Raw genomic sequence first — 115,343 nt, 5'->3', positions numbered from 1 at the left:
AAAATATTAGCCCGAAAGATGTTGGATGCCTTGGAAGAATTAGTATGATTAAATGCTATGAACAAGTCACACTACAATAAAAAACATAAAGATTTAGCCAGAAACCTTCGAAAAGATGGCACAAGAGGCGAGGTGATTCTCTGGGATAAAGTGTTTCGTGCTAAAAAATTCCATGGCTATCAGTTTAATCGTCAGTTTTGCATTGATAATTACATCGTGGATTTTATTTCTCGAAAGTTAAAATTGATTGTCGAAGTAGACGGTTATTCCCATAATTTTAAACATGAAGGGGATAAATCACGGGATAAGCGATTAAAAGAGTTGGGATATACTACCGTTAGATTTTCAGAAAAAGAAGTATACAATGACCTGGACAATGCTATTCGGGTTTTGGAAAATCATTTACCAAAATGACATTATCATCAATCCTCCTGTCCTCCTTTTCTAAAGAGGAACTCTTTAATACATTGAGGTATCTTAAAGTCCCTCTTGGAGAAGAGGGATATAGGGAGATTGAGAATCAGAAATTAAAATTATTAATCAGATAATTATAGTAGGTTATAATGAAAATTATAAATGTGGCTAGTGCGCGTCCGAACTTTATGAAAGTGGCGCCACTGTTAGAGGAGTACAAAAAACATCAAGAGATCGAAGCAAAGCTGCTGCATACCGGTCAGCATTACGATTATGAGATGTCCAAGATCTTTTTTGACGAGCTGGGCATTCCCAAACCCGATTTCCATTTGGGAGTGGGCAGCGGTACTCATGCAGAGCAAACGGCTAAGGTAATGGTGGAGTTCGAAAAAGTATTGCAGAAAGAGCAGCCTGATTGGGTGGTGGTAGTGGGTGATGTAAACCCGACTATGGCCTGTACGATAGTAGCCAATAAAATGGGTATCAAGGTTGCCCATGTTGAAGCTGGTTTGCGAAGCTATGACCGCGATATGCCTGAGGAGATCAACCGCGTGCTTACCGATAGTATTGCCGATCTTTTGCTTACGCCCTCTATCGACGGCAATATGAATCTGATCAAAGAAGGTATTGCGGAGGAGAAGATCCGCTTTGTGGGTAACATCATGATCGACACGCTTTTCAATATGCGAAAGCGTTCGGATGAGTCAACTATTTTATCAGATTTAGGTATTAAAGAGAAAGGATATGTGCTTGTTACCTTGCACCGACCTTCAAATGTAGATCAGGAAGAAACATTAAGCAATTTTGTAAAAATCTTGGAAGAAACTTCGCAAGAGCTGCCGATGGTCTGGCCCGTGCACCCGCGCTCAAAAAACAATGCCGAGAAGTTTGGTCTTTGGGAACGGTTGCAGTCTGTTGAAAACTTACACCTATTAGAGCCGGTGGGATACCTGGATAACGTCTGCCTAATGAATAATGCCCGGCTGGTATTAACCGATTCCGGTGGCATCCAGGAAGAGACAACGGCGCTGGGTGTGCCCTGCCTCACCGCCCGCGAAAATACCGAGCGTCCTATTACTATTTCGGAGGGCACGAATACGCTGGTAGGTACCGATCCGGAGGTGATTTTGGATCATATTGAGAAACATTTGCAAAATGGCGTAGCTGGGAATGCTGATCTTCCGAAACCGCTGTATTGGGATGGGAATACAGCGAAACGTATTGTCAAGGCTATTCTTGAAGTGACTAAGTGATTGAGTGACTAAGTAACAGAGTAACACAGGGACAGAGTTGCAAAGTTGTAACGATCATGTCATCCTGAACTTGTTTCAGTATCTATCCATTTTTAAATAATTGTTGATTATTTTTTTTGTCAATATAGGTGGTGATGTAACTTTTTCATGATACAGTTGTGCAGTTCATTTTTTCAGTCACGAAAAAAGAACTAAAAAAGTGACCGCCTTAGAATTGCGAAAACGTTCCAAACCTCAGGCTGGATAATTTCAATGGTCTGTTACATTAAATTGCTTACTTCTACGTAAAGAACCAGTACGAAATTATCCTCTACGCCCTCGGTTTCCCACCAGCAATTACATTATGGCGGGGGGACAGGCCTAAGAATTGTGAGCGGAAGACAAGGGATGCGGGTATGTATTTTATACCGGTCAGTAACAATGAAATAGTTAATTCCTTTGAAGGACCATTAAAATACATGAATCCTGCAGGCCGGAGTAGGTTTCACAATTCTAAGTCTTGATTTTTTGGTTCATTTTGGATCAAGCCAAAATGAACGCCACAAACCTTTAGTCACAAAAAATGAATATACATGGTTATGTCAAGAGAAAAGATGTACTTCTATTATTGATTGCAAAAACTGGACAATCCCACAAAAAGCAGAAAAAATATTTTTTGATCTTTGATGTACACTTTCTCTAAACTTGCCTATCTTCAGCATCAAATTTAATAAAGCAATTATAAATGAGTACCGATTCAGCAAATATCATTCAAGAAGAAAAAAAGACAGATCGCCTGCAGAAGCTACTTGACAAGATCAAACAAAGAAATTATACGGTAGGTATAGTTGGGCTCGGCTATGTGGGGTTGCCCTTGATGTGGACCTTCCACAGCAATGATATGCCGGTGCTGGGATTCGATATCGACAAAGAAAAGATTAATTGTCTGAAAGAGGGACGGCCGTACATCAAGCACTTGGGCAAAGAGATGATGCAGAAGCTTGCCGATAGTAAAAAGTGCGATGCGACCACGGATTTCAGCCGCATTTCGGAAGCCGATGCCCTGCTGCTTTGTGTGCCTACTCCGCTGGATTATCACCGCGAGCCCGATATGCAGTATGTAGAAAAAACGTGCATGACAGTAGGAGAACATCTCCGTGAGGGACAATTGGTGATTTTGGAGTCCACCACCTATCCCGGTACTACCGAAGAGTTGGTTATTCCTATTTTGGAATCGAAGTCAGGTCTTACGGCAGGAGAAGATTTTTACGTAGCCTACAGCCCCGAGCGCGAAGATCCGGGTAATATCAATTTTGATACCGGCAGTATTCCCAAAGTGGTTGGCGGGCATGCCAAGGAAGGTATCGAACTGGCTTGTGCCTTGTATGATACCTCCATTGTCCGGACGGTACCCGTGTCTGACACCAAAACAGCCGAGGCGGTGAAGATTACGGAAAATGTGTTTCGGGCGGTAAATATTGCCTTGGTGAATGAGCTGAAGGTGGTATTCAGTGACATGGATATTGATGTCCATGAAGTGCTGGACGCCGCTGATACCAAACCTTTTGGCTTTATGAAATTTGTTCCCGGCCCGGGTTTGGGCGGCCATTGTATTCCCATTGATCCTTTCTATCTGACCTGGAAAGCGCGGGAATATGAGCAGAACACGCGATTTATCGAGCTGGCCGGTGAAATTAATACATCCATGCCCCAGTATGTGATTGATCAGACCTTAAAAGCACTCAATGCGCATAAAAAGCCGATGAATGGTAGTGATATTCTTGTTATCGGGCTGGCCTATAAGCCGGACGTAGATGATATGCGCGAATCACCGACCTTTAAGATTATGGATCTGCTCAAAGAATACGGGGCTGAAGTGTCTTACTATGATCCGCATATTCCAGAGATTAAGCCTACCCGGGAACATGACGAATGGACCGGGACCAAAAGTATATCCTGGAATAAAGAGGTAGTGTCAGGGTATGATGCGGTGGTTATTTCTACCGATCACTCTGTGATAGATTATGAGGAGCTTGCTGAATGGTCGGATTGTATTATTGACAGCAGAAATGCATTGAAAGGTATTGAGCCGGATAATGATATTCATTTTTGGAAGGCGTAGTTTGTGGCACTGTGTGCCGACGGATGACGGGAAGGGCGGTGATTAAGTGACAAAGTAACTAAGTTACAGAGTAACATAGGGACAGAGTTGCAAAGCTGACGGTGGATGGAGGACCGATGACTAACGTCGGATGACCATTAAATTGGTTATTGGGTTATTAGGTGGTTAAGTTACTGTATTGTAGAATCCTCTGATCTTCCGAGGGTCATAATGGTGGTATTCCAGGGGGATGGAGTAACTGAGAAATAAAGTGACAAAGTTGTAGTGTGGAGGAATCTATCATGCGCTATATACCCAAAAGCTCTTGCAGTTTCCTCTATTTCTTTTCTAAGTTCGGAACATTCAGCTATAATACTGTTTAAATGGTTATGATTAATGCTTGCTTTTTATTAAAGAATTCTAACATGAAATTGTATTACAGCTTCAAAAGTGTTATTATTACATTCAAATTTAACAAGTAGAGACGTTTCACATTTAAAAAAATAGTATATGGAACAAACGTTACTGCCAGATGGCGGGATGACATTAGGTGTTATCTTTATTCTTTCCTGTGTGATCTCCTATTTTGCTATACCAATAATTAAGAGGGTGGCCGAAAAGCAGCATTTGTTTGACCATCCGGATGATCATCGCAAATTACACTCCGAGGCGGTACCAACCTTGGGTGGCATTGCTATATGTGCAGCTTTTTTAGTCAGTTTTTCCGTAAGCCCGTGGGCCAATAGCCTGGGAGGCTATTCGTACTTGGCTGCTGCTGTCCTTATTCTATTCTTTGTAGGTCTGAAAGATGACTTGGTGGTCCTGTCTGCTTCCAAGAAGCTTGTGGCACAATTAACGGCTGCAGGATTGATTATCTTTGGGAGCGATATGGTCATTGATAATTTCTACGGCGTTTTTGGGCTGGCCGAAATTCCTTTCTGGGTGGCGGTGCCGATAACATTTTTTACGGTGATCGTTCTTATTAATGCGATCAATTTGATTGATGGTATTGATGGGTTGGCAGGAGGAATTGGAGTCATTGCCTCCGTAATATTTGGTGCCGGTTTTCTTTATGTGGGACAACTGCCCATGGCGATGTTTTCGTTTTGCCTGGTTGGTGCGCTGTTAGGATTTCTGTATTATAACTTTAGTCCTGCTTCCATATTTATGGGAGATACGGGGTCTATGCTATTGGGATTTTTACTGGCGGTGCAAACCATAGAGTTTGTGGCATTAAGCGGTGATCCGTTATTTGCTTCTGTTTTTGGTAATGCATCGGCCATTCTACCGGTAGCGATATTAGGATTTCCACTCTTTGACACGTTGCGTGTAGTGGTTAAACGAATGCGTCGGAGTAATTCTATATTTCAACCGGGTCAGGATCATGTCCATCACGAGCTACTGCGAATGGGGCTTTCACATAGTCATGCTTCACTGCTGCTCTATGGTCAAAGTTTGTTGTTGGTAGCAATTATTGGATCTTTGGCACTTCTTAATATCAATGTAAATATATTATTAGGCACGGTAATACTGACAAGTCTCGTAGTGTTCCCTACTAATGGGTTTAAAAGAAAACTAACGTCTTGGTTGTTTGGCTATGATTGGCAGGCTTACCAAAAGAGAAAGTGGGGGATCGAATTTAATCCCGAAAAGCTGGAGTCCTTAAATGGAGGTATCAGTGATGATTCTTTAGAGCTTGTGACAAATGGGAAAGAAGCGTATGAGGAAGAATCTGAGAGTGTAGCGGTGTGATTTTTTAGTATTGAGTAGTGAGATTTGAGTATTTAGACTTTCAAGGTCTTTCCGAGAGGGGAGGCCTTTTTTGTTGGAGGCAGCGGAGCTGCTGACGGGGGGACGGATGACTGTGGACGGTGGTGAATGGTGAGGAGGTAATGAGGTGAGGGAGTTTTTGAGTGACAAAGAGACAAAGTTACAGAGTTGGGAAGTGTTGAAGGTTGAATTTGGAGGTTGGATAAAATTCTAAACTGTCATTTCGAACGGAACATAGTGGAGAGAGAAATCTGTGTTTTGCAATGACGGGTGACAGTTGACCGGAGACGGGGGAAGGTAATGGGGTGATTAGGTGATTCAGTTACTAAGCTACAAAGTGACAAAGAAGCAAAGTTGCAGAGTTGGAAATGTTGAATGCTTGGTTCAACTACGAAATTCTAACAAGGAGTTTCTCTTTTCCCTGCCTGTAGATTACAGACGAGATGACGCCAGTTTTCAATACTTCCATGCACCAATCGAGGTCATTCCGAAGGAAGTGAGAAATCTATGTTTGGGGTGATGTTGGTACCAATATGAGAACTGCCTACGGGAGTGCGAGAATATTAATTTCGGCCTCATAATAAAGTTGACCATTTTCAAAATGGATATCACCACCTGTAACTTCAAATATTTCTCCCTTTCTTAGAGGACTTAAAGATGCTAAGAACATAACTTGGGAGTTGGTCATCCCACCCTCATTTTCCCACTGTTCCAAACTATTAATGTCAGCAGGTGAAAGAGATCTTGAGTTGATTTTTATTTTTAAGTTCCGCGTTAATGAATGTTTCATAATCAAAAAAAAATATAGCTTTAATATAAGTTACTTGTCTTTGGTCGGGGTCGGGACAAGTACTTTATTCACAATAGCTGACCATTTGCCATCGGGATTAATTTGATTGTTTGCCAGATCACTTAGCCCCATATCAGCGCGTTTTTCCTCACGCAAGGTATCCAGCAGTAGTTCAGCAATTTCATGTCGTTCGAGAGTTTTAGCATAGGCAATAGCAGTTCCATAGCCTGCCATCTCATAATGATTGATGTGTTGAATCGCCGTTATAAGAGCAGCGTCACGTACTTCCTCATTCACACATCGCGTTACCAATTTTTGTGATTCTTTGATGAGTCCTTTAATACCGTCGCAATTTTCACCTTTGGGATCTTCATTGAGTATTTGAAAGACTTCTTTAATTCGTTGAGCATGGTGCTTGGTTTCCCTGAGATGAAAAGTCAGAAGTTCATTGAGTTCAAAAGATTCTGCTATTTCTGACTGTCTTTCCAGAAAAGTTATCTGTTGCAATTCCCCGTAAAAGAGATCACGCAGTTGTTCTAGCATCAAATCGTAGAGGTCAAAAATATCCTGTTTATTTTGAGTTGCCATAATGTATTTGAGATATGATTATGAAAAAGGAAATGTAATTCCGGTTATAGATCGTTTTTAGTGAATTTACTTGATACGATAGGAATTTTTCAATCACTGAACACAGAGTTTGTAGGGTGGGTGTTTTGTAGGGGAAACTTGATTGATGTTGTAAGGGAGATTTGAACTGAGAATAATTTGTTAGAAGGTTTGCAAAAGGTGAAATCGGTTTTGATATGCTCAGGATGGCATTGCTGTGTTCTTAAAAAGTTGCAAAGGGATGCACAGACAATCTATGAAAGGTTGTGTGAAGTGTTCTTGAAGGTATAAGCGAAATAGGGATTGTACTACAGCAAGGTAGTGATAAGGTTGATAAATTTGCTATATACAGCAAACAAACTATGATCAATATGGAAACATTAACGGCAACGACGATATTTTGGCTTTTGGTGTTGGGGGCAACAGAAGGATGGGTCATTGGATATATTATTGGAGATGAAGGCATAACGGTGAGGAGCAATGTGGTCTGGGGATTGATCGGAGCACCGGTTGTTGGCATATGTGGATTATATGTCGAAATTAGTGGTGTTTTGTTATTCGCCTTTATGGGTACACTGGCTATACTGTTTTTGGCTAATGTTTTTCATCTTCATCATGTTGAGGATATTAAGGGAGATATTGATCGAGGAGCGAAGATTGTTCGTAAAAAGTAGGGGGTTTCTTCTTATAACTTGTTGCAAAAGGAACTTAAAGTGATGGAGTTGCTAAGTGTTTAGAAAAGACTGTTGACGAATGACTGTGGATAGTGTTGAGAATATGAAGGTTTTGAGTCCGTCAGTATTTGTTTCCGAATATATTTAAGTGACTTGTCTGTGAATAAGTGATTGAGTGATGAGGTGAGGAAGTTTTTGAGTGACAGAGATACAAAGTTACAGAGTTGTAAAGTGGAAAGTTTTAAGTGTTAAGTGATGACGGGTGACGGACGACTGTGGTGAATGGTGAAGGGATAATTAGGTGATTGAGTGACTAAGTGACAAAGGCACAGAGTTATAAAGGGTTAAGTTTTAAGTGTGAAGTGATGACTGTTGACCATGGAAAAGTTGGATGTTTAATGTTTGGTTCAACTACGAAACTCTAATAAGGAGTTTCTCCTTTCCCTGCTTGTAGGGAAGGGAGATCAAGCTTGTGCTACAAAGCCATGGTTTATATGGCGTAGTGGTGAGGGATGGGGCGAGAGCGGTGATAGGCGACTAAGTTACTGAGTGACAAAGAAACAAAGTTACAGAGTAATAAAGGGGCAAAACGGACGGTTGACCGAGATATCTCAAAACCTATGTTCACTTGCAAAAATTCTGTTGTGCAAAACAACGGGAAATAAATTACTCTGTCACTTTTCAACCTCATTACCTAATCCCTTAAAAACTATTCCACAAATTTGGGCACTGCCTGTCGAAATCGCTATATTCCCGATCAATTTTAATGGTCAAAATTTTGATTAGTGAGTTTATCAAGAATACTGCGTTTCGGAGTTGTTGGAATTACTTTTTTAATAGGGTTGCAGTCTCTTGCGTTGGGACAGAATCAGGAAGAGGAAGCTGTTCCTGACTTTGATATGGAGATGGAATTTGGAACGGCCATCAGCCAAGAAGGGGAGTTGCCCTTTTGGTTGCACAGCAACCGGTGGGGTATGATCGATCGCAGAAGCGCCAATGGTTTTATGAGGCTGGCTCCCCGGGCTGATCTTGGGACCGCTGGACCAGTGAAGTTGAAAGCAGGGGCCGAGCTGGTAGGTCGATGGTCAGAACAAAGCAGTGTATTCTTTAATGCAGGATACCTGCAGGTCGATTGGAAAATATTTCGGTTTGTTGCAGGACGCCAAAAAGAGCAAATAGGGATTACTGACAGCAGCCTAACGTCCGGCTCCATGATACAAAGCAGAAATGCATCGCCCATTCCCAAGGTACGTCTTTATACGCCTGATTTTGTGGGCATCCCGGGTACGGACAGCTGGCTGAGTTTTAAGGGCTATTTTGCTCACGGCTGGATGGAAAATGGAAGATATATTGAAGACCCGTGGTTGCACCAGAAATATTTCTATTTAAAGGCACTTCCTGATACCTATCCTCTGCAACTTTATGGTGGAATTGTTCAAAGTACACTCTGGGCGGGGACGCACCCGGAGTACGGTAACTTACCGGATGGATTGAGTGACTTTTGGAATGTGTTTACCGCTCAGGAAAGTGATGCGGAAAATGCGGAACCTTCGGCAATCGGAGAGGCTGTGGGCAGTTCCATTGGTATTTATGATTTTGGAATTGCGTATGATTATCGGGGTTATAGCGGAGTCATCCACCGCCAATTTTTCTTGGAAACGGGGGCCGGGGCCAAATTCCGCAATGCATGGGATGGGCTCTGGGGGGTATCCATTTCCTGGGATAAAGAATTTGAGTACATAAATAGTTTTTCCTGGAATCACTTATATACCAAGCGTCAGAGTTCCCAGGTGCATCGTGGGGATCCTCCTTATGGAGCAGACAGTTATTATAGCAATAGTACATACAGGAGTGGTTGGACCTCCCATGGCCGTACTATTGGGAATCCTTTAATGTTTGCTGATGGCATTCACCCAGGAGTTGATAATAATATTGTAATTGCTCATCAATTGGGGTTGGGTGGAGTCATTGGGTCGATTAATTATGGCTTAACGGGTACGTATAGTAGAAATTATGGGGCAAGGTCATACTGTGCTACTGAAAGCTGTTCGAGCCGGTCTAATGGGGTTACGAATCGCAAAGACCAATACTCTTTTTTACTGCAGATGTCTATGCCTGTCCGCCCGAAGCTGTCGCTGAGCCTCGACTTAGCCTATGATACCGGGGCGCTGTATGCGGACCAGCTGGGTGGGATGGTTCGTTTTCGTTATAGTATAAAGTAGAAGGCTTTTGAGTGTTGAATGTTGAAGGTTGAATTGGATGCGTCTCTTTAATCACGAGTTTCTCTTTTCCCTGCAGGAAGAGGTATAATAGTTATTAGGTGATTAGGTTACTAAGTTACTAAGAAACAAAGTGACAAAGTTGCAAAGAGACGGAGTTGCAGGGATTTAATGTTGGATGATGGATTTTAAATTGTGAAGTTGGCACCGTAAAATCCCCTCTCGAGAGGGGTGGGCTGCTACGAAGTGGCGGCTCGGGGTGTGGTTTAAGATTTCATGTTAAGCGTTCAATGTTGAAGGTTTCAGGTTGAAGGTTTAATTAAAAGCAATGTCATCCCGCTGTGTCCCGACCCGTCGGGAGCGAAGTCGAGGGATCTCCTGCCATTAGGTTCGCGTAGAGATGATTGACTATGGACCGGTGACGGACGACGGAGGTGAATGGTGAAGGGCTATTAGGTGATTGAGTGATTAAGTTGCAAAGTTACAGAGTTATAAAGTTGGCCCTGTTAAGTTCCCCCTTGGAGAAGGGGGTTAGGGGGATTGATTAATACTGGTGACATAAATTTGAATGACCGGTGACCGACGACGGTGGAGTGGTAAATAGGGGCTTAGGGAATGCAGTGTTTGGGTAATTGTGTTACAGAGATACAAAGTAACAAAGTTGCAGAGTAAGACCAGTTGTTTATAAAGGTGTCATTTCGACCGGAGGCTGTGGGTTTCAAGCCGGAGTGGAGAAATCTTTGTTTTTATCCTTTAGTATGTATCAAAAACAAGGATCTCTCTGCTCCATCCCGATTGCTCGGGATTTTAGTCGAGATGACAGGATGGGTGATTAAAGTTATGAGAGGGATGTACCCTCGAACAACATCGCAGGGAGTGTTTTCGGGAGTACAACTCCCTCAAAACTGAAGATCATTTTGGGAAGCGCTTTACATCCCCCTTTCTTCGGCTGGGGCCGAATTCATCCCCCTTCGAAGGGGGACTTTATACCAATGGATTTGTTATTAAATTACTTTTTGTTACCGATTAACTTGCACAATGGTCGTTACGATGAGAGCCGCCGTAGAGGTAATGGCCGACAAGATACTTATTCGTTCCTGCGGAGAAAGCTTGGCTGACTCCGGCTTTTCGGGAACGACTAATTTTGCCCCTGGTTTTACTTCGGGATAATTTTTGAAAAAGAGGAATGAATTAACCTTTTCAACATCTCCGTTGGCATAAATAACATAGGACCTTTTTTTTCGAGCCAGGTTTGTAAAGCCACCGGCAGAGGCGATATAGTCTTTATAGTTCATGCCTTCCCGATAGCGAATACTGCGCGGGTAAAAGACCCCGCCATCAACCGTTACCGTCTGTAGTTCTTTGGGAATCACTATGGAGTCGGCCTCCTGAACAAATAGATCATATTTTGAGCCCGGATTTCTCATAATATCCGGCAAGCTGATCCCGATTTTTGAGATTGTTATCTGGTCGTCTTGTTCAATACGTGCCCCGGTAGTATCAGCCGCAATAAATCCCTGGGGTTCATCTTCATTGGAATTGCTTAGTTGTCCGTCTTCCAGTTCTCGATACAGGGTGGCGCCTTCGGGGTATGCATTTCCGGTAAGTCCGCCAGCACGCTGTATAATATCACTAATACGATCATTTTTGGATTCAAGAGAGTAGGAGCCCGGGTATTTGACTTCCCCACTGATAACGATATTCTGCTGTTCGGTATAGTTGGGGATGCTCCGAATGTAAACCTTGTCGAAGGGATTGAGTTCAAAATCACTTGCCTCAGGACCTAAACTTAGATCTTCGTTGAGGTCAAAGCGGTGGATCTGGGCAATTTGTGAAGTGTTATAGTCGTCCTGATTTGCCCGTGTCTTTCGTCGGGCTACTTCTACATGATTGGGGGTAGCGCCCTGTCTAAAACCTCCGGCCTGCAGGATAAGGTCTTCGAGCGTCATATCTTCAGCAAATTTATACTTATCCGGATTTTGTACCGGCCCTTCGACTTCAACAAAATAATTTAATTTCATATCCAGCATTGAGGAGATCATAATGAGATCATTTTTCTCCAGGGCAATGTCCTTGTCAGGATTCGACATTACTTCTGCCACATCAAAGGGAATGGTTTTCAGGGTATAATCTTCCTGCTCGCGATATATCAGCCCCCGGTTTTGAAAGGCATCGCCTCGAAGGCCCTCAGCGCGCTCAATCAGGGAGGCAACGGTGCTGGTATCAGTAAGGGCATATTTCCCTTCTCTGAATACCGCGCCTTTAATTTCAACAAGGTTTTTAAATCGGTCTAACACTTTTCCTACGGCAACGCTGTCGCCACTGGTAATTTCGTAGTTCTCAAAGTTAGATTTGGTAACGTCGTCAATAGTACGCTGACGAGAATCATTGCCGGTAATTCTGATGCGATGGCTGTAGGCGTCACCGGTAAAACCACCTGCGTATTCTATTAGATCCGCAAGTTGGTCACCTTGTTTAGTTTCATAGATTCCTTCTCTTTTTACTTCGCCGGCAACTTCAACGCGGTTTATATAAGGGCTTATTTTAATAATGTCCTGAGATCGGAGGCGGATATTGTCGGTTTGATTACTATTTATAAGAAGATCGTACAGATCAAAAGTGGCGGCTACCGAATCGCCTCGCAGTACTTGTATATCACGAAAGCTACCGGTTACCGTTGGTCCACCCGCTGAGTATAGCGCATTAAAGACGGTTGCTAATGAAGGAAGGGAATAGCTACCCGGCTGGCGTACTTCTCCTATTACCGAGACGTTAATACTGCGTACTTGTCCCAGGCTAACCTGCATATAGGTATCTTTTTGGGCATTGTCGGCGGGATTAAGTCCCGAGTATATTTCTCCGAGACGTTCTTGAAGTTTTTCAGAGGCCTCTTCTATTGTAAGTCCACTTAACGAAATAGGACCAATATTTGGAATGGTGATGGTCCCTTCGGGAGTGACTTCCGGCTGATATGTTGTTTCGGCAGCGCCCCAAATATCGATAAAAAGCTGGTCGCCGGGCCCAAGCTGGTAGTCTTGTGGGGTGGGAATGTTTAAGGCCGGCTGGAAAGAGGTTGAGGAGTTTCGGAACAGCTCAAATCCAAATATTTTATTGCGCAGTTTCCGTCGTTCAAGTTCGAGCGAGTCTTGCTGTGTCTGGTATTTTAGGAATCGAATATCTTGGTAAAACTGAAGGGAATCGCGTCGACTTTCTGCTCCGAAAAACAAGTCGAATTGACTGGCTCGGGCGGTATCGGGGGTAGAAAAACGCATGCGGTCCGATGTTCCGCCTCTTCCTTGATCTCCGCCGCCGCTTACCTGTCGGAGTCGTCGCTGTAGTTTCTGGGCTTCGGCTTGCGGCATGCCTCGTGCTACAGCTAATTGCACTACTTCGCTGGTAGATAGACCTCGGCTCTCAGCTTCAGACTTGATCTGTTGAATTTTCTGTTCTGAGAGGTTGTCGACGTTGATGTTTTCAAAGTCAATATCTGAGATACTTTGACCGGAAGCGGCCATAGTGAGTACGGTCAAAAATACTATAGTTAACAGGCTTTTGAGGCGCATACTGTGTTCTTGTTTCTTGATTGAATTAAAAGGGGATCAATATAAAGAAATGCATCGAAAAAATAATGTCTGTTTTGGGAAGAGATGAGTAAGTTTTTGAGTGACAAAGAGACAAAGTTGCAAAGTAAGACTGGATGCTTGTAATGTGTCATTTCGAGTGGAGCAATGTGGTTTTCATTGCGAAGCCGAGAAATCTGTGTTTTTGTAAAGACAAGCGACGGTGGACTGAAGACGGATGATGGTTATTGGGTGATTAGGTAATGCAGTGATTAAGTGAGAAAGTAACTGAGTAACAAAGGTGTAGAGTGACAGAGATACAAAGTGACAAAGGCACAGAGTTGTAAAGTGTTAAGTATTAAGTGATGACCGAGGGCGGGTTGAAAGTTTCAGGTTGAAGGTTTAATTAAATGCAATGTCATCCCGCTGTGTCCCGACCCATTCGGGGAGCGAAGTCGAGGGATCTCCTGCCGTTAGGTTCGCGTAGGAATGATTGACTATGGACTTGTGACGGATGACGGTGTTGAATGTTGAATTTGGCGGCAGGTCTGCAGGTTTTGTCTTGTTCTGATGATGGGGGGCCGAGGACGGCTGGTTTGGATAATAACCTTTATTCTACGATGAAGAGTAAGTGAACGGATAAATCTATTTCGAAGGTTATATCGAATCTTATATATTGCTTTCAAATTAAGACTAACTGGGACGGCTTATATGCAATGGTTTAAATCGGAGGCAGGAATATTTGCACTTAAAGTAGCCGGGATATATCTGCTCTGGTATCTTATTTATGCCCTTTGGCTGCTTCCGGATGGTAGTCTCGACCAATGGGTTGCTACAAATATAGTATCAGTCTCGGCCGGGCTGTTAGAAATGATGAACTACGATGTTTATGCCACTGGTCGATTAATGGGTATTGGGGAATTACCCGGTATTTATTTGGGGGATGGAGGTAGCGGGATCTCTGCTGTTGGACTGTTGGTAGGCTTTGTGATGGCCTATCGTGGGGCATGGATTCCGCGCATTGCTTTTATCTTTATTGGTATTGGCGTCATCTATCTTGTGAATATCATTCGCGTCTTTATTTTTACTCTAACCCAGGCGGAGTCTTCTCAAGTGTTTGCCGTAACGGGTGATTTTTCTACTACAGCCGTTTTTTATGGCGTTATTTCTGTGCTCTGTATAGTTTGGGTGAATGTCGGGGATGATAGGCGGTGATTGAGTGACAGAGATACAAAGTTACAGGGTTGGACCGGGGACGGACGACTGTAGATGGTTTTGAATGTTGAGTGGTGAGTGTTGAATGTTAAATGTTACAGGTTGAAGGTTTAATTAAAAGCAATGTCATCCCGAGCGGAGCCGAGGGATCTCCTGCCATTAGGTTCGCGTAGCATCTAAGATGCTATTTTTTTCTTTTATGACCCACCCTAAATTCCTCTCCACAAGAAGGGAGCGCTTTTTGGGAGTGCAACTCCCTCAAAACTGTTGAATGGTAAATATTAAGTGGTGAATGTTGAAGTTGGAAGCATGTCCGCAGGGCTGTGCCTGGTTTGTGACGACAGACGACGGTGGACTGTGGATTGGTGATTAGATGATTGAGTGACATAGTATCGAAGGTTATGACTCAGAATTCTTAAGAAAATGTCATTTTTGCCAATAAATAGTTTCCCTTATGGCTGGTATGTTATTGAACATAATAGTTGAGGTTAGAAGGGGAGAATTGTTTAAAAGAAGAAGAACTAATTTAGGATTTTCATCAAGATCGTTAGATTACTGGTCACTATTTATGTATCGAGGATTTAAATATATCAACTGTGAGTAGCAGAATGCTGTTAAAAAACCTTTTCCTGGAAGGGCTTGAACAATGCTCTCCGCATCGCGCCATACGAGAAGTCCTCGAAATTAATGGCAACGAGATCAAAGTAGGGGATAAGCAGTATTCTATAGGTAATCGGCCGGTCTATCTTTTTGCCGTTGGTAAGGCGGCCGTTCCCATGTATGAGCAAGCCAGCGAGATATTGGGAGATCATATCACAAAAAGTTTGGTGATAACAAGTGATCAAGAAGCGGCCGGATTGTGTGAGGCTGATGAAGTAATCGCCGGGAGTCATCCGCTGCCCGATGAACAAAGTTTGGAAGCGGGGAATAGTGCCGTAGATTTCATGGAAAGTATTCCGTCTCATGCTATTACCATAACCCTGATTTCCGGTGGTACTTCATCCCTGTTAAGTTTCCCGGCCGAAGGAGTTTCTGTTGATGATTTGGCTGGATTATACAAGTTGCTCAACAATTCAGGAGCTACTATTCACGATATCAATACCGTTCGAAAACACTGCTCTAAGGTTAAAGGCGGACAGCTGCTCCGTTACCTGGATCCAAACATTACGCTTATCGATCTTGTAATTTCTGATGTGCCGGATGATGAGTTATCCATAGTTGGCAGCGGACCTACGATTCCAGATTGGTCCTCGTTCCAAGATGCTTATCATGTGTTGTTGGAATATGATCTATGGGAAGCAGCGCCGGAATCAGTCCGTACGCATATCGAGAAGGGAATCAGGGGAGAGGTGGTGGAAACGGTAACGCCTGAGGAAGCTCCCATTAAGAAGCATCAATCAGAAATTATCAGCTCGGCATCTAAGCTGGCTGATAAAATAGCAGATCTTGCATCGCAAAAAGGATGGAAAGTGACGGTAGCCGATGAGCCGTTTAATGAAGATGTTGAGGAAGTGGCCCGTTCCGTTGTGGACAAAATTTTACCGGCTGCCGATCAGGATAACCCACAAAGAGCAGAACCTGCTTTATTTATTTTTTGGGGCGAAAGTACGGTGCAGGTGACGGGCGATGGGAAGGGGGGACGAAATCAGGAGTTGGCTCTGAGGGGAGCGTTAAAAATAGCGGGATACGAAAATATTACCTGGCTGAGTGCCGGCACGGATGGTATTGATGGCCCCACCGATGCGGCCGGTGCTATCGTAGATGGGACCACTATTGCCAAGGCAAGAGCGAAGAATATAGATCCGCAGTCCTATCTGTCTGATAATGATTCCCACCACTTTCATGAGCAAATGGATACGCTTTTAAAAACAGGACCGACCGGGAATAATTTAATGGATGTGGTGATGATTTTGTGTAGATAGGTGATGCAGTGACGAAGTAATTAAGTGACAGAGTTGTAAAGTCGAAAGTGATGACGGGGGACGGATGACTGCGGACGGTGTTGAGTGTTGAAGGTTTAATGTTGAAAGTTAAATGTTGAAAACCGTGAAGTTGGGTATTGAGTGATTCCCCTCTTGAGAGGGGTGGGCTGCCACGAAGTGGCTGCTCGGGGTGTGTTTGGCAAGTGATTAGGTGATGCAGTGACAAAGTAACTAAGTGACAAAGGCACAGAGTTATATAGTGTTAAGTGATGATGGGTGACGGACGACTGTGATGAATGGTGATGGGGTAATTAGGTGAAAAGCTATATACTTAATCACTTAATTTCTTAGTCACCTAATAACTTTAGAGAAAACACAATTTGGTTTATTTTCATCAGTTAATTATCCTCATTCTGATTTATCCATATCGGAACCCAAACAGCTATTTATGATCTGGCAGGACAGCATTTTTTTGTGGCTATTACTAATCATCCCGTTGCTTATTGGAGCAAACTGGTGGTACAATAAGAAGCTAGACAAAAAGCGAAAAAGCTATTTCGGGGCTGATCTTTTTGAAAGGTTACGCAGCGGCTTTTGGCCGAGGGGTAAGCGCATTCGCATGGGCAGCCTTTATATTGGACTTGCCCTGCTTACTATTGCCGCCGCGGGACCGAAAATTGGGACGGAAGTCCGCGAAGTGAAACGCCAGGGCGTTGATCTTTTGATTGGGCTGGATCTTTCGGACAGCATGAATACAGAGGATGTAAAACCCAGCCGGTTGGAAAAGGCCAAGTATGAGGTCTCGCGACTGGTCGACCGGCTCAACGGTGATCGCGTTGGGTTGGTGGTCTTCACCGGAGAAGCATATCTCCAGGCTCCCATGACATTGGATTATTCTGCTTTGCGGATGTTTTTGAATATAGCTGAGACTGATCAGATGCCGTCATCATCAACGAATTTTAGCGCTGCTATGGAGACGGCTTCCGAAGCATTTAAGTCAACGGATGAGGATAGTCAAAATGTGCAGGCGGCTAAAGTTTTACTGATTATATCTGACGGAGAAAATCACGGGGAAAGTTATGATGAGGAGCTTAACCAACTGCTGGAGCAAAATATATCTGTCTATACGTTGGGGATCGGGACGAAGGAAGGGGGAACCATTCCGTTATATGATGAAGATGGATCCCTAATGGGGTACAAGCGGAATCAACAAGGAGAGGTTATCACCAGTACCTTACAGTCGAGTGTCTTGCGTTCAATTGCGGATGGGGCTAACGGTGAATACTATGAAATCCGTAGTGGCAGTTTGGGAATTGACAGCTTTCTGGGAAGGCTGGATGAGCTGCAGCAGGGGGAATTTTCCAGTCAGGAGTATGCTGATTTTAAAAATCAATACCAGTGGCTGGCTGGAGTGGGGCTGTTGTTTTTGTTTATTGGGATGGTGTTTCCGGAGTTTAAGATTTATGAGAGTCGCAAAGTAACAAAGGAACACAGAAACAAAGTTGGAAGTGTTGAAGGTTGAATGTTAAATGTTAAATTTGGAGGCATGTCCGCAGGGCTGGGCCCGGGTTGTTTGGATATGACTAATGTCGGATGACGGCGGTGAGTGGTGAAGGGGTGATTAGGTGATGAAGTAAATAGGTGAGGTAGGAATACAAAATTAAATCAAGAGAGATTATGAGACCACATTATAATTTGGAAGCATGGAAGAATGCAATGGATCTGGTGGATGAAATCTACAAAATCAGTAAAGGTTTCCCGACCGAGGAAAAATTTGGGTTAACTTCACAAATGCGACGAGCCGCTATATCGGTACCAAGTAATTTGGCTGAAGGGGCGGCTCGCAAGAGTAAAGCAGAGTTTGCAAACTTTGTAAATATTGCAAAGGGATCATTAAGTGAGTTGGAGACCCAATTAATTATTTTAAAACGCCAAAACTATATTCATAACATTTCGAGTCTGTTAGATCTAACAGGTAAGGTATCAAGCCAATTAAATGGCTTGCAAAATTATCTTACAACTAATAATTAACCTAATCACATAGTTTCTTAATATCTTAATCACTTAACCCCAAAATGATAAAACTCTTTATTACCGATCTCGACGGATGTATTTCTGTACCTTTTGAATCGCCGGACTGGGAGCTGCTTTCACAGATTCGTCGATTAAATGAGCAGAGTCTGCATGATATGGCCGTTCCTTCGCTTTCAATTTGCTCGGGACGTCCGTTTCCATATGTAGAAGCGGTGGCACAATGGCTGGGTATTGATCGTCATGTAGTATTTGAAAGTGCGGGCGTGTATAAACTTGAGACCAATGAAATTCAACTGCATCCCGCCTTTGATAAAGAAGCAGAGCAGCAGGTTCGAGAATTAAAGGAATGGCTGCGCAAGGAAATAGTACCGCAGTACAAGGGTATTATTATTGAATTTACCAAGAAGATGGATGCGGGTATTATACATCTTGATACGGAGGTTATTCAGGAGCTTTATCCGCAGGTAGCTGAGTACGTGGAAGAACATTATCCCAAATTTGAAGTTCATAATACGGATGTTTCCATCAATATTATCCTGGCCGAAAATAATAAACGGACCGGAATTCAGCAGCTCTGCGATATTATGGATATTGATCCACGTGAAGTAGCATATATTGGGGACAGCAGCGGCGATATTCCGGGATTGCAATTGGTAGGAAAAGCCTTTGCACCGCAGAATGCTGCAGAAGCAGTAAAGAGGGAAGCAGAGGTACTCGACAGTAAGGTGACCGAAGCTGTATTAGAAGCCTACCGGCAGGTTATCCGTGAAAACCGGAAAAAGCTTGCGGCGGCAGGGTGAGTGTTTGTTAATTCAGTGATTAGGTGATAAAGTGATGGGGTGATTGAGTTACAGAGTTGTAAAGTGGAAAGTTTTAAGTGATGATTGAGGACGGATGATGGTTGACCGTGGACGGTGTTTAATGGCGGAAGTTAAAGGTTGAATGTTCAATTAAAAGCAATGTCATCCTGCGGTGTCCCGACCCATCGGGGAGCGGAGCCGAGGGATCTCCTGCCATTAGGTTCGCGTAGGAATGATTAACTATAGACTTGTGAAGGATGAATGGGTAATTAGGAGAGGAAGTGGCAAAGTAACTAAGTGACTGAGGACGGCGGTGAACGGGGAGCCCCAATTTCGTTACAATGCTTGTTCTACGGAGTTTTAACGTAGTAGGAGCTCTGCGTTGTATCGTATTAGTGTTTTATATTTAGTTTAGAGGGAGTTGTACTCCCGATTACTCGAGAGTGCAACTCTCTCGTAGCAGGGGGGGAGATCGTAATTTGGAGGCATTTCTGCAAGGCTGTGCCTGGTTTGTTTAGATATGGCTAATGTCAGACGGAAGTGAATGGTAAAGAAGTAATTAGGTGAGGAGGTTTTTGAGTTGCAGAGGGTCAGAGTGACAAAGTAACAAAGTTGCAAAGTGAGACTGAGTTTTTGAATAATTGGAAACAAGGATCTCTCACTTACATTCGAGATGACCGATTTTTCGTGAATGAGGGATAAGCTGTCTAATTCTCATATTTCTTTAGGAGCTCAAAATAGTGCTCGATTAGACGCTGGTAATCATCCGAAAAGGACGTATAATCGGGGTTATTGATCATATCGCGGACCTGCTTCTGAAGTTCTTCAAGCGTAACATCGGGAGATGCACGTTGTTCCCGTTCCTCCGCGGTGGTAGCTTCGCGTCGCTCCTCTTTGCCCCGTTCTTGCACGGCCTTTTCGGCGTTGAGCATTCGCGATAGAATATTCTGCTGTCGCTGCATCAGCTGTTTATCCAGCTGTCCGCCGCGCAAGTCATTAATTGCATCCTCCATCTGCTCCGACATCCGTTCCAGTTCACTTAGTACGCGGTCGCCCGATTCGAGCTGTCCACGCCGCTGTAACTCCCGAAGCTGCTTGCGAATTTTATTTTGCTGTTTCGACAGCTGGTTAAGCCGCTCCATTTGGTCCTGCGACAGGCGATTCCCCTGCATATCATTTATCATTTCCTGTATCTGCTTGTTGATCTGCTGCTGTTCGCCCGACATTTTCTTCATCTGTTCCATAAGCTGTTGCATACTCATAGCTCCGCCCGAGCCGCCCCCTTGTTGGTTATTGAGTTGATCCAGGAGCGAAGTAATCATGGTCGTCAACTCGTTGATACCTCCCAGTGACTGTCGCTGCGCATAAGTGGCGTTAGAGCCGTCACGCTCCGCTAACAGCTCAACGGCGCGCGATAAAGATTGTTCAACTTCGGTCTTCTTTTTGTTGATCTGGTTTGAAAAACTGGGAATCTCGGATGACACCTTAAAAAGAGAATCCGAAAGTATCGTAAACTGGTTGGATATATTCCGTTCCTGTCGGGCCTTCTCGACAAAAGCACTGGATTGCGTCGGGATAGGTTCCGTCTCCTTGGTCAACTCTTCCTGGTTTTTAGAAAGATTGATAAGCGAATGTAAAACGTATTCGAGAGCGGCTCTGTTAACCTGACGCCGTTGTTGGTTGAGCTGCTGCTTGGCACTGCGCATCTGCTGAGCCTGCTGTTGCAGTTGTTGCTGAATGTTCTGCTGCTGTTTTTTAATATCAATATCTTTTTCAGGAGATGACTGCTCCTTAAGCTTATTGATGTTTTCCTGCAGCTCCTTTTCAATCTTATCCAGTTGCTTACTGCTTTTTTGCTGTAGCTTCTCAACTTGAGGCTTGGCATTATCGGGCGCATTATCGTCGATGTTGTCCAATTGTTCCTGCAGGTCTGATAAATCCTCCTGTATTGACTGCTGTTGTTGTACCTCTTCATCGGATACTTCACGTTCTTCACTGATTTCTTTTTCCTGCTTGGCTAATTCTTCCAGTGACTGAGCAGCTTTTTCCAAATCACTGTTTAATTTTAGGGATTTGAACAGGTCGAGCGTACGATCAATGCGCTGGCGATACTGCTCTTCGTTGAATTCATAGTTTTCAAGTGCTTTGCGCATTTCATCGGGATTCATTTCACCGAGCGAATTGCGAAGCTCTTCCAACGCTTTTTCGAGCTCCGGATCATTAATTTCCTTCATAAGTTTTTGGAGCTCATCATAGGCCTCTAATGTCTCCGGTGACATGGCCTGATTTTGTTCAATTTCATTTCTGATCTCCTCAAACTTTTGATTCAGGTCATCGACCTTTTTATCAATTTCCTGCCGTTCTTTTTCGACCTCTTCGAGCTTCTGCTTTTGTTCCCAGTCCGTTTCGGGATTTTGCTGAAGCTGTTGCTTAAACTGTTCATATTGCTTTTCCATTTGCTCAAAGGACTGGGATACATCTTCCAGCGATTCGGTTACCTCTCGCTCTTTGGAGTCCAGCTCTTCCATATACTCTGTAGTGGATGGAAAGGTCACCGTCATTTTTTGGGAACGACCTTTTTTTCGTCCGTTGTACCGGTCATTGTCATAGACCTCAATCCAATACGTAATTTGGTCGCGGGCTTTGGGATTCAAATTGGGAAGATCCCACTGGTACGATTGCTCCTCGTTGATAGTAGGTGGGGGCAGTTCCAGGGTACCCTTTTCCGGTTCGGGGGTAAAAGCACGCTGCAATTCATAGTGGAGCTTAGCTTCCGTCAATCCGAAATCGTCACTGGCTTCGTATTCTAAAGAAAGGGGCTTGGCACTTTTCATCCGGAGGTTTTCGGATGGGGCAATTAAATCTACATAGGGGGACTGATCTTTTCGGGGATCAACGATAAATCTGAAATTATTTTCGTTGGTCAGGCCGGCACTGTCTCTCATCCTAAAGGAAATAGTATCGACAGCCCCAACCTTGGTTTTGATCGTAAATAGATTTTCCCGGGTAGAGTCTCTGCTGGCGGAAAGCGTATCGTTTAGATTGGAGCTGATATACAGCAGTTCGGATAGCTTCTTATTGGCAAGTCCTTCGATTTCTATGGTAGAACCTTCATAGGCCTGAATCTTGGAAAAAGGATAGCTGTAGGAGGTAGAATCGAGTTGTGTGTAGGCGGGGGGGATAATATGCAGTGTTAGCTGTTCAAAGCGGGGACGAAGTTGTACATCGATATCATACTTTTTGCTCTCAAATCCATCCATGATAACATAGTAACGGCCGTCGGTTGTTAACGAGATAGGAGCAAAAGTAGCTCTGTTTTGTTCAAGCGCTTCCGGACTTCGCCGCCGGTAGTTATCCTCAATATCCGTTTTGAAAGCCAGCATAATATCCTCCGGCACGTTATCCTGAAAACGAATAGTGGGTGAAAAAGAATTTCCGTGTTCCAGTGTTAGGGAACCGGGATCTATAACAAAATTATAGGGATTGGGAGGAGTAAAGGTCGTCTGTGGATTAGCCAACCGTTCAATGGCCGTAGGATAAAAAAAGGTGAACAGGGAGAGAATAAGAAATCCGCCTACAGCACTAATAACCCCCTGCTTAAAAAATCGGTGGAGGGGATGATTTTGAGCGTACTGCCGGAGTTTTTCCTGTACCCTTTCGGAATTAAGTTTTGAAAGGTTTTGCTCGATTGCTGCTTTATGAAGGGCGTTATCGTCCTGATTATTATAGTATAAATCCAGGGCGTCAGTAAGCTCAGGGAGCTTTTCTTCCCGACCAAACTGATAATACATATCTTTAAAGGAAGGTAACTTACGCCTTTTGTAAAAGTATAGGGTGACGGTTACAGCCGTTACCAGCAGTACTGAAAGAGTCGAAATTTTTATGGTGGATTCAAGATAGTATCCGGCCTCAAAAATCCCGATAATCGTAAAGCCCACAAGTAGAATAGCTGCAAAAAAAGATGTAAGAGCTATATAAAAGTTCCTTGAAAGGGACTGATGCCGTTGCCGAATAATATCAACAAACGGGCGGACTAATTTATCTGTGGATTGTTCTTTGCTCATCACTGTAGGCTAAGTCGCAGCGGAATGGAATCAGTTATATAATAATACGTTTAAATAAACGAAAATATTGGATACTCCAATACTACATTTGTTAGTGTTTATATAGTGCGATAGCCATGGGGAGCAGAGAGGATAGGCTTAGCCGCTAATATCATTAAGTGTTAACTTCTCGTCGACGGCAAACTTTCCACCTTCTTTTTTAACAGTCACCACTTCCTGATCTGCATCGTGCTCTAAAAAAAGGTGCCAATTTTCTTCAACAGCCCGATCTAAATAACACTGTTTTTCGTCAAGGGTAGTTACGGGATACATATCGTAGCCCATGATCCAGGGCAGGGGCAGGTGTACGTGGGTGGGGATTAAATCAGCGGCAAAAAGGACCGTCTTCTGTTCGCCGGTAATCCTTGGAAGTTGTTGCCCTTTCGTATGTCCGTTAACAGGTAGAGCATTTAGTCCCTCTTCGTACTGGTGATGTGACTCTACCAAATTCAGCTTATCCCAATCTTTTATGGGATTGATGTTCTCCGGCAAGAAACTGGCCTTCTCGCGAGCATTGGGATCGGTGGCGGTTTCCAGCTGTTTTTTCGTTACATGGTAGGTTGCGTTGGGAAAGGTGTGCTGCAGGTCTCCATTGTCATCGTAGTAGGTGGTACCGCCGCAGTGATCAAAATGGAGATGGGAGAAGATGACATCCGTAATATCTTCGGGACTAAATCCGTATTGCTCGAGTGAACTCAGCAAATCGGAGTGCTCATAATCCAGCTGATAGATCTGCTCAAATTTTTCATCAAATTTGGTGCCCGATCCGTTATCCACCAAATAAACTTTGTCAGTATTTTTGGATTCAATAAGCAGGCATCGCATCGCCATGTGGATACGATTTTTATCATCAACATCAATATATCTCGACCACAACGTTTTTGGGACTACTCCAAACATTGCTCCGCCGTCGAGGCGAAAACGTCCGGCTTCAATACTGTACAAATTAAACGGGCCAATGGATGTATGAGATTTCTTCATTGATGTGTGATTGGATAGTTATCGGATTAGCAACAGATGCAAAATTGCAGCAGGCTAAAGTTTTTCAAGAAGTTCGTTGAGGAAAAGGCGGATTTCTTTCAGATCCTTTTTAACGCTAACCGGAATTTCTTTGGATTCATCATCCTCATCATCTTTTTTAAGCACTTGTTGAGCCCCCTCAGTGCTGTATTTTTTCTCCTGAATCAGCTCCTTCAGTTTTAATATTGTCTCAATATCATTTTCTTTGTAGACGCGGTTACCGGCTTTATTTTTTTTGGGATTTAATTCGTCAAATACGGTTTCCCAATAGCGCAGCACATGCGCCTCAACGTCGGTAATATCGCTTACTTCGCCTATAGAGTAATAAAGTTTTTTCATAAGAGGACTAAAAGCGTATCTTTATTGCTAATTATACATTATCTGGTGCATTATTTCTAACTCTTTGGCACAAAATATTTAAAAAACATTGCCTGAAAAAGATTTAAACAGATCGGACATAGCATTAAGCGTCGTAGTTCCCCTGCTTAACGAGGATGAGTCGATTGGCGAGCTGGCCCAAAAAGTGGATGAGGCATTATCCAACAAGCATTACCATTATGAACTTATTTTTGTGGATGATGGATCGACCGATCAATCCTGGCGGGAGATTAAGAAGGTAACGGAAGGGAGTAATCATGTTTCAGGGGTCCGTCTGCAGCGTAATTACGGGAAGAGCTCGGCATTGCAGGCCGGTTTTGAAAAAGCCGCGGGAGACTATATTGCAACGATGGATGCCGACCTGCAGGACGACCCCAATGAGATTCCTTTAATGCTGCAACAGCTTAAAGAAGAGAACTTGCATCTGGTAAGCGGATGGAAAAAAGAGCGTCATGATCCTATTTCCAAGACGGTACCCTCGCGCTTTTTTAACAAAGTGACATCGTTGGTGACCGGCATTAACCTCAACGATTTTAACTGTGGACTAAAAGTGTATCGGTCCGATGTTATTGAGAATATTTATCTCTATGGGGAATTGCATCGCTATATTCCATTTTTGGCGAAACTTGAGGGCTACGATCGCATAGGAGAAAAAGTAGTGAAGCATCATCCCCGAAAATATGGGGAGACCAAGTTTGGCATCTCTCGTTTTATGCATGGATTTTTGGATTTGTTGACTCTGCTTTTTGTCAATCGATACCTGCAGCGTCCCATGCACTTTTTTGGTACGCTGGGTTTCCTTTCCCTGATTTTAGGCGGAGCTATTAATGCCTATCTCTCAATTGATAAAATATTTTTTGGAGAGCCTATCGGTGATCGTCCGCTGTTGCTGTTGGGGGTAATGCTGATGGTGTTGGGGGTACAGATTTTTTCTATTGGTTTTTTGGGAGAACTCATCCAAAAGCGGAACGAAAAGCAAGAGAAACCGAATATCAGAGAGACGGTGTAGCCAATATTTGATGGCATAAGTATGTATAAAACAGAATTTTAGTAATCGTTAAACAAGCTTTTTTAATGAGTCGTATTGCCTACGATCCGGTAAAGGACCGGTTTGCAAAGATTATTCGCCGCTTTCGTTTTCTGCGGACCCTCTTCTATAAGATATTGGATCTGTTCTTTTTGCGGAGCTGGTATATCCGTAAAATATTGCGTGAATATGGTTCAGATATCGACGCTGAAGGGGAGTGGAAGCTGCTGGATGCAGGCTCCGGATTTGGCCAGTACGATCGATTCATTCTGCAGGAATTTGATAACGTCAATGTACAAGCGGTTGATGTTAAAAAGGATTACCTGGAGGATTCCCAGGCCCATTTTGAGCCCGAAATCGAGGCAGGTCGCATTACGTTTAATCAGAAAGATCTGCTTGAAATCAATTATGAGGATACCTTTGATTTTGTGATCTGTATTGATGTGCTGGAACATATCGAGGAGGATGAAAAGGTGATGCAGAATATTTGTCAATCCCTACAGGACAACGGATATTTTTTGATGCATTCTCCCTCTATCTATTCCGAAGAAGACGCCGACGGGGATGAAAGTTTCGTGGACGAGCATGCACGCCCGGGATATTCAAAAAAAGATATACGTAAAAAGTTGGAAAACTCCGGTTTTGCGGTGGTAGATGTGGCATATACCTATGGTACCAAGGGGCATCTGGCATGGGAGCTCATTATCAAATATCCCATGCTTTGGCTTAACAAAATCAAGCTCTGGGCACTACCAATAATGGCCGTTTATTACATTCCGGTATTACCCGTAAGTTTGTTATTGATGGCGCTGGATATCCGTGATGATAATGAACGCGGTGCAGGTATTTATGCACTGGCCAGAAAATAGTAAATTGGAAAAGTGTAATTTTAAATACGTTGTTTTTCGGAGCCTTCCAGTATGGTTTCGGTAGTTGAACTTTTATCACCAATCATTACCAGCAGAGGCACTTTAGAATAAAAAGACATCTCTTTGGACAGATTGCGATTTGTCAGCTTTTCCCAGAATGACTTTTTATATCGCACCATCACTAATAATGAGTCCAGACGTTCTGCTAAAAAATCACTAACTGTAGGGAAGAAATCCAGCTCATACTTATGATGGAAAGAGATATTATCATAGTCGATATGTTCCTTTACAAGATCCCGGAACCCACGGAATTTAATTTCTGATTCCATATTTTTTTGATCACTGACATGCAGGACATCAACAGAAGAATGAAAGAGCCTTGCAATATCGGTGGAGTGGGAGAGTGCTGCTAAATCTCCTTCTTTATAATCGCTGGTAAAGATGATATTATTAAAATTATCAAGGCTACTGCCCGTTGGAATTGCCAGTACAGGTACGGGCGACTTTTGGATAACGCTGGAGGCAACACTTCCTAAAATAACATTTCGGTCACCCGTCACGCCTTTAGTACCCATTACAATAAGGTCGATGGAACGTTCATTGACTTGATTGAGTAAGGCCGTTACGGTTTGTCCGTCCTGTATGACTGTTGAAATTTCTAAATCACTGTACCGATCACCATCTAAGTTATTTAAGAGCTCATCAAAGTGACCGGAGCTATCATCAATAACCTGATCTCGAGTCTTTTCAAAATCAGGGGCCATATCCATAGTTTCTTGGGTGGCATGGAAAAGAGTGAGTTTGGCATCTGTTTTATGTGCAATTTCAGCAGCAAAAGGCAATGCTCGTTCAGCATTTTTGGAAAAATCCGTAGGGAAGAAGATATGGTTGATTGAAAAGGCCATGGCAGTAATTTTTATTAAACTGTTTATCAAATATATAAGATCAAAAAGTATTTATTAATGTAGTGCTTAGTCTTACAGGCTTGTAGGGAATTTACGTAACTACTTCTTAGCAAACAGTTTAGTATCCAAATAGATAACTTACGAAAGTAACCCCTGCAAGGTAAAACCTTATAGCTACATTATCGAAAGGTTTATCATTATAGGATAAAAATCTATACAAACGGCCTATTTTATTATTAGATGATTATAGAGAGGGATTTTTTAAACGAGTCCTCATGCTATGCCCCTGCAGGAACTAAATAAATATCATTGTGAATAGGAAAGAAGTAGTTAGGATAAGTTCAACAGGTGAGTAGAGGATTAGTGATTATTGTCATTCAGAGTTGTGTATGCGATTATATTTCGTCTGAATCACCGAAGGAAAGAATGGTCTTTAATCCCATCTGTCTGAGTTGGTATTAGGGATCAAACGGGAGAATATCTTATGCGATAATAAAATTTATAAAAAGGGAAGCAAGCTTATTGCTCCGATAGCAGAAATAATGATAATAAACCAGATCAGTTGTTTACTCTTATTGTATCCGGCCCAGAAAATAAATAAACCGGCTTTAACAAGAGTATTAGTGATGACCGCAATTAAAATTCCGAGTGTTGCTACTGTTGGATCGGTGCCCTCTTTGGCCATACGCGAAAGAGAAAGCGTTATGGCATCTACATCCATCAATCCAGAGAAGAGGGACAGCAGGTAAATCCCTTGGTCGCCATACCATTTTTCCATGGCTGTTGCCAACAGTAGAATTACTCCCAATAGTAGACCAAACTGTAAAGCTGTAAAAAATTGAAGCGGGTTTTTTAGTTCGATGGGTGGTTGATCATCTTCCAACTGTAAATGTTTTCGCCAAAGCCAGAATCCACTGCCTAACGTAAGTATCAGCATAATAGAGAGGGGAATCCACAGGGGATAAAGTAATGAGATATTCACGACTGCAACTTCTATACCTACTCGTACAAACATAATAGAAGAAGCTACCAATACACCTGCAATAAATATTCCACTGGCGAACTTTTTTTGTTGTTTGGCAAATTGAGCAAGGCTTAGCGTGACGGCTGTAGAAGAAGCCAGGCCGCCTGTAATAGCTGTTAACATGGTTCCCTTGTCTTCGCCCAGATACTTGATGAGGATATATCCGGTAAAAGAGAGTCCGGAAATGAGAACCACCATCCACCAAATCCAATGGGGATTGATAGCTTCCCAGGGACCATACCCTTTGTTAGGCAACAGCGGTAGCAGTATAACGGTTATGATTAAAAGCTTTATGCCGGCATAGATCTCTTTGACTTCAACTTTATGCAGCCAGTTATGTAATGTTGGTTTTAGGCTTAAAAGAGCAATGACAACTACCGTAGTACCAAGGGCATAAATATGATATCCGAATGCAGCCCAAGAGCTTAGCGTGAAGGTAAGTAGGAGGGCAACTTCCGTGGTGATACCCAGATCTTTCTCTTCGTTTACTTTTGCTTCAACAACATACGACGTAATTACGAGGGCTGCTAACGCGAGAAAGGAAACTGCAAGCATCCATTCATTGACGAATCTGCTAACTTCCGTCCATACGCCCCCAAAGAGTCCCACCAGGCTAAATGTGCGGATTCCTGCCACGCGATCACCTTCATCTTCAAGGCGTCCGCTCCATCCGCGCTCGATACCGATGAGCAAGCCAATACCGAGGGCAGCAAATAAGTTCCAAATTACGGTGAAGTCCAAGTCCATAGACAGATAAAATTATTTATACAGTTAAGGTATGATTGTAGAAGGACTTCCGAAACCTATACTTAGTTGCACTCAAATAAAAAAGCCTCTGCAAGTATTTAGCCTGCAGAGGCTTTAGCTGGTACCGCGTACGGGATTCGAACCCGTGCTACCGCCGTGAAAGGGCGGCGTCCTAAACCCCTAGACGAACGCGGCATAATAGATGATCAGTAAAAAAGCCTTGCCGAATAAGCATTCAGCAAAGCTAAATAATAAGGCATCAAGGATACGTTTTTGTATGATTTTAAACAACCTGAAATGCCAAAAAAATGGGAGCCCGATGGGATTTGAACCCACGGCCTCCAGGGCCACAACCTGGCGCTCTAACCAGCTGAGCTACGAGCTCCGTTTAATTCAGTAACATGGTATTTGGCAGTCTATTACTGCCAATCAATAATAATAAAGAAAAAGAACGAGAGTACCGCGTACGGGATTCGAACCCGTGCTACCGCCGTGAAAGGGCGGCGTCCTAAACCCCTAGACGAACGCGGCATAGAATAATTTCAGTAATTAAGAACTTCAGAGGCGACGGGCGGAATCGAACCGCCGTAGGAGGTTTTGCAGACCTCTGCCTGACCACTCGGCCACGTCGCCTTAAAGGTTTTCTTGTACGCCCGACAGGACTCGAACCTGTAACCTACTCCTTAGAAGGGAGTTGCTCTATCCAGTTGAGCTACGGGCGCGCTAACTCAAAGCCAAATTACAACATCAATACGTCAAACATTCAAGTTTTTACACTTGATTATGCAATTTGGAAATTGCTAATAGTCGGGGAGATCCCGATTGCTCGGGACGACCCTTCCTACAGTCATAGTGATAAATTATGACGTTTTTTGTCGGGGAGACAGGATTTGAACCTGCGACCCTTCGCTCCCAAAGCGAATGCGCTACCGGACTGCGCTACTCCCCGTTCAGAAAGATGTCAAATATAAGGGACTTTACTTCTCAAATCAATTTCAAATTCAATGAATTTTTATTCTTTCTGCTCTTCCCAAAACTCACTCAAAAAGCCTATTCCATAACCTGTAAGCTGTATAAATGTGGCACATACACTTAGCGACCCTATGTATAAACTGGAATATTTAGTGGATGAATGAGCAAAGATGAGCGAAATAAATAAAATGAAAGGAATCAACAGTATTTTAAAGAGGCTGAGATTCCAAAATGGGAGGGTAAGGAAGAATAGTAATCCGATCGTAAACAAGGAGGGAAGGGTATGAATAAATTTGATTTCGCCCGGATGGAAACGATTGATATTGATGCGCGCTCGACCGAAAAAATGCAGCTGATTAAAAAACTTCTTTAAGCTGGTCCGCCGCTTATGATATACAAATGCATCAGGGATGAGTCCCGTTTTAAATCCGTTTTTAATGATGCGGGTGCTGAATTCAATATCTTCGCCCATACGAGTAATGCGATATCCTCCGGTCTCTTCATAGACTTCACGAGAAATTCCCATATTAAAACTGCGCGGATGAAAAGTGCCGGCATGTTTTTTATTTCCCCTGATGCCCCCGGTGGTAAGGGGAGAAGTCATGGTGTAGCTAATTGCCTTTTGTACGGGCGAAAAGCTTTGGTGTTCTCTGTCCGGTCCACCATAAGCATCTAAAGCGTGCGTTTTAAGATGGTTTTTAACTGTTTCAAAATAATGGGAGGGGATCAGGCAGTCCGAATCGAAGACGATAAAGTAATCTCCTTTGGCGCGTTCAAAGCCGAAGTTGCGGCTAAATCCCTGTCCGGAGTTTTCTTTGTAATGGTAGCGGATGTCAAGCTGATCGCGGTACTGCTCAACGATATCATCACAGCGATCTTCGGAACCATCTTCAATGATCAGCGTTTCAAAATTTTTATACGTCTGTTGCGTTAGTGAATGCAACAGTTCATCTACCTCCTTCGGACGGTTATAAACAGGGATGATGACAGAGAAAAACATAGCTCGATTTTAAAAATTTTAAATAGGCCAAATCTACAAATAATATTACAGAATTTTGGATGAATACAGATGAAACTCTGTTAAATAATCCCGTTCTTTAGCCATTAATTTAAACTTGTGAAATCTCTCTCTCTCTTATGGTAACTAAGATTTTAAAGATCGTTATTGTCCTTTTACTTCCATCAGTGGCATTGGGACAATCATTAAACGTATCGGTTGCAGAGCAAACAGCTGATAACAACAGAACCACTTTTACATTCGGTGACAGCAAGATTACTTTTGGTTCTCAATCTGTTCGGTTTTTGGATACTAATACGGAGCAGCCTTATGATGTTGTGGGAGTATCGCCGGATAAAACGATGATTAGTACCCTAACTTGGGATGGTCAAGAAGAGGGGGAGATAACACTTTACAATACCAGGGGTGAGAAATTAAACGCCTTTTCAACAGTTTCGTTAGCAGATGAGGCTTCTTTTGGATTGTATCCCTTTAAGAATGGAAACACCTTGCTGCGGGATAAGATTGCCAACTTTACTTTTTATGATTCTTTCGGAGAAATCGTTACGAGCATGTCGAGCAGCAGCCAAAGTAAACAGGGAGAGGCGATTTCAGAAGTAGCCAGAAGCGTAACCGGAAATACGATTGTCATTTACAATCCCAAAATAAAACGGAATGGTGAACTGGGATCGAAAGCACAGGTCCGTACAGGTGTAAAAGAATTTGAGGATATCTTTTTTAGCAGTGATCGATATTTGAAAAATGTGACAGTATCCAAATATGGAACACTGATTGCTGCTATAACAGCCAAGCAAGGTACTGATGACCGAGTGTTGATCATGGATAAATATGGCAATGAATTGAATACGATATCAGCGGAAGAAGATCTTAAAGGTGTTAGGTTTACCAACAATTTAGAGAATATTACGATCTATTCCGGGGGACGGGTGATGGTTCATAATACGTTAAGTGGTGAGAGTCTGGGGGCAACCAGTGTTCGTTCTCCTATAATAACAGCTGATTATTTTCCCGAAGATGATTTAATTTTAGCATTGACGGGTAATTACTCTGAACGTTCGGAGGTGGTTAATAATGTTGAGTTTCGAGCTATTAATCTGCAACAACGGTCAATGGCAAGCAAACAGTTTTCCAGAGTACTGGGATTGAATAAAGCAATCGAACTTCGGTTAGTTCGTAATTCCGGCAATAGCTACATGCTTGAAGGGGCAAATAAAAATGTCCTCATAAGAGCGAATTTTTAGCACCTTGTTTGGATAGGGGAAACATTCAATACATAAGAAAGCCTGACAGATTATAAACCTGTCAGGCTTTCTTAATTTTAATAGAAATCTGCGTTAGGCCTTAGCCTCTGACGTTGATTTCTCGTCTTCAGAATCGTCGTCAGAGTCATTATCATTTGCAGCTTTTATTTCATCGTCACTGGTTTCTACATCGGTTGTTTCGTCGGTATCTGACCAGTCGAAGAGGAGCCCGTCACGAGACTTGTTCATCTTAATCTTGATTTGTGCTCCTTCCTCATGTTCAGCTTCCAGCAGCTCTTCAGCCAGCGGCTCCTCAACATATTTCTGGATAGCACGCTTGAGCGGTCGAGCCCCGTATTTCTGGTCAAATCCTTTATCACTTAAGAAGTCTTTGGCTCCTTTGGTGACTTCAACTTCGTAACCGAGATCATGGATACGCTTGAAGAGATCATCAGAGAGGATATCGATAATCTTAAAGATATCTTCTTTTTCAAGTGCACGGAACGTGATAACATCATCGATCCGGTTCAGGAATTCAGGGTTAAATACCTTTTTAAGAGCATCCTGAATGGTCGATTTCATCTTCTCGTAGTCGAAGCTCTTGGCTCCGTCTGAGAATCCGATACCTTCACCGAGACTACGAATATCCCGCGCCCCGATATTAGAGGTCATAATAATGATGGTATTTCTGAAATCAACTTTGCGTCCCAGGCTGTCCGTAAGAATTCCGTCATCAAGCACCTGGAGCAGAATATTAAAGACGTCGGGGTGGGCTTTTTCAATCTCATCCAAGAGAATCACGCTATAAGGTTTTCGACGTACTTTCTCTGTAAGTTGTCCCCCTTCTTCATATCCTACATATCCCGGAGGTGCACCAACCAGTCGGGAGACCGAGAATTTTTCCATGTACTCACTCATATCGATACGAATGAGTGCATCTTCTTTATCAAAGAGATACTGAGACAGAACTTTGGCCATTTCGGTTTTACCCACACCGGTCGGACCAAGAAAGATAAATGAACCGATTGGACGATTAGGGTCTTTAAGTCCGGCACGGGTACGTTTGATGGCTTTCGTAAGTTTAACAATCGCTTCGTTTTGACCAATTACCTGCTTTGAAAGTTCTTCTTTCATCTTAACCAGCTTCTTGCTTTCGCTCTGGTTAATCTTGCTTACAGGTACGCCGCTCATCATCCCAACAACGTGGGCTACGTCTTCTTCTTCTACATCGTAGACTATTTCTTCAGATTCTTTTTCCCATTCCTTTTGGGCCTGCTCGAGTTCTTCAGTGAGACGCTTTTCTTTATCGCGCAGACGGGCAGCTTCTTCAAAGCGCTGCTTTTTGACCATACCGTTTTTCTCATTGCTGGTTTTCTCAATTTCTTCTTCCAAGTCAATGATATGCTGTGGCACGTGAATATTAGACAAGTGCACGCGGGCCCCGGCTTCGTCAAGGGCGTCAATAGCTTTGTCGGGCAAAAAGTGATCCGTCACATACCGGTCGGTAAGTTTTACACAGGCTTCAATCGCTTCTTCAGAATAATGAACACTGTGATGCTCTTCGTACTTATCCTTAATTTGAGATAGAATTTCAGTGGTCTCTTCCGGAGTAGTAGGATCGACCATGATCTTTTGGAAGCGGCGTTCAAGAGCGCCGTCTTTTTCGATATGCTGGCGATATTCATTAAGCGTGGTTGCTCCTATCGCCTGAACTTCACCGCGTGCAAGAGCGGGTTTTAACATATTTGAAGCATCGAGTGAGCCGCTTGCCCCACCAGCTCCCACAATAGTGTGGAGCTCATCAATAAATAGAATAACGTTCTGTGTTTTCTCAAGCTCACCCATTACGGCTTTGATACGTTCTTCAAATTGGCCGCGATATTTTGTGCCGGCAACTAAAGCGGCAAGGTCTAATGCAACAACCCGCTTGTCATAAAGCACGCGCGATACCTTGCGTTCATTAATACGCGTAGCCAATCCTTCGGCAATAGCAGTTTTACCCACGCCGGGTTCACCGATAAGAACCGGATTGTTTTTCTTACGGCGACTTAAGACTTGAGCAACGCGTTCAATTTCCTTTTCTCGACCGATAATAGGGTCGAGCTTATCGTCTTCGGCCAGCTGCGTTAAATCACGACCAAAATTATCGAGTACAGGTGTTTTAGATTTTTCCATTTTCTTTTCTCTTGAGCTTCCGGAGGATTTAGAACCGCCTCCTCCTTTTGAGGATGATAAACTTGCTGATACAGAACCGGAATCTTTGCGATCTTCATCAGAGGATTTTCCTGAGATAATTAGATCTAACTCTTCGCGCACTGCATCGTATGATACATTAAACTGCTGAAGGATTTGGGCAGCAATATTCTCATCATCACGCAAAAGTGACAACAAAAGATGTTCTGTTCCGATGGTATCACTTTTATATAATTTAGCTTCCAGATAGGTAATGCGCAGTACTTTTTCGGCTTGTTTAGTTAGGGGGATATTACCCACTTTTACAGAGCCGCCGGTACCACGAACGGTATCTTCAACAGTCTTTTTTAGTTTGAAAAGATCACAATTCAGATTTTTCAAAATTTTAACCGCTACTCCTTCGCCAAGGCGAACGATACCCAGAATTAAATGTTCCGTTCCAATATAATCGTGGCCGAGACGAAGTGCTTCTTCGCGGCTAAACTGTATTACATCTCGAACTTTGCTAGAGAAATTGCCCTCCATAAAAATCGAACCTTCAAATTGTTTTAAGTTATTTGTCATTCGTTTTAACGAGTGACCAGAATATTTAGTTCATATTCTTTTACGAAAGTAGTACTGGCATAGTGCAAAAGCAAACAAAATCAGCTATCAGACAATTTAAAATTTTATAAAAAGCCATGAGATTAAATATCCCAAAACTTTTTTTATAGCTTCTTGAAAGCCATACAGGTAGCAGAGGTAGCCATTGTTAATATAACTGAAGATATTGTGGCATCCCACTTATGAAATTCGTTAGCGCAAAGGTTTATTAAAAGTATTTACCTCAATCGCTTGTTCATAAAATATGAAGAAGGGAACTTGATTTCTAATTATTTAAAAATTAGAAAAGTGGGGTGCCGGTCATTTCTTTGGGCTGTTCAATTCCTATAAGTTTTAGAAGGGTAGGAGCGACATCAGCCAGAATACCATCTTTCATATTAATATCTGGCTCGTTAAGAATAAGTGCGGGAACCGGGGCCGAAGTATGAGCCGTATGGGGACTTCCATCCTCATTAATTAGATAATCGGCATTACCGTGATCGGCAATAACAAGAATTTTATAATTATGTTCGGTTGCGGTTTTAACCACTTTTTTAAGTTGCTGATCTATTGTTTCAACGGCCTTGATGGTTGCGTCCATATCACCGGTATGTCCCACCATATCGGGATTGGCATAATTTAGGATCCCCAGGTGATGCTTTTCGGTGATTAACTGAGCACACAAAGCATCCGTTACTTCGACGGCACTCATTTCGGGTTGCAGGTCGTAGGTAGCAACTTTGGGACTCGGTATTAAAATTCGTTCTTCTCCTTTGAAAGGTTCTTCATCCCCACCATTGAAAAAGTAAGTTACGTGCGGATATTTTTCTGTTTCAGCAATGCGTAGTTGTTGTAGGTTGTGATTGCTGACAACCTCACCGATGGTATTGTGCAGATCCAACGGGGGATAAGCTACTTCTACATGCTCGAACGTATCATCATAGGAAGTAAACGTGACATAATGGAGATTCAGGTTCTCTTCGACATCACATTTATCGAAGTTATCCTCTGTTAGTGCTCGTGTGATTTGGCGTGCCCGGTCGCCCCGGATGTTGTAAAAGATGATAACATCGTCCTTCTGGATGCGAGAATCGGGAGATGAATTTATAAGCTTTGGTTTGACAAACTCGTCAGTCACCTCAGCATCATACGATGCTTCAAGTGCTTCAACAGGAGTATCAAACTCTTCACCTTTGCCGCGTACCAAAAGGTCGTAGGCAAGCTGTGTTCGTTCCCACCGGTTATCCCGGTCCATCGCGTAATACCTGCCAATAATAGAGGCAATTTCTCCGGATCCTGTAGAGTTGGCCTGCTGCTGAAATTCTTTTACGTAGTCAATACCGCCATGCGGGGAGGTATCTCGTCCGTCTGTAAAAGCATGCACATAGGTATTATCAATACCTGCAGACTGGGCAAATTTCAGTAAGGCAAAGAGATGCTCATTATGACTGTGTACCCCGCCATCAGAAAAAAGGCCCATAATATGAACGCGGCCATTTTTCTTTGCTTTCTCAAAGGCCGTTGTTAGGACGTTATTTTCAAAAAGGCTGCCATCCTTAATAGATGTATTGACCCGGGTTAATTCCTGAGGCACAATTCGCCCAGCACCAATATTAAGGTGTCCAACTTCAGAATTCCCAAACTGTCCGTCGGGCAGGCCAACATCTTTTCCACTGGCCGATAGCTTAGAATGGGAATTGTTAGCAAACAGGGAATCAATAAACGGCTTATGCGCTTTGTCGATTGCGCTTACTTCGGGATTATCGGCTAACCCGAAGCCGTCTAAAATTACAAGAAGTGCTTTAGAATAGGGGTCAGCCAATATACTTTACGTTTTATAAACTGTTAACGTGATCAGCTATCTTAGATTTTTTTCGTGCTGCAAAATTTTTGTGAATCAAATCTTTGGCAGCCATCTTATCAAGACATGAGCTGGCTTTTTTAAATGCTTTTTCTGCTTCTTCCTTGTCAGTAGTTTCAAGCGCGTTATTAATTAAGGTCTTCATTTTAGAACGCTTGGATTGATTTCGGACACGACGCTTTTCGTTTTGTCGTACTCGTTTTTTCGCTGATTGATGTTGTGGCATGATTTCTAAGAGTTTCTTATCAGTTCTGGAAATTAATTTGTATTTTCTGCGCCAATTCAGAAAGACGTCAAAGTTAAAATTTCTGGAAGTGTTAAACAAGAAATCATTGAAAAATTAGTAAAATAAAGGTAAGTTAGGAGACTTTCGTTTATGATCATAGTAATTGATGGTCCGGCTGGTTCGGGCAAAAGTTCAACCGCCCGGGCAATAGCCGACAGATTGGATATCGAATATCTCGATTCCGGAGCATTATATAGAACGGCTACCTTGATTTATTTGGAAGCGAATCGGGATGAGGATACGTTCTTTCGTTTATTGAATCAGAAAAAGATCTCGTTTTACTACGAAGACCAGAAATTTCACGTAGCGGTGGACGGGCAGTCGGTTACGGATGAAATACGAACTGCTGAAGTTACTGGTGCCGTGAGTGAGGTTGCAGCATTACCTCGCGTTCGGTCTTTTGTGAATAATTTAATGCGTGACGTCGTTTTGGATGGTATTTATGTTGCAGAAGGACGCGATTTGGGTACGGCGGTTTTTCCTGATGCAGAGCTGAAGTTTTTTATGTCTGCGGATTTGGAAGAGCGGGCAAAACGTCGGTTCAAAGAGCGAAAGGACCAAAATCCCGAATTAACGTTAAAAGAAGTGAAACAAAATATTGCTGAGCGAGATTTAAAAGATTCTAAACGTCAGGCTGATCCGCTAAAGAAAGCGGATGAAGCTATTGAAATTGATACAACGAACTTAACATTCGAACAACAAGTTGATAAAATTTGTTCGAAGATAAGAGAAGTACTAAAAAACTGAATAAGATTTTTAATCATAACCTTAATCTAATCCCATTCCGTAAAAATGGAATGCGGTAATTTTAACTAAAACTAATAATGACCGAAGAAGTAAAAGAAGAAAAAACTAACGAAAAAAAAGAGCAGGATACGGCTACCGAAGAGGTAACTGAAGAAACTGCAGTCGAAACTACTACTGATGAAGAAGTACGAGTTGAACCGGAAGAAGAGGAAGTAGCAGTATTTTCTGGTGATGTAGACGAAGAAGATAAAACATACACCTATGATCAGCTGCAGGCCCAGTCGGAAGATTATACCGATGAGGAGTTTAATGAGCTTGCAGGTATGTACGAAGATACGCTCAACGAAATTGAAGAAAAAGAGATTGTAACAGGGCGTGTTGTTTCTGTTGATGAAGATTATGTTGTCGTTGACATCGGATTTAAATCCGAAGGGATGGTGCAAACCAATGAATTCCCTGATGAGGTAGTTGAAAACCTTCAGCCTGGTGATGAAGTTGATGTATTCTTAGATAAAGTTGAAGATCAGGAAGGGCAGTTAATTCTTTCTCGTCGCAAGGCTGATATCTTACATGCCTGGGAGACTATTGAGCGTGCTGCTGAGACCGGCGAAATTGTTGAAGGTAAGATCCAACGTCGTATTAAAGGTGGTATGGTTGCTGATATTATGGGCATCGATGCATTTCTGCCCGGATCGCAAATTGATGTTCGTCCTGTACGCGACTTTGACGCCTATGTTGGCAAGACGATGGAGTTTCAGGTTGTTAAGTTGAACATGTCGGCCGAAAACGTCGTTGTCTCTCACCGTGCACTTATCGAGTCTGATCTCGAAGAGCAGCGCGAAGAAATTCTCGAAACGATTGAAGAAGGTCAGGTACTTCAAGGTATCGTTAAAAATATTACCGATTTCGGTGTCTTTATCGATCTCGGCGGTGTTGACGGTCTGCTCCATATTACCGATCTGTCTTGGGGACGTGTTGATCATCCCGAGGAAATTGTTTCGCTCGACCAGCAACTTAATGTTGCGGTTATCGACTTTGATGAGGAAACAAAACGTGTTTCTCTTGGACTCAAGCAACTGCAACCACATCCATGGGAGGAAATCGACCTTAAGTATCCTGAAAATATTCAGGTTCAGGGTCGAGTTGTTTCTATCGCTGATTACGGTGCCTTTATTGAGCTCGAAAAAGGTGTTGAAGGGCTTATCCACATTAGTGAAATGTCCTGGACACAGCATATCAAGCACCCATCGCAGTTGGTCAGCAAGGATGACATCATTGACTGTGTAGTGCTGAATGTGAACGAGCCCGAGAAGAAGATTTCACTCGGTGTCAAACAGCTCGAGAAAGATCCTTGGGAAGATATCGACGAGCGTTATCCTGTCGGATCCAAGCACAAGGGAACAGTTCGCAACCTCACCAACTTTGGTGTGTTTGTTGAGCTCGAGCCCGGCATTGACGGTCTCATCCACATTTCTGACTTGAGTTGGACCGAGAAGATTAACCATCCTAATGAGGTTATCGATAAGGATGAAGAGATCGAAGTTGTTATTCTGGCGATTGACTTTGAAAATCGTCGCATTACGCTCGGTCACAAGCAAATTGAAGAGAATCCATGGGAGAAATTCGCTGAAGAGTACAGCGGCACAAATCAAGTTGAAGGTGAAGTCTTTAAGATCACCGACAAAGGAGTATTTGTAAAACTTCCACATGATCTCGAAGGATTCATTCCTGCAAGTAAAACAGAAGCTGAGGAAGAGCCCGAAGAAAACTTTGAAGAGGGCGATACCGTTGAGGCTTATGTAATTGAGCTGGATGAAACCAACAAAAACATTACGCTAAGTCAGCGTGAGAAAGATGTTAAGGAATCCAAATCAGCTAAGTCTAAGAAGAGTCGAGGCAAGAAAGAACAAGAAGGGCCGGCGCCACAAACCGGTACACCTACATTAGGTGAGATGTCTGGCCTTGCCGACCTCAAGAAAGAGATGGCTGATAAAGAGAAAGCAGCTCGTAACCTCCAGAATAAAGCCGAAGAGGTCGAAGAGGAGGAAGACAATGCTGATGAGGAAGAGTAATTCTTAACTCTTTTTCTTTACTGAATTAAAAAAGGCTCGGAGTGAATAACTCTGAGCCTTTTCTTTTTGGTACCAATTAATATTTGGAAGAAGGGTGGGGGATTTATCTTCTATTCTTCTTCCTCCTTTTTATAAAAGAAAACTACATTCTTGTCAGGATGTTTGCTGCTCTTGATGTTCTCACCGGCATCTCTGTTATAGCCGTAAACAACATTGCGCATCGAATTTAGCTCCTTTTCATCTTCAAAAGATACTTCGAGGGCTTTGCCCCCGGATTCCAGCTTTTTAACGGCATCGAGCAGGGGCTTATATTTTGAGGAGCTTTTTTTAGAATTTTTTATATCTGTTCTGGAGACAAAATTAATGTCCATATAAGAAGTTTTAGTGAGATGTTATTACAAATAAATAAAGCCCTTAAAAGAGTATCAAATTATTAGGATATCATTAAGGTACTTGAACTGTTGAGAGAATTTTGTCAACCAGATCTTCGGAGGTGATATTTTCAGCTTCAGCCTCAAAGGTTGGTATTATTCGATGACGAAGCACATCCATGGCAATTGTTCGAACATCCTCGGGAGTAACATAGGCGCGATGCTGCATAAAGGCATGAGCTCTTGCTGCCAGGTTTAGGTTAATAGAAGCCCGGGGTGAAGCTCCGAAATTGATGAGCTCCGAAAGGTCTTTCAGATTGTATTTTTCTGGATTTCGGGTGGCAAAGACGAGGTCAATAATATATTTCTCAACTTTTTCATCTACATAAATGTCATTAATAACCTCTCGTGCTTCCAAAACCTTTTTGGTATTGATCACTGGTTTTAACTCTTCAGCAGCTCCTGTCTTGGCCATCCGGCGCATAATTTCTAATTCTTCCTGCTCAGTAGGATAATCGATTTTAATTTTCATCATAAAACGATCTACCTGAGCCTCGGGCAGGGGATAGGTACCTTCTTGCTCAACAGGGTTTTGTGTTGCCAATGCCAAGAAAGGATCATCAAGCGGATAGGTTTCTTCACCAATAGTTACCTGTTGTTCCTGCATGGCCTCGAGCAGAGCACTCTGTACTTTGGCCGGGGATCGGTTGATTTCATCAGCCAAGATAATGTTCGCAAAGATAGGCCCTTTTTTGACCGTGAACTCTGCTTCTTTTTGATTGTAAATTAAGGTACCGACTAAGTCGGCCGGCAGTAAGTCGGGGGTAAATTGCAGCCGCTGAAATTTTGTGTCTATTACTTTTGCGAGAGAGGAAACTGTAAGTGTCTTGGCAAGTCCTGGTACACCTTCCAGTAGTACGTGTCCGTCAGCTAAGAGGCCGATAAGCAGTCGATCAATCATATAGCGCTGACCAACTATGACTTTATTTAACTCGGAATAAATATCATCGATAAAAGCACTGGCCTGTTCAATTTTAGCACCCAGCTTTTCCATATCTACTGAATCTGCTGACGTTGAAGTGTTACCCATAGTAGGAAATTTATTGTTGATTAAGGTTCTAATCTGTGTATGCCCCTAAGAGGCTGAAGTTAAAAAAAGAACAAAGTTAATAAATGGAAATTATAGATTCTTTTCTATTTCCTTGTATGATTAGTTTCGTAACTTCAGATAACAATGTGGCAAAGGTTTTATTTTGATTGAATATAAAACCTTTCGGAAGAAGTGAATTTCTTCAATTTTAGTTGATGAGGTTTTTAAATTTATCTACCTTTGAAGCCACAAAAATAAACAGATCAATATGATAACTTATATCTTCGTTTTCTTAGCTGTTTTAGCCGTTGCGTCAGCGTTGGCAATGGTGATTAGCAAAAACACGGTGAACAGTGCATTATTTCTGGTATTAAATATGGTGTCCTTAGCAGGATTGTTTCTGTTATTGAAGGCACAATTTTTGGCTGTTATTCAGATTTTAGTTTACGCCGGCGCCATAATGGTGCTATTTTTGTTTGTCATTATGTTACTGAATGTAGAAGATGAAGAAAGTCTGTTTAGTAGATTTCGAGTTAAATACTTTGTGGCATTTTTAGTGGGTATAGCTGTTTTTTCACAGCTTTTATATAGCATTGGCAGTTTTTCAGAAATGTTGCCAGAGGTCGCACCGGAAATGACTGAAGCAGGAACTGTTGAGGCCGTCGGGGAAGTGCTTTACTCACAATATTTACTCCCTTTCCATATTATTGCTTTGCTTTTGACCGCTGCCGTGAATGGAGCGCTTATGATAGCACAACATAAAATTAAACCCGGAGCATCAAATGATTAGTATAGATTGGTTTTTAGCGCTTAGTGCACTTCTTTTTTGTGTAGGTATGATTGGTGTCTTAGTTCGTAAAAATGCTATTGTTATTTTTATGTGCGTTGAGCTCATGCTTAATGCAGTGAATCTATCGTTGGTTTCGTTTAGTAGCCATTATGGTAATGTCGACGGACAGATACTGGTATTTTTTGCTTTGGCCGTAGCGGCAGCAGAGGCTGTAGTTGGGTTAGCGATTATTATTGCCATCTTTCGAAATAACCTCTCCGTTGATATTAACAATGTGAATCTGATGCGCTGGTAAGTGAATTGGGGTTTATAGTTTTTAAAAGGCTCCCGGTTTTGGGAGCCTTTTCTATTTCTATAATGGGTCTAAACAGCAATAAATCTCTTTACCTTCACTTACTTTTTTGTATCTTTGCCACTTGTGAATTTACCCTTGTTAATGCATAGGGTGTTGGCTACATTTGGGCCGAAAAATGTATATGGATACAAATTTGAAAGATCATCTTTAATGGATTCTGCTACTACGCTTACAAGTCTGATTATTGCACTGCCACTGCTGGGGTTTCTCGTAAATGGCCTTCTTGGATTAAGCTCCAAATCTTTCCGCCAGCGAAAAGCTCTTATTGGTACGATTGCCAACCTAACGGTCTTTATTCCATTTGCCATAGCAGTGTACTTTTTTATAAATATGGGGCAGGATTCAGCGCCCATTTTTGTAGAGCTCTTTACCTGGATTGAGGTAGGAAGCTTTAGTGTAGATATTGCTTACCAGCTTGATCAGCTGTCAATACTGATGACACTCGTTGTTACCGGTGTTGGGTTTTTGATCCATATGTACTCGGTTGGATATATGTGGGAGGATGAAGGCTACTGGAAGTTTTTTGCCTACCTGAACCTCTTTATTTTTGCAATGCTCAATTTGGTAATGGCGGATAACCTGTTACTTCTTTTCCTCGGATGGGAGGGGGTAGGACTCTGTTCATATTTATTGATTGGCTTCTGGTATACTGATATGGCCAACTCTGCCGCAGGCAGCAAGGCATTTTGGTATAATCGCGTTGGTGATTTTGCATTTCTGGTAGCCATGTTCTTGACCTTCCAGCATGTGGGCAGCTTAGATTTTGATATAATCCTATCGAGCCTTGAGGCTATACCCGCCGACGATAAATTTTGGATTGCTTTTTTGATGTTTATTGGAGCAACGGGTAAAAGTGCTCAAATTCCGCTTTTTGTTTGGCTGCCCGATGCGATGGCCGGCCCCACTTCGGTATCAGCATTGATTCACGCGGCGACGATGGTTACTTCTGGTATTTATTTGATTTCACGAATGTCCGCAATGTTTGTGATGTCTCCGGAAGTGATGATGATCATTGCTGTAATTGGAGCTCTTACGGCTATTGTTGCAGCAACGATTGCCCTTACGCAAAATGATATTAAACGCGTATTGGCTTATTCAACGGTATCCCAGCTCGGATATATGTTTTTGGCGCTGGGATCCGGAGCGTTTACAGCGGCCATGTTCCACGTGGTAACTCACGCTTTTTTCAAGGCACTGCTTTTCCTCGGTTCCGGTTCGGTGATTCATGCTATGGAACATGTTGAGCACGGACTTCACGAAGAGGGTAAGGACGTCCACTTTGATCCGCAGGATATGCGTTTTATGGGCGGCCTTAAAGAGTATATGCCCTCGACTTATAAGACATTTTTGATTGCCACTATTGCTATTGCCGGAATTCCTCCACTGGCCGGATTTTTCTCGAAGGATGAAATTTTAGCGTTCACTTTTAATGCCGGATTTGCCGGTTTTGCAGAGCCACTGTATATGGTTCTTTGGGGCGTGGGAATTGTCACGGCCTTCTTAACAGCATTTTATATGTTCCGCCTCACATTCGGAACGTTTAACGGTGAGTTTAAGCTTCCTGAGAAAATAAGTGAAGCAGCGGGAGCCGAAAAACATCTGCATGAAAGTCCGAAAAGTATGACGATTCCACTTTGGACGCTTGGCGGCCTATCGGTTGTCGGTGGATTTTTGGGCGTGCCCAACTTCTTATTGTCAACCTTTACGCATCAGGAGGAGCACATTAATCTTCTTCATAATTGGCTCTATAACGTCACGGCAGATTATGAGCTTGGATTGTCGCATTCGGTAGAGTGGATTCTTATGACCGTATCAATTTTTGTTGCTGTTGGAGGCGTTTATACCGCATACAGAATGTATGGAAGTGGTGCGACCGAAGAATCTGATGCCAAGCTTGCCGACCGCTTTGGAGTGTTCTACGAAACATGGAAAGAAAAATATAGTCTTGATGAATTTTACGAAGGCCTTGTTGTCCATCCTATCGTTAGATGGTCAGACAAAGGCTTAGCAAAGTTTGATATGAAGATTGTGGATGGAGTTGTTAATACTGTTGGCGGTGTCGTCAGGCTGTTTGGAAGTGTTTTTCGATATGTCCAGACGGGTGTCACCAGCAGTTATGCATTGGCACTGGTGTTAGGTGTTATTCTTGTATTAAGCATGTTGATCCTGTAAAAAAGAACTGATAATGGAGTTACTGCTAAATTTAGTTATTTATTTACCCCTTTTAGGAATTGCCGGAATTCTTGCTCTCCGGAATGATAAAGCTACAAAGTGGATAAGTCTTGTTGCCACATCAGCAACATTTTTACTGTCGTTGCCGCTGCTTTTTAGTTTTGATATAGCCAATTCTGGTGCGGTTCAATACCTGACGGAAGGGAGCAATATTATGACCGGTCTTGACATCAAGTATCTGATTGGTCTTGACGGTCTAAGCCTGTTGCTTTTTATGCTTACCACGCTAATGGGACCTATTGTGATTCTGTCCTCGTGGGATTCCATTAAAAAACATTTGGCAGGATACTATTCGATGCTGCTGTTGTTGCAAACAGCTTCGATGGGAGTGTTTGCTTCATTAGATTTAATCGTGTTTTACGTTTTCTTTGAGCTCTCATTAATCCCGATGTATTTTCTTATCGGTATCTGGGGCGGCAAGAATCGGATCCATGCAACGGTCAAGTTTTTCGTCTATACGTTAGTAGGCTCACTTATTATGTTAGTGGGATTAATTTATACAGGATACGATGCGGGAGCCGCAATTGAAGGATATAAGTTTACCACTGATTGGCGATTTTTATCCGGAGATGGCTATCATATAGGTTTAGTAGAACAGACCTATCTGTTTTTATCATTTGCGTTAGCATTCTGTATCAAAGTGCCGTTGTTTCCGTTTCATACGTGGTTGCCGTATGCACACACCGAGGCACCAACAGCAGGTTCGGTTGTACTTGCAGCTATTATGTTGAAGATGGGAACCTATGGATTGCTCCGAATTTGCTTGCCGCTTTTCCCCAATGCGTTTGTAGAATTTGCGCCTTACCTGGCAACATTAGCAGTAATTGGTATTATCTATGGTGCGCTCGTGGCAATGGTTCAGAAAGATGTAAAAAAGCTGGTGGCCTATTCATCGGTTAGTCACTTGGGTTTTGTGGTATTGGGCTTGTTTGCCTTTAACACGATCGCCGTACAGGGCGCGCTTATTCAGATGATTAACCACGGTCTTTCGACAGGTGCACTCTTTTTGATTGTAGGGATGATTTACGATCGCACCCATACTCGTGAGATTGAAGATTACGGCGGAATTGCTAAGGTTGTCCCTGTTTTTGCGGTCATGTTTATGATTGCAACGTTAGCCTCAATTGGCCTCCCGGGGTTAAATGGATTTATTGGTGAGTTTCTGATTCTAAACGGAACATTTAGTTCTGAAGTACTTCCGCAAAATGCGTTTGTAGTATTTGCTGCACTGGGTGTTATTTTAGCTGCAGTGTATATGTTGTGGATGTATCAGCGTGTAATGTTTGGGCCAATCAAACATGAAAAGAATAAAAAATTGGTTGACCTCAATGCGCGTGAAATTGGTCTTTTAGTTCCTCTGGTTATTTTTATGGTATGGATAGGAATCAGACCAACAGACTTTACTCAGTATTCTGAAGTTCAGGTACAAGAGTTGTTAGAATCGTCGAATGAAAAACGAGTAGCGATTCAGCAATCTGCAGATAGCGAGAAGTTACCTCAATGGGCTTCTAATTTGTACGATGTTACAGATGAATTAGCATCAAAAATGGAAAATCAATAGTGTTATGGCTAAACCACTTTCTGATGATCAAATAACCGATGAGCTTTCTGAACTATCTGGTTGGAGTCACAAAAACGATAAATTAACCAAAGAGTTTGGCTTTGATAATTTTAGGGATGCGATTGCATTTATCAATCGCATAGCATTTGAAGCTGAAGAACAGGTTCACCATCCCGAAATTTTTAATGTTTATAACACGGTTAACATTTCGTTGAGTACCCATGATGCCGGCGGAAAAGTAACCGAAAAGGATGTCAAACTCGCAAAAACTATTGAGTCACTGTTTAATAACTAAGTTGCATGGATTACCTACACGATATTAATGCTTTTTTACCCGGAGTCATTGTAGCACTTGCGGGGCTTGTTACCATTACAATCGATGCCTACAAAAATGATCACGGGTCTATATATGGCCTTACCGTCTTTTCCCTGCTGGCAGGACTTATATTGTCGGTTATGGATATGTTTGGTCCCGTGGGAGAAGCATTTACCGGGATGATAACATATGGAGGGGTATCGGCTTTTGGGAGTAGTGTGGTTTTATTTGGGGCACTGTTTTGCGTGTTGATATCCCGAGAATATTTAAGTGCTATAGATCACGAATACGGTGAAGTTTATTCCCTTCTTCTTATTGCCACTGCTGGCATGCTGGGGCTTGTTAGTGCCAACAACTTAATTATGATTTTCATTGGTATCGAAACGATGTCGATCTGTTTGTATGTGCTGGCAGGAATAATTAAGGGACAAAAAATCGGTGCAGAAGCTTCACTTAAATACTTTTTGCTGGGGGCTTTTTCGACCGGATTTTTACTGTATGGAATGGCGCTGTTGTATGGAGCAACAGGATCGCTATATCTTACTGAAATTGCCGAAGGGGCCAGCTCAGATTTGCTCTTTATAGCAGGGGCAGCATTACTGTTGGTTGGCTTTTTCTTTAAAGTTTCGGCTGTGCCGTTTCATATGTGGACGCCAGATGTTTATCAGGGGACACCAACAACGATCACTGCCTATATGGCCACGGCTTCAAAATCGGCAGCTTTTGTTGCTTTATTGATTGTTCTGTCCAAAATGATTCCCGCGGAAACGGCAAATTGGGCGGGAGTGATCGAGGTTATAGCCATTCTTACAATGGTTATGGGTAATCTGATAGCCATTGTTCAGGATAATATTAAGCGAATGCTTGCTTATTCAAGCATCGCCCATGCGGGATATTTATTAGTTGGATTAGCCGCTGGAACGCCGGAAGGATACAGTGCAGTGCTATTTTATCTGTTTGCCTATACCATCATGAATATTGGTGCTTTTGGAGTTGTAGCTTATTATGAACGTCAGCAAGGGTTAGATTTTACTGATATCAACAATTATGTCGGACTCGGCTTTAAGAAGCCTCTAATGGGAGTCTTGCTTTCATTTTTCTTATTCTCATTAGTTGGAATACCTCCCTTTGTAGGATTTGTAGGGAAATATTTAATCTTTGCCGCGGCAATTAATGCCGGTTATATAGCTTTGGCTGTAATTCTGGCGCTGGCAAGTGCAGCAAGTGTTTATTACTACTTGCGTCCGATGGTGTATATGTATTTCAAAGATCCCCATAAGGATGTTCCATTGGTTCGTTCTGGAATTGTATTCCGTTCTACACTGGTTGTTCTCGCCGCGTTGACGCTTTACTTCGGTATCGCTTTTGGGGATCTGCATAATTTGCTTTCCTCTTTTTATACTGCTGACTGGGTTACCCATTTAGTGGGACAGTAGGAAGGTATGTTTGTTTTTAGCCTCCTCTTATATCTTGCAATGAGTACGCCCAAAATATTATCCAATCATAGGTTGGAATTAAATGCAAAAAAGTCTATTTTTGCGTGCCTGCTGACGAGTGAAAGTCACCACGTCGGCTGTTTCAATTAAGAGACAACCAAAGGAAACATATCACATGAGTAGAAATTATTACGAGCTAACATATATATTAAATCCTGTCTTAGAAGACGATCAGTACGAAGAACTCGTCGAAAAATTCACCGAACTTATTCGAAATAACGACGGTGAAATTGATGAAGTAGATGAATGGGGAGTCCGTAAGTTTGAATATGAAATGGATAATAAGTCAAGTGGTTACTATGTAAACGCTTATTTTACTGCCCCCGGAGAACTGATTGAAAAACTGGAACGTGCTCTTCGCATTGAAGATCATGTTATGCGTTATCTGACGCTCAAGTACGATGCCAAGATGAAACGCCATCGTGAGCTGCAGCGTAAAAATGCCGTTCCCCAGGTCTTTGTCGATGAGCAAGAGGAAGAAACAGAAGACGAAGATTAATTCATCTCTATAAACCAAATTTTTTAAGACTATGATTAAGAATCCATCACACCCGAAGAAGGGACATATTAAGACCCGCGAATGTAAGTTTTCCAAGGCGGGAATTGAGTACATTGATTACAAAGATACGGAGTTATTGGAACGATTTATGAACGACCAGGGAAAAATTCTTCCTCGTCGTGTAACCGGGACAAGCGCAAAATATCAGCGGCAGCTATCTCGTGCTATTAAGCGCGCTCGGTTTCTTGGATTACTTCCGTATGTAGCAGATAACCTTCGATAAAAAAAGATTTTATTCCAATGGCTAATAAGTACATGAAATTAATTTTACGAGAAGATGTCGATAAGCTCGGAGAGTCTGGCGACATCGTTGAAGTGCGGGCTGGTTATGGCCGCAACTACTTAATTCCTCAAGGTAAAGCTATGATGGCTACTGATGGGGCACTCAAGCAGGTTGAGCGCATGAAAGAACAAGCAGAGCGTCGTGCTGAGCTCACGGTTGAACGTGCTCAAGACATGGCCGAACGCCTTGAAACAACTTCAGTAACTATTCCTGTTGAAGTAGGCGAAGATGAACGTATTCATGGTTCCGTAACTACCCAGGATATTGCTGATGCGTTAGCCGAACGCGATATTGAAATTGACAAACGTAAGATTACATTAGATCAGGAGATCAAAACGTTGGGTGAATACACCGCAACGATTAGCCTGATTAGTGAAATTAAAGCGCAAATTAAGGTTTGGGTGGTTAAAGAATAAGTGCAACGTTGTGTTTGGTAGAATCGAATGGCAATGAAATATTCTTTATCCGTTAAGATAGTAATGGGGATCATCGTTATGATGTTATCCCCATTTTTTGTTCAGGGTCAAATGTTAGATCCTGTCTCTTATTCTGTTGTGGATGCCCCTGACCAGGTGAAAGCAGGGGAAGTTTTCGAAGTTAAAGTAAAAGCTTCTATTGATGGAGAGTGGCATCTTTATTCAATTGCCAATGACCCGGATGCCGGACCTTATCCCACCCAATTTTCTTCGACCTCTTCGGATGTGGCTATTGCCGGAGAACTGCAAGAAAGTAAGCCCTCTATTGAGATGGATCCCAATTTTAATGCCGAGTTGGGATGGCATACCAAAGAAGCGACTTTTACCATCCCGATAGCATTGCGCAGCGATGTTTCGGGCTCCTCAGAGGTTGAGTTAGAAGTATTATATCAGGTTTGTGATGACAAGTCCTGCCTGCCGCCGAAAGCAAAATCTATTGTACATACTGTATCTGTAGAAGGGGTTGCTGACAATCCCTACAGTAATTTTGGAGAAGGTAATGGTGGAGAGGATGACCAGGAACAGGTACAAAACAATACAGAAAAACAGGAAGCCAAAGAAGAGGGACAAAGTCAAGGTCAAATTGATACGAGCGGATACAGTTCAGGTGGAATTTTTTCTTTTCTTTGGATTGCTCTGGCTGCCGGCTTTGCTGCCTTATTAACACCTTGTGTTTTTCCAATGATACCATTGACGGTGTCTTTCTTCTCTAAACAAAAAGAAGGAGAGGGTACAGCGGCAATAGGGCAGGCGTTTCTCTTTGGTCTTGCTATTGTTGTTACATTTACGATTTTAGGAGCATTGCTGGCTGTTTTTATAGGAGCATCCGGTGCTAATAATTTTGCAGCTAATCCGTGGGTTAATCTTTTTATAGCATTAGTACTAATAGTATTTGCTATAAGCTTATTGGGGGCTTTTGAATTGCAGCTTCCTCACCAGCTTACGAACTGGCTGAATCGAAAAAGCAATGAAAGTTCAGGCCATATCGGAATACTTTTTATGGCGTTGACTATTAGTGCTGTCTCATTCTCTTGTACAGCTCCATTTGTAGGGGGTGTTTTAGCAGCTACGGCAGGAGGGGAGTGGTTCTATCCTATTATAGGTATGGCCGGTTTTTCAGCGGCTTTTGGCAGTCCCTTTGTGTTGTTTGCCCTGTTTCCGCGCTGGCTCGAGAGTCTGCCCCGGAGTGGATCGTGGATGAATATTGTAAAAGTATTGCTCGGATTTATTGAATTGGCGGCTGCTATAAAGTTTTTATCTAATGCTGATCTTGTCTGGGAATGGGGACTTATTTCACGTCCGTTTGCGATTGCTACTTGGATCGCTATTTTCCTTATGGCCGGTTTGTATTTGTTAGGCGTATATTCCATAAATCATGATACCAAATCCAAGCAAATTGGGACAGGTCGTCTGATGCTGGCTATGTCTTTTATCTTATTTAGCTTTTATTTGATTCCCGGTTTGATGGGAGCGTCACTTGGTATCTGGGATTCTTGGTTGCCGCCCAAACAAGCTACTGATGTCAGTGTAGTTCGTTCCCTCGCACAACAGGGGGGAGGATCTGCCAATTCAGGGGGTGCTGAAAACTGGACCAGTGATTACGATGAAGCTCGTGAGGTAGCCCAACAAGAAAATAAACCTTTGTTTATAGACTTCACAGGCTATACTTGCACAAACTGCCGGGCTATGGAAGCCAATGTTTTTCCCTTGGTAGAGATTCAAAAACGATTTGCAAAAATGCAGCAAGTGCGTTTATATACGGATGACGGTTCTGAGGGACCGGAAAACCAAAAGTTTCAATTTGAATTGACTGGAACAGTAGCGCTACCTACTTATGTAATTGTTGATCCTGAAAATGAAAATATTATGGATCAGCTTGTAGGATATGCTGACAAAGAAACATTCCGTCAATTCTTAGATTCGGGAATTCAACGGTTTGAAGAATCAAATGACAATTTTAGTGCAGGAAACCTTTGATTGGAGCTTCATAACGTTAAATAGAGTTAAAAATACTATTTAATTTTAAAATGTAGCTTCCTCTCTTTGACATTTTAGTCAAAATGATCTATCATTTTGCATCTTTACAAGCCCTTATTAAACAGATAATAAATATAATTTAATCGGAGTAATCGTATGACATCGTCTATAGCTCTTTTTTTCCTTCAAGCAGGAGTAGACCAAGGATTTTTTAACGTTCTCGTAGAAAAATTTAACGAAGGTAATGAGGGTGGGTTTATGTGGCCGGTCCTTGTCGCTCTAATTCTTGGATTGGCTATCTTCCTGGAGCGAATCATTACCCTAAACTTAGCTGATATTGACACTCGTAAATTCATTGTTGACGTACAAGAAGCCCTACAAGAAGGAGGCGTGCCAGCAGCCAAAGAACTTTGTGCAGAAACAAGAGGTCCTGTGGCTTCTGTTTTCCAAGCTGGATTAATGCGTGTCGATGAAGGTATTGAAGCAGCCGAAAAAGCCATTTCATCGTACGGTTCTATTGAGATGAGTTTCCTTGAGCGGGGACTTGTATGGCTGTCTCTGTTTATTGCCATTGCACCAATGCTTGGTTTCCTCGGAACGGTTGTAGGTATGATTCAGGCATTTGATGCTATTGAGCAGGCAGGTGACATTTCACCTTCTCTTGTAGCTGGTGGTATTAAAGTTGCGCTTTTAACAACGGCTGCAGGTTTGCTTGCAGGTATTATCCTTCAGGTAGGATACAACTACTGTGTATCCAAGATTGATCGACTTATTTCAGAAATGGAAGAAAGTTCAATTACCTTGATCGATTCTATTGTAATGCTTCAAGAAGGTGAACAAATTGTTGATACTTCCGGTAACTCAGACGCTGAGTAATAACCGAAGTTTTGAATAGGTATTCACCGATATTTAATAATTAGGCTACTATTATGATTGTAAATATAGCATTAGGATTAGGATTAGGATTAATTGGACTTGGAGTACTGGGGATGATTGTTTCCGGTATCAGAAGTGTAATGAAGGGAAAGCAGGATGTTAAAAAAATTATCACAATGCTTGTTCCTTTCGTTGTGTTTGGTATAGCATACGGAATTGCGGGATCGGTTACTGAGGCTGCCATCGGAACAATGTTGTTCATGATGGGGGCAATGGTACTGCTGATCGCACTTACTGGTATGCGCACCACATTTAATTTATAATACACTTAAATAGCGAAGCGATGTTTGATAATAAAAGAGATCGAGAAGATCCGGAAATAGGTGGTGCAGGAATGGCTGATATTGCATTCTTGCTACTTATCTTCTTCTTACTTGTTACAACGATTGATGTTGATACCGGAATAGGGCTTCAACTTCCACCTGCTCCTGAAGAAAATCAGGAGCCACCACCCATTAAAGAGCGGAACCTTTTAAATATTCTGGTAAACTCTCAGGGTATGGTATTAATGGATGAAGAACCAACTCCGGTAAATCAGGTCAAACAAAAGGTCAAAGAGTTTGTTACGAACCGGGGAAAAAATCCTGAATTATCCGATTCTCCGGATAAAGCTATTGTATCCATTAAAACGGATAGAGAAACTCCTTATAATGTTTATATAGATATGCTTGATGAGGTAATGGGGGCGTACGCCGAATTACGTAATCAAGGAGCCCAATCAGAATTTGGGGTGAGTTATGAACAGTTAGAGGAAGGTAGCGAGCAGCAACAAGCTATTAAGGATATGTATCCTAAGAAAATTTCAATCGCAGAGCCCAATCAATAAAAGAATTTAACTTATGGGAAAATTTGAAAAAAAGTCTGCAGAGTCGGATCCAACAATTTCACTGACGGCTATGCCAGACATTATATTTATGTTGCTCATCTTTTTTATGGTGACAACAGTACTGCGCGAAGTAACCTTGCAGGTTCAAGTTAATTATACGCGGGCAGAAAATATCGAGAAGATAGAGCAGAAGCGACTTGTCAGCTATATCTACGTTGGTCCCGAAAAACTTGGGGGCAATCAGTTAGGTAGTACTAAAATCCAGATCGATGATTCAATAATCGAGGATGTTGGTGCCGTTCAGCAGCTGATGTATGATAAACTTCAAGAAGAGCCCAAGATAATTGTGTCACTTCGTGTGCATGATGAAACTGAGTTTGGTATTGTTACAGACATACAAGAAGAGCTTAGAGATGCAGGTACCCTTCGCCTTAATTATTCAACGCAGCAAGAACAATAATTTTTACATTTAACTTTTCTTAAAAAAGGCAAGTACACCATTGTGTACCTGCCTTTTTTATTTATCTATATATTATGGACAAAGACTCTTTTCGTTCAATTCAATCCATCGGCCGTACACAACTTATCGATGAGTTGATGGAACATGCTACTTTTGAAAAATCATCCGTTCTTCAAAGTTCCGGTGATGATACAGCTGTGTTAGAGGATAGGGACAGCTATCAATTACTGACTTCCGAAACATTTATGGAAGGGGTCGATTTTGATCTCACCTATTTTCCATTGCATCATTTGGGATATAAAATTGCGGTTGCAGCTGTAAGTGATGTATATGCAATGAATGGACATCCAGAGGTTGTATTGGTAAATCTTGCGGTTCCCAATAAAATTTCTGTTGATATGCTGAAAGAGATTTATAAAGGTATAGAAGCAGCTTCTAAAGATTTTAAATTTCAAATTGTAGGCGGTGATTTAACAGCCTCGCATCAGATATTGAGTGCCAGTATAAGTTGTTATGGTACGGTCACAAAAGATCTGATAACCTACCGAAAAGGTGCCCGGAAAAATGATGCCATATGTGTTACGGGTGACTTAGGAGGCGCGATAGCAGGTTTGAGAATTCTAATGAGAGAAAAAAAATACTGGGAGGAAAAAGAAGAACAGCAGTCATTTGAGCCTGATCTTGCTGAATATGAATATGTTGTTAAACGTCAGCTGGTACCCATTGCCCGTAAAGACGTAATTGATAAGCTGGATGAGTTGAATATTATTCCCACTTCGATGATTGATATTACTCAGGGCTTAGTGAGTGAATTGAAACATTTAGCCAATGCCTCGGAGGTTGGAGCACATATTTATGGTGCCACCATTCCTATCTCATTAAAAACACGACATGTAGCTGATGAGATGAAAGAAGATGTAGATAAATATGCTCTTTACGGCGGAGAGGATTTTGAATTAATGTTTACCTTGCCCGAAGATGATGTAGAGAAATTAACCGATGAATTTTCTGACTTTGCTGTGATTGGTAAGATTATTGATCGAGAAGAAGGAGTTAAAATGCAGCAGGCGGAAGGAGATATGATTCTCTTTGATGATCCTGAAGATGATTAATCACTAAATATTTCATCAAATAACTATCAGAGCCGACCGTTTAAATCGGTCGGCTTTTCTATTTTAACGTTAAATTTCTAATAGCTAAGCAAATACGCAGAGCATTAATATTTGCCGTATATTACCCTATTGATTGAACGATAATTAGTATTTATACATGTCTGAGAATAAGAAACAACCTAAAGATAAAAAGGGAGGGGATAAAGCTCCGGGAAAAGGGACTGATAGCTCTCCCAAATTTCCTATCTGGATTTATGTAATTTTGTTATTGGTGTTACTGGGAATACAATTTTATTTCATGAATCCTGATGCGGGAAATAAAATAAAGTATAGCACTTTTTTAGAATATGTTGAAAAAGGATATGTAGAACAGATCACTATTAAGAACGGAGTGTATATAAATGGTGAATACTCTGATAAAGCTGTTAAAGATGGGATAATAACTCCACCAGTGGAGGAGGAGAGTCAATGGGATCTTTCATCAGCACCGGAAGCCAATCGTTTTACAAGTATTATGCTTGAGGGTGATGAAATACGTCCGATACTGGATGAACATAATGTGGTCTACGAGGTACAGATTGAAGAGGATTGGTTTAGCGGTATTCTTATCTGGCTTATTCCCATTGGGCTCGCTGTCGTTTTTTGGATTTATATTTTCCGAAGAATGAATCCCGGACAGCAGGTTTTGAGTATTGGAAAAAATAAGGCCTCTCTGTATGATAAACAGGCTGAAAATCAGATTTCATTTAAAGACGTTGCGGGACTTGAAGAAGCAAAAGCTGAAGTCGAAGAGGTGGTAGAGTTTTTACAAAATCCTCAAAAGTTTACAAAGCTTGGTGGTACTTTGCCGAAAGGAGTGTTATTAGTTGGACCGCCGGGTACGGGTAAAACGCTTTTAGCAAAAGCTACTGCCGGTGAAGCAGATGTTCCATTCTTTAGCCTTAGTGGGTCTGATTTTGTGGAAATGTTTGTAGGGGTAGGTGCTGCCCGGGTGCGTGATTTGTTTAAAGAGGCCAAAGAAAAAGCTCCCTGTATTATTTTCATTGATGAAATTGATGCTATAGGCCGTAGCCGTGGCAAGGGTATGCAGATGGGATCGAATGATGAGCGCGAAAATACATTGAATCAGTTGCTAAGCGAGATGGACGGTTTTAATACCGATAAAGGCGTAATAATTATGGCAGCTACTAACCGTCCTGACGTCTTAGATTCTGCGCTATTGCGTCCAGGCCGTTTTGATCGACAGATTCTTATTGATAAGCCCGACCTTCGCGGACGAGTGGAGGTATTGAAAGTACATGCTGATAAATTAAAACTTGCTGATGACATTGATCTTAAATTACTTGCTTCTCAGACGCCCGGTTTTGCGGGAGCTGAGTTGGCTAATTTATGCAACGAAGCCGCGTTAATTGCTGCACGGCGTGGTAAAAATGCCGTTGAAATGGAAGATTTTCAGGACTCTATTGAGCGCGTAATTGCGGGATTGGAAAAGAAAAATAAGCTAATTAGTCCCAAAGAACGAGAGATTGTAGCATACCACGAATCGGGACATGCTATTGTAGGTTGGTATCTTAAGCATACTGATCCGGTGTTGAAAGTGAGTATTGTTCCGCGAGGACTGGCTGCATTGGGATATACCCTTCAGACCCCGTTAGAAGATCGTTTTCTAATGACAACTGAAGAATTAAATGATAAAATTTGTGCATTACTTGGCGGAAGAATTGCCGAAGAAATCATATTCGGACGTATTTCAACTGGAGCTCAAAATGATCTCGAACGTATCACCAATATGGGGTTCGCGATGGTGGCTGAATACGGTATGAGTGAAGAACTTGGCTATTTATCTCTAAAGGATTCCCAGAACCCTGAAAACAGTTACGGATTTAATAAAAAATATTCAGAAGAAACAGCTCAGAGAATTGACGCCGCTGTTCAGGATATTATCCGAAAGAATTATGAGCGTACTAAAGCTTTATTGATGGAGCACAAAGATAAACTCGAAAAAATGGCTAAGACATTGTTGGATAAAGAAGTGCTCGACCACAATGATCTCAAAGAGCTGCTTGGGGATCATCCGGAGGGAAAATATCCGGAAGGTATCTTTAAGCATGAAAAAAGTATAACTGATAAAAATGGAGAGAAGCCGGCCGACCAGGACAACAAAGATCAAACTGAAGATTCATCTGTTGATTTACCTGACAACAGTGATAATTAGGTGGTACAAAAGAGAACAGCTTATTTAATTTTTTTGAATTCTTATCTAAAAGTATTGACCTGTGTGCTGTAAAAGGAGTTCTTAACATTCTATTAAAATTAAAATAATAGAGGCATAACGGTGTCATAACAGTTATGCAATCTAAGTATGCTATCCTTGATTATAGGAGTTGAGGATCTACTCAAATTAAAATCAGCATACTTAGAATGGACCTTTCTCATCATACAATTAAGAAGTTCCTAAATACCTATTGGACAGGTCAGATAGTATCCCTTCTAAAATTCATTATTGCCGTAAATAATAGTTTGGTAATACTGATTTTAATCAATGCTAATCTTAGCATTATAAGTTCTCCATCTCAAATTAATCCGTAATCAAACCTAATCTTATAGACCTTAATTATGAAGATACTAAAACATACTGTCAGCCTTTTAATAGTGTTGGCTTTATTTATTTCATGTAATGATGACAATGGAAATGATCCTAATCCCCCCAGTGCAACTGCCCCTGAAACTCAAAATGTACTTGTGGGAGAATCTCTTGATCTTACATTCAGCATTTCTGTAGATGCTGGATACGAATCTGCAAGTGTATCGGCTGCTAATGGTGAGGCTTCAATCTCTTCAGAGCCTGAATCGGGCGCTACAAGTGGTGATATTGTGGTTAGTTATACGGGTAATACTACTGGAGCTGGATCTGTCGAACTGACGGTAACTGACGTAGATGGATTGACTGCCAAGGCAACGGCTGTTATAAATGTCGGTGAGGAGCAGAAAGAATTTACTATTACCGAAAACATTACGGAAGATACGACTTGGGAGGATGGTAAAACATATATTCTCGGAGGGCGAATTATTGTCGAGCCTGATGTTACTCTTACCATCGAAGGCGGAGCAGTCGTAAAAGGTGAAGCGGGAAGTGGTTCAAATGCTACTACGCTTCTCGTTGCTCGAGATGCTACATTGAATGCCAATGGTACTGCCCAGGCCCCCATAATCTTTACTTCTGTAGCAGATGAGATTACTCCTGAAGACGTTGATAACGGTAACTTCGGAAGCCCGAATTTAGATGAAACGCAAAACGGTCTATGGGGCGGTGTGATCGTGCTTGGGAACGCTCCAATTTCGTACAGTGATGATGGTAACGACCAAACAGAAGCTCAGATTGAAGGTATTCCAACTTCTGAGACTCTTGCTTTGTACGGTGGTAACGATCCCAGTGATAGCTCTGGTTCCTTAACATATGTAACTATTCGTCACGGTGGAACAAATATTGGACAAGGAAACGAAATAAACGGCTTGTCTCTCGGTGGAGTTGGAAACGGTACTACAATCGAGAACATTGAGATTGTTGCCAACCAAGATGATGGGGTTGAATGGTTTGGTGGTACAGTAAACGTATCCAACGTATTGGTTTGGAATAACGGAGACGATGCTCTTGATACCGACCAAGACTGGCAAGGAACGGTAGACAATGTTGTTACAATGAGCCCAGATGGTTCTTCTATGGAGCTTGACGGTCCTGAAGGGTCATCAGCTACGGTAAGTGGTAATGCACACACGATTATGAATGTCTCAGCATATGTCGAGACCAATGGCTCAGAGCTAATTGATGTTGATGATAATACTAATGTTAACATCAGCAATGTGGTCTTCTTTGGCTTAGCTACTGATGATAGTGGAAACGCTGACAACATGTTCTCAAGCGATTATTCAGAATATGCCGACAATACTAAAGGCTACACAATAACATCAATTGATGCTGTTCTGCCTTCTGGTACGGCACTTGCAGACTACTTCCCCCAATCTTTGGTTGACGACGGTGAGGTTGAAGAAGTCGCTGATGCTCAAAGCGGTACAGGAGCTGATACGTCTGTATTCGGTTGGACATGGGCCAGCCAAGCAGGCGCGCTCTCAAATGTTGGACTCTAATTAACAGCAATACATTTCGATTCGACTTGTCCTCTCAATTGAGGGCAAGTCATTTTTTTAAACAGCACTTCTTAGTAATCGGTATATAATTTGTGATCAGTCATATTATGAAATTAGCTAAATACATATCTTTAATTTTGATTTTTGGTTTTGCCCATATGGTTTATGGTCAAAGTCAGGTAGGAACCATTCGAGGTAAGGTTATTGATGCCTCAAGCGGGGAACCACTTATTGGAGTAAACGTTTTGGTTGTTGGTACATCAGACGGGGCAAGTACCGATGTTGATGGAACATTTAGCCTGAAAGTACCCGAAGGCACATACAGTCTTCGTCTCTCATATGTCTCTTATCAAAACAAGAAAATTGAAGGTATTGAAGTTAAAGCCGGTGATATTACGGTTTTAGATAATATTGCCCTTTCAACAGCTACAGCCAAGATGGAAGAAGTTGTAGTCACGGCAGGCGCGGTAAGAAACTCTGAGGCGGCCATGCTGACTATGAAGAGAACATCGCCCCAGATGTTAGATGGAATTTCGTCCGAAAAATTTGATAAAATAGGAGTATCTGATGCAGCTCAAGCGCTAAAGAAAGTGACAGGGGTATCGGTAGAAGGCGGCAAATATGTGTACGTTCGCGGTCTGGGAGACCGATATACCAATACCATGCTGAATTCAGTTGAGATCCCAAGTTTGGATCCCAACCGAAATAGTTTGCAGGTTGATATTTTCCCTTCCAATCTGATTGAAAATATGGTGATAAACAAAACAGCTTCTGCAGAATTACCCGCAGATTTTACGGGAGGTATTGTTAATATTGAAACGATTGATTTCCCTGAGCGCCCGATATTTGATATCTCTACAAGTTTCACTTATAACCCTCAGATGCACTTCAACAGCAACTATTTGACATATGAGGGAAGTGATACTGATTTTCTCGGTTTTGATAACGGGGCTCGAGAATTACCGAATGAAGCAAAAGGGGAGAGCATCCCGTCTCCTCTGAGCGGTACATCAGATAATAGCGTATATGAGTTTGTTAACAGCTTCAATCCAACGCTTGGTCCAAAACAGAAAACAAATAACATGGATTATAGCCTCGGACTTACCCTGGGCGATCAATACAAGGTAGGGGATGACAAAGCCCTCGGATATATTGTATCCGGAAAATACAGCAACAAAACAAAGTACTATAACAATTACGTATACGGTGAGTGGCAAAATGCCTTAAATGCAGAGAACTTTGATTTAGTCCGCTCTACTACCCAAAATGGTACGGTAGCAGAAAACAATGTGTTTTTAGGTGGATTAGCTGGAATAGCCTATAAAGCCGGGCAATCAAAATTCAAGCTTACCGGTATGCATTTGCAAAACGGCGAAAGCAGATCTGCTAATTTTTTGGTTGACAACAGTGAAAGTGCTCCGGGACAGTCAGGTTATATTGGTGAATCTTATAATTTGGAATACAGTGAACGCAGTATTACAAACTTTTTGCTGAATGGTACGCACTATTTTGATAATGCAAATTGGGAAATAGATTGGAGGCTTTCTCCCACTTTTTCAACTATGAATGATCCCGATTTGAGAAAAACAACGTATACAATTAAATCTAATGGCGACTATACATTTAATGCAGGAGCCGGAGGATTTCCAAGTAGAACCTGGCGCTATATGGATGAGGTTAATTTGGTAGGTCGGGTTAATATTTCCGGTGATTATGAACTGTTTGATAATCCCGCCACAGTAAAATTCGGAGGAAGCCATGTGTATAAACAGCGTGATTATGATATTTTATCATATACAGCTTCTTTCTTTGGCAATCAGTTTGACTGGCAGGGCAATCCTTCCGAGATTCTGATAGATGATCATATATATGGTAATGGAGGCACGATCTATTATCAATCAGGGAATCCAGATCCCAACCCGAATGCCTACAATTCCAATTCCTCAAATACGGCTGTTTATGTATCCAATCAGTTTAGTCTGATTCCAAATGTAAGAACAAATATTGGTCTGAGAGTCGAAAACTATGTATTGCGTCACACGGGCCGGGATATTTCATATGCACAGGGCGCTACGGAAGCAGGTATTAATTTTGATGATGAAAAAGTACTTGATGCTTTTGACTTCTTCCCTTCTGCAAATGTGATTTATAATATCACAGATCGCATGAATCTGAGGTTCTCGTACTCAAAAACCATTGCACGCCCTTCATTTAAAGAGATGTCATTTGCTCAGATATTGGATCCGATATCAAACCGGATTTTTAATGGGGGGTTATACCCTATAGGTAGTTGGGATGGTAATTTGCATGAGACCCGAATAAATAATTTTGACCTTCGCTTTGAATCATTTTTAAGTGGCAATCAGTTGATATCAGTTAGTGGATTTTATAAAACATTTGACGATCCCATTGAACTTGTCAGACTTCGAGCTTCTGCTACCTCCAGTGAGTTTCAGCCGCGGAATGTTGGAAATGGGGAAGTATATGGGGCTGAATTTGAGTTCCGGAAGTCATTTAACTTCCTATCAGAATCGTTAACCAATTTTGGATTTAGTACGAATGTAACGCTTGTGAAGTCCTTAATTGATATGACCGATGAGGAATACAATGCTCGTAAGAATAGGGAAAAAGAAGGACAAGATATTGATGATCAGCGACAAATGGCTGGTCAGGCTCCCTACATTATCAATGCAGGTCTTACCTATGATAATGCTGATCTAAATATGGATGCCGGACTATTCTATAATCTAAAAGGAGAAACACTGGTATTGGTGGGAGGGGGAACATACCCGGATGTTTATTCAGAACCCTTCCATAACCTCAAGTTCAATTTGAATAAGGCTTTTGGTCCTAGAAACCAGTATTCACTGAGTGTAAATGTTTCTAATATCCTGAATGATCGGAGAGAGGAATTTTATGACGGATATAACACGGTAGATAAAATTTATGAGGCCTATAGTCCTGCAAGAACCTATAGTGTCGGCTTTAAATATTCATTCTGATACTTTTAAGAATATCTCACATGCTATATGTGAGGTGTGCTGATCACAGGGAGGTTCCGTTGATTCGGGGCCTCCTTTTTATTTTTGAGCAAAATTATCTTTGAAATATTAGTACAAAAAACGTAATTTAATCGTAAATTTACGATAAGCGATAATGATATGGCAATTACCAAAGCAAAATTATTTAATACATCCCAAAAACGCACCGCCGAGCTGATGAAAGCACTTGGACACCCGGCACGTGTTGCTATTATTGAATTGCTCGCAGAGCGTGAAACCTGTATTTGTGGAGATATTACCAATGAGTTGCCACTGGCCCAATCTACGGTGTCGCAACATTTGAAGGCACTTAAAAAGGCCGGCATCATTAAAGGAGAAATTGATGGCGTACGGACTTGCTACTGTCTTGATGAAGAGGGCATAGCAGAGATGGAAGAACTTTTAACACCTCTTTTAACAAATCTTACAACTGCAACCCAAGGAAATTGCTGCTGATATGAGTACAAAAGAAAAAACTGCTGAAGAACTAAAACAAACAGTCAAAGAAAAGTATAGCCAAATTAGCGAACAATCATCAGAATACAACGCCAGTTCTTGTTGCGGAGCAGGGGAAAGTTCTGATGAAGTATACAACATCATGACTGATGATTATAGCGAAGTCGAAGGCTATAATTCCGATGCCGATCTGGGACTTGGATGCGGTCTGCCTACCCAGTTTGCTAAAATAAAAAAAGGAGACACAGTTATTGATCTTGGATCGGGAGCCGGTAACGATTGTTTTGTAGCCCGACACGAAACAGGAAAAGAAGGGAAGGTGATCGGCATTGATTTTGCCCAGCCGATGATTGCCAAAGCCCGTAAAAATGCCGATAAACTTGGCTTTAATAACGTCGAATTTCGGTATGGGGATATTGAAGACATGCCCGTTTCGGATGACATGGCCGATGTAATTGTCAGTAATTGTGTCCTCAATCTTGTGCCCGATAAACCTAAAGTCTTTTCTGAAATTTTTCGCACGCTAAAACCTGGTGGGCATTTTAGTATTTCGGATATTGTGCTGGTAGGTGATCTTCCTGATGCCCTGCACAAAGATGCTGAAATGTATGCGGGATGTGTGGCGGGAGCTATCCAGAAAGAGAAATATATGGGACATATTACAGAACTTGGATTTGAGAATATCACCATCCAAAAAGAAAAGACGATCACCATTCCCGACGACATTTTGGCTAAATATTTATCAGAAGAGGAAATAGATGCATTTAAAAATGGGGATACCGGTATTTACAGTATTACGGTTTTTGCCCAAAAGCCTGGTAATGAATCCGATAGCAATATTGATGAGCAGGAAATTGAAATGATTGATGAAGGGCCTGCATGTACACCGGGATCAGGGTGCTGTTGAAAGCCAATAAGGATTTTTCCAAATTGCAGTAAAGTATGCCCATACTTTACTGCAATCCAATTTGTTAAAAACACTTTGAGACATACCACGAGGGGGCTCCACAATAATATATTTTAGATGTATCCTGATTTTCTTTGTGCCCCGATCGATTCGGCGGGAGAAGAGGAATTTATGGAGGTTGATTAATCTCGTTCCGATGCTCCGCGTCGGAACGAAGAAAATACGGATTGCAACGTTGAGCATTGCAACCAGATAGAAAATATCTCATCCTGATGATTAGCGATGAGACGAATAATAATTACTAATATGTATTCCGAACTAAGTTCATACATCCAAAATGTTAAAAGGACACCAGCAGAAATTTCTGAAGGTCGTATAGATCAGCTAAATAACATAGCTAATTATATCAGAGAAAAAGGGGAGGCAAAGCTTACCTTCATATGTACGCATAACAGCCGACGAAGTCATCTCTGCCAAATTTGGGCGAAAGTAATGGCTGAATACCTGGGAGTAGCTAATTTAGAGACGTATTCCGGGGGTACAGAAGCCACGGCTTTTAATTCACGGGCTGTTGCGGCTATAAAACGAGCAGGGTTTGTGGTAGAAAAACCTGACGGAAATAATCCTCGCTACAAAATATTTTTTGATGAGAATGAAAAACCGTTGATCTGCTTTTCTAAAACATTCGATGACACCTATAATCCGCAGAAAGACTTTGCAGCTATTATGACCTGTTCCGATGCTGATGAAAACTGTCCGGTGGTTCCCGGGGCCGAAAAACGATTTTCTATTCCTTATGTTGATTCCAAAGAATCAGATGGTACGCCTCAGGAAAAAGCGACGTATGACGAGCGATGCCGACAAATTGCTACTGAGATGTATTATCTGATGTCCCAAGTATAAATTTCACAACAAGTCTTATTAAAAGAATAAAATGAGTACACCCGCACCAACGAAAAAGATGAGTTTCCTTGATCGCTACTTAACACTGTGGATTTTTGTAGCTATGACTATTGGAGTGGCTATCAGTTATTTTATTCCATCTACATCCGAGTTCATTAATTCATTCAGTAGTGGATCTACCAATATTCCCATTGCTATTGGGCTGATTTTAATGATGTATCCTCCGCTGGCTAAAGTAGATTATAAACTGCTTCCAAAGGTTTTTAGGGATGTAAAAGTACTAAGTATTTCGCTGGTGCTTAACTGGATTATTGGACCGGTATTGATGTTTGCGCTGGCTGTTATCTTTTTGCAGGATTATCCTGAATATATGGTGGGATTAATTCTCATCGGATTGGCCAGATGTATTGCCATGGTGTTGGTCTGGAACGATTTGGCTGAGGGGAGTAGTGAGTACGGTGCCGGACTGGTAGCGCTTAACAGCGTTTTCCAAGTGTTTGCCTATAGCTTTTATGCCTGGATCTTTATTACTAAGCTCCCCCCGCTCTTTGGATTTGAGGGAGCCATTGTTGATATCTCCATTTATACCGTAGCCGAAAGTGTGGCTATTTACCTGGGTATTCCATTTTTAGCCGGAATGCTCAGTCGTTTTGGATTAATCCGTTTAAAAAGTAAGGAATGGTATGAGGAGAAATTTTTACCGGCTATTTCACCAATAACCCTTATTGCATTGCTGTTTACCATTGTGGTGATGTTCAGTCTTAAGGGAGAACTCATTGTTCAAATTCCGCTGGATGTTGTTCGCATTGCCGTACCGTTGTTAATCTATTTTGTAGTTATGTTTTTTATCGGTTTTGCTGTGAGCAAAATGATGGGAGCTGAATACGACAAAAATGCTTCCATTTCGTTTACTGCTGCTGGTAATAACTTTGAGCTCGCTATTGCCGTTGCCATTGCAGTGTTTGGACTTAACAGCGGACAAGCATTTGCGGGAGTTGTTGGTCCACTTATTGAGGTTCCGGCATTGATTCTTTTGGTAAATGTAGCTTTTTGGCTGAAAGATAAATACTATAAATCTAATCCTAATATAGGATTACAAAAAGGGGAATAACGTACAGTTAGCATAAGAAATTCAAGAGTAGCCGTAATTTGATAATAATGGCAGAAGCTGATAACTTCGGGTTATGATTTTGGAACCCTCTATATTTAATCAGCGTTATAAAAGGTCAATATTTGAATTCGATAAATCATAAACCCTACTGATTTGGTTTTTGTCACAAGGCGAGCTCATTTTAACGCTGCCCATCGTTTGCATAATCCTGAGAAATCTGATAAATGGAATAAGCAAATCTTTGGGAAATGTAACCACGAAAACTGGCATGGGCATAATTACGTGTTGAAAGTAACGGTAGCCGGTAAACAGAATCCGGAAACCGGTTATGTTATTGATTTATCGGAGCTAAAGACAATAATAGAGTCGCGTATCGTTGAGAAATGTGATCATAAAAATCTAAATCTCGATGTGCCTTTTTTGGATGGAATAATGCCATCAACAGAAAATTTAGTACAGGCTTTTTTTAAGGAGCTCGAAGATCCTATTCGTAACGCTACGAACCAGCGAGGATTTTTGTATTCGATTGAGCTTCAGGAAACTGAACGAAATTCGGCCAAATATTGTCCATATCTCTTAGAAAAAGAGATACCCACGCTCGATTAACTTCCAATAAATTGCAGTTTTAACGAATGATTTCTACAAAATTGAAACGACATTACGATCCCACATTTACCGTTTCGGACGACTACAAGGCCAGCTTACCCGATTTGCAAAATGGTCCGGCTTCATTAATTGAAGGGGCTGATGTACCTATCCAGCAGGTTGGAATATCAAACTTTAAACTGCCCCTGAAGTATCCTCGTCCCGATGGAGAACTGCTTACACTGGAAACTTCAGTAGATGGTTATGTGGGACTGGAAGCCGGGAAGAAAGGGATCAACATGAGTCGTATTATGCGATCCTTTTATAATTTTGAGGATGACGTTTTCCATCCCGATAAATTAGAAGAAATATTAAAAACCTATCGAGAGGAGCTTAATACGCAAACGGCATATCTGCGACTTTCATTTAATTATCCGATTAAGCAAGAAAGTTTACGGTCGGGATTGGAAGGCTATCAATATTACACAGTTTCTATTGAAGGTACGATGGATGCGGATGGACAATTTCGCAAGTTCATGCATCTGGATTTTGAATACAGCAGTGCGTGTCCGTGCTCTTATGAATTATCAGAGCATGCGCGTGAAACGAGGGAAGTTGCAAGTATTCCCCATAGTCAACGTAGTATTGCGAACTTAACCGTTGAGCTTAATGAAGAAATCTTTGTCGAAGATTTAGTAAACCATTGCCGGGAAGCACTTATGACGGAAACGCAGGTAATGGTCAAGCGAGAAGATGAGCAGGCGTTTGCAGAGATGAATGGTGCTTATCAAAAATTTGTGGAAGATGCTGCGCGATTGTTATATGAGCAATTGAATGATGAGGGCCGTATCCATGATTTTGTAATTCGCTGTACGCATATGGAAAGTCTTCACAGCCATGATGCGGTAAGCCGAATTTGTAAAGGGGTTAAGAACGGTTTGCGGTAAAACTCGATAATTATTGGAAAAAGCAAAAGCCCTGAACTTTAATCAAGTTCAGGGCTTTTTGAATTTAAACTGCCGATATTGAAGGATTATTTTGACTGCAAGTTAATAGTGGGCGAATCACTTTGTAAATAAAAGCGAGCATTTTGGGAGCCCACGTGGATAGTAAAATATCCTTCCTCAAGAATATTTTTTCCTTCAAAATCGGGATATCCTAAATGATTCTTGGGATTGATTTTGAATGTTACTTGTTGCTGCTCTCCGGGTTCCAGCTGTATTCGTTTAAAATGGACTAATTCTTTTACTGGTCTCGTAATACGACCCACTTCATCAGTTATATACCAGAGCACTATTTCAGTCCCGGCTCTATCTCCGGAATTAGTTACTGTTGTCGTAGCTGTTATTTGTTGATTATCGGTCAAGGTGGTGTCGCTAATTGATAACTCATCATAAGAAAAGTCCGTATAGCTAAGACCGTGTCCAAAATTCCATTGGGCCGTTGTCTTATTAGCCTGTTCGATGTTATTGGCAACATCGGGATCAAAATAATATACAGCACTTGATTTATGATTGTAAGGCACAAAATGACCTGTAAATTGTGGATACGAGAAGGGGAGTTTGCCACTGGGATTGTAATCACCGCTTATGACATCAGCAATAGCTTCGGCACCCTCAAAGCCGGGTAGTCCGGCCCAAACAATGGCTTCCGTTTCATCCACAATATCAGTAATAACACGGGGACGTCCCTCAACCAATACAAGAGCAGTAGGTTTGCCAGACTGATTTACAGCTCGAATTAAATCCAATTGATCTTCTGGTAGTTCAAGGTTAGTTATGTTACCCACATATTCTGTGTAAGGTTCTTCTCCGGCTGCAATGATAACCGCATCGGAATTATTTAAGGCTTCATTAAAATGAGATCTACGATCAGAGTTTTCCGGCCCGATTGAATCAATGCTGACAACCTGGGTGTCAGAGAACTTGTCTGCAATAGCCTCACTTATCGTCTTCATTGATTCGGGGTAACGATCTTCCGAAGAGCCTTGCCATGCTAATGTCCACCCTCCGGAAAGATTCCTTTTGCTCTTGGCAGAAGGGCCGACAACTAAAATTTGATCCAATTCCTTTGAAAAGGGCAGGGTATTATCAGCATTTTTGAGAAGTACCATTGATTCCCGGGCAGCCTGGAGTGCTTTTTTCTTATGAGAATCAATTCCAATCTGATCCAAATCTTCACCGGATGGGTACGGATGCTCAAATAATCCCAACTCAAATTTAAGTTTTAGGATACGGCGGACGGATTCATCCAGGCGTTCCTCACTGATTCGTCCATCCTTAACCAACTTTAAGAGGCTTTCATTGAATTCCAGCGACTGTGGAGTCATGCTCATATCGATTCCCGCTTCAACAGCCTGGTAAGTGGCTTCATCATAATTTCGTGCTGTTTTATGATAATTGACAAGTTTACCGATATCTTCCCAGTCAGTTAATACGATTCCTTCAAATCCCATTTCTTCTCGAAGTAAATCACTCAGGAGTTGTTTAGAGTTGTGGACTGGTATCCCATTTATTTCTGAACTGTTAACCATTATTGTTTTAATTCCTGCATCGATGGCCGCTTGAAAAGACGGTCGATGGAATTCATGGATGGTCTGCATGGAAAGATCTACCGGGGTACGATCCCAGCCCGATCGGGGGACAGAATATCCAAGGAAATGCTTGGCAGTTGCAGCAAGTCCATAAGGGGCAATATCCCCAGGTTCCTGTTGATATCCATCCACATAGGCTGTTCCAAGTTCAGAAGCCAAGTAGGGATCTTCGCCAAATGTTTCGTATTGTCTGGGCCAGTATGGATTTTGTCCGAGATCTAATACCGGGGAAAAGTTCCAGGTATGTCCCAACGGAGCAGATTCAAGAGCTGTAATACGACCGTTTTGGAATGAGTTTTCGGTATTAAAAGTAGCTCCAATATTTATATTATGTGGAAAAATTGTACTGTTTTGTATATAGCTGGCTCCGTGTATGTGGTCGATACCATAAATAATGGGAATGCCCAACCTTGTTTCTTCCACCGCTATTTTTTGGAGTTCCTGCGTATATTTAAGCCATTGCTCCGGTGGTACAGCTTCACCATTGAGGAAGGAGCCAATATGATGATTGGTTAATAGCTCTTTAGCTTTTTCAGGAACTAAGTTCACATCACTCTGATCGCCGGTTTCATTAATAAGTGTGATGTTGAGCTGGGTCATTTGACCTACCTTCTCTTCAATAGTCATGCGAGCGAGTAGATCATCTACACGTTCCTTTATAGGGCTTTCTGGGTCGAGATAAGTTTGCCCTGAGGCAATACCAAAACTTCCCAAAAATAGTAAGAAGCTTAAGAATGGGATAAATAGAAGAAAAAGTCCCTTTTTTAACAGGCGAATAAAAAGAAATGATTGAAAATCCATAGACGTCGTATTCTGAAATTTAAAAATTATATATAATATGCCTCTGATTAGTACTTGTAACAGAAGCAATTGAAATTTCAGAACGACGGAACGCTTTGAAGCTACAACAAGATTTTAAAACTATCAAGAGAGGAGTAAAACTTGCAAAGTTCTTGGACTCTTATATGTTTTTAAACCATTTTTGATAAGAATCGAGAAATTATCAGGTCAGGTTATAACTGAGGTTTGATTAAGGTTAAATGATAATCAGAATGGGTTATTCTTAAAAGTTTATGTTTTTGGTAATCAGGATAAAACGAATCGCTATATAAAAAGAGTTTTTTATCTTTAATATTGTATTTTTATGCATGAAATGTTGAATATTATCCATACAGGTTAATGAGCGCAAATCAGATTGATTACGATAATTTAAGTCCGGAGGAGTTATGGAAAAAGCTTTGTCAAGGAAATAAAAAAGCGTTGGCAGCTCTTTTTGATGACTATTTCGACGCTCTTTACAGCTACGGTTATCGTTTAACTCCCAATACCGATTTGGTTCGTGATTCAATTCAGGAGGTCTTTTATAATCTTTGGAAATACCGCAAAAATATTGACCAACCGGATTCTGTTGAAGCTTATCTTTTTATATCCCTTCGCCGACAACTTTTTCAGAAAAAGAAAAAGATGAAAAGAAGGGAGGATGTGAATAAAAAATATTTTTCAGAAGAGTTTGATGCATTGCTGAACTATCAAGTCTGGCAGCATGCTTTGGATTTGCAGGAAGAGGAAAATGAAGATTTGAAAGAGGCTGTTACAGAACTTACTCCACGTCAGCGAGAAGTGATTTACTTAAAATATTTTGAAGGCCTATCTACAAAAGAGCTTGCTGATATTCTACAAATTCGCGCACAAAGTATCTATAATTTGGTGCATGATGCCCTGGAAAACTTACGAATATTCCTGGATGAGTAGTTTTTTTCTCATTATAAAAATCATGTAAACTGTTGTATGCCATAAACTTAGGGCAGTAATATATTTTTTTGAGAAAAAACAATAAAAATTGAGTAGAAAATAGATTGAGACCACTCTATTAGGGTAGAAGTCGAGGATAATCTAATAGATAAAGCAAATAAGTCAATGTCAGAAACACTCTCCGAATTGTTAAAGGATGATTCTTTTATCCGCTTTCTGAAAGGAAATGCATCGGAGAAAGAAAAAGAGCAATGGACTGCTTGGATGCAGCAAAGTGCTAAGAACAAACAATTAGCGAAGAAAGCCCAAATATTGCTCAATAATGGCATACAAACCGTCCCGAAGCCAGATTCGGATCTGGAATTGGAACGACTGATGGAGCGTATCGACTCGGAACACCGATACAAACCACTACAAGAAGTAAAGAGAAAACATAAGAAGATGGTTTGGGCTACTATGGCCGCAGCAGCGGGTATTTTGCTTTTAGTTGGATTTTTGGCCCGGCATACACTTTTACAACAGAACGACGGAACAGAAAGTAGCCGGGCCACCTCGATTAACTATCAACTTATAGAAACAACTTCGGGACAAAAAACGATGGTCCATTATTCTGATGGGTCCGAGATTGTTATGAATGCCAACTCTCAGATGCGAGTTCCTGAAAGAACAACAGGTGTAGATACGATGCGTGTTTGGTTAGAGGGAGAGGCGCTTTTTAGCATTACTCGCAAGCCAAAAAATAATTCCAGAACCTTTATTGTGCATACCCCTGATGGTAATGTTTCTGTTTTAGGAACCGAGTTTTCAGTAAATACTACTGAAGGGCAAAGCAGGGTCGTACTAAAAGAGGGAAAGGTACGGGTAGAAGTTCAGGATTCTCTGAGCAAGAAGAACTTGCAGTATGATATGGAGCCTAATCAAATGGCTTTATTTTCTCAAAGCCTTGATCAGATCAAAGTAGAGCAAGTAAATCCCGAAGTATATACCTCTTGGGCCAGTGATAGCTTGGTTTTAGATAAGACGCCATTATCAGAGTTAGTTAAGAGAATAGAGTTTACCTACGACGTAGAGATAGTAGTAAATAACAAAGCGCTTTTAGATAAAAAGCTTACGGGCAGATTTGAAAATTTAGACTTGAGCTTTATCCTGGAAGGCATCGCTAAGACGCTGGATGTGGATATAGAAAAACGGGAACAGACAGTTTATATCAACGGGAAAAATGATTCATAGGATACTGGATCATGAATAATTACATAACGAAAAATCTAAATGATATGGAAACTAAAAGATACACCTTCTTAGTTTTGTTCATCTTTTTATTTGGTGTCAATGCACTGTGGGCAGAACAGTCGACCCAGTATGTTGTTAACCAAGACCTTGTAAAGACACAAGAGGTTGATGAAAAGGTAAGTTTAGAGGAAAAATTGGAACGTATTGAAACCGGTTACAATATTGTGTTTTTATACGAATCCAGTGTTATAAAAGGCAAGTTTAGTTCTGCAAAAGAGCTGGATGGAACAATAAGAGAGAAAATAAAAAAGCTATTAGAACCTCATGGTTTGGATTATACCTATATCGATAATCGTACTTTTGTAATTTCTGAAGCAGAAAAGCCCCCTTTGGATATTCTGGCGAATACGGTAACAGGGGTAGTAACCGATCAGGAAACAAGTGAACCTCTTCCGGGAGTTAATATTCTTGTTAAGGGAACTACTCGTGGTACTTCTACCAATGCCGAAGGACGTTTTACCTTAAAATCGGTAGAACCTCAGGATACATTAGTCTTCTCTTTTATCGGTTTTCAAACTGAGGAAGTACCTGTTAATGGACGAGAAGAAATAAACGTCGAACTAAAGACACAAGTGATAGGTTCTGCGGATGAGGTTGTTGTGGTTGGTTATGGGACGCAACAGCGTAGTCTGGTAACAGGGTCGATATCTTCTGTGCAAGCCGACGAGATTGGTGAACTTCCCATTACCAGGGCCGAAGAAGCCTTAGAAGGACAGACAGCGGGGGTCTCGGTACTGCCAACGTCTGGGGCGCCCGGTGCAGGCATGCAGGTACGCATTCGTGGAACAGGTTCTAATCAGAATTCACAACCGCTCTATATTGTTGACGGTATGCGTACGGGAGATATCAATCACCTGTCCCCCAATGATATTGAGTCGATGGAAGTGCTGAAGGATGCCTCATCAGCAGCCATCTATGGTGCTGAGGGTGCCAATGGTGTTGTTCTTATAACAACAAAATCAGGAAGTTCACGCGAAACAGAAGTTAATTATGAGATGCAGTTTGGGGTGCAAAGTGCCGGTGATATTACCGAACCTATGAATGCCAGCCAATATCTCACGTATATGGATGAAGCCGGGCAGAGCGTATCGGCCTCGGTTGCAGATGTGAGTACCGACTGGGTGGATGAGACATTTGATCCGGCCCAGATGCAAAAGCATTATCTCTCTTTTAGTGGAGGTAATGAAAACTCAACCTATGTGCTTTCGGGTTCTTTCTTGGATGAAAATGGAATTGCTGGTGGTAGCAAGGCTAACTTTGAACGAATTAGTGCGCGGTTGAATTCGACCCACCAAGTGAAAGATTGGCTGGAAGTCGGTAATCACCTGTCATATACTAATTTTAAGCGTAAGACAATTTCTGAGGACAATGTATTTGGTGGAGTAATTGCCAATGCTATGATGTTTGATCCTACCGTTCCTGTTACTTATCAGGGCAACCCTCCGTCAATAATAACTGATGCTATTGATGCTGGAAATAAACCGGTGCAAAATGACGGAGGACATTATTATGGAGTGTCCTCAAATGTATTTGGCGAAATTCATAATCCTCTGGCCGATATACAGACGACCAAGGGAGATACGGATCAGGATAAGTTGATGGGGAACTTATATGCCAAATTACAACCTCTTGACAATTTGGAAGTTACTTCGCGCATTGGTATCGATTATGCTTCTCAGTTGTATCATACGTGGACGCCCGAATACTGGTTTTCCAGTGAGTGGATTAATACCTCCACCAATGTTCGGGATAATCAAGATAAATGGTACACTTGGTTGTGGGAGAATTTTGGTCGCTACGAAATGAATATTGAGAATCACGACATCACCATTTTGGGTGGATTATCGGCTCAAAAGTTTACCCATAAGTATACCACCACTTTATCCGGCCCGCTGTTTAAAGAGGGCGACAGTTTTGCCCAGCACGGTGGATCCGAGATTGAAGGTATGCTTAGCGGGAATAAAAGCATTGAGACCCAGCATTCTTATTATGCACGGTTGAATTACAAATATGATGAACGTTATTTGTTTGAACTTGCCTTCCGTCGCGATGGGACTTCACTACTTGCCGAGGAAAATCAATGGGGTAACTTTCCGTCGGTTTCTGTCGGATGGGTGATGTCATCAGAAGATTTCTGGGACTTTAATGCTATTACGTATGCTAAACTGCGAGCAAGCTGGGGACAAAATGGTAGTCTATCAAGCTTATCTCCCGATCAATATCGCGGACTGATAACCAGTACCGGTATTCGTTATCCTAATGGTTCCGGTGGATATTATTCCGGTGCAGAGCCTGATATCCTGGCCAATCCCGAATTAAAATGGGAGACCAGTGAGCAAACAAATGTTGGTATTGAGCTTCGCCTATTGAATGATCGTCTAAGTTTTAGGGCAGACTATTACCAAAAGGTAACCAGAGATCTGTTGACGCCCGGCGCCCCTCCGCTTTCTGTTGGTAACGATCCGGCCTTTGTTAATGCGGGTGATGTTACAAACAAGGGATTTGAATTTGAGCTCGGTTATTCTGATTTCAAAGATGATTTCAGCTACGATATCAATTTGACCCTCTCGACCAATGATAATGAGGTCACATATCTGAATCCACTTATCGAACGCATTCCCGGCGTGGATGTTGGTACGGGATGGACGGCCACGTACTTTGAGAAGGGGAAGCCGATTTGGTATTTCCGTGGATATGAAACGAATGGAATCTTCCAGAACCAGGCGCAGATCGATAATTTCTTAAATGAAAACAATATTTCGAGTGCGAATTACAGTCCTGAACCCGGAGATCCCATCGTTGTTAATTCAAACGGTGATAACCTGATTAACTCGGAGGATATGGTACAGATTGGCAGTCCTCATCCTGATGTTATTGCGGGTGCCAATCTCAACTTCTCATATAAAAATGTAAACCTTGGGGTATTTGTGTCCGGGAACTTCGGAAACGATGTGTTGCTCGGCTGGAACCGAGTAGATCGAGGGACTTCGAATCGGCCTGCTTTCTTCTTCGAAGATCGCTGGACAGGAGAGGGCAGCACGAATTCATGGTTCCGGGCAGATACCGAAAATGTCTATGCATACAACAGTGACATGATGGTTTTTGATGGTTCGTATGTTAGAATAAAGCAAATTCAACTGGGATACTCGTTAAATCCAGAGTGGTTGAGCAGTATTGGTCTTCGGAAAGCCAAGATTTATGCTATGCTTAATAACTATTTTACGTTTACTAATTATCCCGGAGTTGATCCTGTAGCGGGTAGCGGTAATGTACAGAGCCTTGGTATCGATCGCGGGGTGTATCCCATAGCTAAAAGCGTGATGACGGGACTATCGATATCGTTTTAATGATGGTAAAGCGATAACCAATGGATAATACAGAAACTTCATTTACTATGAATAATTCGAACAAATCATACGATATGCGAAAATTGAACTTCTCGATTATAGCGGTAGTAAGCTTGATGCTGGTTATGATTATGGGTTGTTCCGATCAGTTTCTCCAGGTAGAGCCAATAGGGAAAGCTGGTGAAGAACAGTTTTATAATACTGATGATGATGCCATTAAGGGGGTAATGGCCACTTATGATGTATTGCAGTGGTCCTATGCACAAGATTGGAACAGCATCTATATGGTGAAAACTTTGCCCACAAATGAAACCACTGCAGGAGGTAACGGAAGTGGTGATCAGCCGCCCTATCAACGGTTGAATGATTATACTTTTTCGGCGGATAATCCTGCGATAACAGCGTCGTATCAGTCGTTGTATTATGGGGTGTACCGGGCTAATAAGGTAATCAATAATGTGGATCCGGAAGCATCAGATGTACGAAACCAAGTAGTTGCCGAGGCAAAGTTTCTACGTGCCTTCTTCTATTTTGAACTGGTTTCTATGTTTGGGGATGTTCCATTGAACCTTAAAGAGTTGGCCCCCAGTGAATATTCTCAGTCCCGTACGCCGGCCAGCGAGGTGTACGCCCAGATCGAAACAGACCTCACGGAAGCGATTAGTGAATTACCGTTAAAGAGTGAGTATGGCCAAGCCGACAAGTTCCGAGCATCAAAAGGAGCGGCTCAAGCATTATTGGGTAAGGCCCATTTATATCAGGAAGAGTATAACGAGGCCGCTGCTCAATTTGATAATGTTATTACTTCGATGGAATACGACTTGGTGTCTGACTACAGCAAAGTCTTTCGCGAAGAAACCGAGCTCGGGGTGGAGTCGGTATTTGAGATTGTTTATGTGAAAGATCAAGGATATAACTGGGGCAACTTTCCTTGGGGTTCTCGTATTCAGGAAAATAATATTCACTGGCAGTTAGCAGGTCCCCGTACCGATAATTATAATGACAATGATGGAACCGGTTTGCAGGGCGGTTGGGGATTTTTATACCCCACGGAGGATCTGTACAACGCTTTTGTAAATTCCAATGACAGTACACGCCGAGTTAATAGCCTGCTCTCTGAACAAGAGTTGGAAAACAGAACAGGGGATACTATTACGGGTGATCCGTATGATTATGAGGGATATGTTCGGCTCAAGTATGGTTCGCTGGCAGGTGAGACCAGCTCTGAAGACGGAGCGGTACCAGCATTGAATTATGGTACAAATATTCGCCTTATCCGTTATGCGGATGTACTCTTGATGGCGGCCGAAGCGTATCATCACAGCTCTGATTATACCGACAGCGATGCCCGTACTGAACTCAATAAAGTGCGTGATCGGGCTGACTTGCCACCGGTTACTACATCAGGGCAGGCGCTAATGGATGATATTAAAGAAGAGCGACAACTTGAACTGGCATTTGAAGGGGTTCGCTATCTCGATCTGATCCGCTGGGGCGATGCTGCTTCGGAGTTGGGTAGTTTAGGATTCCAATCCGGAAAACATGAGTTGTTTCCCATTCCTGCTGATGAGGTAAGACGAAATAGCGAAATTACTGAAAATAATCCTGGTTGGGGCGGCGGTTAGGCCACAGATCACTCAAAATTAATTTTTACTTATACAGGGGATGAGTTGCACCTCCCATTTTTTAAATAGGATCTATGATCCCTTAAAAGGTGCAGCTTATCCCTTATTTTTTATATAAAAAGCCACTTTGCAAATGTTGTTTTTGCGGGTCATAAAGTACGTATCGATCTTCTTTGTTATAATATGCTCCCTGTCTTGTAGCAAGGATAGTAATAACTACAACTTCGATTTTGATGAGGAGCCCGAAGATACAACTGAAGCGGGTACTCTTATCTGGGCGGATGAGTTTGAAGAAGGTGGAGCTCCTAATGAAGAAAATTGGACATATGATATAGGCCACGGAGATAATGGCTGGGGAAATAATGAAGTGCAATATTACACAGATGAACAAAAAAATGTACGAGTCGAGGATGGTAAACTGATTATTGAAGCATTAAAGGAAGACGGAGAGTGGACGTCTGCACGAATTAAAACCCAGGGTAAACGATCATTTAAGCACGTAACGGTCAAAGCAAAAGTTAAGTTACCCGCAGGATCGGGAACATGGCCAGCGATCTGGATGCTGGGAGCTGATTTTGTAGATGTCGGTTGGCCTGCAAGTGGAGAGATCGATATCATGGAGCATGTTGGAAAAAATCCTGGTCTTGTCCACAGTTCTTTGCATACTCCCGCAAGTTATGGCAATACGCAAAATACATCTTCAACAGAGGTTACTGATTTTAGTGAATCGTTTCATATTTACGAAGCTGTGTGGACTTCTGAAAGTATAATATTTAAAGTAGATGGAGAGACTTTCTATACCTATAGTCCATCCCAAAAAAATGGGGATACCTGGCCGTTTAATGATGATTTTTTCATCATTATGAATATTGCCATGGGCGGTAATTGGGGAAGTGATGCACAGTATGAAACCGGAGGCTTGAAAAATGGCATCGACCCCGATCTTACCGAAGCTCGGATGGAAGTTGAGTACATACGAGTGTATGCCAACTAAAAAATCGACATTTTTTAAATTCAGACGTAAAATTTAGATGGCTACAAACTATAATCTATCCCGCGTAATTCTTTTATCTACTGCGGCAGCATTGGGAGGTTTTTTATTTGGGTTTGATAGTGGAGTGATCAATGGAACTGTTGATGCCCTTCAATTGGCTTTTAATTCTGACTCTGCGGGAACAGGATTTAATGTAGCATCGGTGCTGTTGGGAAGCATGGTGGGAGCTTTCTTTGCGGGGACTCTTGCTGACAGGTTTGGTCGTAAGCCCATAATGATTGCCACGGCGGTGGCATTTATTTGTAGCGCTTGGGGATCTGGAATTTCATCCGGATCATTGGAATTTGTCATTTATCGTATTATCGGTGGGATGGCTATGGGAGCTGCCAGTATTCTTGCACCAGCCTACATTAGTGAAATTGCTCCTTCAAAAGTACGTGGACGGCTGGCTACCTTACAACAGCTGATGATTGTGATAGGATTATTCATGGCGTTTATGAGTAACTACTGGTTAGCCGGATTATCCGGTGGGGCGACAGAGGTCTTGTGGGGTGGGTTTCAAACGTGGAGATGGATGTTCTGGGCCGAGATAATTCCTGCTTCTGTATTTTTCTTTTCTTTATTGGCGATCCCTGAATCCCCACGGTATTTAGTAGCGGCTGGAAGAGTTGATGAGGCCGGTCAAGTGCTTAAGGGAATCTTGCCTTCAATCAATATTAGGGAAAAAGTTGCTGATATTGAATCAACCCTGCAAGAGGGAATAAAACCCAAATTCAGGAACATTTTTGACAGTTATACCGGGAATATACATCCTTTGATTTGGGTTGGATTGGGCTTGGCAATATTGCAGCAGTTCACGGGTATTAATGTCATTTTTTATTATGGAGCTACACTTTGGAAGTCGGCAGGATTTACGGAGGGAGATGCACTGCTGCAAAATGTAATCAGTGGAAGCGTAAATATTTTCTTTACTTTTGTAGCCATTATGTTGATTGATAAAGTAGGGCGTAAACCGCTTTTATTGGTCGGATCATTAGGTCAAGCTGTAATGCTTGGTGTAATGGCTTATGTATTTAGTATTGCACCAGGTGGCGGACCGGATTCGCTAACGTTAGGTCCAACACAAGGTACTATTGCTTTACTGGCTGCCAATACTTACATCGCTTTCTTTGCTTTTTCATGGGGTCCGGTTATGTGGGTGATGCTTGGAGAGATGTTTCCTAATCATTACCGTGGCGCTGCACTTGCCGTATGTGGAATGGCACAGTGGGGCGCTAATTTTATAATCACTATCAGCTTTCCGGTACTGCTATCAAATCTTGGACTTGGTATTTCATACGGCATCTACGCTTTCTTTGGAGTAGTTGCTTACTTTTTTGTTAACATGTTTGTCGATGAAACAAAAGGATTGAGTTTGGAGGATATATCAAGGGGAGGAGCGAATAGGAAGCAGCCGCTTGAAACAAATGCTATAGATTAAGGTTTTCCTTTTTTGATATATACATATCATTTGTTTATCCCGTTAAACTTGTCTCATAACTCTGTTATATGATGATTTATTTCAAAAAATAAAAAAGGCATCACAGCGGAGCTACGATACCAGAAATAGTTTTTATAAGAAAAAAGGGGCGTATTGCACGCCCCTTTTTAGTGTTTGAGTATTTTGTTAGAAAATTACTTCAAAGCCTTATTAACAAGCCTCTCTTGTTCAGCTTTGTGAACTTTCTTCTGTCCGGCAGCCGGAGAAGCAGAAGCTTGTCGACCCACATAGCGTAGGTTCTGTCCGTCTTTAAGCTGCTGCATAATGCGCGTTGAGACAAATGTCCAGGCTCCCATATTTCGGGGCTCTTCCTGACACCAGACAATATCATCGACATGGCTATATTCGTCCAGAATATCACTAACGTCCTGATTGGGGAAAGGATAAAATTGCTCTAAGCGTGTAATAGCAACATTATCGATCTCCTCATCTTGACGTTGTTTATATAAGTCATAATAGACCTTTCCGGAGCAGATAACCAAACGGTCGATGTTATTTTTGTCTTCCACTTCCTCGTCGGGAATAAATGGCTGATATTGTCCCTTGGCTAAATCATCCGTTTTAGATGTTGCCAGCGGATGACGTAATAAGCTCTTGGGTGACATGATAATAAGCGGCTTTTTATCATCCTGTTTTGCTTGCTTACGCAAGATGTGGAAGTATTGTGCAGGAGTCGTAAGGTTCACAACCTGCATGTTATCTTCTGCACAGAGCTGTAGATACCGCTCCAGTCGTGCCGATGAGTGTTCAGGCCCTTGTCCCTCGTATCCGTGGGGGAGGGTCATGACCAGAGATGATTTTTGTCCCCATTTAGCTTCACTGGCAGATATGTATTGGTCCATTACCACTTGGGCACCGTTGGCAAAGTCACCAAACTGGGCTTCCCAAATGACAAGCGCATCAAGCTTGGCCGCACTGTATCCAAATTCAAATCCAACAGCAGCAAATTCACTGAGCAGGCTGTTGTAGGGATAAAAAGGCGCCTGATTATCATCAATATTATTTAGTGGAATGAACTGTTGGTCGGTTTCCGTTCCGTGCAGGATAGCATGACGATGCGAGAAAGTACCCCGCTCAGCATCTTGTCCTGTTAGCCGAACAGTAGTTCCATCTTTGAGGAGCGATCCGAAAGCAAGAGCTTCAGCAAAACCCCAGTCGATTTTCTTCTCATTCTTTTCAACCGTTTCGGCGCGTTTTGCAAGTTGACGAAGCAACTTGGGATTGGCATCAAAATCTTTGGGAACAGTGTTAAGTTTAACCGCAATATCTTTGAGTTCTTCCTCAGGATAGGTTGTATCCGGGAATTCCGGCCATTCATCCTGGGTCAGCTCATCCCGGTCAATCATATCTTCAGTCACCTCGAGAGGAGAGGCATTTTTTGCATCCTCAAAAGCCTCGCGAAGCAGATCGTCAAATTCATCAAAAATCTCCTGCATCTCTTCTTCGGTAAACTCACCGCGTCCCAAGAGGGTTTTCGTATAAATATCACGAACCGTGGGATGATTTTCGATCTCTTTATACATGCCCGGTTGCGTAAATGCCGGCTCGTCGCCTTCGTTGTGACCGTGCTTACGGAAGCCGATCAGATCGATAACGACATCCTTGCCAAACTTCTGGCGGTACTCGAATGCCATTTGCATGGCATGAACGGCTTCTTCGGGGTTGTCGCCATTGACGTGAAAAATCGGAGCAAGAATAGCTTTTGCAAGGTCAGAAGCATATTCGGTAGAACGCCCGTCTTCGGGTAGCGTAGTAAATCCAATCTGATTATTGATAATGAGATGAATGGTACCGCCCGTTTTATAGGCATCCAGCTGCGACATATTTAAGGTCTCAGCAACTACTCCCTGTCCTGAAAATGCGGCATCCCCATGGATAAGTACAGGCACGTTTTTCTTCTCTGCATCTTCACCATCGTGATCTTGAGTTGCACGAGTGGCACCTTCAACGACGGGGTTTACCGATTCAAGGTGGCTCGGATTCGGCATTAATTCAATTTCTACTTCTTCACCTGAATTAGTTTCGTATGTTCCTTTCGATCCCAAGTGATATTTAACATCACCGGAACCTTGAATACTATCGGGATCGAGGTTTCCTTCAAAATCAGCAAAGACCTTGCGATACGGTTTGTTCATGATATTTACGAGGATGTTCAACCGTCCCCGGTGAGCCATACCCATAAATATTTTTTCAACCTGATCTTCGCCTGCTTTTTCGAGCATGTGATGCATCATCGGGATCAGCGTATCAGCACCTTCAAGCGAGAATCGCTTGTGCCCGATATACTTTTTATGGAGGAACTGCTCAAAGGCCATAGCCTGATTGAGCTTGTGTAAAATTTCTTTTTTCTGACCTTTGGTCAGATCAGGGGTGTTAGTGGTTGACTCCATTCGTTCGCGCAACCACTTGCGTTCATCCAGATCAAGAAGGTGCATAAATTCAGCACCCATCTTTCCGCAATAAGTTTCGCGCAGTAAGGTGATGATTTCGCGCAGCGTCGCTTTTTCATTGCCGCCAAGACCACCGCAATAAAATTCGCGATCCAGGTCCCAAAGTGTGAGATCGTAATAGCTAAGATCCAGCTCCGGACTTTGCCCGGGTTCGTCACTCAACGGATCGAGATCAGCAAGCACATGTCCACGCGTGCGATACATATTGATCAGTCGCATTACATTAATGGCGCGCTTGTTTTGCTCCAGCGTAGCTCCGCTGCCATCCAGCTGGCCTACATAGTTATCGGCGCCAAAAGGAAGGGGATCATAGGGAATTTCAAGATCCTCAAAAATATCACTGTAGAAATCCTCTTCGCCATTTAACAAACTATGGACTTTCTTGAGAAACGCACCAGATTCAGCTCCTTGAATAACCCGGTGGTCATAGGTCGAAGTCATATTCATCACTTTACTGATGCCCAGCTTGTTGAGCACTTCTTGCGACATCGATTGATACTCCGCCGGATAATCGATCGCCCCGGTAGCAATGATAGCACCCTGTGTTTTCATCAGGCGGGGTACCGATTGTACGGTTCCGATCATACCGGGATTAGTGAGTGTAAGAGTGGTACCCTGGAAATCAGAAATTTCGAGATTGCCATTGCGAGCTTTGTCAATAAGATCCGAATAAGCGTAGAGGAATTCCTTGAAGTTCATCTTGTCAACGCCCTTAATATTGGGCACCAACAGGTTTCGAGAGCCATCCTTATTTTGTACGTCGATAGCCAGTCCCAAATTGACTTGATCCGGAATAACTTTATAGGGCTCTCCATCTTTATAGATGAAGGAGTTGTTCATGTTGGGATATTCTTCCAGCGCTTTGATAATGGCCCATGCAATATAGTGCGTAAACGAAGATTTGGGCTCATTGCGCTGCTTTAGATGCCGGTTGATGATAGCCCGGTCTTCAATAAGCATCTTCATCGGAAGTGATCGCACTGAGGTAGCGGTAGGTACTTCCAGACTTTCATCCATGTTCTGGACGATCTTGCTGGACACGCCCTTTATTTTTTCAAGTGTAGCTCCTGAAGGGATATCAGCATTGCTATCGTCTTTCTGCTGAGGAGTTTTCTTAGTTTTTTTCTGATTCTGAGCTTTCGAGGGAGCAGTTTGGGTAGCGGGTGAACCGTTACCGGTTTTCCCTGCCTCAGATTTCAGATCTTCTGCCTGTTCCACACCTTCAATTTCGTCAAAATATTGACGCCAGTGATTGGGAACAGAAGAGGGATCTTCTTGGTATTGATTAAAAAGTTCTTCAACAAGTGCGGAATTAGGTCCGAAAACAGCTTCGAGCGACTTCAAAATATGGTCTTATTGAGTGGGTTTAAATTATTAGTAAATAAACGTCTGCAAGAGTTAATATTGAGTGTTATTTTTGGTTTCTTTAAACCATAAACAATCAAGCGTAAAGTTAATCATTGTTATATTAAATTACGATTCTTGAGCAGAGATAATTTTTGCCTTTATTCTGCTTATTTTGATATCCCAACAATGATTGGATAAAGTAGGTTTCAAGAAATTTATGAGTGATAAAGTGAAAGAAAAAACAGGGGCAGAAAATGTGCGATGGGATCTTTCTGACCTCTATAATTCTATTGATGATCCCGCTCTTGAAAACGACAAGAAAAAAGTCGCTGAGCAGGCTGAGGAATTTGCATCAACGTATAAAGGAAACGTAGCCGATCTTGATGAAGAAAGTATGAAGCAGGCTCTTCAAGATTACGAAGAGCTGATTGAAACGATTGGTAAGATCGGTTCATATGCACATCTTATCTGGTCGACCAATACCAACAAGGCTGAATATGGCAAGCTGATGCAGGAAGCAAATGAGCTTTCTTCCGAGATCCATCAGAAGCTGGTGTTTTTTGATGTGGAGTGGTTGGCTGTGGATGATGAAAAGGCCCGGAAGCTGATCGAAAGTGATGAGTTGGAAAAGTACAAGCACTATCTGGAAACCTCCCGCCAATACAAAGATCATGTACTGAGCGAAAAGGAAGAGCAGATATTATCCGCCAAGAAAGTAACCGGACGCAGTGCGTGGAATCGCTATTTTGATGAAACTATGGGGGCGGCCCGTTTTGAGCTCGACGGTGAAGAACTAACACAGCAGGAAGTATTGAGCAAGCTTCATGAACCGGATCGTGACCTGCGAAAGCGTGCACATGCATCGCTGACAGAGACGTTCGGGGATCACAGCCGTACGATGACGTTTATTTTTAATACACTGCTGGCCGATAAGCATACCGACGATAAACTCCGCGGCTACGACAGCTGGATTTCATCCCGAAATTTGGCCAACGAAATTGACGATAAAACGGTGGATGTTTTAATCAATTCGGTAACGGACAGCTACAATCTGGTGCACCGTTTTTATGATCTAAAACGTAGCTTATTGGGTTATGATAAGCTTTATGACTATGATCGTTATGCACCGTTGTTAGAAAGTGAGAAGAAAATAAGCTGGAATGAAGCCCGGGAAATGGTGATGGATTCATATACCGATTTCCATCCTGAAATGGGAACGGTCACCGGTAAATTTTTTGATAACAATTGGATTGATGCAGCAATGAAACCCGGCAAGAGGGGAGGAGCCTACTCGGCCAGTACCGTTCCGTCGGTGCATCCCTATGTATTTATGAATTTTGACGGAAAAGTCCGGGACGTACAGACGTTGGCTCATGAGTTGGGACATGGCGTTCATCAGTATTTATCCAGAGAGCAGGGGGCTCTGCAGGCAGACACGCCACTGACGACCGCCGAAACGGCTTCCGTATTTGGCGAAATGCTGGTATTTCAAAAATTGATGGGTGAGCTGGATGATCCCAAAGAGAAACTGGCACTACTGATTGGTAAAATTGATGACACTATTGCAACGGTCTTTCGGCAGGTTTCGATGAATCGTTTTGAACATGCGATACATACACACCGGCGCGAGAAAGGAGAACTTACTACCGAGGATTTTTCTACATTATGGCGCGAAACGCAGGAAGCGGTCTATGGTGATTCTGTAACTCTTACGGAGGAATACAATCTTTGGTGGAGCTACATCCCGCACTTTTTGCATACGCCGGGGTACGTGTATGCTTATGCCTTTGGTGAACTGCTGGTGCTTGCGCTTTATCAACAGTATAGGCGTTCGAAAAATGGATTTTCAGATAAATATATTGAAATGCTGCGCGCGGGTGGGTCCGATTGGCCGGAAAATATTGTGGGCAATTTGGGTTTGGATATTACACAACCGGATTTTTGGGATAACGGTCTTACAGCTATTGAGGAGATGATTAAACAGGCAGAAGAACTGGCAAAAAAGATAAATTAACAGGGGATGGATAATTACGCAACGGCACGGGAAAAGGAGCGATCAAATGCCGAATTAATGGGACAAAAGCGTCAGGAAAAAGCACTGCGTGAATTTAAGCAGGTGCTGAATGACCTGATTTTTATGTTGCAGAGTGCTTCCGAGATGGAAACGGTATATATGTACTGGGTGAATCGCTCGCGGGAGCAGTTTGTGATGGAGACGAAATCCACGGTGTTTGATAATGTGATGTTTAAAGATCGCATCAGTTTTGATAAACATTTTCTGGATGAGTTTAAAGATCTGGATGAGCCTACTGCAATTGAGATTGGCGAAGATATCCCCGCTTCCGCATTAAATCATTACTACAGTGAAGTTCCGGTCAAGTATATTACCTTGCTTCCATTTGTAAATAACGGGGAAACGGTAGCCATAACGGTGTTGGAATCGCGAGATCACATCTTTACCGAAAATAAGAGTGATGTCATTTATTCGTATATCAACGCACTGCGCAATGTGCTGAATACCTATTTGGAAATCAGTGATCTTTATGAGCAGGAGGATGAGTGGATTAATTACGAGGAATCTATTTCCGGATTAGAGATTCACTGTCACCGCACAGAGTTGATTAAGAAGCTCTTGAATACCATTCAATCGTTTTTGTATGACGGCGGGGTCTCGTTTATCACTCGGGGAATGGACAACTGGTATAATGTGCTAAATGCTGATGAAGCCAAATATGCACCGCCTATCGGGATGAAAATGGAGGAGCGGTCGCTGGCTTATGAGGCTGCCGAGCAGGGTGAGGCTGAATTTGCCATCCATTTTAATAATAATCCCAAGCGGCTTTCGCCAAGGGAACGGCATTCAGAGGGGGCTACTATTGCTATTCCGCTGATGATGAAAGATCGTCGTCAGGGGGTGGTGCTGGTGTACGATAAAAACCCCCTGATTTTTAAGGAATCGACAAAACACAAGTTAATAAACCTGGTGCGTATAGCGGGATTACAGATGCTCTCAAATAATCCCAAGCTGGATGTTGACAGCTCTGTTTTTGCAAACCAGTATGAGGCTTATTTGCCGGAGCTGTGGGAGCAAACGGTTAATTCGGAGTTACGGCGACTGAATCCTGATCCGGGTGCGCAGAAAAGCTGGTTTGGATTGGTGACACTTTCTAACCTTCCTGAGCTGCGTACTAAGTTGCGAATGGATCAGTTGGATCAGATGCAGAAGGATTTGATTGCATCATTTAATCCGAGCCAGTTCGGTTATAACGGTATTTTGGGATATAATTCTGACTATGTGTATTCCTTTTTAATCCAGAGCAAGGACGAGGATGCCGTAAAAAATTGGAGTAAATCCGTTAAAAAGAAATTTAACAATTCGTTTGAACTTTCAAACGGTATCCATATCGAAACGGGTATAAAAGTGGGGTTTGTGCGTTTAGACAGTGACTATACGGATAGTTATCAGGTATTAAAAAATGCCAAATCGGCTTTATCACAGGCTTTGAAATCCAATAAAAACGAAGCGGTATAACGTTTATGGGAAATTGTTATGTAATTGTTGTTGATGGTCTTGGCGTTGGGGCACAAGATGATGCCTCTGAATATGGAGATGAAGATGAAAATACGCTGGGCCATGTGTGTGAAGAAACAGAAGTTAAATTGCCAAATTTGCAGCGAATGGGGTTGGGCAATATTATTCCATTGGCATCAGTCGCTGTAGAATCGGAGCCTATTTGTGCTTATGGGAAAATGCGAGAGCAATCGGCCGGAAAAGATTCTACAACGGGACACTGGGAAATTGCGGGTATACCGCTTAATAGGCCTTTTCCTACCTATCCCGATGGTTTTCCCAAAGAAGTTATTGATGAGTTTTGTGAGGGGATCGACGTTGAAAAGGTATTGGTAAATAAACCGTATTCTGGCACCGAGGTTATTGCCGATTACGGTGAGGAGCATATGGAAACCGGGCATCCTATTGTGTATACCTCGGCCGACAGTGTATTTCAGGTGGCCGCGCATGTGGATGTAATTCCCTTGGATAAACTTTACGAATGGTGTGAATTTGCACGCAAAGAAGTGTTGCAGGATGAGCACGGGGTGGGACGAGTTATCGCACGCCCATTTACAGGGGAGCCGGGGAATTTTGAGCGTATTTCCGATAAGCGTCATGATTATTCGATGCAACCGCCCGAGCACAATGTCATTAATTTGTTAAAGCAACAGGGGACTAAAACCTATTCTATTGGTAAAGTAGTTGATCTTTTTACCGAAGAGTATTTTACCCAATTCCGGCGCACAAAAAGCAATGCCGAGGGAATTTCTCAACTGCTAAGCCTGATGTCGGCTGCGGAAGATAGTTTTGTATTTGTAAACTTGATTGATACGGATCAAAAATATGGCCATCGGCTTGATCCCCAGGGATTTGCAGAATGCCTGCAGGAATTTGACCGGGCGATACCGGCGATCGTAAGTAAGCTGGATGACGACGATATCTTGATCATTACCGGTGATCACGGTAACGATCCTACATCCGAAAGTACCGATCACAGCCGAGAGTTTGTACCCCTGTTATTATGTCCATCTGACAAGGCTGAACGTGTTAATCTTGGGACTCGTGAGACGTTCAGTGATATAGCAAGTACTGCTGCTGATTTTTTCGGTATTTCGGAAACATTTCCAGGCAGATCAATGTTGAATAACAGTGAGAAAAGCCGTTAAAATTGGTTCGAAATTTGTATTTTAAAGTCTTATATTATAGAGATCGAGAATAGACAACATATATCCAACTTTGTCGTTGTATTATCCCATTTAACTTGATTGTCTTATCGAAGTGATCTTTAGCAGCAGATCAAATCATCGCTAATAAATCCTAATTTAACCCATCATATCCCGTGGCTAGAAGTTCAGGTATTTCTACTCGAGAATCAGAATCTCTCGACCGTTATTTACAGGAGATAGGAAAGGAAAAGCTTATTACTCCTGAAGACGAGGTCAGGCTTGCCAAAGAAATTCAAAAAGGCAGTCAAAAGGCGCTTGAAGATTTAACGAAAGCAAACCTTCGTTTTGTTGTTTCTGTTGCAAAGCAGTATCAAAATCAAGGGCTTTCATTGGGCGACCTTATTAATGAAGGGAATCTCGGTTTGATTAAAGCCGCTAAACGTTTTGATGAAACACGTGGCTTTAAGTTTATTTCGTACGCCGTTTGGTGGATTCGTCAGTCTATTTTGCAGGCATTGGCCGAGCAAAGTCGTATTGTACGTTTGCCTTTGAACCGCGTTGGAGCACTTAATAAAATTGGTAAAGAGCTTTCCAAGCTGGAGCAAGAGTATGAACGTGTTCCTTCTGCCGCCGAACTTGCTGAAAGTCTTGATATGACGGTTTCGGAAGTGGCCGATACGCTTAAAATTTCCGGCCGACACCTTTCCGTGGATGCTCCTTTTGCTCAGGGCGAAGATAATCGTCTGCTCGATGTGCTTGAAAATGAAGAAACCCCCGATCCTGATACGGATCTGATGGGTGAATCACTCAAAGTTGAAATTGAGCGAGCACTTTCAAAGCTGACCAACCGAGAAGCTGAGGTTATCCGACTTTATTTTGGCATTGGTCGCGAACACTCGCTGACGCTCGAAGAAATTGGTGAGCGTTTTGATTTGACGCGTGAACGTGTTCGTCAGATTAAAGAGAAAGCACTCCGCAAGTTGCGTCACCATAACAGAAGTGCCGCATTGCGTGCTTATTTAGGATAATATCCGCACAAATATATTTAAGTATTTTAAAGCCCCGATTTTCGGGGCTTTTTTATTTGTCTAAACTTTTGATAGAATAGGGGGTAGCTATTAAATATTCTTCCAGCCGTTTCGTTTTTATAATTATGAAGAAAGGAATCAGCTTATTCTTACTACTTCTTTTTACAGCCGCTGCAGTGGAGGCGCAAACATATCCTTTTCGAACCTACTCTATTGAAAACGGTTTAAGTGAAGCGGTCGTTAACACGATTAGCCAAGATAAAGACGGATATCTTTGGGTTGGTACCGGCTATGGCTTAAACCGTTTTGACGGCGTTAGATTTAAAAACTATTACGTTGAGGATGGCTTACTCAATAACGAGATACAGTCGCTTTATGCGGATAGAGATAATCAGCTGTGGATAGGAACTGAAGGTGGTGTTAACGTCATGAGAGAAGATAGTATTTATACCATCCCGGTGCTGCAGCCACTGGTCTCCAGTTCCATTTTATCGATTTATAATGACAGCAGAAATGAGTTTTGGTTTACAACGGATGGCGAAGGGGTTTGGCATTGGAATCGCAATCAACAGCTTACGCAGTATCGAGAAGTACATGGAATGGGCAGTAATCGGGTGCGGGATGTTCTGGAGGATAACAATGGGGTTATTTGGTTTGCTACCCGTGAGGGACTCACGAAGCTGGAGGACGGGAACTTTAGAACCTATACGACCCGACATGGATTGCCCGACAATCGACTTCGGGATCTTGCATTAACTGAAAGTGGAGAACTTTGGATTGCCAGCCGAGGTGGTCTCTGCAGGATATTCGAAGAAGAAATCAGCTGTTTTACTGAACAAGACGGTTTAATCAATAATCGGATTCAATCCATATCAACAGACGAAAATAATAACGTATGGCTGGGAACCGAAGAGGGGGCCAGCTATTTTTCTGCCGGGGAATTTAAAAACTATTCGGCGGATGAGGGATTAGCGAATAATATTATCCATTCAACGTATTATGACACCGAGGGTAATATCTGGTTTGGTACCTTTGGTGGAGGGATTAGCCTTTTCTTAGGGGATCAGTTTGAAAATTATACGATTGAGGATGGATTACCCAACAATGTCGTTACCTCAATTACTGAAGATCACAAAGGACATCAGTGGGTTTCTACCTACGGTGGAGGCATAACCCAAATTGACGGAAAATCACTTAAAACTATCAATGCCTCAGATGGTTTGGTAGATAATAAGGTATATACGTTGCGTACGGATGATCAGAACCAGCTGTTGGTTGGTACGCGTTGGGGATTTAGTATCTATAATTATGAGACATTCAATAATTTTGACGAGCATGAGCTTCCCCATCGAAAAATTCGTGCAATCTTACCTTCTCATGATGGTTCAGATATTTTATTGGGGACCTACGGGGAGGGAATTATTCGATATCGAGATAAACAATTTGACCAGTTTACCGAAGATGACGGATTAGCTAATAATACGGTAATGGCACTGGAAAGGGGAGCTGACGGGTCTATTTGGGCGGCCACTTATGGAGGGGTAAGCCGATTAAAAGACAACACATTTACAAATTATACGCTGCAGGATGGGTTGCCCAATAATGGTATTCTGGATGTATTAATTGCTGATAACGGGGAATTATGGGTGACGACATTTGGTGGTATTGCCCGCTTTACCGGCGATGGTTTTGAAGCTATAACCCCCGAAAATGGACTGCCTGATAAGGTTTGCTATTTTATAGAACAGGATGAGCGCGGAATTTTCTGGATCGGGACTAATAAGGGCGTTGTTCGATTTGATCACCGGGCCTATCAATCGGGAACTGAAAATACGGATACCCAGATTTTTCGATTACTTACCACCGATCAGGGACTTATCTCCAACGAAATGAATGCAGGAGCTTCATTTAAGGATAGCCGCGGAAGACTTTGGTTTGGATCGGTAGGAGGGGTATCCGTTTTGGATCCCTCCAAAGAAAAGATTGGCAATGTCGCCCCCAAGGTACATATTGAAAATGTTAGCGTATCCGGGGAACGTATTTCTATCAAAGAGCCTGTGGATATTGGGAGTGAAAATCGTAATATCACGATCGAATTTATCGGCATTAGCTTTGCGGCCCCTCATCAGATGCAATATCGTTATCGATTAAAAAATTCTGATCAAGGATGGCAGGAAACTACTCAGTCTTCGGTTCGGTATTCTGCACTTATGCCCGGAGACTATACCTTTGAGGTAAAGGCACGAAATTTTAATGGGCGATGGAGTCCCGAGGCTGCACGTATTAGTTTTTCGGTGCAGGCCCCATTTTGGCTGCAGTGGTGGTTTATTGTATTGGTTGTTTTCGCTCTGGCAGGTATCATGCTGTTTATTTACAACTACTACCGCGTCAAAAAGATGATAGAAATGGAGCGAATGCGCGTACGTATTGCCAGTGATCTGCATGATGATGTGGGATCGGCTCTAACAGAAATTGCGCTACAGTCTGACTTTCTGCAAACAATGGATGTGCCGAATAAGATGGAAGAATCCCTTAAGCAGATTGGTACACAAAGTCGTAGAATAGTCTCCAGTCTTGACGATATTGTATGGTCGATTGATGCCCGTAATGATACGATAGGAGATCTTACAGATCGGATGCAGGATTATATGAATAATGTATTACCGGACCGGAAGGTGTATTACGATTTTGATTGTGATATGCAGCGACAATTGGATGTGTCATTAAAAGAAAATTTGTATCTAATATTTAAGGAAGCGGTAAATAATATAGCCAAGCATTCAAATGCAGATCGTGTAGATGTAAAGTTATGTGTTGATAGTAGTGGGTTTACAATGGGGATTAAAGATAATGGGACTGAAGTTTCAGGATCGCGAAAAAGTGGGCAGGGACTAAGGAATATGAAGATGAGAGCGAAACGAATTGATGGAGAAATTACATTTAATAATAAAAATGGTTTTGAAGTGATCGTAGAGAATTGTAATTAATTAGTACGGATTTAGTTCAAATGTAAAAGCTCCGGTATTATGGCACCAGTAGTTGGAATTGTTGAGGACAATAAAAAAATACGGGATTTAATACAGCGCTATCTGGATATGCAGGATGAGTTGTCATGTCCTGTTGCGGTGGATTCAGTTGAGGAGATGCTGGAATATCTTGAAGATCATCCTGCGCCGGATGTTATTTTGATGGATATTCAACTTCCCGGGATGTCAGGTATAAAAGGCATAGGTCTGATTAAAGAGAAGTATGAAGATGTTGATATCATCATGCTAACGGTGTATCACGATTCCCACAAAATTTTCAATGCCCTGCGGGCTGGAGCATCGGGATATTTGCTAAAACATACCTCGTTGCCGGAAATTAAGGAGTCGATTTTAAAGCTTGTAGACGGCGGCGCGCCTATGTCCCCACAGATTGCGCGCAAGGTAATTAACCATTTCCAGGAAAATGCACCGAAAAAGAATACCGATTCAGATCTGACGCCCCGTGAACATGATATCGTAAATGGGCTCGTGGATGGATTAAGCTATAAAATGATCGCTGACCGCTACGACATTTCTATAGATACGGTTCGTGCACATATCCGCAATATTTACAAGAAGCTGCACGTTAACTCTAAGGCGGAAGTCATTGCGAAGTCATTAAAGGGAGAAATTTAGACCTCCTTCGCATGAATATGTGATTGTTAATCATGTTATTGTTTGATAAAATAGTGATAGAAAATAACTGGAACGCCAGATTACTCTACTGAAATTTAATATGGAGATCGCTATGAAACTGTTTAAAGCATTGATAATTACGCTGATGTCACTCCTCCTAACTGGTTGCTATACTCAGCTTCAGTATAGTGAAACCATGAAAAAGGTTACGGATAAGAAAAAGGCAAGCGATACTTCCACCTATGCTTGGAGTGGGGAGGAGGAAGATGAGTCTTCGCAAGATCAAACGAATGGCGATGTAACTGAGGCAGAGCATCAACAAGCGGAAGCCAAAGAGTATATCCCGGTATATTATAAGGATTACGAGTATGCTACTAAATATGGCAATGTATACAACTTTTACGGTGATGACTGGTATGGATATAATACTTATCCTCATTTAAGATATAGTTCTTTTTATTCGTGGCATCCGTTTAGTTATGATCGCTGGGCCTATCACAGCTTTTACGGTCGGTGGTACGATCGACCGCATTATGGGTTATCGATTAGTTTAAGATGGGGATGGCCTTCGTATCATTACGGTTATTACGATCCGTTCTATAGCCCCTATTATGACTACTATTGGCATCGATATTACAGTGGATATGCCTATGGATATGGGAATTTTTATGGAAAGTCCGGATATGGACAAGGATATTATCCCGATAAAAAAGTAAGAGAGGATAGCAATGTTCGTTATGGTCCGCGTTCCATTGGCACAAACCGGGTGGAATCAAGTGGCAATAGATCCAGAGCGGTTAGTGGGGATCGAAGTGCTGCGGTGACTAATCGAAAATCTTCAACGGTTCGCACCCGATCGGTAGGTACCACTCGCACTCGAGATACTTCGGACAGGTCAACTGTGAAGCGTACGAAAAGCCGGGATGACAGTAGTTCCTCAAGCCGGAGTCGAACAAGAGGGCAAGGTCAAATTAATAACAGTCGGGTAGATCGTTATGACTATCGCAGAGGTGACGAGCTACCGCTTGTTATTGATGAAAAACAGTTGGAACAGATTCGGGCTCGAAACAGCAATAATAGAAATAGTATCATAAACCGATCTCAGTCAAATAGTAACAGGGAGAGAACAACATTTTTTAACCGGATGAAGAACTTTTTTGAACAAGGAACCAGCAGCTTTTCGAATGGGAATAATGGACGAACATTACGTACCAGAAGCAGTTACCCATCGACAAACAGGTCGGCTATAAATCGTAGTTCGAGTAGTAACAATCGCAGTTCGGTGACAAGAAGTAAATCATCATCCAGTAATTCACGTTCACGGGGCAGTAGTAGTTCTTCGTCCCGAAGTCGAAGCGATAATGGCAGTTCATCGAGCTCGGACAGAAGCCGTGGCAATTAATAGTTAATGCGCCACATTCCTACGCAATCATTTTTAATTCATGAATGACAGAAGTATGTCTAAAAAAAGTATTTTGTTACTCATTGGTGTGTTCGTTATTTCTACTATTCAACTTAAAGCCCAGAGCGCGGATGATGTACTGCGATATAGCCTGGAGTATCCCTCGTACGATCCCATTAGTATAGTGATGCCGGGGGTTAGTAATGCCACTGGATTCGGTGCCTATCAGGAAAATCCGGCCTCGATGGCACTGTTTGAGGAAAGCTTTCTCTCGATGGGATTAAGTAGCCGCTTTCTCGACGAAACGGGGACCTATTTGGGGAATACTTCTAACTACTCCGATAATCAAACAGGTATTGGCGACCTTGGTTTGGTGTATAAAGTGCCTACCACGCGAGGTAGTCTGGTAGTGGGAGGAGGATATAGTCAAACGACCGATTTTAATCGGGCACTTTCGGCTTCGGGAAGAAATGACGGTTCTACCATCACTGATTTCTATAATACGACCAGTGATGACAGTTTGTTTTTTGCTGCTTTTGATACCTATGCCGTCGATTTTGCGACGACCGACAGTTCTTTTGCTGAGACCTCTTCGATTTTCCGCATTGGATTCTCACAATTCCCGGGAATCAATCAGGATATTGAAATGACTGAGCGAGGTAAAACGGGGGAGTATTCTATTTTTATGGCGACTGAGTTTATTGAAAACCTATTTATCGGCGGCTCGTTTGGGTACTATAACGGCACGTACACCTATAGAAGGGAGTTCTTGGAATCAGATCGGCAGGATGATTACAACGCCGATTTTATTGATTCCGATGGGGATGGTAACCCTGATACAGATATTGATAATATTTTAAGCGTTGATAGAATCGATGCCGAAATTCAGGCATTTAGTGCCCGCCTTGGAATTATCTACGAGCCTATGTCCGACTTTAAATTAGGTGTCAGCTATGAGTTTCCCTCGAAACTGTTCATTGATGAAGAGTTTAATACTAAAATCACGACAACTTTCGATAATACCGTCCAATTTTCTGATGAGGCACCCGGTACATTTTCATATACAATAACACGGCCGCAGCGGATTAAAGCAGGGGTAACCTTTTCAGGTATACCCAAGCTTACGCTCTCGGGATCGGCTGAAGCTATTTCCTATTCGGATGCGAAAATCGATTTTGATGAGATCAATTTAAATCCCCAAGAGAATGATATAAACTCCGAAGTGAAGTCCGCATTGAGTGATGCTATAAATCTGAGGGGTGGATTAGAATATAAAGCCAACGATAATTTTACAGCTCGTGGGGGATATGCTTATTTCCCCAGTCCACAGGATGGCATCAACAGTGATCGCCAATTTATCAGCGGGGGATTCAGTGCCGTTTTAACCAAAGGTCTTACTTTTGATTTTGGTCTTCAATACAGCTTCTGGGATGATCAAAACGCCCTCTATTCTACGCCTGATGTCACCGAAGTGGTTGATGAGCAAGTGACCCGCCTTAATATAATGACTGGTCTTAGAATGACGCTGTAAAGATTTATTGGCTGTTAGCCAGTGACTTTGAAGTAGTCGTAATATTGAATTTAGCCCAGACCGGAAGGTGATCTGAAGTGGTACTGCCATAGTTATTAATATATGGTCTGGGATCATGAATGAGCGTACTATTTTGCACATGCTCATCAAATAGCTCATCACTAATCGTAATATGATCAATGAGATCTGTATACTCTTCAGGTACTGAGGCTGTCTCATCTGCTTTTGAAAGAACTTCTGTTATTACATCAAAATTATCAGTGTCTTCAACAAATTCGTCGTAAGGTGTTTCCTGATAGACGTTGTCTCCGTTTTGCTCTTCATAATAAATCGACTTATCAACATCATCGTTGTAATCCCCTAAAAGAATAATATTGGCATCCGGTTTATTATCTTTTAAGAAGTAATAAAGTCCCTCAGCGGCTTTTTGCCGGCGTTCATAGGATTCAGCATAATTGCTTGTGTTTGCTTTACCGTGGATTACAACGGCATAGAATTTCTGTGTCACGTTTTCATAGGTGTAATTAAAGCGAAAAAACAGGGGAGTACGTCCACTGGCCCAATAGTAGTCCCAATCATTTTGGTATTCTTCCTTGACGTCACTGATTGATCCTGTCTCAAGAGAATCAATAGTATTTGTGTTGTAAACGAAGGCCATTTTTTGGTCTCTCGGAACATGGCTGGCTGTAAAACCTCTGTATCCGTTCATGTATTTAACGATGTCATTTAAAGCATCTTGATTCGCAACTTCTTGAAAAGCGTAGAGATCTGCGTCTAAAGAGTCTACAACTTCAACAATATTTTTAGTTTGAAGCATTTCGTTTGAAGGCCCATTGGATTCCGCCCCATACCATTCAATATTCCATGTTACGGTTTCCAGAATGCCGTCCGGTGATACAGGATCGTTTTGTTCAATTTGTTCTCCTTGTTCTTCTTCCTGCTCCTCGTCGGGGTCTTCTTCCGGTTGATAAGGCGTACCACAGGCTGCTAACACAAGCAGTAATGCAGTGAGAAAATAGGAGAGTTTTTGAAACGAAAAATGCATTAACAGTTAGTTATTATTTGCTTTGGGATTTACGCTTAGTACGGGACTTTTTACATGCCGGGCTACATTGGCTGTAGTACTGCCCACCATGAGGTAGTCGATGCCGGTACGCCCCACCGTTGACATAACGATAAGATCTTGCGGATTATCGAGGTTATAATTAAGAATGGCCTCGTGAGGAGTTTCTTCTGATACAATTACCTTAGTTTCCAGCAGGTCGCCCATTTCGTGCATCACTTCTTTGGCTAACACCTTAAGGCGCTGTTCCCGCAATTGTTTCTTGGAATCATCGGGTTCATCCTCATGCTGAGGATCATACGGCATTATGTTGACCAGCTCAAGCTTGGCGTTGGCTTTTTTTGCAATTTCCATCGCCACCGGAAAGGCCTCTTTGGAGTGGTCCGAGAAATCGGTTGTCACCATAATATGGTCTAAGTTGGTAAGCTCACGTTCTTCGTTGACAATTAAAACGGGAACATTCGACATTCTGAGTACTTTCTCAGATACCGATCCGAGGAAAAACCGAGAAAATCCCGTACGCCCGTGTGTAGTCATGACGATCATGTCAAAATCTTCGGATTCCTCCACAATAGATTGCTCCGGATTACCAATCGATATCAAGGGGTCTGTAACCAGTGAGGAGTCAATTTCTTCGTTGGCCAGTTCAGAAAGTCGTTCGTGGAGTGCTTCCTCAATTTCATCAAAATCTTCCATCGTAGAAGTCCCCATTCCAAACATGTAAGGACCGCCGTCAACCTCATTAAGTGGTAAATAAGAGTGAAAAGGGGTGACACTTCCATTGAATAATTTAGCCAGCTTTTCGGCGGAATGGAGTGCTTTGGATCCAAGGTCAGAAAAGTCGAGCGGGACAAGTATTTTAATGTTTTCCATGATGGTAGTATTTGATTAAAAGCTGAATTTATAATACAAAAATATCTTTTTATCTCAGAACCATCCCTTGCGTTTAAAGAAGAAAATCATGATAAGTGCAAGAATGGTCATGCCTCCCAATGAGGCGGGATATCCCCAATACCAGCTGAGTTCGGGCATATTATACGGACTTGCTCCGGGATCAAAATTCATTCCATATATACCGGCCACGAAAGTGAGTGGAATAAAAATAGTAGCAATAATGGTGAGCACTTTCATTACTTCGTTCATCTTATTACTCACGTGCGACATATACATATCCTGGAGACCCAGGATCATGTCGCGATAATTCTCGATGTTATCGATTACCTGGATCATATGATCATACACATCACGGAGATATATTTTTGTGCTGTTGTCAATAAATTGTGATTCATCTCTGATGGTGGCATTGATCGCATCACGCAACGGCCAAACTTGTTTTCGGAAGAAGATAATTTCGCGCCTAATTTTATGAATTTGATTCAACAGGTGGTCTTCGGGATCTTGCAGGAGTTCATCTTCAAGTCCCTCAATATCATCGGCTATGTGTTCGATGATATTGAAATAGTAGTCCACAACGGTATCAACCAAAGCATACATCAGGTAATCAGCATTCTGCTTTCGGATGCGTGCTCCCTTTATGGCGAGCCGATTGATAATGGGCTTAAAATGATCAACATCTGTTTCTTGAAACGACAGAACATAATTCTTGCCAAGTACGATACTGATCTGTTCAGCCTGAATTTTTTGCTCTTCCTTGGAATAGGAAAGCAGACAAAGTACAAAAAAGATGCAGTTGTCATAGACTTCTACTTTGGGACGCTGGGCCGTATGGACAATATCTTCCTGAATGAGGGTATGCAGATCAAAGAAGTTCCAGATTGATTTTAGCTTTTCGGTGTCATGCAGGCCTTGTACCTGCACCCAGGTTTTTGAAGGAGCATCCAAGTAAGGTTGGACCTTTTGGATTTTACTGATTGGAATCTCATCGATGTGCTCCTCGTCGTAATCATGAACGGTGATTTTGATCTCATCCATGTGCCGTTCACCGATATGTTCAATGGTGCCGGGGGCTGTGCCCGGTTTTTTGTGACGTCCGGTCCTACGGAATCGAACACTTGGCAGCATATTTTTAAGTGTCCCTGATGTAGCCATACTGATACTATTTTTTGGTTAACTGACATCAATAATATGGTTAAGCTAAAGACCTAAAACAAACGACCAAAGGTATATCTCCTCAATTTATAAGTGCTCTGTGTTGGCTCTCTTTTTCAGGATCCAGTGGATGATAGGGGGAGCAATAAAGATTGCAACTACAATGTTGCCGCTGTACATATAAATACCGATAGCTATCAGGGTACAAACCAGTAAAATGATAATTGAAATGAGGTTCGTTTTCTGATCAATATCCATATACGTATTAATTCTGATTTTATATCGCATTCGGCTGAGAGGCTGTAAAATAAAAATGGCCTCGGTAAAGTCCGAAGCCATTTTTAGAAAAAGAAAATTTTTAAAATTGATTTAATTTAGTTCGCCACTTTTAGCAGCTTTCTTCAGCTCGTCATTAGCATAGATAGCAATTTCTACGCGACGATTTTGCTGCCGTCCCTCAGCGGTTTCGTTCGAAGCGGTAGGGTCGGTCTCACCGTAGCCAATAATGGTCATTCGATTAGATTCTACCCCCAAAAAGGAAGTGTATTCTGCTACTGATTTTCCGCGATCTTCTGATAGCTGCTGGTTATATTTTTCCGAACCGGTATTATCGGTATGGCCCGCAAAAAGGATATTGGTGTCATCATATTTTTTAAGGATTTCCGATAGTTCGGCAATGTTTTCTTTTGCCGGTTCCTGGAGGTTATAGGAGTCAACTTTGAAAAGGATCCCCGAGTCAAACGTAATTTTAATACCTTCACCAACGCGTTCTACCTCGGCATTTTCAAGGTCTTCACGCATCTCACGGGCCTGACGATCCATATAGTTACCGATAGCTGCCCCGGCTGCACCACCAACAGCCGCTCCAATAATGGCCCCTTTTACGCTATTATCACCGGTTACTTCACCAATAACTGCTCCGGCTAACGCTCCCGCACCGGCGCCAATTGTTCCTCCTTTTGCCGTTTTGCTCCAGTTTTTACAATTAGTGGCTGTTACGGTCAATAGTCCAAGACAAAGTGTAATAATTAGGCCGTATTTAGATAACTTCATGGGAAACTTGGTCGGTTAATTTTTGAAGTGTTCTTATGCTATACCCTTTTAATGGGTTACTACAGATAATGTTTCCTAAAACTATTCGGCTTCCATACGTAATACTTCCAGAGGAGTCTTTTTATAGACACTTCGGCTGTTAAACATTCCAATTAGAATAGTAAGACCGGTAACGATCAATGTGCCCAGAATGATGACCCAGAGATTGGGTGTAAAGGTGATATCAAAATAGAGGTAGCCCAGTAGCCAGGTAGCACCTACTGAAAGTATGAGTCCCGTAAGTGCGGACAGAATCCCCAGGAAAAGATACTCTACCGACAGTATTTGGATAATTTGTTTCTTACTGGCACCGATTGTCCGTAGTAAAACACTTTCTTTGATACGCTGGAATCGGCTGGTGGCTACAGAGCTGGCAAGGACGATAAGTCCGGTAATAATGCTGAACAGCGCCATAAATTGTACGGCAAACGAAATTTTATCAATAAATTGGTTGATGGTCTCAAGGATGCGACTGACGTCAATAGCCGATACATTGGGATATTTTTGCACAACCGCTTGTTGAACGGAGGCGGAAATATCTTGGCTGGGAGCTCGCGAAACGGTGACATAAATTTGGGGGGCAGGTTCCAAAACACCGGTGGGAAAGAGCATGAAGAAGTTGGGTTGTACGCGTTGGAAATCTACTTCGCGAATGCTGCCTACAACTGCCTCTACGGGTACGCCCTGTACATCAAAGGTGAGCGCATCGCCAATCTCCAAGTTGAGATCTTCGGAAATTTCTTTGGCCGCTGATACCGGAACGCGTCCCGTATCTGGGGCTTGTCCAATCCATTCTCCTTCGAGCAGTGTCTCAGAGTCAATCAGGCTGTCGCGGTAGGTGGAGCGGTATTCTCTTCGCAGAGCCCAGTCATGCACGTTATTGGTACTGTCGTCATCGATAGCTTGGGTACTGCGTCCACGCAACGAGTCCAGCCGCATTGTAACCATCGGCACATTTTGGATAATCGGCACATCATTTTCTTCCAGGAGCTGATTAAGTCCTTCATTTTGATCGGGTTGTATATCAAAGAAGATGAGATTAGGGGCGTCATCACGAGTGGCGAAATCGAGCTCTTCCATCAGCATATCCTGGCTAAAGTAGAGCGTGCTAACCAGCAGCATTCCCAATCCCAGGGAGAGCATGAGCGTTGTCGTTTGGTTATGGGGACGATATAAATTCGCCAAGCCTTGGCGCCAGACGTAAGGCCAGTTAGAGGGGAAATTCCGGCGAATAAGTTTGATTAATAACTTTGCGACCAGCCACAGTAATCCGAAAGCAACGATCATTCCGGCGGTAAACAGCCCGCCTATAATCCAGTCGGAGGTCAGTAGGGTTGCATATCCCATAACAACAAGTGCTACGGCTACGTAGATAATAGCTTTCGTTTTGTTTGACAGCAGAGCCGTGATCGAGCCCTCCATAGTACGCAGGGCATACAGCGGTGAAGCCTTACGGAGCGCCAGAAGCGGTAACAGGGCAAAGGCAAGGGCAACACCCGTACCGGTAAAAAGTCCGAGCCCAATGGCTAACCAAGAGGTGGTCAATTCTACAGTAACGGGCAGAAAATCACTGACCAAACCGGGCAACAAGTATTGAACGCCTACACCAATTATTGTGCCCGTGAGGGCTCCGAGGAATCCTAAAACAATCGCTTGAATAAGAAAAATACTCATCGTCTGATCAGAGGAAGCCCCAAAACATCGAAGAACGGATGCCGTACTGATCTTCTGATTGATATACACGTGGATGGAACTTGCCACACCTATACCACCCAACAGCAGGGCGATAAAGCCGACGAGATTCAGGAATTTACCGAGATTACCAACCGCCTCACCGATTTCTTCGCGTCGCTCTTTTACCGTTTCGGTGTCGATATCGATGCCGAGGGCATCTTGTAGCGAGTCAACACGTGCTTCGATGGCATCCACATCCCGCTCATCAGCAAAGCTAAAGTACTGTTTGTACTCTACACGACTGCCGCGCTGTACAAGATTTGTGGCCTCCAGCATCGAAGCCGGAATAAATATGCGTGGACCAATCATTGACGCAGCGGCAGCCTCTCCGGGGACTTTGGTAATCCCACCCCCGATGGCAAACGTAACATCCCCGACTTTAATAGAATCACCGACTTCAATATCAAACTGGGTCATCAACGCCTGATCGACCAGGGCAGTGGTGTCCGATTTGAATGTTTGCGCGGCTTCTATTGGGATGGTTTCGAGTGCCCCGTAAAAGGGGAAGTTTCCTTCCAACGCACGGACGTTGGCCAGGCGTGTATTCCCATTTTGGGGAAACAAGACCATCGAGGGGAATTCTGTAATGGTGGATTGTTCTCCGCCTAATGTATCAAAATAGGCAGTGAGCGTATCGGGTGGTGGCTGCTCAGTTTCAATTTCAAGATCTGCCCCCAGCAGTTCTTTTGATTGGTTATCGATCGTATTGTTGAGGCTGTCACGAAATGAGGTGATCGCTACCTGTGCCGCAACTCCAATAATGATGGCTGAGATATAAACGAACAATCGCTTTTTGTTGGATCGGGCATCTCGCCAGGCCATTTTCCATGACCATTTAGAAAAGAATGATGACATAAATCTAATATCTGAAAACTCTTATTGAACCTGTTCTGCAGTGGGATTGTCAATCCACTCGTCTTTGTGAATTTGACCGTTTTTCAACCGTATGATACGTTGACACTGCTCGGCCAGAGATAAATCGTGTGTTACCAAAATGAGGGTTGTGCCGCGTGCTTTATTGAGATCGAAAAGTAATTCTTCGATGGTGGCTCCTGTTTCAGAGTCAAGGTTCCCGGTGGGCTCATCCGCAAAAAGTATCTTTGGCTTGTTGATGAACGCACGTGCTATGGCTACGCGCTGTTGTTCACCACCGGAAAGTTGAGAGGGATAGTGACTCATACGATCAGCAAGACCCACTTGGGTAAGCAATTCTTCGGCATCACGCTGTACCTCTGAGGTTTTTACTCCTCGGAGTTCAAGTGGAACCATTACGTTTTCTAAAGCGGTAAGGGTAGGTACCAGTTGAAAGGTTTGGAAGACGAATCCCACATGTTTATTGCGTACTGCGGCACGCTGGTCTTCATTGAGCGGTCCTAATTGTACGCCGTTGAGTGTTACTTCCCCGGTTGTGGGACGATCGAGCCCGGCACAAAGTCCCAGCAAGGTTGTCTTACCGCTGCCCGATGGTCCCACGATAGAACAGGTGGTACCTTCTTCAACCGAAAAATCGACGTGATCGAGGACGGTTAATTTTTTATCGCCACTTCTAAATTGTTGTGTGAGATTTGTAACTTCCAAAATTGGATCTAATGCCATAAAATAATATCGTAATATGAATTATAGGTAGTAACATCTACCAACGGGTGAATCATTCCGTAAAGGAAAGCGTTTCCCAACCTAAATGAAAATGTTATAACAATAATTTACGCTTACTGATTTATGAAACGGATTTTGACGGTTATTGTTTTGATTTCTCTACTTCCGATGATGGTCTACGGGCAAGAGCCTCCCAAACGCATACTTTTTTTTGGGGACAGTATTACCGCAGGATATGGGATTGGAGAAGAAAATGCTTTTCCGGCTTTTATCCAGCAGAAAATTGATTCGCTGGATTGGAATTTCAAAGCGGTGAACGGGGGATCGAGCGGTGAAACATCGGCCGGTGGTTTGTCTCGAATCGACTGGATGTTGCGTCAGCCGGTATCTGTTTTTGTACTTGAACTGGGCGGTAATGACGGACTGCGCGGGATTGATTTGGATGCAACGAAACAGAATTTGCAAAAAATTATTGATAAGGTGGAAGCCAAGTATCCCGATGCATCTATTGTTATCACCGGTATGCAGGTGCCGCCCAATTTGGGACCTGATTACACGCGAGAATTCAAAGAGATATATCCGGAATTAGCCGAAGAAAATAATGCCGAACTTATTCCTTATTTTTTGGATGAGCTGGGGGGCGATTCGGAATTAATGCAGTCCGATGGAATCCACCCAACGGAGGCCGGACATAGATTGTTAGCTGATAAAACATGGAATGTGCTAAAGCCTATTTTGGAATCTAAAAGAGCAGATAATCATGCTAATTAAAAGGATATTATTATGAGCAGGATTAAAGCGTTCTTAATTGTCAGCTTACTCTTTTCATATGGACTTGCAGAACGTACTCAGGCTCAGGAGTTGGATTATGAGCCAAAAGTACTGTTGGTGACCGCTCATCCTGATGATGACGCTATATTTGCAGCCACGGTTTTTAAGACTACACATCTACTTGATGGGATAGTGGATTTGGCAATTATGACCAACGGCGAAGGCGGGTATAAATATTCGACGCTGGGAAATTATATTTATAATCGTGAGCTTGACAGGGAAGAGGTGGGACGTGAATACCTGCCGGGCATCCGCAAACGGGAATTGATGGCTGGCGGTAAAATTGTGGGTATGCGCAACTACTTCTTTTTTGATCAGGTGGATGACGAATACTCCGAAGACATAAGTCCTCCGATGGAAAATTGGGACACTGACTGGATAAAGCAGCGACTGCAAAAAATACTGAAAGAGGAACAGTACGATTTTGTATTTACCATGACGCCAATTGTAGAAACACACGGGCATCACAAAGCTTCAGCTATTCTGGCGCTGCAGGCAATACAAAATTTACCCGAAGAGGAGCGTCCTCTTGTTTTTGCCACGACTATTACTGAATCACTTGGAGAAAAAAATGACTATTCACAGCTGGAAGGTTATCCGATTTCCAAGCTGATGGAAGGACAACAGCCGATGGAATTTGACCGAACACAAAAGTTTGGTTTTGATGATCGACTGGATTACAAAATTGTTGCCAATTGGGTGATTGCAGAGCACAAATCACAGGGAACCATGCAACTTTTTATGGGACGCGGGAACGTGGAGCAGTATTGGCCCTATGCTATTAACGACAGAGAAGGTCTGATGAAAGCGAAAGAATTCTTTGAGGCCGTTAACGAGGTGCCTGTCTATCGTAATCCGAATATTGAATTTCGGAATTAAAAAAAGAGATGCTATTGTACTGAGTAATGACACCTTTTACTTAAATGGTTACTTCTTAAATTTATATGTCACTGATACATTGGCTGAAACGCTTACCGACTGATCGAACTCCAAAAGGCTGTCAGAAGATTTTGCAGAAGTCATCTCCATCATTGGTCTGGGCGGACGACTGTTGTATGAATGGCTGATATTTTTGATGCCGGTGATAGTGACGCCCGTTTCGTTGGCAATAATTTCAGCTTTTTCGCGGGCAATTTTTAATGCTTCTTTTAGAGCCTCATTTTCTCCTTCTTCGGCCTCGCTGGATGTAAAATTACCGCTGAATTCATCAAAATTATTTTCAATAAGCGTGATCTGAATCTCCTCATAAATATCAAAGTTCTTCAGCGTTACGATAACGTTTTGGCGTGTTTGAATGCGTTTATTCTCCTCATTTCGATACGATCCGTTGTAGGTCTTATTGATAGAAATGGGTTCAAAAGTTAGATCTTCTTCCTTGATATCGTGTTTCTTCAGCTCTTGTACCAACACTTTTTCACGCTCTTTATGGAGGTTATAGGCCTCTTGAGGAGTGTCACCTTCCGCATTCAAGTTGATTTGAAAAGCAATTTTATCGGCCGGAACCAATACCTCGGCAGTGGCATTTATAGAGATGACATTCTGAGCTTGTGTTGTTGCAGTTATGCAAATACAGGATATTAAAATAATGAAGTAACGCATGGTTTTTCTATATCTAATAGGTTAATTGGTATTATCTTTTTCTCGAACTTCAATAGAGATGACAATTTCTTGTGTTTCATCTTCAGATAATCTTAATCCTAAAGGAAGCAGAAGATCTTTTGTTATCTTCATGGACTCTTCAATATCAGAAAGATCAATAGATTCAGTTGCAATAGAGTCGGGAACAGTATTACCCTTGGGAACGGCTACGGTGACTGTTTCAGGCTTGGCACTTATTGAGAGAAGTTCGAGTTGATCCGAAAGGGTATCGCTCATAGCAATGTGTACCGGTATCTGGAGTTGTTCTACTTCCTGAGCAGTAATTTCTAACGATTGAGGATTTGCATCGTACAAACGAAATTCATTGGGAATATTAATAACATTTTCAGTGATTGGAAATTTACCGGAATTTAAATTTTCTTCATTAACGTCAAATGTTATAACAAGGGTAGATGGATCTAAGGCACGGAAGGCTTGTTCTGGTCCGGCCAGGGTAACTTGGGCTTGCATTGGCAGTGAATCCTGAACCATCATACTACTATTTTGTAAATTCCGATACTCAATAGGTATTGAAAAGGAGCGGTAGACCGTCCCGGACTGGTAGGCATAAGCAAACCAAAGCATGCCGGCAATTACTAAAGAAGCAATGGCCGTCTGTATATTCCTTTGTTTCCATCCGTTGATAATAGAAGTATCCTCCGATTGATAGTGCTTTTCCCAAAAATCATCGAGAATGCGTTTTAACTCGCTGCGGGATTCCAGAGTTTTGAGTAAACCAGATTGTGCCACACTAATTGTTCCTCGTTCTTCAGATACGACCACAACAAGGGCATCGCATTGTTCTGATATACCAAGAGCGGCGGCATGACGAGTTCCGCCTTCAAAATTTTCGCCCATATTCCTTGATAACGGCAGATGGGTACCGAATCGAACGATGTTATTACCCTCAAGCAATACGGCACCATCGTGCCCGGGAGCTGTGGGATTAAAAATGCTATATAATAGCGAAGTAGAAAGTTGCCCATCAAGAGCAATACCGCCATCAATATGGCGATCCCAGTTTTCTTTGCCACGGATCACAATAAGGGCTCCCGTCTTATTATAAGCCATCTTGGAAGCGGCCTCTGCTATTATATTAGTCGCGGTTCTGGAATCGGAAGGAGGGTCATTTTTCATAAAGAAATTCCAGTTGCCGACGCTATCAACGATCCGTCTGATATCCGATTGGAAGACGACAACCATACCAATCAAAATAACAATAAAGAGGGCTTGGATGAGTAATTCAGTCAGGTACATACCTGATAGACGGGCTATAAGATAAATCACAAACAGGGTTGAGAAGCCGATTAGCGTACGCTTTGACAGGCTTCGGATTAGCCAATTTATCAATAGATAGAAAACTACTGAGATTAGAGCAACATCCAGGATATCCACAATACGCACGTTGTAGGCGAAGTCTTGCAGGCTGGATCCAAGTGTTTCTATCATATTATTAGCAAATGATTGATTGTAATTTATCTGCCGAAATATTTGCACCACAGACGACGATGACAGTCGTTTGGTTAGCAAATCTCTCCGGATATTTTAGCAAGCTGGCAATGGCCACTCCCGCTGATCCTTCCACTAATTTGCTGTGGTGCTTTATCATAGAACGAATACTGTCGGCAATTTCGTCTTCGGAAATCAAAATAAAATCATCCACAAGCTTTCGGCACAGTTCAAAAGTAATGGAATTGCGCTCAAACCCACCGGCCGAACCATCCGAAAGGGTGGGCTTGGATTCCACTTCGCGATACTCTCCGGCCTGTACGCTCACGCTCATCTCCGGTGAATTTTCCGGTTGGCATCCAATAATTTTCGTAGCCGGAGATTGAGCTTTCACGTAGCTTCCAATTCCCGAAATAAGCCCTCCGCCACCCACTGTGGCAAAAATGTTATCAGGATTGGAAATGTTATTTAATATTTCTATCCCGATGGTTCCCTGTCCCGCTACAATCTGGTGATCGTTGTAGGGTGATACGTAGATCCACTCGTTTTGCTCGGCTGTTTTGCGAGCATATGTTTCAGTTGTATAGGGATCATCCCCGTGAAATTCGATTTCCACATCAAAAGCTCTGATAGATTCTACCTTGAATGAAACGGCATTATGCGGAAGAAAAACCTTTCCTTTGATTCCCAGAAGATCACAGGCGCGGGCAAACCCGAGTCCGTGATTTCCCGTTGAGGCGGTAACCGGCAAGCCTTTAATATTTTGTTCCTTTATCCATTTGAGTTTGTTTAAACTCCCACGCGCTTTAAATGATCCGGTAATCTGTTCGCTTTCAAGTTTTAGATAAACATCCCCACTACAATAATCACTCAACCAGTTGGAGTAGAGCAGGGGTGTTTGAAAAACATCATCCCGAATACGCTTATGAGCTTGTTCAATTTCGTTTAGTAGCTCCATATCGATTACTGTAGTTTAGGTAATATTGAGGGAAGCATTTTTGAAACCCACTGCTGGTACATTTCTCCGGATGGATGAAGTTCGTCATTTGCCGTTAGTTCGGGATTATTAAGAGCATCCTCAGAAATAGGAGTGATGTTGATGAAAGTAATATCATGTTTTTGAGCAATTTTCCGGGCCGTTTCATTATATCGACTTAGCTCTCGAGTAATTTTATCGGGATTCTTTTTCTGCCCAAAAGGGGTAACGCCATAGTTGGGAATAGAAACGACAAATACGTTTTGGGATTTGCCATCGGCAAAAGACACAGCCTGTTTTAAAAGCTCTTTAAACTCTTTTTCAAACAGTTTGAAATCCAATCCCTGGTATTGATTATTAACACCAATTTGTAGTGAAACGAGATCGTAACTGGAGTGAGGCTTTTCTTTTTCAATAGCTTCTTGTAAGTCGGAAGTGGTCCAGCCTGTTTGAGCAATTATTTTGGGTTGTTCAACTCTTAAATTCCGACTGCGCAGTGAGTCAGCAAGAAGTACAGGCCAGCGCTGATCCTTATCCACACTTTCACCGATAGTATAAGAGTCACCCAGAGCTAACAATGAAATAGAGGAGGATTCGTCTTCACAGGATCCCAAGAATAATAATGCCGAGAAGAGTAGCCCAAATATAACCGACCGGATATAATTATTCATAGCCTTTGACTTATTAATTCTTAGCTCCTACGTAGGAAGACCTTCCATTTCCATAATTTTGAGCGCATTGGTAGAAGGGCAGGGGCCGGGTTTCAGCTTATATTCGAAACTCATTTTGTTGCCTTCAATGGTTTCGGCAAAATGCCAGTTGCTGAGCTCGGGGATGGATTCTTCGAGTTGTGCGAGCTCCAGATCATGGGTGGAAACAAGTCCTACACCGTTTTTGCCGGCTACATTTTTCAGAAAAGCTTCGCTACCCTGCAGTCGCTCCCGGTTGTTGGTGCCGCGATAGATTTCATCTACCATAAAAAATACTGGGGTATCTTGGTTGTCATTGAGCATATCCATTAATTCTCGCAGCCGTTTCACCTCTGCATAAAAGTGAGAGAGTCCGTTGTCAAGCGAGTCGGTTACGTTGATACTACTGTAAATCCGAAAGGGAATTGTGGAAAATGTTGAAGCATTAACGGGGGCTCCTGCAAAACACATAGACAGATTAATGCCCATAGTACGTAAAAAAGTACTTTTTCCGGCCATGTTAGAGCCGGTAATCAACAGAATATCACCTTTGGAATCGATCGTAATATCATTAGTTACTTTTTCTTTGTGATGGATGAGCGGATGCCCGAGATTAGTAGCAGAAAAAGGAGTTGAAGACTGTTTATCAGGCAAAGAAAAATGATACTGCGGATTTAACCACGCGAAATTGGCCATGGAGCAAAAAGCCTCAAGCTGATAAAAATGTGTGAGCCATTCATCCAGTTTTGGGGCCAGTTCTTTTTTATACGTGCTCAGTTTTTGTGAAAAGTAGAGATCCCACGGCACTAAAAAGTTGAGCAGTACCCAGACAATCTCACTTTGTTGAGAAGAGGCCGCTCCGGCAATGCGAATAATCCCCTTTACATACTTGGATGGTGAATAATCGCTGCTCCAATATGGTTTGCAGAATGTTTTTAGCTGTTCGTTTGATTGATAGTCGTAATTTTCCAGAAAGTGTAAAACGGGGTTAAAACGACTTAGTTGTTTCTCAATTTGGTGCGCCTCGTTGTATAGACCGGATATCTTTTCGCTGTTGAAATTGTAAATCACCAAATAGGCTACAAAACTGATAATGACGTAGGGAGCAATGGTTCCCATCAGATAGAGTACCAGCAGTACAATATTGAGAACCGAAAGCCCTCCCAGGATAGTTAGTGGAAGCGTATAGTTAACCACTTTTGAGTTTCGCAGATAGTCGAGCAGTTGATCGAGGTTCCAGTCAGTTTCGAGTTCCTGTTTGCTGTTGAGTTTTGCCAAAAGGTGTAACTGATCGCGAAATTGTGGTTTCGAGGTAAGTTCCTTAACAATTTCCTGGCGCTTTTGTACGTCTTTGGGAGTGGGATTCTGGATTAACAGATAGTCGGATAGCTCATCGGTACTTCCTTGGTATGTCGACGTATCGATAAGTTGCAGCAGTGAATGGGTGCCGATAATGTCGAGATCGTTGGCAAAGGGGTGACCCTCGTAATTTGGAGATGGCTTTCGGGCGGGAATATTTTGCCAGTCTAATTGTTGCCGAGCTAAATGTGTTTCTCGAATCGATTTCCATATTTGAAACTTTTCTTTCGACTGCTCCACTTTATTGTGGACTTTTACCAACTGGCGAAATCCAAAGAGAAAAAAGACCAAGGTGATCCAGAACAACCATTCCGGTCCCCAACTTCCGGCGGCATAAACCAGTATAAGTCCGCCTATAAAGCCAAAAAGGCGACCCATTGAAAGGCGACTGCTTAGCTTGTTAAGTGATTCAGTATTATCTGATAGACGGCGGACTTGATTCTTGAACGCGTTTGCCAATGACTGTCGGGAATAGTTCTGCATATGAAGTTTTATTGGAATAAAAATACTATGTCATAGGATAGAGAAAGCAACGAAAAGATGCAGATAGAAATTAGGGCTATAATATATTATTGGGCAAGGTATAATTTTTTCATAAATTCAAGTAAAGGATAAAGAGATCTTTTATTCTTGTTAGGTGATTTATCAAAATAATAAACCCCCAAATAGTTATGAATATCATACAAAAAATAGGCACGATAGCGTTGGCAGCGGTACTTTCAATGGCATTGATTTCGTGTGGAAACACGGAGGAGAAAACCAATAATAATGGAGCTCAGAGTAAAACGGCTTCTGCGTCTACCACAGGGCAGGCCGGTGTAGTGGATGATGAGTCTAAAGCACATATTTTACGGATTGCTAAGGAATCCCCTGATCATACCATTTTGGCCAAAGCGATAGAAGCAGCCGGTATCCAAAATGTGTTGGTTAATCCGGGACCATTAACGGTTTTTGCTCCTACTGATGAAGCTTTCAAGGCTTTACCTGAAGGTACGCTCGATGAGTTGATGAAGCCCGAGAACAAATCAAAGTTAGCCAAAATTTTAACTTCTCACGCATCACCTGCTTCGCTGGATAAAGATCGATTGGCAAGAGGTACGAGTGTGTATCTGGCTACGGGACAATATGTACAGTCGGAAGAAAAGGATGGAGAAGTGTATGTTAATGGCGCTAAAATATTAGGTTCGGTTGATGCCTCAAACGGTCGAGTCCATGTTGTTGACAAAGTATTCTTAGTGGCAAACTAAGTAAGCTTGTTATAAGATAAGGGGTAAAGTTCGGTGACAATTCGAGTTGCCGGACTTTACTTTTTTAGGTCAATAATTAGTTTTTATAAAAAATCCTCAAATAAAAAAGGCTCTTATCAGAATGCGTTTAGCAATTCCAATAAGAGCCAAAAGTATTACAAATAAAATCGCTCAGAAAATACTCAGCAGTTTATTTGGCAGCCAGTTTATGCAGGGTATCAACTAATTTATTTACCTTTGCAGTTTGACTGGAATTATTTGCGTGTCCGTCAAGGTTATTTGCCAGCGAGGTCAAGATGTCTGATTTATTTGACCCGGAAGCCTTTTCAGCCTCAGAAATTTGAGCTCTGGTGTTCGCTAACTGATCTGCTGATAGTCCGTTACCGCGTTCCAGTTGATCAACATAAGCTTTGGCAAGAGCAAAGGTTGTGGGCCAGTCGTATTTCGGTTGCCCCTGTGGGTTAAGCTGCTCAAAAGTAACGGTATTGGCAGCTGCAATCTCGTTTTCTGTGAGGTATGGGCTGGGTTCCAGTTCAAAGATATCAAGTCCGCGAGCAATTTCAGAGTTTACAATAACACCGTTGTACCAGTATACCGACCAGCTTCCCCCCATCTGCATTCGAGTAGAGTCAATAGGTCCGCGATCGTGGTATGCAATTTCAACAGGATTATTAGGATCCGTCCAGTCAAAAATGGAGATACCACCTTGATACCAGGATTGCACCATAATATCACGATCGGGTACCGGTATCAGTGAGCCGTTGTGCGCTACACAGTTTTCTTCTGGTGTCTGTGGTGCTGGCATTTTGAAGTAACTTTGAAAATCCATCTCATTGTTTTCGTCAATAGTAAAGATGGCGTTTGCGCCCCATTCCATGGGATCTTTCTCACGGCACTTTGGTTGACCGCCGCCGCCCCATTCATCCGTAAAAAGTACTTTATCGCCTTCGTTGTTGAAGGTGGCAGAGTGCCAGTAGGCAAAATTAGAATCCGCTACTGCATCAACGCGTTTGGGATTAGCGGGATCTTTAATATCTAACAGAAGACCGTATCCTTCACAGGCTCCGCCAGCCAATCCAATTTCGGGATAGAGTGTAATATCGTGACACTGATTCGGACCGCGGTTAGCCATTAAATCTTCTTCCCCATCGTCATCATTACCACCAAAGCGTTCTTCAATCATTTTGCCAATATTTTCACGCAGCATAGCACTGTCTTGTGCAGTTGGCTCTCCTTCTCCGCCGCGTTGTTCTACCACTTGTGCAAGCATCTGCTGGACGTAGCGATCAGGAATAATGCGTGGCTGGCCAAAAATTTCTGCTACAAATGCTCCTTCTTCTTCCGCTTTTTCAATCTGTTCTTTATCGGCAGGAGACATTCCGTGGGAAGGTGCTTCGGTTAGATTCTCAAAAATGCGTGGAGAATTAACAATTTTAGCATTCTCGGGACTATCCAAAGGGATCTGTATTACTTCAATTCGGAACAGAGCAGAGTTAAGATCCTCTGAGGGAGGAGCAGAAGAACAGCCGGATAGCTCTTCCTCGGGACGTACCGGAGCAGATCCGGAAACGTAAATATATACATTTTCATCATCTTGCGGATCATCTAAGACCGAGTGTGTGTGTGAGCCGCGGCAGGTCTGCACATTAGAAACGTATTCGGGATTTTCAATGTCGCTGATATCAAAAATTCGTATTCCGCGCAGTCGCTTTTCACTTACTTGCTTATCAACTCCTTCGGTACCGCAATCGAGGCGACCACCAAGTCCTTCTCCGGATACAAAGAGAAGATCCCCATAAACGGATACATCACTTTGAGAGGCCGGACATAGGAAATCAACTACAAGACTTGGATCTTCGGGATTGGATAAATCCCAAACCATAAAACCGTTATAATTTCCCTGGATAGCATAATTTCCTTTAAATGCCAGGTCGGAGTTTGTTGACCCCACAAAATCTTCCGGTGGAGGTGTCTGTGACAACATTTCGAGATTCCATATAGCTTCTTCAGCATCAAATAATCCCGCTTTTAGGCCTACACGAGGATCAGGACTGGGAGGCGTTACCTGATCCAGTGATTGTATGTTGGATGATTCGGTAGGTTGCTCTTGCTGATTACCTGTTACCGATGATGAAGAGGAACAGGCATAAGTGCCGAATAGAACTACTACGAATAATAGTCCCAGCCAGCGCTTATTTGCTCCGGCTAATCCGGTAGCAGAAAGTATACGGTTGTAATATGAGTTCATAAAGATAGTTTTAGGTTAAAGGTAAAGTGTTATCCTGATTCGGTTAGCTGATCGAGCATTTGCTGCATGCGGTCTATTTCGGTGCGTTGATCTACCTGTATATCGGATGCCAACCTGAATGCCTGATCATCCTGTGCAGCACCATCGGTATCGAACAGGTTTTCGACCATATATACGGCGCCTGAATGATGCTCAATCATGTATTTAAGAAAAAGTTTATCAAATTTTGATTCCTTTGCAGAAGCTAATTCCTCAATCTGTTGCTGTGATAAAACTCCCCTCATTTTCTTGTACATCGTATAAGGTTCACCGTTGAGTTCTATCATTAAATTAAGACCTTCAATTTCAATGTCAGGCACGGGTTGATCTCGGTCACGAAGCCACTGCTGCATGGATGCGATTTCATCCTTTTGGGCATTAATGATTCGTGCCGCCAGCCGCTGTATTGCGGGACTTGCTCCATTTTCAGGAGCTAATCGAGACATAATAAGTGCTTGTGCATGATGGGCAATCATTCCCGTCATAAATTTGACATCCGCTTTGGTGAATGAAGTCCGGGAGCTTTCTTTACGATCCCAATAGAGTTCTTCAAGCTCAGATTTATCAACGTTGTCAGCTGAAGATTCTTTTGTCGTTTTTTTAGTGTTTTGGCAAGCGACGGTTCCTGCAACAAGCAGAAACACCAAGAGTATTCTTAGATAATTCAAACTGTGGAGTTTTAATTTTTTATTAAAAGAATGTCCTGATTCTTAAATAATACAGATTAACGGTAAACTTAAAACATTATAATTCAAATCGTTAGAAATACCAATGGCATTATCTTTAAAAAATGAAAATTGATACACTCTGATTTGGTTAACTGCTGGTATTACCTACTGTATTTCTAATTCCGATTATTTTTTTGTCAGAATGGTCAAACGAAAAATTAGATTCGAAGTTTCAAAAAAATCAAAAAAAATATGAAAAAATTGATAAATCGAAAGGAAGGGGGGCAGAAGTTAGCAAAAACAACCTGTGGACTAACAACTATAAGACTTCAGGTGCTATTTATAGCTAAGGTCAAAGGGAATGGATTATCTTTTTGCTATGTCAACAATACGGATAATAGGACCTACCATTCTGATGCTTCCCATATTTTCTTCTATATTCGCAGAGACCGTAACTTCAAGACCATCTTTCTGAAACTCAGAGGGAAGATTGGTGGGTTCGTAGGTTTCTTCATCAGTTTGTACCGCCCAAAATCCACCTTCAAGTTCCATATAGGTAACTTCTCCTTCGAAGTGTAGGTCGGTATCGGGAGTAGAATTTATATTATTACACTGTGTTATCGTAACTGCAATTAATAATACGAACAGCAGCTTTGTTATTCGTCCCATCGCAAATAATTCTTGATTACCTGTGTTTTGGAATTTTTAAAAAGTATAGTCTTTTAATCAAGATTAAGAAATTTCCTGATGGAATGTGATAAGATAGCTGTGTTCAAGTAACTAATGCAACACTGCGGTATTTTAGGGTTTGTTGAATAGGATTAAGGTAATCAAATTTTCGTACCGGTCGAAAATTCAGATATTGCTCCACGGTTGTGATGCGCTCCTCGGAAACCGTTCGAAGATCCATGCCCTTGGGAAAGAACCGGCGAATGACGCCAATCCTGTTTTCGACTGTTCCTTTATCCTGGGAGGTATACGGGCGGGTAAAGTAGGTGTCCGCCTGGAGCTGTT

89 protein-coding genes, 6 tRNA genes and 1 pseudogene (1 of these 96 running past the window's edge) are annotated in these 115,343 nt (G+C 42.4%); 58 read left to right on the top strand and 38 right to left on the bottom strand.

Features of this window, described 5'->3' with window-relative positions; genetic code table 11:
- From CK503_RS13455 to CK503_RS13435, 5 genes are all read left to right on the top strand, one after another.
- Window positions 1-48, top strand: partial view of a glycosyltransferase family 4 protein gene (locus CK503_RS13455; RefSeq protein ID WP_095607345.1) — the end only. The gene continues 1,164 nt to the left of window position 1, outside the view; the window shows 48 of its 1,212 coding nt (coding positions 1,165-1,212); its start codon lies off the left edge, out of view; the stop codon is at window positions 46-48.
- A gap of 9 nt (window positions 49-57) precedes the next feature.
- The gene (locus CK503_RS13450; RefSeq protein WP_095607344.1) at window positions 58-414 is read left to right on the top strand and encodes an endonuclease domain-containing protein; all 357 of its coding nucleotides are present in this window, start codon (window positions 58-60) and stop codon (window positions 412-414) included.
- Window positions 415-563: 149 nt separating this feature from the next.
- A complete protein-coding gene (wecB, locus tag CK503_RS13445; RefSeq protein ID WP_095607343.1) occupies window positions 564-1,667 on the top strand; it encodes a non-hydrolyzing UDP-N-acetylglucosamine 2-epimerase in 1,104 nt (367 codons plus the stop codon).
- A 724-nt stretch (window positions 1,668-2,391) separates the two neighbouring features.
- Window positions 2,392-3,768, top strand: a complete 1,377-nt coding sequence (locus CK503_RS13440; RefSeq protein WP_095607342.1) for a nucleotide sugar dehydrogenase — start codon at window positions 2,392-2,394, stop codon at window positions 3,766-3,768.
- A gap of 489 nt (window positions 3,769-4,257) precedes the next feature.
- On the top strand, window positions 4,258-5,499 hold the full coding sequence (locus tag CK503_RS13435; protein ID WP_095607341.1) for an MraY family glycosyltransferase: 1,242 nt from the start codon (window positions 4,258-4,260) through the stop codon (window positions 5,497-5,499).
- Between the two features lie 562 nt (window positions 5,500-6,061).
- On the opposite strand, the gene CK503_RS13430 is transcribed toward CK503_RS13435, so the two are convergent.
- Entirely contained in the window at window positions 6,062-6,307 is a 246-nt protein-coding gene (locus CK503_RS13430) for a hypothetical protein (RefSeq protein WP_095607340.1), read from the bottom strand.
- 30 nt (window positions 6,308-6,337) lie between these two features.
- Entirely contained in the window at window positions 6,338-6,895 is a 558-nt protein-coding gene (locus CK503_RS13425; protein WP_095607339.1) for a YciE/YciF ferroxidase family protein, read from the bottom strand.
- Window positions 6,896-7,284: 389 nt separating this feature from the next.
- Between CK503_RS13425 and CK503_RS13420 the strand changes: the two genes are divergently transcribed.
- Window positions 7,285-7,587: a hypothetical protein gene (locus tag CK503_RS13420; protein WP_141239940.1), complete on the top strand. Its 303-nt coding sequence runs from the start codon at window positions 7,285-7,287 to the stop codon at window positions 7,585-7,587.
- Between the two features lie 785 nt (window positions 7,588-8,372).
- Window positions 8,373-9,809, top strand: a complete 1,437-nt coding sequence (locus CK503_RS13415) for a capsule assembly Wzi family protein (RefSeq protein WP_141239939.1) — start codon at window positions 8,373-8,375, stop codon at window positions 9,807-9,809.
- 1,016 nt (window positions 9,810-10,825) lie between these two features.
- On the opposite strand, the gene CK503_RS13410 is transcribed toward CK503_RS13415, so the two are convergent.
- The gene (locus CK503_RS13410; RefSeq protein WP_095607336.1) at window positions 10,826-13,369 is read right to left on the bottom strand and encodes an SLBB domain-containing protein; all 2,544 of its coding nucleotides are present in this window, start codon (window positions 13,367-13,369) and stop codon (window positions 10,826-10,828) included.
- Window positions 13,370-14,077: 708 nt separating this feature from the next.
- On the opposite strand from CK503_RS13410, the gene CK503_RS13405 reads away from it, so the two are divergent.
- The 5 genes from CK503_RS13405 (at window position 14,078) to CK503_RS13385 (ending at window position 19,337) form a co-directional block, all read left to right on the top strand.
- Window positions 14,078-14,581 carry an archaeosortase/exosortase family protein gene (locus CK503_RS13405; protein ID WP_095607335.1) on the top strand — a complete coding sequence of 168 codons (504 nt, stop codon included), beginning with the start codon at window positions 14,078-14,080 and terminating at the stop codon, window positions 14,579-14,581.
- A gap of 596 nt (window positions 14,582-15,177) precedes the next feature.
- Window positions 15,178-16,503, top strand: a complete 1,326-nt coding sequence (locus tag CK503_RS13400; protein WP_141239938.1) for a glycerate kinase type-2 family protein — start codon at window positions 15,178-15,180, stop codon at window positions 16,501-16,503.
- Window positions 16,504-16,951: 448 nt separating this feature from the next.
- Window positions 16,952-18,025 (top strand): VWA domain-containing protein, encoded by a 1,074-nt coding sequence (locus tag CK503_RS13395; RefSeq protein WP_095607333.1) that lies wholly within the window; start codon window positions 16,952-16,954, stop codon window positions 18,023-18,025.
- A gap of 155 nt (window positions 18,026-18,180) precedes the next feature.
- Window positions 18,181-18,534, top strand: coding sequence for a four helix bundle protein (locus CK503_RS13390; RefSeq protein WP_095607332.1), 354 nt, complete (start codon window positions 18,181-18,183; stop codon window positions 18,532-18,534).
- A 44-nt stretch (window positions 18,535-18,578) separates the two neighbouring features.
- Complete coding sequence (locus CK503_RS13385) at window positions 18,579-19,337, top strand: HAD-IIB family hydrolase (RefSeq protein WP_095607331.1); 759 nt, start codon at window positions 18,579-18,581, stop codon at window positions 19,335-19,337.
- Window positions 19,338-20,044: 707 nt separating this feature from the next.
- Here CK503_RS13385 and CK503_RS13380 read toward each other — a convergent pair.
- The 3 genes from CK503_RS13380 to CK503_RS13370 form a co-directional block, all read right to left on the bottom strand.
- Window positions 20,045-23,401 (bottom strand): coiled-coil domain-containing protein, encoded by a 3,357-nt coding sequence (locus CK503_RS13380; protein ID WP_095607330.1) that lies wholly within the window; start codon window positions 23,399-23,401, stop codon window positions 20,045-20,047.
- A 138-nt stretch (window positions 23,402-23,539) separates the two neighbouring features.
- Complete coding sequence (locus tag CK503_RS13375) at window positions 23,540-24,421, bottom strand: MBL fold metallo-hydrolase (protein WP_095607329.1); 882 nt, start codon at window positions 24,419-24,421, stop codon at window positions 23,540-23,542.
- Between the two features lie 54 nt (window positions 24,422-24,475).
- On the bottom strand, window positions 24,476-24,799 hold the full coding sequence (locus CK503_RS13370) for a MerR family transcriptional regulator (protein ID WP_095607328.1): 324 nt from the start codon (window positions 24,797-24,799) through the stop codon (window positions 24,476-24,478).
- A gap of 88 nt (window positions 24,800-24,887) precedes the next feature.
- Between CK503_RS13370 and CK503_RS13365 the strand changes: the two genes are divergently transcribed.
- Together CK503_RS13365 and CK503_RS13360 are read left to right on the top strand one after the other, a co-directional pair.
- Complete coding sequence (locus tag CK503_RS13365; protein ID WP_217988419.1) at window positions 24,888-25,847, top strand: glycosyltransferase family 2 protein; 960 nt, start codon at window positions 24,888-24,890, stop codon at window positions 25,845-25,847.
- Between the two features lie 65 nt (window positions 25,848-25,912).
- The gene (locus CK503_RS13360; protein ID WP_095607327.1) at window positions 25,913-26,734 is read left to right on the top strand and encodes a class I SAM-dependent methyltransferase; all 822 of its coding nucleotides are present in this window, start codon (window positions 25,913-25,915) and stop codon (window positions 26,732-26,734) included.
- A 20-nt stretch (window positions 26,735-26,754) separates the two neighbouring features.
- Here the strand turns inward: CK503_RS13360 and CK503_RS13355 are convergent, their stop codons facing one another.
- From CK503_RS13355 to CK503_RS13315, 9 genes are all read right to left on the bottom strand, one after another.
- Window positions 26,755-27,639 (bottom strand): universal stress protein, encoded by an 885-nt coding sequence (locus CK503_RS13355; RefSeq protein ID WP_095607326.1) that lies wholly within the window; start codon window positions 27,637-27,639, stop codon window positions 26,755-26,757.
- A 499-nt stretch (window positions 27,640-28,138) separates the two neighbouring features.
- Window positions 28,139-29,410, bottom strand: a complete 1,272-nt coding sequence (locus CK503_RS13350) for an MgtC/SapB family protein (protein WP_095607325.1) — start codon at window positions 29,408-29,410, stop codon at window positions 28,139-28,141.
- 119 nt (window positions 29,411-29,529) lie between these two features.
- Window positions 29,530-29,605: transfer RNA gene (locus tag CK503_RS13345), tRNA-Glu, on the bottom strand.
- 116 nt (window positions 29,606-29,721) lie between these two features.
- Window positions 29,722-29,795, bottom strand: a tRNA-His gene (locus CK503_RS13340).
- Between the two features lie 73 nt (window positions 29,796-29,868).
- Window positions 29,869-29,941 (bottom strand) — tRNA-Glu (locus tag CK503_RS13335).
- A gap of 31 nt (window positions 29,942-29,972) precedes the next feature.
- Window positions 29,973-30,043 (bottom strand) — tRNA-Cys (locus CK503_RS13330).
- 15 nt (window positions 30,044-30,058) lie between these two features.
- Window positions 30,059-30,132, bottom strand: a tRNA-Arg gene (locus CK503_RS13325).
- 153 nt (window positions 30,133-30,285) lie between these two features.
- A tRNA-Pro gene (locus CK503_RS13320) sits at window positions 30,286-30,359 on the bottom strand.
- Window positions 30,360-30,422: 63 nt separating this feature from the next.
- The gene (locus CK503_RS13315) at window positions 30,423-31,382 is read right to left on the bottom strand and encodes a glycosyltransferase family 2 protein (RefSeq protein WP_095607324.1); all 960 of its coding nucleotides are present in this window, start codon (window positions 31,380-31,382) and stop codon (window positions 30,423-30,425) included.
- Between the two features lie 137 nt (window positions 31,383-31,519).
- On the opposite strand from CK503_RS13315, the gene CK503_RS13310 reads away from it, so the two are divergent.
- Window positions 31,520-32,641, top strand: coding sequence for a hypothetical protein (locus tag CK503_RS13310; RefSeq protein WP_095607323.1), 1,122 nt, complete (start codon window positions 31,520-31,522; stop codon window positions 32,639-32,641).
- 93 nt (window positions 32,642-32,734) lie between these two features.
- On the opposite strand, the gene CK503_RS13305 is transcribed toward CK503_RS13310, so the two are convergent.
- From CK503_RS13305 to rpsT, 3 genes are all read right to left on the bottom strand, one after another.
- Window positions 32,735-35,359 carry an ATP-dependent Clp protease ATP-binding subunit gene (locus CK503_RS13305; RefSeq protein ID WP_095607378.1) on the bottom strand — a complete coding sequence of 875 codons (2,625 nt, stop codon included), beginning with the start codon at window positions 35,357-35,359 and terminating at the stop codon, window positions 32,735-32,737.
- 358 nt (window positions 35,360-35,717) lie between these two features.
- Window positions 35,718-37,238, bottom strand: coding sequence for a 2,3-bisphosphoglycerate-independent phosphoglycerate mutase (gpmI, locus tag CK503_RS13300; protein WP_095607322.1), 1,521 nt, complete (start codon window positions 37,236-37,238; stop codon window positions 35,718-35,720).
- A 13-nt stretch (window positions 37,239-37,251) separates the two neighbouring features.
- Window positions 37,252-37,503, bottom strand: coding sequence for a 30S ribosomal protein S20 (gene rpsT, locus CK503_RS13295; RefSeq protein WP_095607321.1), 252 nt, complete (start codon window positions 37,501-37,503; stop codon window positions 37,252-37,254).
- Window positions 37,504-37,653: 150 nt separating this feature from the next.
- On the opposite strand from rpsT, the gene cmk reads away from it, so the two are divergent.
- Complete coding sequence (cmk, locus tag CK503_RS13290; RefSeq protein WP_095607320.1) at window positions 37,654-38,310, top strand: (d)CMP kinase; 657 nt, start codon at window positions 37,654-37,656, stop codon at window positions 38,308-38,310.
- Window positions 38,311-38,387: 77 nt separating this feature from the next.
- Window positions 38,388-40,382 (top strand): 30S ribosomal protein S1, encoded by a 1,995-nt coding sequence (rpsA, locus tag CK503_RS13285; RefSeq protein ID WP_095607319.1) that lies wholly within the window; start codon window positions 38,388-38,390, stop codon window positions 40,380-40,382.
- A gap of 110 nt (window positions 40,383-40,492) precedes the next feature.
- On the opposite strand, the gene CK503_RS13280 is transcribed toward rpsA, so the two are convergent.
- Together CK503_RS13280 and CK503_RS13275 are read right to left on the bottom strand one after the other, a co-directional pair.
- A complete protein-coding gene (locus CK503_RS13280; RefSeq protein ID WP_095607318.1) occupies window positions 40,493-40,753 on the bottom strand; it encodes a hypothetical protein in 261 nt (86 codons plus the stop codon).
- 73 nt (window positions 40,754-40,826) lie between these two features.
- Window positions 40,827-41,843: an AAA family ATPase gene (locus tag CK503_RS13275; RefSeq protein WP_095607317.1), complete on the bottom strand. Its 1,017-nt coding sequence runs from the start codon at window positions 41,841-41,843 to the stop codon at window positions 40,827-40,829.
- 268 nt (window positions 41,844-42,111) lie between these two features.
- Between CK503_RS13275 and CK503_RS13270 the strand changes: the two genes are divergently transcribed.
- The 24 genes from CK503_RS13270 (at window position 42,112) to folE2 (ending at window position 67,318) form a co-directional block, all read left to right on the top strand.
- Entirely contained in the window at window positions 42,112-42,633 is a 522-nt protein-coding gene (locus CK503_RS13270) for an NADH-quinone oxidoreductase subunit J family protein (RefSeq protein ID WP_095607316.1), read from the top strand.
- The gene (gene nuoK / locus CK503_RS13265) at window positions 42,626-42,928 is read left to right on the top strand and encodes an NADH-quinone oxidoreductase subunit NuoK (protein ID WP_095607315.1); all 303 of its coding nucleotides are present in this window, start codon (window positions 42,626-42,628) and stop codon (window positions 42,926-42,928) included. The genes CK503_RS13270 and nuoK overlap by 8 nt, the downstream gene beginning before the upstream one ends.
- Before the next feature lie 210 nt (window positions 42,929-43,138).
- On the top strand, window positions 43,139-45,160 hold the full coding sequence (gene nuoL / locus CK503_RS13260) for an NADH-quinone oxidoreductase subunit L (RefSeq protein ID WP_095607314.1): 2,022 nt from the start codon (window positions 43,139-43,141) through the stop codon (window positions 45,158-45,160).
- Window positions 45,161-45,173: 13 nt separating this feature from the next.
- On the top strand, window positions 45,174-46,781 hold the full coding sequence (locus CK503_RS13255; RefSeq protein ID WP_095607313.1) for a complex I subunit 4 family protein: 1,608 nt from the start codon (window positions 45,174-45,176) through the stop codon (window positions 46,779-46,781).
- A 4-nt stretch (window positions 46,782-46,785) separates the two neighbouring features.
- On the top strand, window positions 46,786-47,076 hold the full coding sequence (locus tag CK503_RS13250) for a 4a-hydroxytetrahydrobiopterin dehydratase (RefSeq protein WP_095607312.1): 291 nt from the start codon (window positions 46,786-46,788) through the stop codon (window positions 47,074-47,076).
- Between the two features lie 5 nt (window positions 47,077-47,081).
- Complete coding sequence (locus CK503_RS13245; protein WP_095607311.1) at window positions 47,082-48,533, top strand: NADH-quinone oxidoreductase subunit N; 1,452 nt, start codon at window positions 47,082-47,084, stop codon at window positions 48,531-48,533.
- A gap of 175 nt (window positions 48,534-48,708) precedes the next feature.
- Window positions 48,709-49,092, top strand: a complete 384-nt coding sequence (rpsF, locus tag CK503_RS13240; protein ID WP_095607310.1) for a 30S ribosomal protein S6 — start codon at window positions 48,709-48,711, stop codon at window positions 49,090-49,092.
- A 31-nt stretch (window positions 49,093-49,123) separates the two neighbouring features.
- Window positions 49,124-49,375 (top strand): 30S ribosomal protein S18, encoded by a 252-nt coding sequence (rpsR, locus tag CK503_RS13235; protein ID WP_095607309.1) that lies wholly within the window; start codon window positions 49,124-49,126, stop codon window positions 49,373-49,375.
- A gap of 17 nt (window positions 49,376-49,392) precedes the next feature.
- Window positions 49,393-49,851, top strand: a complete 459-nt coding sequence (rplI, locus tag CK503_RS13230) for a 50S ribosomal protein L9 (protein ID WP_255233427.1) — start codon at window positions 49,393-49,395, stop codon at window positions 49,849-49,851.
- A gap of 78 nt (window positions 49,852-49,929) precedes the next feature.
- Window positions 49,930-51,888, top strand: coding sequence for a protein-disulfide reductase DsbD family protein (locus CK503_RS13225; protein ID WP_255233426.1), 1,959 nt, complete (start codon window positions 49,930-49,932; stop codon window positions 51,886-51,888).
- A gap of 156 nt (window positions 51,889-52,044) precedes the next feature.
- Entirely contained in the window at window positions 52,045-52,764 is a 720-nt protein-coding gene (locus tag CK503_RS13220; RefSeq protein ID WP_095607308.1) for a MotA/TolQ/ExbB proton channel family protein, read from the top strand.
- Between the two features lie 53 nt (window positions 52,765-52,817).
- Window positions 52,818-53,087, top strand: a complete 270-nt coding sequence (locus CK503_RS13215; protein ID WP_255233425.1) for a hypothetical protein — start codon at window positions 52,818-52,820, stop codon at window positions 53,085-53,087.
- A gap of 20 nt (window positions 53,088-53,107) precedes the next feature.
- Complete coding sequence (locus tag CK503_RS13210; protein WP_095607306.1) at window positions 53,108-53,650, top strand: biopolymer transporter ExbD; 543 nt, start codon at window positions 53,108-53,110, stop codon at window positions 53,648-53,650.
- Window positions 53,651-53,663: 13 nt separating this feature from the next.
- Entirely contained in the window at window positions 53,664-54,110 is a 447-nt protein-coding gene (locus tag CK503_RS13205) for an ExbD/TolR family protein (protein WP_095607305.1), read from the top strand.
- A 74-nt stretch (window positions 54,111-54,184) separates the two neighbouring features.
- Window positions 54,185-55,222 carry a thiamine-phosphate kinase gene (gene thiL / locus CK503_RS13200; protein WP_255233424.1) on the top strand — a complete coding sequence of 346 codons (1,038 nt, stop codon included), beginning with the start codon at window positions 54,185-54,187 and terminating at the stop codon, window positions 55,220-55,222.
- Between the two features lie 157 nt (window positions 55,223-55,379).
- Entirely contained in the window at window positions 55,380-57,437 is a 2,058-nt protein-coding gene (gene ftsH / locus CK503_RS13195; protein ID WP_095607303.1) for an ATP-dependent zinc metalloprotease FtsH, read from the top strand.
- A 401-nt stretch (window positions 57,438-57,838) separates the two neighbouring features.
- Window positions 57,839-59,368, top strand: coding sequence for a beta-helix domain-containing protein (locus CK503_RS13190; RefSeq protein ID WP_095607302.1), 1,530 nt, complete (start codon window positions 57,839-57,841; stop codon window positions 59,366-59,368).
- Window positions 59,369-59,475: 107 nt separating this feature from the next.
- Entirely contained in the window at window positions 59,476-62,370 is a 2,895-nt protein-coding gene (locus CK503_RS13185; RefSeq protein WP_095607301.1) for a TonB-dependent receptor, read from the top strand.
- 159 nt (window positions 62,371-62,529) lie between these two features.
- A complete protein-coding gene (locus tag CK503_RS13180; protein ID WP_095607300.1) occupies window positions 62,530-62,865 on the top strand; it encodes an ArsR/SmtB family transcription factor in 336 nt (111 codons plus the stop codon).
- 1 nt (window position 62,866) lies between these two features.
- A complete protein-coding gene (locus CK503_RS13175) occupies window positions 62,867-63,772 on the top strand; it encodes an arsenite methyltransferase (RefSeq protein ID WP_095607299.1) in 906 nt (301 codons plus the stop codon).
- A 306-nt stretch (window positions 63,773-64,078) separates the two neighbouring features.
- On the top strand, window positions 64,079-64,675 hold the full coding sequence (locus CK503_RS13170; RefSeq protein WP_095607298.1) for a low molecular weight phosphatase family protein: 597 nt from the start codon (window positions 64,079-64,081) through the stop codon (window positions 64,673-64,675).
- Between the two features lie 31 nt (window positions 64,676-64,706).
- Entirely contained in the window at window positions 64,707-65,786 is a 1,080-nt protein-coding gene (gene arsB / locus CK503_RS13165; RefSeq protein ID WP_095607297.1) for an ACR3 family arsenite efflux transporter, read from the top strand.
- A 153-nt stretch (window positions 65,787-65,939) separates the two neighbouring features.
- Window positions 65,940-66,392 (top strand): 6-pyruvoyl trahydropterin synthase family protein, encoded by a 453-nt coding sequence (locus tag CK503_RS13160; protein ID WP_095607296.1) that lies wholly within the window; start codon window positions 65,940-65,942, stop codon window positions 66,390-66,392.
- Between the two features lie 26 nt (window positions 66,393-66,418).
- Window positions 66,419-67,318, top strand: coding sequence for a GTP cyclohydrolase FolE2 (folE2, locus tag CK503_RS13155; protein WP_095607295.1), 900 nt, complete (start codon window positions 66,419-66,421; stop codon window positions 67,316-67,318).
- 86 nt (window positions 67,319-67,404) lie between these two features.
- On the opposite strand, the gene CK503_RS13150 is transcribed toward folE2, so the two are convergent.
- Window positions 67,405-69,765 (bottom strand): glycoside hydrolase family 3 N-terminal domain-containing protein, encoded by a 2,361-nt coding sequence (locus CK503_RS13150; RefSeq protein WP_095607294.1) that lies wholly within the window; start codon window positions 69,763-69,765, stop codon window positions 67,405-67,407.
- Window positions 69,766-70,143: 378 nt separating this feature from the next.
- Between CK503_RS13150 and CK503_RS13145 the strand changes: the two genes are divergently transcribed.
- From CK503_RS13145 to CK503_RS13120, 6 genes are all read left to right on the top strand, one after another.
- Window positions 70,144-70,716, top strand: a complete 573-nt coding sequence (locus CK503_RS13145; protein ID WP_095607293.1) for an RNA polymerase sigma factor — start codon at window positions 70,144-70,146, stop codon at window positions 70,714-70,716.
- 165 nt (window positions 70,717-70,881) lie between these two features.
- Window positions 70,882-71,946: a FecR family protein gene (locus CK503_RS13140; RefSeq protein ID WP_095607292.1), complete on the top strand. Its 1,065-nt coding sequence runs from the start codon at window positions 70,882-70,884 to the stop codon at window positions 71,944-71,946.
- Between the two features lie 44 nt (window positions 71,947-71,990).
- Complete coding sequence (locus tag CK503_RS13135; RefSeq protein WP_176466315.1) at window positions 71,991-75,353, top strand: SusC/RagA family TonB-linked outer membrane protein; 3,363 nt, start codon at window positions 71,991-71,993, stop codon at window positions 75,351-75,353.
- 20 nt (window positions 75,354-75,373) lie between these two features.
- Window positions 75,374-76,978 (top strand): RagB/SusD family nutrient uptake outer membrane protein, encoded by a 1,605-nt coding sequence (locus tag CK503_RS13130; RefSeq protein WP_217988418.1) that lies wholly within the window; start codon window positions 75,374-75,376, stop codon window positions 76,976-76,978.
- Between the two features lie 133 nt (window positions 76,979-77,111).
- The gene (locus tag CK503_RS13125; protein ID WP_095607290.1) at window positions 77,112-77,972 is read left to right on the top strand and encodes a glycoside hydrolase family 16 protein; all 861 of its coding nucleotides are present in this window, start codon (window positions 77,112-77,114) and stop codon (window positions 77,970-77,972) included.
- A gap of 37 nt (window positions 77,973-78,009) precedes the next feature.
- Entirely contained in the window at window positions 78,010-79,452 is a 1,443-nt protein-coding gene (locus tag CK503_RS13120) for a sugar porter family MFS transporter (protein ID WP_095607289.1), read from the top strand.
- Between the two features lie 194 nt (window positions 79,453-79,646).
- Here the strand turns inward: CK503_RS13120 and CK503_RS13115 are convergent, their stop codons facing one another.
- Window positions 79,647-83,306 (bottom strand): multifunctional oxoglutarate decarboxylase/oxoglutarate dehydrogenase thiamine pyrophosphate-binding subunit/dihydrolipoyllysine-residue succinyltransferase subunit, encoded by a 3,660-nt coding sequence (locus tag CK503_RS13115; protein ID WP_095607288.1) that lies wholly within the window; start codon window positions 83,304-83,306, stop codon window positions 79,647-79,649.
- A 220-nt stretch (window positions 83,307-83,526) separates the two neighbouring features.
- On the opposite strand from CK503_RS13115, the gene CK503_RS13110 reads away from it, so the two are divergent.
- The 8 genes from CK503_RS13110 (at window position 83,527) to CK503_RS13075 (ending at window position 95,651) form a co-directional block, all read left to right on the top strand.
- Window positions 83,527-85,323: a M3 family oligoendopeptidase gene (locus CK503_RS13110; RefSeq protein ID WP_095607287.1), complete on the top strand. Its 1,797-nt coding sequence runs from the start codon at window positions 83,527-83,529 to the stop codon at window positions 85,321-85,323.
- Window positions 85,324-85,329: 6 nt separating this feature from the next.
- Window positions 85,330-86,841, top strand: coding sequence for a GAF domain-containing protein (locus CK503_RS13105; protein ID WP_095607286.1), 1,512 nt, complete (start codon window positions 85,330-85,332; stop codon window positions 86,839-86,841).
- Window positions 86,842-86,846: 5 nt separating this feature from the next.
- A complete protein-coding gene (locus CK503_RS13100) occupies window positions 86,847-88,028 on the top strand; it encodes a phosphopentomutase (protein WP_095607285.1) in 1,182 nt (393 codons plus the stop codon).
- 173 nt (window positions 88,029-88,201) lie between these two features.
- Window positions 88,202-89,056 (top strand): sigma-70 family RNA polymerase sigma factor, encoded by an 855-nt coding sequence (locus CK503_RS13095; protein ID WP_095607284.1) that lies wholly within the window; start codon window positions 88,202-88,204, stop codon window positions 89,054-89,056.
- 125 nt (window positions 89,057-89,181) lie between these two features.
- A complete protein-coding gene (locus CK503_RS13090) occupies window positions 89,182-92,043 on the top strand; it encodes a ligand-binding sensor domain-containing protein (RefSeq protein WP_095607283.1) in 2,862 nt (953 codons plus the stop codon).
- A gap of 39 nt (window positions 92,044-92,082) precedes the next feature.
- Entirely contained in the window at window positions 92,083-92,718 is a 636-nt protein-coding gene (locus tag CK503_RS13085; protein WP_095607282.1) for a response regulator, read from the top strand.
- Between the two features lie 112 nt (window positions 92,719-92,830).
- Window positions 92,831-94,120, top strand: coding sequence for a hypothetical protein (locus CK503_RS13080; protein WP_141239937.1), 1,290 nt, complete (start codon window positions 92,831-92,833; stop codon window positions 94,118-94,120).
- A 55-nt stretch (window positions 94,121-94,175) separates the two neighbouring features.
- Window positions 94,176-95,651 (top strand): OmpP1/FadL family transporter, encoded by a 1,476-nt coding sequence (locus CK503_RS13075; protein WP_176466314.1) that lies wholly within the window; start codon window positions 94,176-94,178, stop codon window positions 95,649-95,651.
- A gap of 4 nt (window positions 95,652-95,655) precedes the next feature.
- Here CK503_RS13075 and CK503_RS13070 read toward each other — a convergent pair whose 3' ends face one another.
- From CK503_RS13070 to CK503_RS13040, 7 genes are all read right to left on the bottom strand, one after another.
- Window positions 95,656-96,696, bottom strand: a complete 1,041-nt coding sequence (locus CK503_RS13070; protein WP_095607279.1) for an endonuclease/exonuclease/phosphatase family protein — start codon at window positions 96,694-96,696, stop codon at window positions 95,656-95,658.
- Window positions 96,697-96,702: 6 nt separating this feature from the next.
- Window positions 96,703-97,587, bottom strand: coding sequence for a universal stress protein (locus CK503_RS13065; protein ID WP_095607278.1), 885 nt, complete (start codon window positions 97,585-97,587; stop codon window positions 96,703-96,705).
- A gap of 54 nt (window positions 97,588-97,641) precedes the next feature.
- Window positions 97,642-98,763: a magnesium/cobalt transporter CorA gene (corA, locus tag CK503_RS13060; RefSeq protein ID WP_255233423.1), complete on the bottom strand. Its 1,122-nt coding sequence runs from the start codon at window positions 98,761-98,763 to the stop codon at window positions 97,642-97,644.
- 87 nt (window positions 98,764-98,850) lie between these two features.
- Window positions 98,851-99,102, bottom strand: a complete 252-nt coding sequence (locus CK503_RS16170) for a hypothetical protein (RefSeq protein ID WP_095607277.1) — start codon at window positions 99,100-99,102, stop codon at window positions 98,851-98,853.
- Between the two features lie 30 nt (window positions 99,103-99,132).
- Window positions 99,133-99,816, bottom strand: a complete 684-nt coding sequence (locus tag CK503_RS13050; RefSeq protein WP_095607276.1) for a YiaD family glycine zipper/OmpA-like lipoprotein — start codon at window positions 99,814-99,816, stop codon at window positions 99,133-99,135.
- Between the two features lie 81 nt (window positions 99,817-99,897).
- Window positions 99,898-102,444 carry an ABC transporter permease gene (locus tag CK503_RS13045; RefSeq protein WP_095607275.1) on the bottom strand — a complete coding sequence of 849 codons (2,547 nt, stop codon included), beginning with the start codon at window positions 102,442-102,444 and terminating at the stop codon, window positions 99,898-99,900.
- 21 nt (window positions 102,445-102,465) lie between these two features.
- Window positions 102,466-103,185: an ABC transporter ATP-binding protein gene (locus tag CK503_RS13040; protein ID WP_095607274.1), complete on the bottom strand. Its 720-nt coding sequence runs from the start codon at window positions 103,183-103,185 to the stop codon at window positions 102,466-102,468.
- A gap of 123 nt (window positions 103,186-103,308) precedes the next feature.
- On the opposite strand from CK503_RS13040, the gene CK503_RS13035 reads away from it, so the two are divergent.
- Window positions 103,309-103,956 (top strand): arylesterase, encoded by a 648-nt coding sequence (locus tag CK503_RS13035; protein ID WP_095607273.1) that lies wholly within the window; start codon window positions 103,309-103,311, stop codon window positions 103,954-103,956.
- A 12-nt stretch (window positions 103,957-103,968) separates the two neighbouring features.
- Window positions 103,969-104,895 carry a PIG-L family deacetylase gene (locus tag CK503_RS13030; protein WP_095607272.1) on the top strand — a complete coding sequence of 309 codons (927 nt, stop codon included), beginning with the start codon at window positions 103,969-103,971 and terminating at the stop codon, window positions 104,893-104,895.
- 48 nt (window positions 104,896-104,943) lie between these two features.
- Here CK503_RS13030 and CK503_RS13025 read toward each other — a convergent pair whose 3' ends face one another.
- The 5 genes from CK503_RS13025 to CK503_RS13005 are packed head-to-tail and all read right to left on the bottom strand — an operon-like array spanning window position 104,944 to window position 110,610.
- Window positions 104,944-105,615, bottom strand: coding sequence for an SIMPL domain-containing protein (locus CK503_RS13025; protein ID WP_095607271.1), 672 nt, complete (start codon window positions 105,613-105,615; stop codon window positions 104,944-104,946).
- Between the two features lie 21 nt (window positions 105,616-105,636).
- Window positions 105,637-107,103: a diadenylate cyclase CdaA gene (cdaA, locus tag CK503_RS13020; RefSeq protein WP_095607270.1), complete on the bottom strand. Its 1,467-nt coding sequence runs from the start codon at window positions 107,101-107,103 to the stop codon at window positions 105,637-105,639.
- Between the two features lie 4 nt (window positions 107,104-107,107).
- Window positions 107,108-108,061, bottom strand: a complete 954-nt coding sequence (locus tag CK503_RS13015; protein WP_095607269.1) for a threonine/serine dehydratase — start codon at window positions 108,059-108,061, stop codon at window positions 107,108-107,110.
- Between the two features lie 5 nt (window positions 108,062-108,066).
- Window positions 108,067-108,750 carry an SGNH/GDSL hydrolase family protein gene (locus CK503_RS13010; protein WP_095607268.1) on the bottom strand — a complete coding sequence of 228 codons (684 nt, stop codon included), beginning with the start codon at window positions 108,748-108,750 and terminating at the stop codon, window positions 108,067-108,069.
- A 27-nt stretch (window positions 108,751-108,777) separates the two neighbouring features.
- Window positions 108,778-110,610, bottom strand: a complete 1,833-nt coding sequence (locus tag CK503_RS13005; protein ID WP_095607267.1) for a MutS family DNA mismatch repair protein — start codon at window positions 110,608-110,610, stop codon at window positions 108,778-108,780.
- A 188-nt stretch (window positions 110,611-110,798) separates the two neighbouring features.
- Here CK503_RS13005 and CK503_RS13000 point away from each other — a divergent pair, with 188 nt between their 5' ends.
- Window positions 110,799-111,374 (top strand): fasciclin domain-containing protein, encoded by a 576-nt coding sequence (locus CK503_RS13000; RefSeq protein WP_095607266.1) that lies wholly within the window; start codon window positions 110,799-110,801, stop codon window positions 111,372-111,374.
- Window positions 111,375-111,564: 190 nt separating this feature from the next.
- Here CK503_RS13000 and CK503_RS12995 read toward each other — a convergent pair whose 3' ends face one another.
- The 4 genes and pseudogenes from CK503_RS12995 to CK503_RS16160 form a co-directional block, all read right to left on the bottom strand.
- Window positions 111,565-113,622: an LVIVD repeat-containing protein gene (locus tag CK503_RS12995; RefSeq protein WP_095607265.1), complete on the bottom strand. Its 2,058-nt coding sequence runs from the start codon at window positions 113,620-113,622 to the stop codon at window positions 111,565-111,567.
- A 29-nt stretch (window positions 113,623-113,651) separates the two neighbouring features.
- On the bottom strand, window positions 113,652-114,329 hold the full coding sequence (locus tag CK503_RS12990; RefSeq protein WP_095607264.1) for a DUF305 domain-containing protein: 678 nt from the start codon (window positions 114,327-114,329) through the stop codon (window positions 113,652-113,654).
- A 366-nt stretch (window positions 114,330-114,695) separates the two neighbouring features.
- Entirely contained in the window at window positions 114,696-114,998 is a 303-nt protein-coding gene (locus CK503_RS16285) for a hypothetical protein (protein WP_095607263.1), read from the bottom strand.
- Window positions 114,999-115,101: 103 nt separating this feature from the next.
- Window positions 115,102-115,343 (bottom strand): annotated as a pseudogene (locus tag CK503_RS16160) (IS30 family transposase); the annotation flags it as partial.

The sequence above is a fragment of the Fodinibius salipaludis genome, from assembly GCF_002287075.1.
Classification (GTDB): domain Bacteria; phylum Bacteroidota; class Rhodothermia; order Balneolales; family Balneolaceae; genus Fodinibius; species Fodinibius salipaludis.
The sequence above is the reverse complement of the archived record's forward strand: the minus strand, read 5'-3'. Positions and strand labels throughout refer to the sequence as shown.

What these genes read in the sequence shown, in the direction of transcription:
- CK503_RS13450 (WP_095607344.1), top strand. Translation starts at nt 58, where the DNA reads ATGAACAAGTCACACTACAATAAAAAACATAAAGATTTAGCCAGAAAC.
- wecB (WP_095607343.1), top strand. Translation starts at nt 564, where the DNA reads ATGAAAATTATAAATGTGGCTAGTGCGCGTCCGAACTTTATGAAAGTG.
- CK503_RS13440 (WP_095607342.1), top strand. Translation starts at nt 2,392, where the DNA reads ATGAGTACCGATTCAGCAAATATCATTCAAGAAGAAAAAAAGACAGAT.
- CK503_RS13435 (WP_095607341.1), top strand. Translation starts at nt 4,258, where the DNA reads ATGGAACAAACGTTACTGCCAGATGGCGGGATGACATTAGGTGTTATC.
- CK503_RS13430 (WP_095607340.1), bottom strand. Translation starts at nt 6,307, where the DNA reads ATGAAACATTCATTAACGCGGAACTTAAAAATAAAAATCAACTCAAGA.
- CK503_RS13425 (WP_095607339.1), bottom strand. Translation starts at nt 6,895, where the DNA reads ATGGCAACTCAAAATAAACAGGATATTTTTGACCTCTACGATTTGATG.
- CK503_RS13420 (WP_141239940.1), top strand. Translation starts at nt 7,285, where the DNA reads ATGGAAACATTAACGGCAACGACGATATTTTGGCTTTTGGTGTTGGGG.
- CK503_RS13410 (WP_095607336.1), bottom strand. Translation starts at nt 13,369, where the DNA reads ATGCGCCTCAAAAGCCTGTTAACTATAGTATTTTTGACCGTACTCACT.
- CK503_RS13405 (WP_095607335.1), top strand. Translation starts at nt 14,078, where the DNA reads ATGCAATGGTTTAAATCGGAGGCAGGAATATTTGCACTTAAAGTAGCC.
- CK503_RS13395 (WP_095607333.1), top strand. Translation starts at nt 16,952, where the DNA reads ATGATCTGGCAGGACAGCATTTTTTTGTGGCTATTACTAATCATCCCG.
- CK503_RS13390 (WP_095607332.1), top strand. Translation starts at nt 18,181, where the DNA reads ATGAGACCACATTATAATTTGGAAGCATGGAAGAATGCAATGGATCTG.
- CK503_RS13385 (WP_095607331.1), top strand. Translation starts at nt 18,579, where the DNA reads ATGATAAAACTCTTTATTACCGATCTCGACGGATGTATTTCTGTACCT.
- CK503_RS13380 (WP_095607330.1), bottom strand. Translation starts at nt 23,401, where the DNA reads ATGAGCAAAGAACAATCCACAGATAAATTAGTCCGCCCGTTTGTTGAT.
- CK503_RS13375 (WP_095607329.1), bottom strand. Translation starts at nt 24,421, where the DNA reads ATGAAGAAATCTCATACATCCATTGGCCCGTTTAATTTGTACAGTATT.
- CK503_RS13370 (WP_095607328.1), bottom strand. Translation starts at nt 24,799, where the DNA reads ATGAAAAAACTTTATTACTCTATAGGCGAAGTAAGCGATATTACCGAC.
- CK503_RS13360 (WP_095607327.1), top strand. Translation starts at nt 25,913, where the DNA reads ATGAGTCGTATTGCCTACGATCCGGTAAAGGACCGGTTTGCAAAGATT.
- CK503_RS13355 (WP_095607326.1), bottom strand. Translation starts at nt 27,639, where the DNA reads ATGGCCTTTTCAATCAACCATATCTTCTTCCCTACGGATTTTTCCAAA.
- CK503_RS13350 (WP_095607325.1), bottom strand. Translation starts at nt 29,410, where the DNA reads ATGGACTTGGACTTCACCGTAATTTGGAACTTATTTGCTGCCCTCGGT.
- CK503_RS13315 (WP_095607324.1), bottom strand. Translation starts at nt 31,382, where the DNA reads ATGTTTTTCTCTGTCATCATCCCTGTTTATAACCGTCCGAAGGAGGTA.
- CK503_RS13310 (WP_095607323.1), top strand. Translation starts at nt 31,520, where the DNA reads ATGGTAACTAAGATTTTAAAGATCGTTATTGTCCTTTTACTTCCATCA.
- CK503_RS13305 (WP_095607378.1), bottom strand. Translation starts at nt 35,359, where the DNA reads ATGGAGGGCAATTTCTCTAGCAAAGTTCGAGATGTAATACAGTTTAGC.
- rpsT (WP_095607321.1), bottom strand. Translation starts at nt 37,503, where the DNA reads ATGCCACAACATCAATCAGCGAAAAAACGAGTACGACAAAACGAAAAG.
- cmk (WP_095607320.1), top strand. Translation starts at nt 37,654, where the DNA reads ATGATCATAGTAATTGATGGTCCGGCTGGTTCGGGCAAAAGTTCAACC.
- rpsA (WP_095607319.1), top strand. Translation starts at nt 38,388, where the DNA reads ATGACCGAAGAAGTAAAAGAAGAAAAAACTAACGAAAAAAAAGAGCAG.
- CK503_RS13280 (WP_095607318.1), bottom strand. Translation starts at nt 40,753, where the DNA reads ATGGACATTAATTTTGTCTCCAGAACAGATATAAAAAATTCTAAAAAA.
- CK503_RS13275 (WP_095607317.1), bottom strand. Translation starts at nt 41,843, where the DNA reads ATGGGTAACACTTCAACGTCAGCAGATTCAGTAGATATGGAAAAGCTG.
- CK503_RS13270 (WP_095607316.1), top strand. Translation starts at nt 42,112, where the DNA reads ATGATAACTTATATCTTCGTTTTCTTAGCTGTTTTAGCCGTTGCGTCA.
- nuoK (WP_095607315.1), top strand. Translation starts at nt 42,626, where the DNA reads ATGATTAGTATAGATTGGTTTTTAGCGCTTAGTGCACTTCTTTTTTGT.
- nuoL (WP_095607314.1), top strand. Translation starts at nt 43,139, where the DNA reads ATGGATTCTGCTACTACGCTTACAAGTCTGATTATTGCACTGCCACTG.
- CK503_RS13255 (WP_095607313.1), top strand. Translation starts at nt 45,174, where the DNA reads ATGGAGTTACTGCTAAATTTAGTTATTTATTTACCCCTTTTAGGAATT.
- CK503_RS13250 (WP_095607312.1), top strand. Translation starts at nt 46,786, where the DNA reads ATGGCTAAACCACTTTCTGATGATCAAATAACCGATGAGCTTTCTGAA.
- CK503_RS13245 (WP_095607311.1), top strand. Translation starts at nt 47,082, where the DNA reads ATGGATTACCTACACGATATTAATGCTTTTTTACCCGGAGTCATTGTA.
- rpsF (WP_095607310.1), top strand. Translation starts at nt 48,709, where the DNA reads ATGAGTAGAAATTATTACGAGCTAACATATATATTAAATCCTGTCTTA.
- rpsR (WP_095607309.1), top strand. Translation starts at nt 49,124, where the DNA reads ATGATTAAGAATCCATCACACCCGAAGAAGGGACATATTAAGACCCGC.
- rplI (WP_255233427.1), top strand. Translation starts at nt 49,393, where the DNA reads ATGGCTAATAAGTACATGAAATTAATTTTACGAGAAGATGTCGATAAG.
- CK503_RS13225 (WP_255233426.1), top strand. Translation starts at nt 49,930, where the DNA reads ATGATGTTATCCCCATTTTTTGTTCAGGGTCAAATGTTAGATCCTGTC.
- CK503_RS13220 (WP_095607308.1), top strand. Translation starts at nt 52,045, where the DNA reads ATGACATCGTCTATAGCTCTTTTTTTCCTTCAAGCAGGAGTAGACCAA.
- CK503_RS13215 (WP_255233425.1), top strand. Translation starts at nt 52,818, where the DNA reads ATGATTGTAAATATAGCATTAGGATTAGGATTAGGATTAATTGGACTT.
- CK503_RS13210 (WP_095607306.1), top strand. Translation starts at nt 53,108, where the DNA reads ATGTTTGATAATAAAAGAGATCGAGAAGATCCGGAAATAGGTGGTGCA.
- CK503_RS13205 (WP_095607305.1), top strand. Translation starts at nt 53,664, where the DNA reads ATGGGAAAATTTGAAAAAAAGTCTGCAGAGTCGGATCCAACAATTTCA.
- thiL (WP_255233424.1), top strand. Translation starts at nt 54,185, where the DNA reads ATGGACAAAGACTCTTTTCGTTCAATTCAATCCATCGGCCGTACACAA.
- ftsH (WP_095607303.1), top strand. Translation starts at nt 55,380, where the DNA reads ATGTCTGAGAATAAGAAACAACCTAAAGATAAAAAGGGAGGGGATAAA.
- CK503_RS13190 (WP_095607302.1), top strand. Translation starts at nt 57,839, where the DNA reads ATGAAGATACTAAAACATACTGTCAGCCTTTTAATAGTGTTGGCTTTA.
- CK503_RS13185 (WP_095607301.1), top strand. Translation starts at nt 59,476, where the DNA reads ATGAAATTAGCTAAATACATATCTTTAATTTTGATTTTTGGTTTTGCC.
- CK503_RS13180 (WP_095607300.1), top strand. Translation starts at nt 62,530, where the DNA reads ATGGCAATTACCAAAGCAAAATTATTTAATACATCCCAAAAACGCACC.
- CK503_RS13175 (WP_095607299.1), top strand. Translation starts at nt 62,867, where the DNA reads ATGAGTACAAAAGAAAAAACTGCTGAAGAACTAAAACAAACAGTCAAA.
- CK503_RS13170 (WP_095607298.1), top strand. Translation starts at nt 64,079, where the DNA reads ATGTATTCCGAACTAAGTTCATACATCCAAAATGTTAAAAGGACACCA.
- arsB (WP_095607297.1), top strand. Translation starts at nt 64,707, where the DNA reads ATGAGTACACCCGCACCAACGAAAAAGATGAGTTTCCTTGATCGCTAC.
- folE2 (WP_095607295.1), top strand. Translation starts at nt 66,419, where the DNA reads ATGATTTCTACAAAATTGAAACGACATTACGATCCCACATTTACCGTT.
- CK503_RS13150 (WP_095607294.1), bottom strand. Translation starts at nt 69,765, where the DNA reads ATGGATTTTCAATCATTTCTTTTTATTCGCCTGTTAAAAAAGGGACTT.
- CK503_RS13145 (WP_095607293.1), top strand. Translation starts at nt 70,144, where the DNA reads ATGAGCGCAAATCAGATTGATTACGATAATTTAAGTCCGGAGGAGTTA.
- CK503_RS13140 (WP_095607292.1), top strand. Translation starts at nt 70,882, where the DNA reads ATGTCAGAAACACTCTCCGAATTGTTAAAGGATGATTCTTTTATCCGC.
- CK503_RS13135 (WP_176466315.1), top strand. Translation starts at nt 71,991, where the DNA reads ATGGAAACTAAAAGATACACCTTCTTAGTTTTGTTCATCTTTTTATTT.
- CK503_RS13130 (WP_217988418.1), top strand. Translation starts at nt 75,374, where the DNA reads ATGGATAATACAGAAACTTCATTTACTATGAATAATTCGAACAAATCA.
- CK503_RS13125 (WP_095607290.1), top strand. Translation starts at nt 77,112, where the DNA reads ATGTTGTTTTTGCGGGTCATAAAGTACGTATCGATCTTCTTTGTTATA.
- CK503_RS13120 (WP_095607289.1), top strand. Translation starts at nt 78,010, where the DNA reads ATGGCTACAAACTATAATCTATCCCGCGTAATTCTTTTATCTACTGCG.
- CK503_RS13110 (WP_095607287.1), top strand. Translation starts at nt 83,527, where the DNA reads ATGAGTGATAAAGTGAAAGAAAAAACAGGGGCAGAAAATGTGCGATGG.
- CK503_RS13105 (WP_095607286.1), top strand. Translation starts at nt 85,330, where the DNA reads ATGGATAATTACGCAACGGCACGGGAAAAGGAGCGATCAAATGCCGAA.
- CK503_RS13100 (WP_095607285.1), top strand. Translation starts at nt 86,847, where the DNA reads ATGGGAAATTGTTATGTAATTGTTGTTGATGGTCTTGGCGTTGGGGCA.
- CK503_RS13090 (WP_095607283.1), top strand. Translation starts at nt 89,182, where the DNA reads ATGAAGAAAGGAATCAGCTTATTCTTACTACTTCTTTTTACAGCCGCT.
- CK503_RS13085 (WP_095607282.1), top strand. Translation starts at nt 92,083, where the DNA reads ATGGCACCAGTAGTTGGAATTGTTGAGGACAATAAAAAAATACGGGAT.
- CK503_RS13080 (WP_141239937.1), top strand. Translation starts at nt 92,831, where the DNA reads ATGAAACTGTTTAAAGCATTGATAATTACGCTGATGTCACTCCTCCTA.
- CK503_RS13075 (WP_176466314.1), top strand. Translation starts at nt 94,176, where the DNA reads ATGTCTAAAAAAAGTATTTTGTTACTCATTGGTGTGTTCGTTATTTCT.
- CK503_RS13070 (WP_095607279.1), bottom strand. Translation starts at nt 96,696, where the DNA reads ATGCATTTTTCGTTTCAAAAACTCTCCTATTTTCTCACTGCATTACTG.
- CK503_RS13065 (WP_095607278.1), bottom strand. Translation starts at nt 97,587, where the DNA reads ATGGAAAACATTAAAATACTTGTCCCGCTCGACTTTTCTGACCTTGGA.
- corA (WP_255233423.1), bottom strand. Translation starts at nt 98,763, where the DNA reads ATGGCTACATCAGGGACACTTAAAAATATGCTGCCAAGTGTTCGATTC.
- CK503_RS16170 (WP_095607277.1), bottom strand. Translation starts at nt 99,102, where the DNA reads ATGGCTTCGGACTTTACCGAGGCCATTTTTATTTTACAGCCTCTCAGC.
- CK503_RS13050 (WP_095607276.1), bottom strand. Translation starts at nt 99,816, where the DNA reads ATGAAGTTATCTAAATACGGCCTAATTATTACACTTTGTCTTGGACTA.
- CK503_RS13045 (WP_095607275.1), bottom strand. Translation starts at nt 102,444, where the DNA reads ATGTCATCATTCTTTTCTAAATGGTCATGGAAAATGGCCTGGCGAGAT.
- CK503_RS13040 (WP_095607274.1), bottom strand. Translation starts at nt 103,185, where the DNA reads ATGGCATTAGATCCAATTTTGGAAGTTACAAATCTCACACAACAATTT.
- CK503_RS13035 (WP_095607273.1), top strand. Translation starts at nt 103,309, where the DNA reads ATGAAACGGATTTTGACGGTTATTGTTTTGATTTCTCTACTTCCGATG.
- CK503_RS13030 (WP_095607272.1), top strand. Translation starts at nt 103,969, where the DNA reads ATGAGCAGGATTAAAGCGTTCTTAATTGTCAGCTTACTCTTTTCATAT.
- CK503_RS13025 (WP_095607271.1), bottom strand. Translation starts at nt 105,615, where the DNA reads ATGCGTTACTTCATTATTTTAATATCCTGTATTTGCATAACTGCAACA.
- cdaA (WP_095607270.1), bottom strand. Translation starts at nt 107,103, where the DNA reads ATGATAGAAACACTTGGATCCAGCCTGCAAGACTTCGCCTACAACGTG.
- CK503_RS13015 (WP_095607269.1), bottom strand. Translation starts at nt 108,061, where the DNA reads ATGGAGCTACTAAACGAAATTGAACAAGCTCATAAGCGTATTCGGGAT.
- CK503_RS13010 (WP_095607268.1), bottom strand. Translation starts at nt 108,750, where the DNA reads ATGAATAATTATATCCGGTCGGTTATATTTGGGCTACTCTTCTCGGCA.
- CK503_RS13005 (WP_095607267.1), bottom strand. Translation starts at nt 110,610, where the DNA reads ATGCAGAACTATTCCCGACAGTCATTGGCAAACGCGTTCAAGAATCAA.
- CK503_RS13000 (WP_095607266.1), top strand. Translation starts at nt 110,799, where the DNA reads ATGAATATCATACAAAAAATAGGCACGATAGCGTTGGCAGCGGTACTT.
- CK503_RS12995 (WP_095607265.1), bottom strand. Translation starts at nt 113,622, where the DNA reads ATGAACTCATATTACAACCGTATACTTTCTGCTACCGGATTAGCCGGA.
- CK503_RS16285 (WP_095607263.1), bottom strand. Translation starts at nt 114,998, where the DNA reads ATGGGACGAATAACAAAGCTGCTGTTCGTATTATTAATTGCAGTTACG.